The organism is Vibrio sp. MarTm2 (genome assembly GCF_027587055.1).
In the GTDB taxonomy this organism is placed as follows: Bacteria; Pseudomonadota; Gammaproteobacteria; order Enterobacterales; family Vibrionaceae; genus Vibrio; species Vibrio sinaloensis_D.
In genome coordinates this window covers 285,932-401,274 of record NZ_JAPPTK010000001.1, presented here as the reverse complement: position 1 = coordinate 401,274, position 115,343 = coordinate 285,932, and the positions used below count along the sequence as shown (strand labels likewise).

Below are 115,343 nucleotides of genomic sequence, written 5' to 3'. Positions count from 1 at the left end.
GCAGGTAGGCTCTCCACTCGATGTTAGAAATACTCTTCTTGTTGTTACCTATCGCCGCTGCATACGGCTGGTATATGGGTAATCGCAGTGCCCAACAAGACAAGCAGAAACACTCTAATCAAATATCCCGTCAATACGTGACGGGTCTTAACCTTCTTCTTTCTGACCAATCAGACAAAGCAGTAGACCACTTTATAGAACTTCTTCAAGTTGATAACGAAACAATCGATACACACTTAGCGTTGGGTAACTTGTTTCGATCACGAGGAGAAGTTGATCGTGCCATCCGCATACACCAGAATTTAATCTCACGCTCAGGTCTCACTATCGACCAAAAAAATATCGCCCTTCAACAATTAGCCAAAGATTACATGGTTTCTGGCTTTCTCGATCGAGCGGAAAAAATCTTTGAACAGCTAGTCGAAGAGCCAGATCATCGTGAGGCAGCCTTACAGCAACTGGTTTCTATCTACCAGCAAACTAGGGAGTGGTCTAAAGCCATCCACTACGCGACGCTTCTGGTTAAGCTGGGGCGTAAGCGGATGCGCAACAGCATTGCACACTTTTGGTGTGAACTGGCGATGCAAGAAAAGGCGGATGGGAATCAAGCGAAAGCTTTACAGCACTTTAGAAAAGCGCTCAGCGAGGACCCTAAATGTGTCAGGGCCAGTATAGCGCTAGGCAAAACCTACTTAGAAAATGAAGACTATAGAAGTGCTATCAAGCATTTTGAAATGGTACTAGAACAAGATAGCGACTTCGTCAGTGAAGTACTACCGATTCTTGCCGATTGCTATCATCATTTAGGCTCAGAAGATGAGCTACTCGAGTTCCTTCGTCAATGTATTGTTAATAAAGCAGGCGCTTCTGCTGAATTAATGCTGGCTCAATTGGTAGCAAAACATGAAGGTTCAGGATCTGCACAGGAATTGTTGACCCGTCAATTAGTGAAAAACCCGACGATGAAAGGGTTTTATCGCTTGATTGACTATCACTTGGCTGAAGCAGAAGAAGGCCGAGCGAAAGCGAGCTTGGCTACGTTGCAAAAGCTCGTTGGAGAACAAATGAAGGTAAAGCCTCATTATCGATGTCGTAAATGTGGCTTTTCGACTCACTCTATGTACTGGCATTGCCCATCGTGTAAAGGGTGGGGAACCATCAAGCCTATTAGAGGTTTAGATGGAGAATAATGAATTTGATTGGGCTTCCAATCGTAATGAGCAGCGGTGATCCCGCTGCTTTTTTTAGGCATGTTAATACTAGTTAGGAGATGAAATGATTGACCAAAAAGTTATTGTTGCGCTGGATTATGACAACCAAGCTGACGCACTTGCTTTTGTAGATCGAATCGACCCAAGCTCTTGTCGACTAAAAGTCGGTAAAGAAATGTTTACCTTGTTTGGTCCTGATTTCGTTAAAGAGCTTCACAAACGTGGCTTCTCCGTATTTCTTGATTTGAAATTCCACGACATCCCAAATACATGTTCTAAAGCCGTCCGCGCGGCTGCAGAGTTGGGGGTCTGGATGGTGAATGTTCATGCGAGTGGTGGGGAACGAATGATGACAGCATCACGCGAAATTCTTGAATCCTACGGAAAGGAACGACCACTGCTTATTGGGGTAACAGTACTAACCAGTATGGAACAGGGTGATTTGGCTGGCGTAGGGTTAAACGTTGAACCACGAGACCATGTTATTCGACTGGCGACGTTGACGAAGAACTCAGGTCTTGATGGTGTTGTTTGCTCAGCTCAGGAAGCATCTATGCTAAAACAGGCGATCGGCCAAGAATTTAAACTCGTTACACCAGGCATTCGACCTACGGGTGCTGCTGTTGGTGACCAGAAACGTATCATGACACCAGTGGATGCGGTTCAGTCAGGTTCGGACTACTTGGTGATTGGTCGACCTATTACTCAAGCAGAAAACCCTGAAAAGGTATTAACTAGTATTAACAACGAATTGTTACAACTAAAATAACAAATAAAAACTCCAAATATCATGGCCTAAACGACTCAAATGAATGAAGCAATCGTTTAGGCTTTTTTTGCTTAGCATAAAGTTCTACAAATTCTCGCTTTATAACCTTACCCGATAACTTATCTTGTCACTAATTACTCGTTTATCCTTAAAAATCCAGTATTCTGAGGCACAACGCAAAGTCGATGTTACCTTTACGTCAAAACTTTGTAGAAAGTATGACGTAAGTCGATAAAAATCGACAAAATTGATAAATTCGTTTTATAGATTTGAAAACATCGATTATCGTCAACAGATTAATGTCAAAGATACTGGTTATACCAGTTGCGTATTCTAATAAGTCACAGGATGTGATGACACTTTAATTAGTAATTGGTACGGAGTATTTCCAATTGTTAGCATATATTTTACGACGCCTATTATTAGTCGTACCTACCTTTTTAGGTATCACAATCTTAATATTCGCAATTACACGTTTTGTTCCAGGTGGACCTGTAGAGCGAATGTTGGCGAGTATGCATTCAGGATCCGATAGTGCATCGGTCAGTGTTGCTGGTAATAGTTCTGCATTATCAGAAGACCAGATTGCGGACCTAAATGCTTTTTATGGATTGGATAAACCTGTAATTGAAGCCTACTTAGATTGGTTGTCTAAAATTATTGTCTTGGATTTTGGCGAGTCAACTCGTTATTACGAACCCGTCGGCGATATGATCGCTGAGCGCCTACCTGTCTCTTTATTTTATGGCGGAATGACATTCTTTATAAGCTATTTTATCTCAATCCCGCTTGGCTATTACAAGGCAATTAAGCACGGTTCAGTGTTTGATTCCACTTCATCCGTATTAATATTTGTTGGTTACGCATTGCCCGGTTATGTTGTCGGTGTCTTCTTAATAACTGTTTTTGCATACAACTTAGATTGGTTTCCAATGGGGGGCTTTGTCGGTGACGATTTTGATGACTATGAAACCTTCTTCGAACAGTTTAAAGATATTATGTGGCACGCGGTATTGCCCCTAATCTGTTATTTGATAGGTGACTTCGCGACATTAACAATGACAATGAAAAATAATCTAATGGAGAACATTTCCGCTGATTATATTCGAACGGCAATTGCGAAAGGTTTACCATTTAAAAAGGCGGTCAAAAAACACGCACTTCAAAATAGTTTAATTCCAATTGCGAGCCACTTTGGTAACTCATTGTTGTTCTTTATGACGGGTTCATTCCTTATCGAAGTTATTTTCAATATCGATGGTATTGGCCTGTTGGGTTATGAGTCCATTGTCGAACGCGATTACCCAGTCGTGATGGGCATCGTGGCTATTAACGCTGTGATGTTAATGGTTGGCAATATTCTTTCAGATTTATGTGTAGCCATCGCAGACCCACGAGTGAGGTTCGGATCATGATCAAATTAACGCCTCTTACTCAAAAGAAAATCAAGCACTTTAAAGAGATAAAACGCGGCTACTGGTCGCTTGTTATTCTAAGTACTTTTTTACTGCTCTCACTATTTGCTGAAGTATTAGTGAACAGTAAAGCATTGGTCGTTAAGTACAATGACGAGTGGTCATTCCCGGTCTTTAGTGATGTAAAGCCCGGTACGGAGTTTGGCTTGGATTATTCAAGTGAAACCGATTACCGACAGTTAAAAGCATTATTTGATAGCGAAGACAGCGGCAATTTTGTTGTTATGCCAATCGTGCCGTGGAACCCGTACGAGCAAGACTTTAGTGGGGATTTCCCTCCTCTTGCTCCGAGTTTCGAAACTCAGCACTACTTAGGTACCGATGTGATAGGTCGTGACATCCTCGCGCGTCTTGTCTACGGTTTCCGCATTGCGATGGGTTTTGCACTAATGACCATGGCGGTTTCTTATGCGATTGGAACCATCGTTGGCTGTTCTATGGGTTTTTTTGGCGGAAAGTTTGATTTATTCGTACAGCGACTCATCGAAGTCTGGTCAATGGTTCCTTTTCTATATGTGATCATGATTTTAGTGTCGATCACCCAACCAACCTTTGCGCTCTTTGTCGCGATAAACGTTTTGTTTGGCTGGATGGGCATTACGTGGTACATGCGAACCATGACTTATAAAGAGTCAGCCCGAGAGTACGTGATGGCGGCGCGAGCTTTGGGCGCATCGACTAGCCGTATTCTGCTTCATCATATCTTACCCAACACAATGGTGATGATTGTAACGTTGGCGCCATTTACTATCGCTGCAAATATCACAGCGCTTACCGCACTTGACTATTTAGGTCTTGGGCTGATGCCGCCGACCCCGAGTTGGGGGGAGCTTCTCCAACAAGGTAAGTCCAACCTCGACGCTCCATGGATTGTTGTATCGGTTGTGACTTCAATTGTCGCTGTTTTAGTGATGGTGACCTTCATAGGCGAAGCTATTCGAAGCGCATTCGACCCTAAAAAATTTACTCGCTATGAATAGCCGCAGATTTACAAGGAAGTAATAATAATGAAAAATTTCGCTAAATTGACCGCGATTGCGGCACTAGTTGGAGTCGCTTTTTCGTCTCAAGCGCAATCTTTACCTGCTGATTTAAATTGGATTTCTAATGATTCAGAGCCGTTATTCGCTTCTTCTGAGGCTCAACGCGGAGGGACGTTACGCACCTTTATGATTAGTTTCCCACAGACGTTGCGAAGCGTGGGACCAGATGCAAACTCAGGTCTTCGTCACTACTTTATGGACGGATCTCCAAAGCTTGCGCAGCGCCACCCTAATACCGGTAAATGGATTCCGCAACTCGCCAAGTCTTGGGCATTTTCGGACGACAACAAAACGGTTTACTTCCAGCTAGACGAAAACGCGAAATGGTCAGATGGTGAAAAGATAACCGCAGATGACTATGTGTTCATGCTCCAGTACTACCGTTCCAAAGACATTGTCGACCCTTGGTACAACGACTTCTTCAGCAATTCAATCACCAATGTGACTAAGATTAACGATTACACCATCGCGGTTGAAACAGACGTAGAGCAGAGCCAAGACGCGTTGATGGTGTTAATCAATATGCCAAGTAATGGTTTTCAGCCTCGCCCTGAACATTTCTTCAAAGGAGGCAAAGATGAAAATGGCGATGGTATGGTCGATAACTTCGTTCGTAAGTACAACTTTAAGAGCGAGCCAACAGCAGGGCCTTACTACCTAGACAAGGTCAAAAAAGGCAAAAGTGTCACGTTTAAACACGTTGGTGACGACTGGTGGGGCTATTCAAACCGCTATTACCAAAACCGTTATAACGTCGACAAAATTAGAATCAGTGTGATTCGAGATTTCGACATCGCTTTAAAGCACTTCGAAAAAGGCAAGCTTGATTATTTTGACATGATTTTGCCAGAGTATTGGCACGGCAAGTCTGATTCGCAAGCCTCTAAAGATGGCTACATCCAGAAATTTTGGGGATTCAACCAAATGCCCCAAGGCGCAGGTGGTTTGTGGATGAACACCGCTAAGCCTTTATTGGATGACATCAATCTTCGCAAAGGGATTATGTTCGCCACTGACTACGATGGCATGATCGCCAATATCATGAGAGGCGATTACTCACGTAAGCCACACGGTCTTGGTTTCGGTCATGGTGAGTACGACAAAGCTGACAATAAAGCGCCTGAGTTCAGCCCAAGTAAAGCTGCCGAGTTTTTTGCGCAAGCTGGCTTTAACAAAATCGGCCCAGATGGCATTCGCGTAAATGACAAAGGTGAGCGTCTATCGTTTGCGATTACCTATGGCTACAACACTTGGACACCACGTATTGCGTACCTAAAAGAACAAGCTAAGTTAGCGGGTCTAGAGTTTACTTTGAACCTAGTCGATGGTTCTTCAGCGTTCAAATACATCCTAGAGAAAAAACATGAGCTGGCTTTCCTTAACATGGGATCGGGTGAAATTCCGGCTTACTGGGAGTATTTGCACTCTGACAATGCTAACAAGCCACAGACCAATGCGCACACCAACTACAGTAGTCCAGAGCTCGATGAACTTATCGAAGCGTATGACGCTGAGTTTGACCAGCAAAAACGTTACGCCCTGTCGCATCAAATCCAAGACTACGTTACGGAAGCGAACATTATCGTCCCTGGTTACATGGTGCCTTACTCTCGCGCAATACACTGGCGCTGGATCAAGTATCCAGAAAGCCCAATGAGCAAGAAAACAGAAAGCATTTTCCACCCAATGGACATCGCAAACTTCTGGATCGACAAGAGCGCGAAAAAAGAAACAGAACAAGCAATGAAAAAGGGGACCACTTTCCCTGCTGTCAGCGTTGTTGACGACAAGTTTAAGCTGTAGGTAAGGGTAGTAAATGAATCGCGAAACGGTGTTAACAGTAGAAGACTTAGAAGTTGAATTCCAGACCGATGACGGGAAGGTAAAAGTTCTGCACGGTGTTAGTTTCGATGTTCAGAAAGGTCGTACGCTGGGGCTAGTGGGAGAGTCTGGTTGTGGGAAAAGTGTGACTTCTATGTCGATCATGGGGTTGTTGCCAAAACCTTATGGTCAAGTAGTTGGTGGACGAATTCTCTATAAAGGCACAGACCTTTTACAGCTTCCAACAAAACGTATGTACGAAATGCGTGGTGACGCCATTTCCATCATATTTCAAGATCCAATGACGGCATTGAATCCTGTGCACACCATAGGCAAACAGATCATGGAAGTCTTGGAACTGCATAGACCGGAACTGGAAAAAACACAGCGCTATGCTTATGCGATTGAAATGTTGGAGAAAGTTAAAATCCCAATGCCCGAAAAGCGGGTCGATGAGTATCCACATAACCTGTCTGGCGGTATGCGTCAGCGCGTTATGATTGCAATGGCACTTGCGTGTAAACCTGATGTTCTGATTTGTGATGAGCCGACAACAGCGCTCGACGTGACAGTTCAGGCATCGATTCTAGAGTTGATGCAAGAACTTCAGCAAGAAACGGGCATGGCGATGGTATTTATCACCCATGACTTAGGGGTTGTTGCAGAGATTTGTGACGATGTGGCCGTGATGTATGGTGGCCGCATTGTCGAAAAAGCGGATGTGTTTGACCTTTTTGATAGGCCGCAACATCCATATACCAAAAGATTGTTGGGGTTGATGCCGAGTTTAGATCATCAACCAAAACAAATGATCGATATACAGCCAATTGATCCAAGTATTTTCCAGAGTAACTAGGGGGAGTGATGCAAGAAGTATTAAGAATCGAGAACTTAAAGCAGCACTTTATCTCAGGAAAGCGACTTTTTTCAAAGGGGTATACGATCAAGGCCGTCGATGGTGTTTCTTTCTCAATTGACCGAGGAAAAACACTGGGGTTGGTTGGTGAGTCAGGCTGCGGAAAAAGTACCTTAGGGCGCACCATTTTAAAGCTGTTTGAGCCAACCGAGGGAAAAATTTATTTCGAAGGGAGGGACATTACGCGTTTATCTGCAAAAGATATGCGCCCACTACGTAAAGAAATGCAAATCGTCTTTCAAGACCCAATGGAGTCTCTTAACCAGAGGCATACGATTGGCATGATTTTGGAAGAGCCGTACGTTATCCACAATATGGGTACGGCGGTAGAAAGAAAACAATGGGTATTGGAACTATTGGATAAAGTGGGGCTACCGAGAGAAGCCGTAAATCGTTACCCTCACGAGTTTTCTGGTGGACAAAGGCAACGTATTGGTATCGCAAGAGCGATAGCACTCAAGCCTAAATTATTGATCTGTGATGAGTCTGTATCTGCACTTGATGTGTCGGTTCAGGCGCAAATAATCAATTTATTATTGTCTCTTCAAAAAGAAATGAACCTAGCGATGATCTTTATTTCTCATGACCTTTCGGTTGTTAGGCAAGTTTCAGATGAAGTCGCTGTTATGTATTTTGGTAAAGTCGTTGAATATGGCCGTGCACAAGAAATATATAACTCACCAGAAAATGATTATACCAAGACATTATTGTCAGCGATTCCAATTACGCACCCAAGCCAACGTAAGCGTGGCTAATATAATAATATAACGTTTAATATTTTTGCTTTAATAAATGTCAGAGCTAAAAAGAGCTCTGATGGATTCCTGCAATCAAAATAAAATGATGTATTTTGAGCGTCGGATTTTTAATGAGAGTTAATATTCATGGAAGTTAACATATGCAGAACACAATCAAGTGTCGGCAAAGGACAATAGCTCTCGCTGTCTCAGTATTATTATCATCAGCTTGTTTTGCTGAAGAAAGTAGTGAACAGCAAGAGGAGAAATCTGTTTGGTCAGGTTTCGGAGGAAGTTTGTCCCTTTCTTATGACACAAATATATATCATCCAGATGATTACCGCTCTGTGAGAAGTCTTTCTTGGAGCGGAAGTTTAAATTATACATTCTCAGATAACATTAGCGCTTTTATGTCCTCTGGTGGATATCGAGCATACGAAAATGAAACTGGAGATTTTGCGACAGATTCAGTTATCGGTGCAAGTTATTCGAGTTTATATGAATTTGGAGAGACAGGAAAAATAGGAGCGAATGGGCAATTTACTATCCCTACCTCTGAAGCTTCGCGTAAAGACGAATTGCAAACTGCTTTCCGTCTCGCAATACCTGTTTCTATGAAACCTTGGGGAGTAAACATCTCTATTTCTCCAAGGCTTAGAAAAAACTTTCACAAATATAAAACGGCAGGCGGTCGCTCATTAACCGAGTGGACTTACTCTGTTTCATCGAGTGTAAGTAAATCTTGGGAATCATTGACGCTCGGTATTTCAGCCCTAGGTGGAAATACCATCAGCTATCAAGGAACAAGGAGAACGAGTTGGACCTATGGCGGATCATTATTTGGAAGTTACCGCTTTACAGATAATTGGTCAGCTTCTTTATCGGCATCGACATCGGGTGTTTACCAAGATGCGGAAAGAGGCACATTAGGCAACATCGATTTATTCGATCAAGACAACGCGTCTTATCGAGCAACTGTTACTTTCTCCTTCTAGAAATAAAAAATAAGGACATATTATGGCATTAAAAAGATTAGCACTGGCGTCTGCCGTAACCGCAATATTAGCGGGCTGTGGCGCGGACGATCAGTCGTACGATTACGTTGAACGTGACTCTAAAGAAATTCAGGTTAAAGACCTTAAAGATGGGCGTTGGTTCTATGTACCAACTACTGGTGCTGCACCGCGATTTGCACTCAACCAGTTTCCGTTCTTACAAGGTATGGGACGCTATGTGGAGCTATGTTTCACTGAAACAGGTTTGGAAGTACGCGCGTTCGACAAGAATTACCCTGGCTCTTCATTACCCAAAGATGAAAATAATTACTGTGTTGAACAAGATAATCTAGTTGGTAGTGATGACTTAGTTAACTTTGCTCAAGTACTTGAGATTCCGGGTGATTTCGCTGCATATCGTTGTAGTGAAGACGCTTACGATGACTGTACAAACAAAGAAGAAATCAACAACGATGCTAGCCTAGATTTTCGTAAGAAGACCCATTTTACTCCTACTCCTGAAGATCTCATCGTATCTGAGTTCAACTACGAAGACCTCTTTGGGCTGACGGATGGAATTACCGAGCAAGGTACACCAACGCTTGTCTCTTGGGAGTTTGATCCAAAAAATGGTGTACTTAACTTTGAATTGGAACGCACTTTCCGAGTTGATCTAGATAACATTTCTGACTACATCAATTTCGCGACTAAAGCTGGATTGGAAGAAGCACTGGTTGATGGTGCATTTAAGTCGCGCTTCTACTACTCACTTGTTCATGAGAGTGTTGTCGCGTCGGAAGACTACCAACCGGTGATGTATCCAGTAGGTGATGAAAACGATATTGGCTTCTTCACAACATCAACAAAGAAATTAAATCCGATCACGAACAAATATGATCGTGATGTAGTGTATTTAAACCGTTTCAATCCGAACGAAAGCATAAAGTACTATCTAACAGATAATTTCTTTGAACCAAAGAACAAAATTTTCTTAGACGCGACTATTGAGACCGTGAATAAGATGAATCAAGCGTTACAATTGTTTGGTAATGATTCTGGTAAGCCACCTATTGAGATTGTCAATAAATCTGAAGGGGCGGGAGTTCACCCGGGTGACTTGCGTTACAACATAATCAATCTAGTTGACGAGCCTTTGGCAAATGGACTACTTGGTTACGGCCCTTCTGTGGGTAACCCAATGACGGGCGAAATCATCAAAGCTCATGTAAACCAATACGCAGGCGTAGCGCGTACAGGTGTTCCGTACTACTGGGACAATCTCGCTCGTTTTTACAACCGTAACCAGCTTGATTTGGATGGATTAGATCCACTATCGACAAAACCCTCCGGTACTAAGTCTGAAGTGTCTACACGTGTAGAACAGTTATCGACGATGGCGGCAGTTTCTAAGTTAGAATCAATTAATAGCTCGTCGTTTGCTCCTAATCTAACTAAGCAAGATGTTCTGGGTGACAAAGCGCCAATCCAAGCGCCTACAATCCTGACTACTAACTTCAGTGATGACATGGACTTTGAAGATGTTGTAAAAGCTGAGGAAAACCGCCTATCTTTTTGGGCTGAAAACAATGCTTATCCGATTGAAGCGTCATGGGTCTCTTCAACAAACAAGGCAATGCTTGACAACCTTGAACTTGATGATGACCGTTATTTCAAGATTAACAAAGACGAAGACGGTGTAGAAGTTTCACGCGAGCTTAAGCGTTGGAAGTACCTACCTAAGGATCTGCAACAAATAGCGGCAGACGCTATCACAGTTGCAACTTACAGCAATACCCTTGTCCATGAAATTGGTCATAACGTTGGTCTTCGCCACAACTTCAAAGGCTCAAATGACAAAGCAAACTACTACACGCTAGAGCAAGCACATGCTCTGGGTTTGAAAAATATTCCGGCGTACAGTTCTACGATGGATTACGCGCCGAGTATGCTGGATGAGACACCAACTTGGGGTCTGTACGATATTGCAGCGTTCAAGTTTGGCTACGGCCGTAAAGTTGAGACCATTCAAGATTCGCCAACATCCGCACCAGCAGTGGTAGCTGACCCTGGAGAAGATGCTCCTGCGGATGAAGTAGCAGCGTATGAGCAGTACCTAGCAGATCTACAAGTCTATGAAAATAGCTTTTCTCAACGATTTGGCAATAACAGTACAAACGATTCACTTATGGTTTGTTCTGAAGTTGTTGCTCTTGACGGTGATCAAGCTGGCAAGTCACTATATAACTGTGATTTCAGTCGTTTTGATACAGCTGCACTTAGTGATGACGTGGAGGATTATGCTAAGACTCGATACGGAGTTCTATACTACCTAGACAATGTTCATGATATTGAGCGTAAGTCCTACGGCTTCTGTACGGATGGTAATGTCTCATTAAATAGTGACTGTAACCGTTTCGATGAGGGTACAACCTTAGATGAAATTGTATCTTACGAATGGCAGAACTATCTCGATAGCTATGATCGCAGAAACTTAGCGGAATACAGTACGAATGGTTTGTTCGCTTCGGATTACCCTAGCTACATTGTCCGTCGATTCCGCGAGATGACATCTATCCGCGATAAGATGGAAGATCTAGAACGTATTGATAGCATCTACACCAATTTAGGTTTAACAAGTTCTACCGACAAGCCTGGAGACTTCCTGCTAAGTCTTGCGGCGAATGATCAATATTGTAAAACACCAGGTGATGAAACTAACCGTTGGTTCTGTGATTACGCTTTTGGCGCACAAAAAGCAGCGGCATACTTCCTAGATGTGCTTGCAACTCCGGAACACCAATGTGTTATTCAAAATAGTAGCGGTGATCAGAAAGTAATTTCGTTTGGTCAACTATTAAACAATAGTTCGTTCAACATTCCTGCAAGCTACGATTTAATTGATGCGAACTGTTTTGACTCTGTTGCTGCAGAGTTTATTGAGGATGCAGAAAGTGGCTATGTTGCGGTAGCTGAAACTAAGAATGGTCGATTCCTAAACTCTATCGGCAGCTTCGATCCTGACTACCCTTGGTCAAATGCTGTGTCTGTCTTAGGTAGCTGGCCTGATAAAGCCCTTGCAAGTTACTTCCTTTCAAGACGCTTCTCAACCCGCTATACAGATGAAGTAAGCTTTGCCTCACTAATGGATATTCCAGGAGTTCAGGCCGAGTATGAAAACATCATGGCGAATATCATTGCGAAGACAGGTTTGAATAACCCAGTTAAGCTAATTGATAAAGAGGGGAATGCTTACTCAAACCTAAATGGTGTTCAAGTGAATCTACACATTACTGAACAGATGGAGTCTCTTTCTCCAATGCCAAGAGGTATTGAGCGTTTCTTAGATATCTCGAATCGTAGCCGTCAGCGTATTGGTGATCTAATCCTAAATATGGGTGTGCGCCAAATGCAGTCAGACGACTACACCGTGAAGTCGCGTGGTAAAGCACAATTTGACACATTTACGAAACAACAGGACCGTTATGGCATTATTGCGGGTGACAAAGTTGAGTTTGCGATTGATGGCAAAACGTTTGTAGCGACTAAATCGAACAAGTTGGCTTACGCTTATGCGAATCAACTTGTGACATCCGACGGTTATGATCTGAAAGTGTTCCTAGATAGCTATGATTCAGCGGATCTAACTGCAGTTGCAAATAGTATTGATACCGCATGGGGTGGCTTTAGAACTAGTATTGTTAAAGCTTACCACGATGCAGTTTTACTCTTTGACGCGCCGATGGTAAACGCGATGAAAGCGACTATTGATGCAGACATTGCTGCTGGTACGTTGAACTTCTCGCAATCATTTAACAACTTTGTTAACGCAAATATAGCGTCTGGAGACCTCATCTATGATTCAAACGCTGGCACAATTGCATTTGCTGGTGGTAAGGCTCATGATGTTAACGTCGCTTACTCGGGCTACACCGATGCAATGGAGTTAATCTACTTCGGCTATACTGATGCAATGATGTTTGCAGTTGATAACGTATACGCAGGATATGATGCAGCATCCACACAAGATAAGGAGCTTTGGACAACAGATCTGAATCTAATCCAAGCATACTTAGCTGGTGATATTGGTGCGGTAGCTGGCGAATACTATGAACTACTAGATAGACTACCAAGTGCTGAAGATTTCGAGTAATTTCGAGTTTTAGATTTGCAGTTACGAGTAAAAGGCTCACCTAGTTAGGTGAGCCTTTTTATATTTTAGAGTTGTGATAAGTGCTAAAGCTAGAAAGGCACACCACTATGAAATTTAAAGTCGGTGTCAGGGGAGGAGATTAAATTAGCTTCTAGCTTGCCAAAAAATTGGACGCGCTCTGAGATATCTTTTCCTGCTATTTCTTCCGCGAGCGTTAAATAATCTTGGTAGTGGCGGGCTTCTGAGCGAAGTAGAGATACATAAAACTTCGCAATATCTTCATCCATATGTGGTGCAAGCTTGGCAAATCGTTCGCACGAGCGCGCTTCGATATAGGCGCCGATAATCAGCTTATCAATCAGGGTTTGAGGCTCGTGCGTCGCCATTTCCGCCAGCAGCCCTTTTGCATATCGACTTGCCTGAACGGGTTCGTAAGCGATACCTCTTGCATCCATAATTTCCAGCACTTGATAAAAGTGGTGTAACTCCTCTTTTATCAGTAACACCATCTTATCGATTAAGTCCTGACTGTATGGGGAGTGAGACTTGGCCATGATCGACTTAGAGATATTGCTCTTACCTTTTAATGACGCCAGATTACCTGTTTTACGATACGCAAAGTCTTCGTATGGTTTAAACCAGTCCAACAAATTGTGGGCACTGTCTTTGTCTACTGCGTATTTACGAATTAAATACATAGCGGACTGACCTGCTTTCAGCTCACATAAAAGGTGATCAATAAGGATGGTTTTTAGGTGCTCTGGTTTCTTGGCTTCATTGACCCACTCATCGGGGGTTGGGCATTGAAGAAAAGCATTGATGGGGTCGAGCAGGGAATCGTAGTTTGTCAGATCAATCATTACACACTTTACAAATAGAAAAGGCCGCATTAGCGACCTTTAGAAACGGAATCACGGTGATTATATTACCATTTTTTCTTTTCACCAAAGAGTGCGTCCATATCATCTTTGCGCTCTTTTTCTTCCATTTGGTGTAACTCTTCCGCATTGCGGGTTTGTCTACTTTGCTCTAAGTCATCGTACATGGCTTGAAGCTTTTCTCTGGCTTGATTGGAGTAGTTATCGTTTTTAGTGCTCAGCGCATCAATCCCTTTACGCAGTAGCTGAACGGCCGTGCCTGGTTGTCCGCGTACAATCGAGTCATTGGCGCGTTTGATGACGTTTTCGATGTTGATGCGGATTTGAATCGTTTCTAAGCGAGCGTTTTCCTCGACGTAAGCCTGAGTTTCAAATCGACCTTTGTTGTGCTCACTTCGAATAGTGTCACGCAGACGTTTGACTAACTTCAACATCATGATTGCTTGTTTGTCATTGCTAGGCACTTTGAACGCAGTGCTCTCGTTGCCATTGTGGTTTTCTTCAAGCTGGGTTATTTGGCTTTTTACGTTTTCTACACGTTGGGCTAGCTGTTTATTTTTCGGATCGAGGTCGTACATGTTTTGTAGAGCATCAAGAATACGATTGTTCAGACATACAAGTAGCTCTTTACTGTAGGGGAGGTGGTGAGCGTGTCCAATAAGCTCTTCTGTCGCGTCGATGATTTGCAGGTAGCGAGAGCTCTCTTGCTTCTTTGCAGTTTCCGCTTTGACCTTATACTGCAACATAATGTTATAGCCAACAACCAAGACTAGTAAGATGGCAACTAAAGCTATGATTAAACCAATATTCATAAATTCCGTATCTTATGTTTTCTGATGGCTAGCAGATAAGGATACACGATCCCGCTAACTCTCTGCACTCATTTTTCTATTATTACTCAATGCTTAGTGTTTCGTTAATCAAAAACGCTTTTTCGTCCCTGATAATGAGTAATTGGTTGCAAAACGACCGAACAAGTTTACTTCGCTCTAAGTTTAGGCAACGCAACGGCTCGTAGGGCTATCAATTTCACTTAAGAGACGTTATAACTAAATATTATAAACTATGATTGTATGTTCATGGTGTGCGTCGATAAGGGAGTACGGTTCAGGAATGAAATTACAACAATTGAAGTACATTGTTGAGGTTGTAAACCACAATTTAAATGTGTCCGCAACGGCTGAGAGTCTTTACACTTCACAGCCAGGTATCAGCAAGCAGGTTCGTTTACTTGAGGATGAACTTGGTATTCAGATTTTTGAACGCAGTGGTAAGCACCTAACCCAAGTGACGAGCGCCGGCGAAGACATTATTCGTATTTCACAAGAGATTTTAGCGCGTGTTGAGAGCATTAAAGCGGTAGCAGGCGAGCATACTCACCCTGAAATGGGCACATTGAATATCTCCACGACCCACACGCAAGCGCGCTATGCTCTACCTGATGTGATTAAAGGGTTCACCGCTCGTTACCCGAAAGTATCCCTGCACATGCACCAAGGCACGCCAAGCCAAATGTCAGAAGCCATTGCCAAAGGAACGGCAAACTTTGCGATTGCGACCGAAGCGCTCCACCTTTATCAAGATGCCATCATGCTACCTTGCTATCACTGGAACCGCTCAATAGTTGTCCCTAAGTCTCACCCATTGGCGCAAAAAGACCGAGTGACGATTCAAGACTTGGCTTCTTATTCGCTAGTCACTTATGTGTTTGGCTTCACTGGTCGCTCTGAACTGGATGCCGCATTTAATAAACATGGCTTAACCCCAAGAGTGGTCTTTACAGCGACGGATGCCGACGTCATTAAAACCTACGTTCGTATGGGGATTGGCGTTGGGGTGATCGCAAGTATGGCGATTGACAAAGAGCAAGATACCGATCTTGTCGCGATCGATGCCAGTCATATCTTCGGTGCGAGTACCACCAGCATCGGTTTCCGCCGTGGTACCTTCTTACGTTCTTACATGTATGACTTTATGGAGCGATTTGCTCCTCATCTTACTCGCCCCGTTGTTGAACAGGCGTTATCACTCAAATCTAACGCAGACATCGAAGCGATGTTTAAAGATATCGAACTTCCTGTTCGTTAACTTCTATTCAAATGATTCGCTTCCCTCTAAACTACGCACTCACTAGGGGGAAGCATGTACCAGCAATTTCAAACACTCAATTCTTTGCTACTCGCTCATCAAAATTTTTGGCGTATCGAGCCATTTTTACACAGTGAGCAAACCGACTTTCCTTGGCAGAAAAGCCATCCGGAGTTATGTCTGTGGCTAAGTTCACTCTCGACGCAACAGATTGAGCACTATAAAGATCATCCTGAGCAACTCAGCGACATTGTCGGTCAATACTTACCTGACGTTTTGACGCTCGCGCAGCTCTGTTTTCTTGAACGCAGTCCTCTTACGGGGCTTGAGTTAGAGAGGGGAGTCGACAGTGGCGTGCCTGGGCGAAAACTTGAGCAAATATTAGCGATGGGTGAAATTGCCCTGCAAAAGCATGAAGGAACCGAGTGGCTGGAGTGGTGCTCGGGAAAAGGTTTCTTAGGTCGTATTTTAGCCAGTCAGAGCAAGCAAAACGTTACGAGCTTTGAGTTCCAACAAGCGTTATGTGAGACAGGTCAGCAGGAAGCAGACAAACATCAGCTGCCGATGAGATTTGTTCAAGGTGATGCACTGGCGGACTCTTCAATCAAGGCATTGAATTCTGCACAACATGCGGTTGCGCTCCATGCTTGCGGAGATCTCCACGTCTCACTGATGAAAAAAGGGGCGGCTTGCCGTTTGCCTGCCATGACTATCGCTCCTTGTTGCTACCATCTAGTTCAAAGTGACGCCTATCAACCTCTTTCTCAGGCGGGTAAAGCGTCACATTTGCACTTGTCTAAATCTGAATTGCGTATTCCCCTTCAAGAGACGGTTACTGGTGGGCAACGAGTTAAGCGTCACCGATTTGAAGAGATGAGCTTTCGCTTAGGCTTTGATTTGTTACTTAAAGGCGAATGTGGCGTGGATGATTACATTCCGGTCCCAAGTATTAAAAAGTCTCAGCTCTCGTCAGGTTTCAGCGCGTTTTGTTTGTGGGCGGCAGAGCACAAACAGATCGATTTACCGACGATTGATTTTGATGACTATCTGCAGCGAGGGATAGAACGTTACTGGCAGATGGAGCGTTTGAGCTTGGTGCAGCAAGTCTTTCGTCGCGGATTGGAGTTGTGGCTTGTTTTAGACAAAGCGCTCTATTTGAGTGAGCAAGGCTACGACGTTTCACTTGGTGAATTTTGTTCTAGGGGCGTCACCCCGAGAAATATCTTAATCCATGCCTCTATGCGGAAAGCTACTTAGTTCTTGTTTTGTTGATAACTTGTTAAATCTCGCTTCACATTCGAACAACTTATTGGTAATAATGATTGAGTTGCACAGAAAATGTGCAACTTAGAGAAAAATCATAACGAAAAAGTACACAACATCACATCATTATTGCTGAATTCAAGGAGCTAAGATGAAAGCAGGAAACATTATGGCAGTCGCCATGCTAGCAGGAGCAGCACTTCTTTCTTCTACCAGTATCATGGCTAAAACGGCCAAGGTTGCGGTATCACAAATTGTCGAACATCCAGCGCTCGATGCAACACGTCAGGGATTGATTGATGGCCTTAAAGCAAAAGGCTATCAGCAAGGCGAAAACCTCGAATTTGATTACAAAACCGCGCAGGGAAATCCTGCGATTGCCGTGCAAATTGCTCGTCAATTTGTGGGTGAAAAACCTGATGTTCTTGTTGGCATTGCAACGCCAACGGCACAGGCTTTGGTGTCGGCGACGCGTTCCATTCCGGTTGTTTTTACTGCGGTCACCGACCCTGTAGGGGCTAAACTCGTTAGCCAAATGGAGCAGCCTGGCAAAAACGTCACAGGTCTGTCTGATCTTTCTCCTGTCGCCCAACATGTGGAGCTGATTAAAGAGTTGCTCCCTGACGTTAAATCCATTGGGGTTGTCTTTAACCCTGGTGAGGCAAATGCGGTGACATTAGTGAAGCTTCTTAAAGAGAGCGCAAAAGCTCATGGTTTGGAAGTTGTCGAAGCGACGGCGCTAAAAAGTGCTGATGTACAGTCAGCCACTCAAGCGATTGCCGAAAAATCGGATGTTATTTATGCGCCGACTGATAACACAGTGGCCAGTGCAATTGAAGGTATGATCGTTGCGGCTAACCAAGCGAAAACGCCGGTATTTGGCGGAGCGACATCGTATGTTGAAAAAGGGGCGATTGCGGGTCTAGGCTTCGATTATTACCAAGTTGGTGTTCAAACGGCAGATTATGTTGCCGCTATTTTGGAAGGCTCTGAGCCCGGTAAACTCGATGTCAAAGTGGCCAAAGGCTCTGATCTTGTTGTCAATCAAGGTGTCGCCAAACAACTTGGCTTAACCGTACCTGCCTCGGTATTAGATCGCGCGACAAGCGTTAAGTAACCCTCCAAAGTGAAGAGAGCGTTTGCGCGCTCTCTTGTTATTGAGCAGAAAAGGGAGTTGTTATGTCTGCTTTTGCGTTTTTTGGGGCGTTAGAAATAGGGCTGCTCTACGGATTGGTGGCTCTTGGTGTTTATCTAACTTTCCGAGTTCTTGATTTTCCTGACTTGAGTGTTGATGGCAGTTTCCCGATGGGGGCCGCAGTTGCCGCTACGGCGATTGTCTCAGGCATTAACCCTTGGGTTGCAACGGGCATGGCAATACTGGCTGGTGCTGCAACCGGTTGGGTTACCGCATTTCTCGCCGTCCGGTGTGGAATCCTTCATCTTCTTGCCTCTATTTTGACCATGATTGCGGCGTTTTCAATCAACATCCGCATTATGGGTCGACCAAACATCGCTCTTCTAGGAGAAGAGACCATTTTGACGCCATTTGAAACATTAGGGGATTCAATGTTGATTCGGCCTTTAGTGGTTGGCGTGTTGGTGTTGATATCGGCGTGGTTTGTGGTGCGGTTGCTCAACAGTGATTTTGGTTTGGGGTTAAGAGCGACCGGAGTTAACGCGCGTATGGTTTCCGCACAAGGAGCCAGCACCGCTTTCTATACTTATTTTTGTCTAGCCTTGTCTAATGGTTTCGTCGGCTTCGCTGGCGCTCTTTTTGCTCAAACCAACAGCTTTGCTGATGTGACTTCTGGAGTCGGCACGATTGTGGTCGGCTTAGCAGCAGTCATACTCGGTCAAACGCTGATTCCTGGTAAGAAGATTTGGGTTGCCGTGGTGGCGGTTATTGTGGGGTCGGTTCTTTACAGACTGGCCGTTGCATTTGCATTGAGCTCGGGAATGTTTGGTCTCCAAGCATCGGATTTGAACTTAGTGACCGCACTGCTGGTGGCGATTGCTCTGATTGCGCCGAAGTTAAAAGGAAATCTAAAAGCAAAAAAGGCTAATTCGCCTGCGACGAAAACGCAGGCGGTAAAGCGCAGCGATAATTCAGGAGGCGTGGCATGATTCAGTTGGAAGATATTCAAGTCACCTTTAATCCCGGGACGATTCTGGAAAATAAAGCGCTTCGAGGTGTTTCACTCGAAGTGCCTGAGCATCAATTCCTTACGGTGATCGGCTCGAATGGGGCGGGAAAATCGACCTTGTTGGGGGCGGTAACTGGCGAAACGCCGATGATTGGTGGCCGAGTGATCATCGATGGACTTGATGTGACAAAGCAAAGTGTGGATCGGCGAGCCGAGCAGTGTGCGCGTGTTTTCCAAGATCCTTTGGCAGGCACCTGTGGTGACCTCACCATTGAAGAGAACATGGCGCTGGCTTACATGCGCGGTAAAAAACGCGGTTGGAACTTGTCACTGTCAGCCAAACGAAGAGCGCTATTTCAGGAACGCATTAGCATCCTTGGATTAGGCTTGGAGGACAGACTTGGAGATAGCATAGGACTGCTTTCTGGCGGGCAACGTCAAGCGGTGAGTCTGGTAATGGCGACGCTGTCTGACAGTAAGTTGCTGCTATTAGACGAACATACCGCTGCGCTCGATCCTAGAATGGCGGCTTTCATCATCGACTTAACCAAGAAAATCGTCAGTGAGTTTAACCTGACCGTGATGATGGTGACGCACTCTATGAAGGATGCGCTTGCCTGTGGAGATCGGACTGTGATGCTGCATCAAGGAGAAATCGTCCTTGATGTGGCAGGTGAGCAGAGGCAAAACATGCAAGTGCCCGATTTGCTTGAGATGTTCTCTAAAGTTCGCGGAGAAGAGCTCGCAGATGATAGTTTGTTGCTAAATTAGGATTAAATTGACAATCAATTAGCAAGTTACGATAAAAATCTGTGACACAATCCACGCTAAAACATCAGCTAAGCCTATCTACCGTATTAGAGTATTGATAGGCTTTTTCATTTCTATTTATCAGAGGCGGTTAATGCAGTTGAAGCGGCATTTTAGTTTGAAGTTTGTTTTTCTCATGCCCTTGGTTCTGTCTGCTCTCGTACTGGCATTAACCATCAAAAACTACGTCGATCTGGTAAACCGAGAAATCAGTGATGAGTACGGTCGTATTCAAAATGATTTGTCTCGCGCCGCTAAGCTTGTTACGGCTATCGATTACAGTTTTACCAACTACTCCAAATCGCAATATATCTTTTTGCTAGAACACAACCGGCAGATAAAAAACAGTGTGTGCCAGATGTGGCCTATTGATGCCTTGCTGCTTACCGACGGTCGCAACCACGATATGCCCGCAGTAGATATTAACTATATGCTGGTGGGCACAATCGAACTGTGTGATTCAGACAGTGACGTCTATCAGCGCGTTGCAAATCAGGTCTCGTTGGCCCCTGTGCTGTCCTTCATGCACGATATTGATGACACGATCCTTGGCGTTCAATACATTGACCGTGAGGGCTACCTGATGTCCTCTCCGGACACTTACGCAAAACAGGCAACAGTCGAACTGCTGGATACGATCAAAGCGCGACCTTTTTGGCAATCGACGGCGCAAAACCCAGACGTTATTTCAATTTCAGGGCCAGCGCCGATCGCCGCAACCAGCGACTTAGTCATGAGTTTAACCATGCCCGTTTACTCTTTAGGTGAGCATCAAGGCATGCTGTCATTGGACATTGCTTATGATGAACTGATGGACACGAGAGGCAAGTTGTCGGGAAAACTGGAAATTATAAATGCAACCACGACTTCCTTTCCCGACAATGCAACTCGTGTTGAGATGTTCAATCTTGAGGGCGTCCGTGGTGACCATCATCTAATTTATCGCCTGGATCCCATCAAAGAGATTGGCTATTTTGTCTCTTCTCATCGATACAGTTTGCTCGTGATAGGCTTTATCTACGTGTTCTCAGTTATCGTGTTGTTTTTGATTAATACTCGAGTTGAGCACGGATACTTGAAAGATCTTGCTGCCAAAGATGCGATGACAGGACTGCTGAACCGAAGAGGGCTACAAGATTTCTTGGTTAATGTGCAGCATGGGGAGTATGTTGCCATCGCGGTTTTCGATATTGATAATTTCAAATCGATCAACGACACCTATGGTCATGATGTTGGAGACAACGTTATTTGCTACATGGCAGACCAGATCAGCTACAGTATTCGCGCGAGTGATGCGGTGGCACGATTTGGGGGTGAAGAATTTGTGGTTTACATGAGTGGTAGCAACCGAGATGCGCTGAAGAAGTCATTACTGCGAGTCCAACAATCGATCCGTTCTCGATCTCAAGACGTTGTTGCGCCTGGCTTTACGGTTTCAGGTGGTGTTGAAATTGTCGATGAAGCGCAAGCCAGCAACTTTGAGGCGTTGTTCAAAGCTGCTGACGAAAAGCTATACCAAGCCAAAACGTCGGGTAAGGATAAACTTGTGTTCTAAGCTGCGTCGAGTGCGTCTCGGTAACGAGTGATATGCTCAACGATTGGCGCCGCTTTGTTAAAGGTACGAATTTCTCTAAATAACTCTGCCGCTTGAGGGTATTGTTGGCGCAAGTAAGAGAACCACTGCTTAACTCTGTTCGGGTAGTAAAGGCCTTTGTCGCCTTTCATTTCGTACTGAGAATAGACAAGCAGTAACTCGACCACCTCTGACCAAGGCATTACAGCGTGGTTGTGTTTTACAACATTACCAAGGTTTGGAACATTGAACGCGCCGCGGCATACCATCAGCGAATCCACACCCGTTGTTTCGATACAGGCTTGACCATCTTCGTAATTCCAAATTTCACCATTGGCGATCAGTGGAATCGTAAAACGCTCACGAAGTTGGCCGATGTACTCCCACTTAATCTCGCTTGCTTTGTAGCCGCCTGCTTTGGTGCGTGCATGAACGGTCAACTCATTAGCGCCTGCTTTTTCTATTGCGTCTACTATCTCGAAGCAGTCTTCTGGATTCTCCCAACCTAGGCGTATTTTCGCCGTCACTGGGATATCGCTCGGCACCGCTTCACGGCAGGCTTTGACGACCTGGTGGATAAGCTCTGGGTGTTGAAGAAGCGCGGCGCCACCTTTGCTTTTGTTCACAAGCTTGGCTGGGCAGCCAAAGTTAAGATCGACGCCTCTTGCGCCCAATTCGGCTGCTTTTATGGCATTTTCTGCCATCCAAACCGGATCTTGGCCAAGCAGTTGAACATGAACAGGCACCCCCGATTTGGTTTGAGACCCTTGCAGTAGCTCTGGACATAGACGATGGAAGACATGATCGGGCAGCAGCTGATCGACGACTCGAACAAACTCAGTTACGCACAAATCATAATCATTGATGTCGGTTAAGATCTCGCGCATCAAATGATCTAACACGCCCTCCATTGGGCCAAGAACTAATCGCATAAAAAACGCCTCTATTTATGGAGGCGTGATTTTAGTGGCAAGTGATGCAAAAGTCACTGCTTTGATAAGATTGCAGGGCTTGGAAAAGAGAAGGCTAGTTATTAAATCCTTATAACTAGCCGAGACTACATGTGTCTAATCATCACAAGAAGCAGGTGCTCGAGCCAGGGAGGAAGTCTCGAAGTGACCTAAAGCCTTGCATAGGGTTATAATGCGTGCCTTATCAGTTAAACACTAGAAGTGAATCATGAAGTATCAATTACTGACACTGCCAGACTCATTAACTAACGAATCTCCCTATTTCGTCGAGGGTTTAACCCTTGCTGCCAACTTGGCAACCAAACCTCTTGCCCCTGAAGTTTGGTTAGAGAGCGTATTTTCTGAAAGCGCAAGTCAAGTGAAAGCGCCGATTGAAGCTCATATTACCCAGCAGTACACGTATTTAAAGGCGAATGAGTACTCCTTGCTCGGGTTGCTTGATGAGGTCGCCAAGCAGGATCAGCTAGCCGACATCGCTGAAGGCTTTATGACGCTTTGGCCGACGGTAGAAGAGCAGTGGCAAGAAGTACACGTTGGCGATGGCACACTTCGCATGTTGCAAGCTCTATTGACGTCATTCATGCTGGCGATTGATGAAGCACAAACTCAAGCTCAAATGCGAGAAGCGGGCATTGAAACACCGCCGTCATTGGCCGATTTTATCGACCAACTCGACCTGATGATCATCGAAGTTGCTCACGCCGCCGATGAGGCGATGGTTGGCGCTAAGTCGCAAAGCGTTAATCCGTACAAACAAGTAGGGCGTAACGATCCATGCTTGTGCGGTAGCGGTAAAAAGTTCAAGCAGTGTTGTGGAAAATAGAACAAAGTTAACTTTTTTCGGTCAAACCAAGTTCGAAACACGATTATAAAGAGAGTCATGGCGACTCAATAGGAACAAGATTAATGAAAAAACTGGCCGCATTACTGTTTATGAGCTTCTCTGTGTTGGCAGCGCCAAAAGACGAGCTTAATCAGCGTTTACAGCAAACGGAAGGTTTTAGTGCTGACTTTACTCAGCAGGTGACAAGTCCTGATGGTGATTTGGTGATGGAAGGTGAGGGATCGGTAGAAATTTCTCGTCCAAGTCTTTTCCGCTGGACAACCACAATGCCAGATGAAAACGTGTTGGTCTCAGATGGCAAAAGTCTTTGGTATTACAGCCCATTCATCGAACAAGTGAGTATCTACTGGCAAGAGCAAGCGACAGAGCAAACCCCGTTTGTATTGTTGACTCGCAACCGCCAAAGTGACTGGGAAAACTACAATGTTTCTCAACAGGGCGATGTGTTCACACTTGTCCCAACTGCTGTGGATTCAAACCAAGGTCAATTTAAATTAGAGATCGATGCCAAAGGCGCGGTGAAAGGATTTAGTGTGATTGAACAAGACGGTCAGCAGAGTGCGTTCAAGTTCGCTAACATTGATTTAACTAAACCTAAAGCTGAGCGCTTCACCTTTGCCATTCCACAAGGTGTCGAGGTTGATGACCAAAGGAATTAAAAGTGAGTAATTTCTCATTTGATTTTTCAGGGGACGAAGATTTTCGTCCCCTCGCTGCTAGAATGCGCCCAGAAACGCTTGACCAGTATATTGGTCAACAACATATTCTCGGCGCAGGTAAACCGTTGCGACGAGCGTTGGAAGCGGGTCACATCCACTCCATGATTTTGTGGGGGCCTCCAGGCACAGGGAAAACAACGCTCGCTGAAGTGGCGGCAAACTACGCCAACGCAGAAGTTGAGCGAGTCTCTGCCGTGACCTCCGGTGTGAAAGAAATCCGCGCAGCAATTGAAAGAGCGCGCGAAAATAAGTTGGCTGGCAGACGCACGATCTTGTTTGTTGACGAGGTTCACCGCTTCAATAAATCGCAGCAAGATGCCTTTCTTCCACATATCGAAGATGGCACGGTGACCTTCATTGGCGCCACCACGGAAAACCCGTCTTTTGAGCTGAACAACGCATTGCTGTCGCGTGCCCGAGTCTACAAGTTAACCTCTCTTTCTCAGCAAGATATTGGTTTGGCATTGCAGCAAGCAATCAACGATGAGCAACGTGGCTTAGGTAAGGTTGAAGCGGCTTTTGATGAAGGGGTCCTAGATAGACTTTCTGAGCTGGTAAATGGTGACGCGCGGATGTCGCTTAACTATCTTGAGCTTCTCTACGATATGGCAGAAGAAGACGCCCAAGGTGTTAAGGTGATTACCTTACCATTACTGGCCGAGGTCGCCGGTGAAAAAGTTTCGCGCTTTGATAACAAAGGCGATATTTGGTACGACTTAATCTCTGCGGTTCATAAGTCGATTCGTGGTTCTAATCCTGATGCTGCGCTGTATTGGTCGGCGCGAATGATTGCGGCAGGCTGTGATCCGCTGTATATCGCAAGACGCCTACTCGCGATTGCCTCTGAAGATGTCGGCAACGCGGACCCGCGCGCCATGCAAGTAGCCTTGTCCGCATGGGATTGCTTTACCCGAGTTGGACCTGCAGAGGGCGAAAGAGCCATAGCTCAAGCCATCGTTTACCTCGCTTGTGCGCCAAAGAGCAACGCTGTTTATACCGCTTGGAAGCAAGCTTTGCGTGATGCTCATAACCTACCAGAGTATGAAGTGCCGCCCCATTTGCGCAATGCACCTACCTCGTTGATGAAAGATCTCGGCTATGGCGCTGAGTATCGCTATGCACACGATGAGCCTGGCGCATACGCTGCTGGTGAAAGATATCTTCCTCCAGAAATGGCAGAGACTCGCTACTACCAACCGACCAACCGAGGGTTAGAAACTAAAATTGGCGAAAAGTTAGATTACTTGGCTAGTTTAGACGCAAAAAGCCCACAAAAGCGCTATGAATAAGCGCCCATTTTAGATACATTTATTCGGTTAATATTTTTAGCGCTTGAGCACGATGCTTAAGCGCCATTTCACAACTAAAAAAGCATAGGATTAACAATGCTGGATTCTAAATTACTTCGTACAGAGCTGGATGAAACAGCTGCAAAACTAGCGCGTCGTGGCTTTAAGCTAGACGTAGAAACAATCCGTACACTTGAAGAACAACGCAAGTCGATTCAAGTTGAAGTTGAAAATTTACAATCCACGCGTAACTCCATCTCTAAGCAGATCGGCCAAAAAATGGCGGCTGGCGATAAAGAAGGTGCTGAAGAGATCAAGAAACAAATCGGTACGCTAGGTAGCGATCTTGATGCTAAAAAAGTTGAACTTGATGCAGTAATGGCGCAACTTGAAGAGATCACGCTGTCTGTGCCAAACCTGCCAGCTGACGATGTGCCAGATGGTAAAGACGAAGATGACAACGTCGAGATTTCTCGTTGGGGTGAGCCAAAAACTTACGACTTCGAACTAAAAGATCACGTTGATCTCGGTGAAATGGGGGGCGGTCTTGATTTCGCGAGCGCGACTAAAATCACTGGTGCACGTTTCATCGTGATGAAAGGTCAATTTGCTCGCCTACACCGTGCAATTGCCCAGTTTATGCTTGATCTACACACTGAAGAGCACGGTTACTCTGAAATGTACGTACCGTATCTAGTGAACTCTGACAGCCTATTTGGTACCGGTCAGCTACCAAAATTTGGTAAAGACCTGTTCCACACTGAGCCACTAGAAGAGAAAGTAAACGACGAAGAGCCGCGTAAACTGTCTCTGATCCCAACGGCAGAAGTACCAGTAACGAACCTTGTTCGCGATACGATTTCTGACGAAGCGGATCTACCGCTTAAGATGACAGCTCACACGCCATGTTTCCGTTCTGAAGCGGGCTCTTACGGTCGTGATACTCGTGGTTTGATTCGTATGCACCAGTTCGACAAAGTTGAGCTAGTACAAATCACTCGTCCAGAAGATTCAATGGACGCACTAGAAGAGCTAACTGGCCACGCTGAGAAAGTTCTACAACTTCTAGAACTGCCTTACCGTAAAGTGGTTCTATGTACTGGTGACATGGGCTTCGGTGCACGTAAAACTTACGACCTAGAAGTTTGGGTTCCAGCGCAAGAGACTTACCGTGAGATCTCATCTTGTTCAAACATGTGGGATTTCCAAGCTCGTCGTATGCAAGCGCGTTTCCGTCGTAAAGGCGAGAAGAAACCTGAGCTTGTACACACGCTAAACGGTTCTGGTCTAGCAGTTGGTCGTACAATGGTCGCTATTCTAGAGAACAACCAAGAAGCAGATGGCCGCATCGCAATCCCTGCAGTACTTCAGAAGTACATGGGCGGCGCAACGCACATCGGTTAATCTCGACCGAATACGAAAAGATGAAAGGCGACTCAATGAGTCGCCTTTTTATTAAATGCCTGAAATAAAAAAGCCAGCTATTTAGCTGGCTTTGTTGTTTCATAATGAGATTAAATACTCATCTCACCGCGTAAGACTTGCTGCATTTTCACTTTCACTTGCTCGTATGAGAGGTCTTGGCTAAGTAGATAGTGAAGCTTGGCAAGAGCAGCTTCTGGGGTCATATCGTAGCCGCTGATCACGCCCGCTTCGGCAAGGGCACATCCAGTCGCGTAGCCACCCATATTTACTTTGCCTGCCAAACATTGCGTGAGGTTAACGACGATCACGCCGCGTTCAGAGGCGTCTTTTAAGTGACTAAGAAGCTCAGGGTTTTGCGGCGCATTACCAACGCCAAAAGTCAGCAAGATCATCGCATTGACCGGTTGCAGCAATGTATTGCGAATGACCTCGTGAGAGATGCCAGGGTACATGGTGATGACACCAATTGGCTGCGGCGTAATGTCGTGTACTTTAAATTCGCCCTCTGGAACATGCCCAACCTTAATGTCATTGCTGATCTGGATATTAATCCCTGCTTCGAGCAAAGGTGGCAAGTTTGGAGAAGTAAAGGCATTAAAACCATCAGCGTGAGATTTGGTACTGCGATTGCCACGCATTAGCTTGTTGTTGAAGAACAACGTCACTTCATTGATCGGATAATTTGCTGCGATATGGAGTGCATTCAACAAGTTCGCTTGGCCGTCAGAGCGCAGCTCCGCCAGCGGGATTTGCGAACCAGTCACAATGACCGGCTTACCAAGGTTCTCTAGCATAAAAGAGAGAGCTGAAGCGGTATAGGCCATGGTGTCAGTGCCGTGCAGAATAACGAAACCGTCATACTTGTCGTAGTTGGCACGAATGTCATCAGCGATTTGCTGCCAATCTTTTGGAGTCATATCCGAGGAATCGATCAGTGGATCGTATTCATGGATGGTGAACTCTGGCATTTCTGGGCGGTGGAATTCTGGCATGCTCGCCAGTTGTTTTTCCATAAAGCCAGCGACAGGAACGTAACCGTGATCATGCGACTTCTGCATACCAATGGTGCCGCCCGTATAAGCGATATAGATGTGTTTTCTTGCCATTGCTTAGAAACCAGTATTGTAGGGGGAACAGAGCGTGGGATTATATAGGAATCGGGGCCAATAAAAAGGGGCATTCCGCACAGGAACACCCCAAAAGTCGCGTGCTATACGCGGATGCACTGCCCAGGATTAAACGGGCAGTATCTGATTTGTTGCTTTATTGCACCATACAGTTCAAACAGAAGGCGTAATGGCCTTTCGGGTCGTTAAAGCTCTGCAGTAAATCTGAGTCTGCCCTGACTTGTTTGATCACAGGTTGCAGTGCTGGTGGCAGATAACTGTTAATATCAATCCCGACAGAGACTTTCACTTGATTCATCAGATCTTGAATGAACTGTTGTGCAGGGCTTAATGGTTCTTCCACCCAGTAAATGTCGTAGTTTTCGACTTCTGCAAGTTCGGCAGCGAGGCTAACGGCATCATCAAAGTCGCCAATGCTATCCACCAAGCCAAACTTCATCGCATCTTGGCCAGTCCAAACTCGTCCTTGGGCAATGTTATCAAGCTGGGTAAGAGAGATATTACGATTTTCACTGACCAACTGAGTGAAGCGTTTGTAGCCGTGCTCAATACCAAGTTGGAACGCTTCTGCTGCCCCCTCCGATAAACCTGTCGTCACACCGACATCTGAGAATGGCGATGTGCCAACGCCATCGGTGTAGACGCCGAGCTCATTCAATCCTTTCTCAAAGGTGGTGATGACACTGAAGATACCAATAGAGCCCGTCAAGGTTGTTGGCTGCGCGACAATGCGGTCAGCACTCATTGAAATCCAGTAGCCTCCCGATGCCGCTAAGCTCGACATTGACGCGACAACAGGTTTTCCTGCTTCTTTTAGGGCTTCAATTTCATTGCGAATCACCTCAGAGGCAAAGGCACTACCGCCCGGGCTGTCCACGCGTAGGACAACCGCTTTGACTTTATCATCATTGCGCGCTTGACGAAGCAGGGCTGCGACCGTATCGCCTCCGACCGTTCCGCGTGGCTGGCTACCGTCCATAATGGCACCACTTGCGACCACAACAGCGATGTCATTTGCACTGGTGCTAAATGATGGCGTCATGGTGGGTTGGTAGTCGTAGTAACTAATGTGGTTGTAGCTGTCTTCGCCATTGCTACCAAACACATCAATTAGTTCGGCGCGTACTTGCTGGCGGGTCGCCAGTTGATCAACCAAACCAATGTTCAGCGACAGCGCAGCAAGATCGCCATCGTTTTTCTTTAGTAGCGTTAGGAATTCATCCATGCTCAGGTGTAGCGACTCAGGCTTAATTTGTCGATTCGCGGCGATATCATCAACAAACGCTCCCCAAAGTTGACTTAACCAACGAGAAGCCGACTCTTTTGCTTCTTCTGACATATCATCACGAACAAAAGGCTCTATGGCAGATTTGTAAGTCCCCACTCGGAAGACATGCGTGTTGACGTTGAGCTTCTCGAGTAGCGTTTTGTAATAGAGTGAGTATGAGCTGTAACCCTTTAGCAGAACTGCGCCATCAGGGGCGAGGTATACTTTGTCTGCGTAACTGGCTAAGTAATATTGGCTCTGATTGTAGAATCCGCCAGCGGCATAAATCGGTTTGCCTGACGCTTTAAACTCGTTCAACGCTTTTGCAATGTAGCGAAGTTTAGTTAAGTTGGTTTCAGGTAAATCGCCAAGAGCAAGTACTAAGCCACTAATTTTAGGGTCATCTTTTGCGTAGCGGAGTGTCTCAACGATATCAAACAAGATATTTTCTTTGGGTAAGTCTTGACCGATCAAGGAGCCAGTAAACGAATCCATTGGATTGACGTAGTTCGGCTGTTCAACGATAGGGCCAGACAGGTTGAGAATAAGAGCTGACTCAGTGGGAACGGTTGGCGCTTCGCTTTGTGCGTGAAAATAGACAAAATAGATGATCGCTATTGAGGCTAAGAAAAACAGGTTGGTAAGCGCTAGACGCACAAAGGTAATGAGTTTCCAAATCCCTCTGAAGAATAGACCGATAAACTTAAATAGTTTTTTCATTTAATCTCCGCTGCATAGACGCAGGTAAAGGCTTATAAGACCTTATAATTCCAGATAAGTTACATCCTACTGAAACTAGTATACCCAAACAACTGTAAGATTGATCGGTGTTACAAAAATGTAAACGCTTGTTTGATTTATATTACGATGATGTTTATTCTGGTCAGACCAGAATAATTAAACGAAAGTGATGTCTGCCATGTACCCAAATCTATTACAGCCGTTAGATCTAGGATTTACTCAAATCAGAAACCGAGTCTTAATGGGCTCTATGCATACTGGACTTGAAGAACACAAAGAAGGTCTAGGAAAACTCGCGGCTTTTTACGCTGAACGTGCAAAAGGCGGGGTAGGTTTAATCGTAACCGGTGGTTTTTCTCCAAACTTACGTGGACGCTTACATCCATTTAGCGCAGAGTTTAGCAAACCCAAGCACGCAAAGGCGCATCAGGTTGTTACTGAGGCTGTGCATGAACATGGCGGCAAGATTGCGTTACAACTGCTTCATGCAGGTCGATACGCCATGCATCCTTTCTCCCAAAGTGCTTCATCGATTAAGGCGCCAATCGCGAAGTTCGCGCCGAGTGAAATGAGCACGCGCCAAATTAAGAAAACCATCGATGCGTTCGCAAACAGTGCCTCGCTCGCTCAACTAGCGGGGTATGACGGTGTTGAAGTCATGGGCTCGGAAGGCTATCTCATCAACCAGTTTATCTGTAAGCGAACCAACATGCGCTACGATGAGTGGGGCGGCAGTTATGAGAATCGCATGCGCTTTCCTCTTGAGATCGTTAAGTCGATTCGCAAAGCTGTAGGCGAGAAATTTATCATTATCTTCCGCTTATCCATGCTTGATCTGGTTGAAGAGGGCAGTACGTTTGATGAAGTCGTGATGCTGGCTAAAGAGCTAGAAAAAGCAGGCGTGACGATCATCAACACAGGGATTGGTTGGCATGAGGCTCGCATTCCAACTATTGCAACTCAAGTACCTCGCGGCGCGTTTACTTGGGTTACGGAAAAAGTACGCCCGCACGTGAATGTACCTATCGTAACGTGTAACCGAATCAACACTCCGGAAGAGGCGGAAAGAATCTTGTCCAGCGGGCATGCTGACATGGTTTCTATGGCGCGTCCTTTCTTGGCAGACCCCCATTTCGTTATCAAAGCTGAGAACAATCAATCGCAACTTATCAACACCTGCATTGGGTGTAACCAAGCATGTTTGGATAATGTGTTTAAGGGCAAGCGTGCGAGCTGTTTAGTCAATCCACTGGCCTGCCGTGAAGATGAGTTGGTGGTCACGCCAACAGACAAACCGAAGAATATTGCGGTGGTGGGCGCGGGGCCTGCGGGCTTATCATGTGCGACGACCCTTGCCAAACGTGGCCATCAAGTGGATCTGTTTGAGCGCAACGATCGCATTGGTGGCCAGTTCCGCCTTGCTATGCAGATCCCAGGCAAAGAAGAGTTTCGTGAGACCATTCGCTACTTTGCCAATCTAATTGACGAAACTGGCGTCAAACTGCACTTAGAAACGGAAGCCAACTTCGATCTGCTCAACGAGTACGATGAAGTGATTATGGCGTCAGGCGTGGAGCCGAGAAAAGTGAAGATTGATGGCATCGACAATCTTGAAAAAGTGGTCGATTACCAGACGCTTATTCGTGACAAAACTTTTGTCGGGAACAAAGTGGCGATCGTCGGCGCTGGTGGGATTGGTGTCGATGTCGCGACGATGTTAACCGAACCAGCAGGCCATAACCTTGACGACTGGTTGCATGAATGGGGTATCGATAAGGAAATCGCCCATCCTGGTGGTTTGTATCCATACCCAGATTCATTGAGTGATAAAGAGGTCTGGGTCTTGCAGCGTCGTAAAGGCAGAGTGGGTAAAGGTCCGGGCAAGACAACGGGGTGGATTCATAAACGCACCTTAGAAAAGCGGGGAGTCAATTTATTAGGTGGCGTGAGCTACGAGAAGATTGATGAACAAGGCCTCCATATTACCGCTGAAGGCGAATCCAAGTTGCTTGAAGCTGATAAGGTGATCATTTGTGCGGGCCAAGAGTCAGTAAGACCGTTTGAAGATAAATGGCATTTACTCGGCGATAAACTGCATATCATTGGTGGCGCAGATTATGCGGGCGAGTTGGATGCCGTCCGTGCGATTCGCCAAGGTGTCGAACTGGCCGTTAAGCTATAACGTCGCTTTACCGCGCAAGTACGAAAAAAGAAGACCTCCGCATGGAGGTCTTCTTTGTTCTGCGAGTTTTACAAAATGACGGTTTTGTTGCCGTAGACAAACACATGGTCATTGAGCACCTTGTTAAGCGCTTTGCTGAGCACGTTTTTCTCGACGTCTCGGCCTGCTTGCGCCATGTCTTGGGCGCTGAAGTTGTGATCCACAGGAATGACGTCCTGCTTGATGATCGGCCCTTCATCAAGGTCATTGGTTACGAAGTGGGCAGTGGCACCAATGATTTTCACACCACGCTCATACGCCTGTTGGTAAGGTTTAGCACCAATAAACGCAGGTAGGAAACTGTGGTGAATATTGATGATTTTGTGATGATATTTTTCAACGAATGAAGGCGTTAACACACGCATGTACTTAGCTAGCACTAAGTAGTCCGCTTGGTATTGGTCGATCACTTCCAGCATTTTTTGCTCGTGCTCTTCGCGATTCAAACCTTCATGAGACACATGGTGGTAAGGAATATCAAACTTTTCCGTTAGGCTTTGTAGCGTGTCGTAGTTACCGACAACCGCAGCGATGTCCACATCCAAACTGCCATCGTAATTTTTCATCAAGATATCGCCGATGCAGTGAGCTTCTTTCGTAACCAGAATCACAATGCGTTTGCGGTTCGAGCCAATTAACTTGCGCTTTGCACCTTGGGGCAGTGCCTGATCAAGGTCAGCAAGGAAAGTTTCATCATTGAAGTAACCCTCAAGCTCGGTACGCATGAAGAAGTGGCCGCTAGTATTATCAACAAACTCATTATTATGAATGATATTCAGTTGATGCTTGTAACAGATGTTAGTGATCTTGGAGATCAGTCCAGGCGCATCTGTGCAGTGTGTCAGTAGTGTTTTCTTTTCCATTTAGTTGGTACTTCCGTGAATTATTTTTTTTTATTTCTGAAATTTATACAGGGCTCCGAACGGTGAAGTAACCCGCATTATAAAAGCTACAATTAAACTAATATCAAGATGGTTTCAACAAATAATCTGACTAAATCGTTTGGCTAACCAGCCATGAGAGTTTTTCAAGAGGAGTTCGTGCCTGTATTGGTTCAAAAGTTAAGGTTTGTGTTGAATGGCTATCCCTCTATTGAGTGTCTTAAGGTGGTATTTATGGATAAAGAACTTCTAGCCCGTAAGCTGTATTCTGAGAGAGTGAGTTCGCTCATTGGTGATAAAGATTTAGATGAAGCTCTGCTAGATCAAATGTGGGAAAACAAAGCATCGCCTGCGGAAGCGGCAAAAGCGATGACAGAAGAGCATAACGAGTTTAATGGCCCTGCATGGTTATCGCGTTACCTTAACCGTCGTTAATCGATCTCAATCCTAATTCTATGCGCGCGAATCCAATCGGATTCGCGCGTTGCTTTGAAAACTGCCATAATCCTTCTCCCGACGATTTGCTCCTACAGATAATTGATGATCGCAAAAACCTTTTCTTCAGACGGTGCGCTTGGCAAAGCCATACCTGGTTTTCAACCTCGCCAGGCTCAGCTTGATATGGCAGAAGCTGTACAGAATGCCATTAAAACCGACGGCCAGTTGGTGGTTGAGGCGGGCACAGGAACGGGAAAAACGTTCGCCTACCTTGTTCCGGCACTAATGAGCGGTAAAAAAGTCATCATCAGTACTGGTTCAAAAAACCTTCAAGAGCAGCTTTATCATCGCGATCTACCCTTGATGGTCAGTGCGCTCGGCTTTTACGGTCAAGTGGCTTTGCTGAAAGGGCGATCAAACTACCTCTGCTTGGATCGCCTCAGTCGGCAAATGGTGGAAAGCCACAGCAACACCGCCGATCCAACCTTGCTTAGTCAGCTTGTTAAAGTCCGCTCTTGGGTGAGTGAAACCAAGACAGGCGATCTCGGTGACTGTGATGCCATTGCGGAAGATAGCCCGATAATCCCTTCGATAACATCGACCAATGACAACTGTTTGGGTAAAGAGTGCCCTAGCTACCAAGACTGCTTTGTTCTTAAAGCGCGTAAAAAGGCAATGGATGCAGACGTGGTGGTGGTTAATCACCATTTGTTCCTTGCTGATTTAGCGATAAAAGAGACAGGCTTTGGCGAGCTAATTCCCGAAGCTGATGTGTTTGTGTTTGACGAAGCGCATCAATTGCCTGATATCGCCAGCCAATATTTTGGTCAGTCGTTATCCAGTCGCCAAATTCAAGAGTTGTGTAAAGATATTGAAATTGGCTATCGGACCGAAGCAAAAGATATGCGCCAGTTGCAAAAAGCGGGCGAAAAGCTTCTGCAAACGGCGATGGATCTGCGGATTATTCTCGGTGAACCTGGTTTTCGTGGTAACTGGCGAGAGGCGATTCAATCACCAAATATTGCCAGAGAAATGGAGCGCCTGCGTGAAGCGCTAGACTTTGTGTTAGAGGTGCTAAAACTTGCCTTGGGGCGAAGCCAATTGCTTGATAGTGCATTTGAACGAGCCAATACCTTACAAGCTCGTCTGACACGTGTGTGTGAAGTCTCCATTACGGGTTACTCTTACTGGTTTGATACCACGCCTAGGCATTTTAGTTTGCATATCACGCCACTGTCGGTCGCGGATAAATTTCATGAGCAGATTGAACTTAAGCAAGGGGCGTGGATATTTACCTCCGCGACTCTGGCCGTTAATGATGATTTCGGTCATTTCACCTCACGTTTGGGGCTCAAACCGGAAAAGCAGTTCTCTTTGCCGAGTCCCTTCGACTATCAAAGCCAAGCAAAACTCTGTGTACCGCGTTATTTGCCTGAACCCAATAGCCCCGGTCTTGCGGACAAATTAGTGCGCATGCTTAGTCCTGTGATAGAAAAAAACCAAGGACGATGTTTCTTCTTGTGTACCTCTCACAGCATGATGAGAGAGCTGGGTGAACGCTTTAGAGAGCAGCTTAGCGTGCCTGTCTTGATGCAAGGGGAAACCAGCAAACAGAAAACACTGGCAGAGTTTATGGAGTTAGGTAACGCCTTGCTCGTTGCAACCGGCGCTTTTTGGGAAGGAATTGATGTTAGAGGCGACAAGCTCAGCTGTGTTATTATCGACAAATTACCATTTACAGCGCCCGATGACCCATTGCTCAAAGCGCGTATTGAAGATTGCCAACTGAAAGGGGGCGATCCTTTTGCTCAGGTACAAATACCTGATGCGGTTATTACGTTGAAGCAGGGTGTCGGGCGACTAATACGAGACAAGAAAGACAAAGGAGCGCTGATCATTTGTGACAACCGTTTGGTCACAAGAGACTATGGTAGCGTGTTCTTATCGAGCTTACCGCCTATCCCAAGAACTCGGGATTTATCATTGGTCGAGCACTTTCTTGAACAGATTTCAGAAACAACCAACGAATAGTTAGAGATTTCAATGAGCGCAAAAATTCTTGCCCTAGATACGGCTACAGAGAACTGCTCTGTAGCGCTTTTAGTTGATGACAAGGTGTATGTTAGAAGCGAAGTTGCACCACGAGACCACACTAAAAAAATTCTACCCATGGTGGATGAAGTCTTGAAAGAAGCGGGTGTGGCGTTGGCCGAACTTGATGCTCTGGCGTATGGTCGTGGGCCAGGTAGCTTTACAGGTGTTCGCATTGGCATCGGTATTGCACAAGGTTTAGCGTTTGGTGCGGATTTACCGATGATTGGTGTATCGACACTGGAAGCTATGGCTCAAGGCAGCTACCGTAAACATGGTGTAGAGCACGTCGCGTGCGCCATAGATGCACGTATGAGCGAAGTGTACTGGGGACGATTTGCCCGTCAAGAAGATGGCACTTGGTCGTCAGTTGATGCCGAATGCGTCGTTCCACCGAGCATGCTAGCCGAGAATAGTACAGCCGATGAGCAGCTTTGGCGCACGGCAGGTACGGGCTGGGCGGCTTATCAAAATGAGCTAGAAGGGCTCCAGTTTAAAACTGAGGAAGGGGATGTGTTATTCCCAGACGCTGAAGATATCGTCTATCTTGCTCAGTTTGAGTTAGCGAAAGGCAACACGGTTGAAGCGGAAGCGGCAAGTCCAACGTACTTGCGTGACACGGTAGCATGGAAGAAGTTGCCAGGGCGTGAATAACCGCGGGTAAACGGCGATAGGCGGATAGTATGGTATCAATAAATGGTTTACCTCCTTCATTGCCAGGTCCTAATAAGGCCAACAAGGCAAACAAGAAGAACGAGGTAAAAAAAGCGCAGCAAAAAGAGCCTGTAGGCCAACCATCTAAGGTGGCGAATGCTGTTGCTCAAACTATCCGTCATGTCTCCGAGTCTGAAGTACACAAAGCGCAAATCCAATATGATCTTCCCGAAGGACGAAGTCGTAAGGCAATGGAAGAGTATATGAATGTCATGCACCAAGCTAAACGCGATGAACTATCACAAATGCTTGGTGTCGATATTTACATCTAGCTTCAAAGGTCCACAACGTATGACAATTTTTTCCCGCAGCCTTTTTGTCACGATCTCTCTATTACTGCTAAGTGCGTGCAGTACCTTGCCTGAAAACTTGAAATCTGAAGACCCTCAACTTGTTAGTGATTATACAGTTTGGCAATCCAAGCCCATTGCGAGCGGAGATGTCCGTTTAGGCGGCGTTATCGCTAAAGTGACCAATCTACAAAGCAAAACACGTGTCGAAGTGGTTAACTTGCCGATAAGTTCAAACGGAAAGCCAGATATCAGCCAAGAGCCGCAAGGACGTTTTGTTGGTTATATTGACGGCTACGCCGAGCCAGCGTCTCTTGCACAGGGGCGTTTGATCACTCTATTAGGTCAAAGCATTGGGACCGAACAAGGCGCAGTGGGTGACTATGAGTACACTTTTCCTGTGATGCAAGTGCAGGGTTTTCATTTATGGCGAATCGAAGAGCGGGTTAGGATTCAGGAAGTAGACAGTTATCTTTACCCATGTCGTGGTCTTTATTGTCGAGAGATGCGTCATAGCAGCCGACAAGGAACGGTGATTCAGGAAGTGAAATGACACCAATAGAACAAAGGTACGCCATTCAAGATATCGACATTGCGACCCTTGAGTATGGTAATAGCAAAACGGCCGACATATCGGTCGTTTTTTTACATGGGTGGCTGGATAATGCCGCCAGTTTTTCCACGGTTATGGCAGAGCTTCATCACCTTGAACCGCAACTGCATCTTTGCGCAATCGATTTACCTGGTCACGGTCTTTCTGGGCATAAGAAAGGGGCGAACTTCTACCCATTTCACGACTATTTAGACGATATTTACCAATTTTTGGTTAACTTGTCGCCAAACAGAGTGGTGTTGGTAGGGCATTCTCTTGGTGCTTTGATTGCAAGTTGTTATAGTGCCGCCTTCCCAGAGCAGGTTAGTGGTTTAGTTCAAATAGAAGGGTATGGTCCCTTGGCAGAAACCGAAGAGAATACGCTTAGCAGGATCAAAGAGGGTATTGCAAGTCGCCAACGGATCAGAAAAAAGCCGGTAAGAGCGATGGCGTCGCTGCAAAACGCGATAGAAAGACGCGCGAAAGTGAATGACATTGAGGCAAGCCTGATCGCGCCTGTCGTAAAGCGAGGCATTGAGCAGCAAGGCGAGCATTGGATTTGGCGCCACGATGTTAAGTTGCAAAGTCAGTCGCTCTATCGAATGTCACTTGAGCATGCGAAGTTCATTCGCCAAAACATCTCTTGTCCGCAGCTTGTTGTTTTGGGCAATCGAGGCTTTTCACATTTGCCTATTTTTCAGCAAGAGGCCTCTGATATGACTCAGTTTGAGGTCATTGAGGGCGGTCATCATTGCCACTTAGAACAACCTTTTAGAGTATCTAACCTAATTTTTGGCTTAGTTAACAAAATTTAAACAAGTGTTTGAGTGTTTCGTGCTCACACGCTTCGCCTGTGCTGTAATAGCGGGTGATAAAAACAAGACAATTTCATCGGCTTCAGCCAGCTTATTTCGAGGAGTATTACCGTGGATAAACCTTGGCTATCACGTTATCCAAGCGATGTGCCAGAGCACATTAACCCAGACCAATATCCATCTCTGGTTGAGATGTTTGAGCAGTCAGTACAGAAGTACGCTGACCAACCAGCATTTACAAATATGGGTTCGGTAATGACCTTCCGTAAACTGGAAGAACGCAGCCGCGCCTTTGCCGCATATCTGCAAAACGATTTGAAATTGCAAAAAGGCGACCGAGTTGCCCTCATGATGCCAAATTTACTGCAATACCCGGTAGCGTTATTTGGTGTTTTACGCGCAGGTTTGATAGCCGTTAACGTCAACCCGCTGTATACCCCTCGAGAGCTAGAGCATCAACTGAACGACTCAGGTGCAACGGCGATTGTTATTGTGTCCAACTTCGCCAATACGCTGGAGCAAATCGTTGATAACACGCAGGTAAAACACGTGGTACTCACGAGTTTGGGTCAGATGTTACCGCGAGCGAAAGGAACCATCGTTGACTTCGTGGTGAAATACGTCAAAGGCATGGTGCCAAAATACGATCTGCCGGGTGCTATCTCGATGCGTAAAGCACTGCATAAAGGGCGCCGTCTTCAGTACGTAAAACCCTTTATGTCGGGTGATGACATTGCCTTTCTCCAATACACAGGTGGAACAACCGGCGTAGCGAAGGGCGCAATTTTGACCCATCGCAATATGATTGCCAACGTCATGCAAGCGAAAGGCGCCTATGGCCCTGTATTGTCTGAAGGGCGCGAGCTGGTGGTCACCGCTTTGCCGCTGTATCACGTCTTTGCTTTGACGGTAAACTGTTTGCTGTTTATTGAAATGGGTGGGCAAAACCTACTCATCACTAACCCACGTGACATTCCAGGTTTTGTCAAAGAACTCCAGAAATACCCATTTACTGCGGTTACGGGAGTTAATACCTTGTTCAACGCCTTAGTCAATAACGAAGACTTCCATGAGCTTAACTTTAGCAACTTAAAGCTGGCTGTTGGTGGTGGCATGGCCGTTCAGCGTGCCGTCGCCGACCAGTGGAAGAAGACCACAGGTGTGCACCTGCTTGAAGGTTACGGATTAACAGAGTGTTCGCCTCTGGTCACGGGCAACCCATACGACTTGACTGACTACACGGGTGCGATTGGTTTGCCTGTCCCATCCACTGAAGTACGAATTGTCGATGATGAAGGTAACCCACTGCCAAATACAGAAGTGGGCGAGCTTCAAGTACGTGGTCCTCAGGTTATGCAAGGTTACTGGCAACGTCCTGAAGCAACCAAAGAAGTCATTAATGCAGAAGGTTGGTTATCAACAGGCGATATCGTCAAGTTTGATGAAGAAGGCTTGATCCACATTGTTGACCGTAAGAAAGACATGATTTTGGTATCGGGCTTCAATGTGTATCCAAATGAGATTGAAGATGTGGTAGCGCTTCATGGCAAAGTGCTTGAAGTTGCCGCGATTGGTCAACCTCATGAAGTGTCTGGTGAGATTGTTAAGATCTACGTTGTTAAGCGCGATCCTAGCCTTACTAAAGATGAAGTGATTGCTCACTGTCGTCAACATTTGACAGGCTACAAAGTACCTAAGTTAGTGGAGTTCAAAGAAGATCTACCAAAAACCAATGTGGGTAAGATTTTGCGCCGTGTTTTACGTGAAGAAAACGATGCCAACTTAGCCAAAGCTGAACAAAGCTGAACAAAGCTAATCAAGCAGAGCTATGTGATTGATGATAGAATGCCGACATTACCCTGTCGGCATTTTTTATGCATTTTAATACCAATCTAAATAAGCACTTTCCAAGCGATAAACGATAAGGTGGATGCTTATCTAGATTGGTATCAACCCCAAAGTGAGAGATTAGTGAATTACCAAATTGTTACCGATAACGCTCTGCTAGAACAAGTTTGTCAAAAAGCGCGAGAAGTGGATGTGGTTATGCTAGACACTGAGTTTGTCCGTACGCGAACCTTCTATCCACAGTTAGGATTGATTCAGTTGTTTGACGGCGAGCAGCTATCCCTCATTGATCCAACTGAACTAGATGAAATGACGCCATTTGTTGAACTGCTGCAAGATACTTCTGTACTGAAAGTGCTTCATGCCTGTGGTGAGGATCTCGAAGTTTTTCAAAACAGTTTCGGCTGCTTGCCATATCCTATGGTTGACACACAACTCATGGCTGCATTTTTGGGGCACGGTCTGTCGACAGGTTTTGCTTCGTTAGTTGAACACTATTTGCAGGTTGAACTGGATAAAAGTGAGTCGCGAACAGATTGGTTAGCTCGCCCGTTAACCGACAAGCAGCTAGATTATGCCGCAGCAGATGTGTTCTATCTGTTGCCACTGTATGAAAAGTTATTGAATGCAGTAACAGAAGCTGGCTGGTGGGAAGCCGCTCAACAAGAGAGCGACCTTTTGGCCGCTAAGCGCATTAAAAATACCGATCCTGAGATGGCTTATCTCGATGTTAAGGGGGCTTGGCAGCTAAAGCCACGTGAGTTAGCAATACTGAAACCACTGGCGACATGGCGTTATAAAGAAGCCGTCCGTCGTGACTTAGCATTGAATTTTATCTTCAAAGAGAATGACTTGCTGAACGTAGCGAGATTGGGCTTACAAAACCGCCAGCAAATGGAACAAGAGGGGATGGACTCACGTTCAGTCCAGCGCCATGCTACGCGCATCATCTCTATTGTAAAATCGGCTCGCGGCATCTCTCCGGAAGAGTACCCAGAGAAAATCGAGCGTCTTATGGATATGCCAGGCTACAAGCAGAAATTCAAAGTTCTGAAAGATGAAGTGAAGCATGCCTCTCAGGCTTCTGGCTTAGCGACCGAATTTATTGCATCAAAGAAGCAGCTCAATCAAGTCATTAGTTGGGTGTGGAAGAAGGACAGAGATCCCGCAAAACTTCCCGATGTGATGCAGGGATGGCGTTTGCAGTTAGTTGGGGAAAAACTCAACAAGCTGCTGTAGCTTCCGTTAGTTAATGCAGAAATAAAAAGGGCTTCCAAATGGAAGCCCTTTTTACAACTGTTCGAATTAGCCTGCAAGTACGTCGGTTGCGACTTTATAGCTAGGGTCTTCTTTGACATTGATTTCCACTAGGCTACCTGCTTTGTCGAGTAGTTTACGGCAATCTGGGCTCAAGTGGCGAAGATGTAAAGTTTTGCCCTGTGCAGCGTAACGTTCGGCTAGGGTTTCAATCGCTTCGATCGCTGAGTGGTCGGTGACACGCGAGTCGGCAAAGTCAACAATAACGTCTACAGGGTCTTTGTGAGCATCAAAGATCTCAAGGAAGTTTGCAACAGAACCAAAGAACACAGGACCGTGAATCTTGTACTCTTTTGAACCCTCTTCGTTGATACATGTGTCAGCGTAGATGTGTTTTGCATGTTGCCAAGCAAACATCAGTGCAGATGCGATAACACCAACGAAAACAGCGACGGCCAAATCAGTCAGAACGGTTACAACCGTCACCAGGACGATAACAAAGAAGTCTTGTTTTGGCACTCGGCGAGCAAGTTTGAAGGTTGCCCATTCAAATGTACCGATAACCACCATGAACATCACGCCCACTAGTGCAGCCAGAGGAATCATTTCAATGAGAGATGAAGCAAACAAAATGAACATCAACAGAGCAACGGCAGCAATAATACCTGAAAGTCGACCACGACCACCTGAGTTTACGTTGATCATTGACTGACCAATCATCGCACAACCACCCATAGCACCAAAGACTGAACAGGTCATGTTAGCCATACCTTGACCGATACACTCACGGTTAGATTGACCACGCGTGTTTGTCATTTCGTCGAGAACAGTAAGCGTCAGTAGAGATTCAATCAAGCCAATCGCGGCCAAGATAATGGCGTACGGAAGGATGATTTGCAGCGTTTCAAATGTGAATGGAACAGCTGGAATTGAGAAAGTCGGTAGCGAGCCCGCAAGTGTCGCGGCTTCATCACCTGACATCGTGCGTAGGAAATCGACAACGGTGCGTGTTTCAAGATCTAAACCAACAACCAATGCCGTGACGGTGACAATTGCCACAAGTGACGAAGGAACGGCAGTAGTAAACTTAGGTAAGAAATGAATAATCGCCATGGTGAGAGCAACCAGACCTAGCATCAGCATCATTTGGTCAGACGGTAGCCATGTCAACGCACCCGTTAGATCCGGCGCTTTAAATTGGCCAAGCTGCGCAAGGAAGATAACAATAGCTAAACCGTTCACGAAACCAATCATTACAGGGTGCGGAACAATACGGATGAACTTACCAAGCTTAAATAGACCAGCAGTAACTTGGAGGATACCTGCGAGTAAGATAGCGGCAAACAAGTACTGAACACCGTGAGTTGCAACCAATGAAACCATAACAACGGCCATTGCACCTGTTGCACCAGAGATCATACCTGGGCGACCACCAAAGATTGAGGTGATTAAACCAACGATGAAGGCAGCGTATAAGCCGACCATAGGGTCAACGCCTGCGACGAATGCAAATGCAACCGCTTCAGGAACCAGTGCTAACGCAACCGTTAGACCAGAGAGCACATCGTTTTTGACGGAGTGCTTAGAAAATTGTGGAAATTCAAACATGCTTACTCAGTTTTGCTAAGTGTGTAGAAGGAGTCTGAATTAAGCTTTAGTGAGCACCAAGTAAAATGCAATGTAAAAGAGCAGAGTGTTTAAAGCTATTGCTCAGCGTAAACGCCGCTAGTTTGATATAGCGATATGAGCAGAATTCAGTTCGAGTCGGCGAATGCTACCGAAAAGTGTGATTAAGTTCAAGAATGAACCCTATATTGACTAATATTTGTGATTAATAACAGATACGTAGTCGTGATGATTTTTACACATAAAAAAACAGCTCCTAGATAGGAGCTGTTTCATTTGAGTACTTGTTCGAGTACTTAACTAGTAGCTTTGCGGCTTAGCCATCGCTGCACCCGCTTGGTTGCGGGCAACTTGGCTTCCCGCACCTTTCGACTGGTAACGTTCAGTGCGTAGAGGCGCTGCGTTAACAGTGATCTCTTTTAGCTCTGATGTTCCTGGTGCTTTGGCCATTGGCGCAGAAGCGTGTCCTTTGAATGCTGGAACGACGATTTCAGTCTCTTCCTTGGCAGCCTGATGCTCTTCAACCTCTGCTTCTTGCTCTTTAACTGGAGCTTCAGCTTGTTCAGAGTTCACAGTTGCCACTGCTTCAGCAATCACTTCGACGGTTTCTTCAACCTGTTCTGGAGCAATATTCACCGCTTGGTTCTCAACAGGCGTTTCAACGACAGGTACTTCAACGGCTGGCGCCTCAACTCTTGGTTGTTCTACGATTGGCGCAACTTCTACTTCAACTACAGGTTGTTCACGACGCAGAATCACTTTACCCATCGCCATTTCAGGGCAAGCAAAACCGCCAAGTGCTACTTGAGTGTCTGCCGTAGCGTGCTGTTTCTTCGGTTTGCGTGTCGGCTTAGTGATGCCATAGCTTGGCATTACTTTACCCATTGCCATTTCTGGAGACGCAACCCCACCTTTACGTAGACGGAATGGGTTAGGGCGACGATCGCGACCGCGACGACGACGTTGACCGCTTGCACGTAGGTGACGCGGAGAACGACGGTTGCGACGTTGTTTCGGCTGTTGCTCTTCTTCTGTAGCAACTGCTTCTACCGCTTGCTCGACAGTTTCGGCCACTGATTCCGCCTGCGCCTGTTTCACGTCTTCGACCGCTTCGGCTTGCGCTTTTTGCTGGTCTTTAACGCGAACTTGCTTATTCAGCTTACGACGTTGACGACGCTCTTTAACTTTAGCCGTTTTTTCTTCTGCACGGTTTGGCTTTTCAGCTTGCTGTGCTTCAGATGCGAGTTTTAGACCTTCTTCAGCAACTTTGGTGTTTGTCTTCACTTCGTCACGCTTGTTACGGCGATCCTGCTTAGGCTTACGGTTCTGCTGCTTGCGGTCGTTAGTCTGTTTGTTATCGCTTGTCGCTTCATCACGTGATTGAGGCTTACGCTTGTTATCACGTTTATCTTCGCGATTATCTTTACGGTTTTCGTTACGGTTGTCGCGAGAATTACGGCGACGGTTATCGTTACGATTTCGACGGTTGCGATTGTTGCGTTGGCCGTCCTTCTTATCCGATTTCGCCTGCTTTTCTTCAACCTTTTCCTCTACAGCACCCGAGCCAAATAGGAAACTACCTAGAGCTTTAAAGAAACGGCTGACTAGACCAGGTTTCGATTCTTCAGCAACAGCAGGTTTGCTTTCTTTTGCTTTAGGCGTTGGTTTAGGCGGTGTTGGCGCAGACTGAGCCGGAGATGCGAAGCCTTTAAGAACCGGTTCTTCCAGTTTCTTTGGTTTCGCGTCTACTTCTGACACTTCACGACCTTCCGCTTCTTTCATTGCTTCCAGTTTCTTAGGAAGTAGGTAAGACAGCAGATCGAACTCTTCACCTTCACGAACACGGATTACGTCGAAGTGAGGCGTTTCCATCTCTGAGTTTGGAACAACCGTGATCTTAACTTCTTGTGTACGTTCGATGTGGTTCACTGAACGACGCTTTTCATTGAGAAGGTAAGAAGCGATTGGAACAGGCACTACAGCCAAAACTTGCGCAGTATTGTCTTTCAATGCCTCTTCTTCGATTAAACGAAGAACAGAAAGCGCTAATGATTCGTTATCACGAACCACACCAGTACCTGTACAGCGAGGACAGATATGGTGGCTTGCTTCCGCAAGAGAAGGGCTTAGGCGTTGGCGCGACATTTCAAGCAAGCCAAAGCGAGAAATACGGCCAATTTGTACGCGTGCACGATCCATACGAACAGCGTCACGCAGACGGTTCTCAACTTCACGTTGGTGGCGAACTGGCGTCATATCGATAAAGTCGATAACAACTAGACCACCTAAGTCACGAAGACGTAGCTGACGAGCAATTTCATCGGCTGCTTCAAGGTTTGTGTTTAAAGCCGTTTCTTCGATATCACCACCTTTCGTCGCGCGAGCGGAGTTGATATCAATAGAAGTCAGCGCTTCTGTTGGGTCGATAACGATTGAACCACCAGAAGGCAGGCGAACCTCGCGCTGGAACGCTGATTCTATTTGGCTTTCAATCTGATAGTGGCTAAACAGCGGCACTTCACCGTCGTATTTCTTCACGCGGTTGACGAAATCAGGACGAACTAGGCGAATATGATCTAATGCGCGTTCGTAAATTGTGTTGCTGTCGATAAGGATCTCGCCGATATCACGACGTAGGTAGTCTCGAATAGCACGAACAATGACGTTACTTTCTTGGTGAATCAAGAAAGGCGCCGCGTTTGAATCAGAGGCTTGCTTGATGGCACCCCAATGGTTAAGGAGTACATTCAAATCCCACTCTAGCTCTTCCGCGCTCTTGCCTACGCCCGCAGTACGTACGATTAGACCCATGCCTTGAGGCAGTTCTAGAGTACTTAATGCAGCTTTCAGCTGTGTGCGCTCATCACCTTCGATACGACGAGAAATACCGCCAGCTCGAGGGTTGTTAGGCATAAGAACAAGGTAGCTACCCGCAAGAGAGATAAACGTTGTAAGCGCAGCGCCTTTGCTGCCACGTTCTTCTTTTTCGACTTGTACGATCACTTCTTGGCCTTCGGTTAGCACTTCTTTAATGCTAGGACGGCCTTGATATGTGTATCCTTCAGGGAAGTATTCGCGGGCAATTTCTTTAAGAGGGAGGAAACCGTGTCTTTCTGCACCGTAGTCAACGAAGGCAGCTTCTAGACTTGGTTCGATGCGGGTGATACGTCCTTTGTAGATATTCGCTTTTTTTGATTCATGACCTGGACTTTCGATATCTAGATCGAAAAGTCGCTGGCCATCAACCAAAGCGACACGCAACTCTTCTTTTTGAGTTGCGTTGATTAACATTCTTTTCATTGATAAATCTCGTTGTCATTTTTTTGTTTTTCTTGTTGCCTTTTTTCTCTTTCACGGTGCCTGATCCCATGGCTTATTACGTTGCAGCCTCCCGGCTGGAGGGATGCTCTGGGGCACTTCAGCCTCACAAGCTATTTGATCGCTTGTGAGCCGCATAGTTGGCGGTAAATACTCAACGTGAATGAGTTATGAGTAGGGCAACAAGATTTGCTAGTTTCGAAAATGTCTTACGCCGTGTGCGGCATTTTGGTAAATTAGCGAGCTACTCATTTAACTTGCTTTAAAATGATTGGGTTTGATTAAAATGCAACCGAATCCTTTATTGCAGGTGTGAACTATAGCAGTACCCAATAAACTCAGCAATCTGCTTTATAATAAAACGCTAAAAAAGCTGTTTTTATTTTTCATAAGTATCTGTTTTGGAAGCGCTAACAGCCAGTTTTTTGAAAATTGCAATTAAATTGGTGGAATTTTATCCGGAGTAGAATTTGAACCCATTCTTATCGAGTGAAATTCCAGTTTGTTGCGAAGAAAATGTGAAATCACGCAACTTTGAGTGATAGAATAACCGCATGAGCGAAATAAGAACAAAAGTCCAGTTTGTCGATATTGACGACGACATGGCAGGTCAGCGTATTGATAATTTCTTACGCAACCAATTGAAAAGTATCCCTAAAAGCATGGTTTATCGAATCTTGCGTAAGGGAGAAGTGCGTGTAAACAAAAAACGCGTCAAAGCAGAATATAAGCTTCAAGCTGGGGATTTAGTCCGCATTCCACCAGTAACGATGGAAGAAAAAACCGACGAAATTGCCCCGAGTACTAAGCTAAACAAGGTTGCAGAACTGGAGCATATGATTATTTATGAAGACGATCATATGCTCATATTGAATAAACCATCGGGAACAGCGGTACATGGCGGCAGCGGGCTTAAGTTTGGTGCCATTGAAGCTCTGCGCGCGTTGCGCCCTCAAGCGCGTTTTCTTGAATTAGTGCATCGTATTGACCGTGATACTTCAGGTATTTTGTTGGTGGCTAAAAAGCGTTCTGCTCTGCGCCATTTGCAAGCGCAGTTCAGAGAGAAAACTGTGAAGAAGTTTTACTTTGCTTTGGTCATGGGGCAATGGAAGAGCAGCTGTAAGGTTGTTAACGCGCCTCTGTTAAAAAATGAAGTAAACAGCATTGTCCGCGTTAACCCAAATGGCAAAGCGTCGGAAACTCGATTTAAAATCATCGAGAAGTTTGCAGACGCAACGCTTGTTCAAGCGAGTCCAATTACGGGCCGCACACACCAAATCCGAGTGCATACTCAATACACGGGTCATCCGATTGCTTGGGATGATCGCTATGGTGACAGACGTTTCGATGCCTACACGGGTAAGGTGGGGTTGGATCGTTTGTTCCTACACGCGGCCAATATCAAGTTCCAACATCCGTCCAACGATGAATGGATGGAAATCAACGCACCTATGGAAACAAAGCTTGAACGAGTGTTGGCAGGACTGCGAAAACTTTAGATAAAGTAATTAGCTCGATTCATCAAGGGCTGACGCAAGGCGTCAGCCCTTTTCTTTCCCCTAGAGTATGCTTATCCCTTGCTTCTCTAGCATATCGATCAGGTCTATTAGAGGCAAACCGACTAAGGTGTTGGGATCTTTGCCCTCAAGTCTTTCAAAAAGCGCAATACCCAAGCCCTCACTTTTAAAGCTGCCAGCGCAGTTAAAAGGTTCTTCTTTATCAACATAGCTTTCTATTTGGTGTTGAGAGAGGGAACGAAAATGGACGGTAAACGTATCGACCAGAGCCTGCGTTTCACCCGAAACACTGTTATAAACGGCAAGCCCAGTAAAAAACTGTATAGACTTCCCGCTTTGTTGAGTTAATTGCTCGATAGCCTTTTCACGAGTATGAGGCTTACCGATAATTTTTCCATCGATAACGCAGACTTGATCGCTGCCAATAACCAAGCTTGCTTGTGGTGTTTGACAGGAGTTCGCTTTGCCGATGGCTAAGCGTTTGACGAGCTCAAAAGGTGTTTCGTTATCTAACGGCGTTTCATCGAAATCAGGGCTAGCTGTAACAAATGGAACTGCAAGTTTATTGAGCAGTTGGGCGCGATACGGCGAGGTAGAGGCTAAAACTAGTTGGTAATTTGGCATTTTAATTTACAATCTAACAGCGGGTTAGTGTGAGCTTAATCGATATTATGGTTGTGATACTAGCTCTCTCGCTGGAAAGGAAAAAAAGTCCACTTTTTTGCCCTTTTTCTTTGACTATAAACGATTTGGAAGATAGAATTCGCGCCCTATGCAAAAGGTAAAAATACCGCGTACGATTGATCCAATGCGCGCTGCCCAGAAGCGACTAGATGTTGAAGGTATTATTCAAATTAGTCTCTTTAAGCGCTTAGTGGAGTCGGTCGAAGGCGTTAAACGCGACGCCGAAGTGTCACTGTCATTTGACTTAGATGAGCAGCGACTCGTTGTTATCTCTGGTAAAGCTAACATCGTAGTCGACTTAGAGTGTCAGCGCTGTAATGAGGTTTTCGCACATGAGTGCGATGTCCAATTCACCTATACACCGTATCGCGGTGAAAGGACTGAAGAGGAAGCACCGGAAGAGTACGATTTGGTAGATCTGAACGAGTACGGTGAATTAGACCTAATACAGTTAGTTGAAGACGAGTTCATTCTAAACTTGCCTCAAATTGCAATGCACGACGAAGCGGACTGTAGCGTTGATTCAGATAATATGGTGTTTGGCGAAATTCCAGAAGAAATTGTGGAAGAGAAAAAACCGAATCCATTTGACGTTTTAAAAAGCTTAAAGAAGTAATTCTTTAATACTTACATAGGAGTAGGGTCAATGGCCGTACAAAAGAGCAAGAAATCACGTTCAATGCGTGGTATGCGTCGTTCACACGATGCCCTAACTACAGCTGCACTTTCTGTAGACGCAACTTCAGGTGAAACTCACCTACGCCACAACGTAACTGCTGAAGGTTACTACCGTGGTAAAAAGGTTATCAACAAGTAAGGTTGAACCTTTGCCTAATATAACCGTTGCACTTGATGCAATGGGCGGGGATTTCGGTCCTCGCGTTACAGTGCCTGCCGCCGTGCAGGCACTGTCGCATTTCCCAGAGCTAAAAGTGATCCTACTAGGTGATCAAACTTCGATCACAACTCAATTATCTTCTCTTGGTTATCAGCCAGACTCTCGCTTGAGCATTCAACACTGTGACCGAGTGATCTCCAACTCAGAAAAACCGTCTCTCGCGCTAAGAAATAGCAACGGCACTTCCATGGGCATGGCAATTGATGCGGTCGCTCAAGGCGATGCGGATGCCTGTGTTAGCGGAGGAAACACTGGTGCTTTGATGGCGTTATCACGCTTTCGCTTAAAGCTATTGCCTGGAATCGAGCGACCAGCCTTGATTTCGGCTTTGCCAACCGCTTCTGGTAGCAAAACCTGGATGTTAGATCTAGGGGCAAACGTTTCTAGTGATGCCGATTCGCTCTTCCAATTTGCGGTAATGGGTAGTGCGTTGGCGGAACAATACCTACAACGACCACCCCGTGTAGCGATCCTTAACATTGGTGCTGAAGAAATAAAAGGCAACGATCTTGTCAAGCGCTGTGCTGAGATGCTCTCTGCTACGCAGTCGGTCAATTTTGTAGGCTACATTGAAGGTAATCAATTGTTGCATGACGCCGCAGATGTCGTTGTGTGTGACGGCTTTGTGGGGAATGTATGTTTAAAAGCTTGCGAAGGTACAGCCCAGCTTTTTATAGATAAGTTGAAATCGAGCATGATGTCCTCATCTATAAAGGGTTGGATTGCAAGAAAATTATTTTCCAGCTTATTTAATGAGCTAAAAACACTGAACCCCGACCAGTATAACGGTGCAAGTTTGCTAGGATTGCGCGGCATTGTCATAAAAAGCCATGGAAGCGCTGACGTTAACGCCGTCATCAATGCAATTGGTGAGGCGTTGCACGAGGTCAAACGACAAGTACCCAGCCGTATTAGCGATCGTTTGGAAGCGGTTTTACTCGAGAGGCATTATTAGGTCTTCATGTATAGCAAAATTTTAGGTACTGGCAGCTACCTGCCATCTCAGGTGCGTTCAAACGCAGACTTAGAGAAAATGGTAGATACCACTGATGAGTGGATTGTCACTCGCACAGGTATTAGCGAACGTCGTATCGCGGCAGAAAACGAAACTGTTGCAGACATGGGTTACCAAGCGGCGAAGAATGCTATCGAGATGGCAGGTATCGACAAAGACGACATCGATATGATTCTTGTAGCAACCACAAGTGGTTCACATGCTTTTCCATCAGCAGCATGTCAGGTACAAGCGCTGCTTGGTATTAAGCATTGTCCCGCCTTTGATATGGCTGCGGCATGTTCTGGATTTATCTACGCGCTTTCTGTTGCTGACCAATACATCAAAACCGGTCATTGTAAAAACATCTTGGTAATTGGTGCTGACGCATTATCTAAGACATGTGATCCTAACGACCGCTCTACGATCATCCTTTTTGGTGATGCTGCCGGTGCGGTAGTGGTGGGCGCAAGTGAAGAGCCGGGTATTCTGTCTACGACGATCAACGCTGATGGCCGTTTCGGTGAACTACTTAGCCTTAAGTTTGCAGACCGTCATGAGAAAGTGCCTAGCGAATCAGAACACAGCGAAGACATTAACAGCTGGCTGCATATGGCTGGTAACGAAGTATTCAAAGTGGCTGTGACTCAGCTTTCGCGTTTGGTAAAAGAAACGCTAAAAGAAAATGGCATGGATAAATCTGAACTAGATTGGTTAGTGCCTCATCAAGCCAACCTACGTATTATTTCAGCGACAGCCAAGAAACTTGCGATGTCAATGGATCAAGTCGTTGTGACATTAGACCGTCACGGCAACACATCAGCGGCTACCGTTCCTACTGCGCTCGATGAAGCGGTGCGCGATGGTCGTATCCAGCGCGGTCAAACTCTACTGCTAGAAGCATTTGGCGGTGGTTTTACTTGGGGCTCGGCGCTCGTTAAGTTCTAATTAGAATTCAAAATTAAGATGCCTTTGAGGGCATCTTTTCTTTCTTCTTTGATTTAAAGAATCCAGTTTAAGGAAAATAAAATGAGTAAGTTTGCTATCGTTTTTCCAGGTCAAGGTTCACAAACTGTGGGTATGCTTGCTGAACTTGGTGAACAACATGACGTGGTAAAACAGACTTTTGCTGAAGCGTCAGAAGCACTGGGCTACGATCTATGGGCTCTTGTTCAAAATGGCCCTGCAGAAGATTTAAATCAAACTCACCGCACTCAGCCTGCTTTGCTCGCGTCTTCTGTTGCGATTTGGCGCGTATGGCAAGAGCAAGGTCTTGAGCAACCAGCAAACCTTGCAGGCCACAGCCTTGGTGAATACTCAGCATTGGTATGTGCTGGTGTTATCGACTTTAAAGAAGCGATCAAATTGGTTCAGCTTCGTGGTCAGTTGATGCAAGAAGCGGTACCTGCGGGTACTGGCGCGATGTATGCAATTATCGGCCTTGATGACGAATCAATCGCTAAAGCGTGTGAAGAAGCGGCGCAAGGTGAGGTTGTTTCTCCAGTAAACTTCAACTCTCCAGGTCAGGTTGTTATCGCTGGTAGCAAAGATGCAGTAGAGCGCGCTGGTGCGTTGTGTAAAGAAGCGGGCGCTAAGCGTGCACTTCCTCTTCCTGTATCTGTGCCTTCTCACTGTGCGCTAATGAAGCCAGCAGCTGACAAACTAGCGGTAGCACTAGAAGAGCTAGAATTTAGTGCTCCTCAGCTTCCCGTCATCAACAATGTCGACGTTGCTGCTGAAACAGATCCTGCAAAAATTAAAGATGCGCTTGTACGTCAGCTATACAGCCCAGTTCGTTGGACTGAGAGCGTACAGCTAATGAGCGAGCAAGGCGTAGAGAAACTACTGGAGCTTGGCCCTGGTAAAGTTCTAACTGGCCTAACAAAACGAATTGTTAAGACACTAAGTGGCGCTGCAGTTAACGATGCTGCATCTCTAGACGCTGCTAAGTAATTTAAGCACAAAGGAATAACGAACATGATGAACCTAGAAGGCAAAGTTGCTCTAGTTACTGGTGCAAGCCGTGGTATTGGTCGTGCAATCGCTGAACTGCTTGTTGAGCGTGGTGCAACAGTAATTGGCACAGCAACGTCTGAAGGCGGCGCGGCGGCAATCAGCGAGTACCTAGGCGAGAACGGCAAAGGCCTGGCGCTTAACGTAACTAACGTAGAGTCTATCGAAGCAACACTTAAGACGATCAACGATGAGTTTGGTGCCATTGACATCCTAGTCAACAACGCAGGTATCACCCGTGACAACCTACTTATGCGTATGAAAGACTCTGAGTGGGATGACATCATCGATACTAACCTGACGCCAATCTTCCGTATGTCTAAAGCGGTTCTGCGTGGCATGATGAAGAAGCGTGCTGGCCGTATCATCAACGTAGGTTCTGTTGTTGGTACTATGGGTAACGCAGGCCAGGCTAACTATGCAGCTGCGAAAGCGGGTGTTATTGGTTTCACTAAATCTATGGCACGTGAAGTGGCTTCTCGCGGCGTGACTGTGAACACGGTTGCTCCAGGTTTTATCGAAACAGATATGACCAAAGCGCTGAATGACGATCAACGTGCGGCGACATTATCTGCTGTACCGGCAGGTCGTTTAGGTGACCCGCGTGAAATTGCGTCTGCGGTTGTATTCTTGGCTTCACCAGAAGCAGCTTACATCACGGGCGAAACTTTGCATGTAAATGGCGGCATGTACATGGTTTAATTGATACATTACGCAGAGAAAGTGAACTTTTTAGCGAAAGAGTACTCAAAATTCTGCATAATTTGTCAATTAACCTAAAATGTCATCATTCAAGTTAGGGAATGTCACTAAAATAGCCTATATTTGGTGACAACTGGCATGAACATGCGCAACATTTGTGCATGATTTAAGTCAAAAATGTATTGAATTTCGGTTAAATTCGCTAAAATTGTGGTTTGACCAGCAAGGTCCCCCTTGCAACTTTCAGTAGTTCGAATAAACTACGGAATCATCGCATTGAGCGAAATCTGTAAAGGAAAAGAAAAAATGAGCAACATCGAAGAACGCGTAAAGAAAATCATTGTTGAACAGCTAGGTGTAGACGAAGCTGAAGTTAAAAACGAAGCTTCATTCGTTGACGACCTAGGTGCTGATTCTCTAGACACTGTTGAACTAGTAATGGCTCTAGAAGAAGAATTCGATACTGAGATTCCAGACGAAGAAGCTGAGAAAATCACTACTGTTCAAGCTGCAATCGACTACGTAAACAGCGCTCAGTAATATCTCCCCCAGGCGGCCTTCTGGCCGCCTGTGTTCTTTTTAACCCTTCTATCCTTCCATAGAATCATTTCATTTCCGGAGAATAATATCGTGTCCAAGCGTCGTGTTGTTGTCACTGGCATGGGTATGTTGTCACCGGTAGGCAACACCGTAGAATCATCTTGGAAAGCCCTGCTTGCTGGTCAAAGTGGTATCGTAAATATCGAGCATTTTGACGCCGAAAACTTCTCTACTCGTTTTGCGGGTCTGGTAAAAGACTTTGACTGTACCGAGTACATGTCTAAGAAAGATGCACGTAAAATGGATTTATTTATCCAATACGGTATCGCAGCGGGTATTCAAGCTCTAGATGACTCTGGTTTACAAATTAACGAAGAAAATGCACCTCGCGTAGGTGTCGCTATCGGCTCTGGCATTGGTGGTCTTGACTTGATTGAAACTGGTCACACAGCACTAGTTGAAAAAGGCCCACGTAAAGTTAGCCCATTCTTCGTTCCATCAACCATCGTTAACATGGTTGCAGGTAACTTATCTATTATGCGTGGTCTTCGCGGTCCTAATATCGCGATCTCGACGGCGTGTACTACGGGTCTTCACAACATCGGTCATGCAGCGCGTATGATTGCCTACGGCGACGCTGATGCAATGGTTGCAGGCGGTGCTGAGAAAGCATCGACTCCGCTTGGTATGGCAGGTTTTGGCGCAGCTAAAGCGTTGTCGACTCGTAACGATGAGCCACAAAAAGCGTCTCGTCCTTGGGATAAAGACCGTGACGGTTTTGTTCTAGGTGACGGTGCGGGCATGATGGTTCTAGAAGAGTACGAACATGCGAAAGCACGTGGCGCGAAAATCTACGCTGAGCTGGTTGGCTTCGGTATGTCGGGCGATGCTTACCACATGACTTCTCCATCTGAAGATGGTTCAGGTGGCGCTCTAGCGATGGAAGCAGCAATGCGTGACGCGGGTATCGTGGGCACTCAGGTTGGCTATGTAAACGCACATGGCACGTCTACACCAGCTGGGGATGTTGCAGAAATCAAAGGTGTGAAGCGTGCTCTGGGTGAAGAAGGTGCTAAACAAGTTAAGGTTTCTTCGACTAAGTCTATGACGGGTCACCTACTTGGTGCGGCGGGTTCAGTAGAAGCTATCATTACGGTGATGTCTCTTGTTGACCAAATTGTCCCTCCGACGATCAACCTTGATAATCCAGAAGAAGGTCTTGATATCGACCTTGTACCACACACGGCAAAAGAAGTATCAATGGATTACGCAATCTGTAACTCATTTGGTTTCGGTGGTACTAACGGTTCTCTAGTATTCAAAAAAATCTAAAGAACGGTTTCAACTCTGTTAAATAAAACGGCTTAGTGCTTTGGCATTAAGCCGTTTTGTTATTTAATAATCGTTTAAATTTTCACAGACGTAGGAATGACATGTATTTGCTCAATGGAGAGTTGCAGGATTGTGTCGCGCTGACAGATCGCTCGTTTCAATATGGTGACGGTTGTTTTACCACCATGCTGACCCGACATGGACAGGTACAGCATTGGCATAGGCATATTGCGAGAATGGATGCGTGTTTGAGGCTACTTGGCATCGAATCTCCTGATTGGAGGCAGATCGAATGTTGGCTCAAGCAAATGGCAAATACCGAAGAGAAAGCCGGTCTCAAACTGCATATCAGCCGAGGAGAAGGAGGGCGTGGATATAGCCCTACTCAAGTGACCTCATCAAATGTTACCATTAGCGCCTTTCCATTTCCGTCTCACTATGAACAATGGTGTCAAGATGGCGTTGTGTTAGGTATCTGCCGCAAGCGATTAGGGATTAACCCAATGTTGGCAGGGCACAAACATAACAACCGTCTTGAACAAATATTATTGAAAGCGGATGTAGAGCAACAAGGCTACGTCGATGGTATTGCGTTGGATTGCAATGACAAGGTTGTTGAAACCACTATGGCTAACTTGTTTTGGTTGAAGGGTGAGGTGTTATATACGCCTAGCCTTTCGAATGCGGGTGTCGATGGTGTTATGCGTCGCGTGGTGTTGGACGTAGTGTCTAAGCTCGGAGTCTCTGTTAAGGAGGCGGACTACATGATGGAAGATCTGTTGGCGGCTGATGAGGTTTTTGTCACTAACTCCATTTTGGGTGTGGCGCCTGTCTCTGCAATCGAAAAGCAGACGTTTTTAATTGGAAAACTTACAAGAACTATTCAGGAGAAGGCCCTGTCGTGATTAAAAAAATCACTATTTTTTTACTGTTGATCGCGCTTGCTGCGGCGGCAGGTTATGGCTATGTCACTAAACAAGTTGAGCAGTATATCGCTCAGCCTCTCAATATCGAACAAGAGCAAATATTTACTCTAAAGTCAGGAACCGGTTTCAACCGTGTGCTATCCCAGTTAACCGAAAAGGGAATCATAGCAAGGAATGATTTCTCCAAACTTGTTCGCCGTTTCCACCCTGAGCTGACTCAGTTAAAAGCGGGAACCTATTTACTTGAACCCAATACTACCTTAGCTCAGGCTCTTGAATTACTTAAGTCTGGCAAAGAACACCAATTTGCAATTACTTTTGTCGAAGGTTCAACGTTTAAGGAGTGGCGTCAAGCACTCGAAACAGCTGAGTATTTAGAGCATGAAATGTCGGGCTTAAGTGAAGCAGAGATCGCTCAAAAACTTGGCCTTGAACATGATAAGTTAGAAGGATTAATGCTTGCAGAAACGTATCACTATACGTTTGGCACCTCAGATCTCGATATCTTGAAGCGTGCTTCTTCTAAACTGCAGGCTATTCTTGATGAACAATGGCAACAAAGACAAGAAGACTTACCGTTGAAGACGCCTTATGAAGCGTTAATTCTAGCGTCTATCATTGAAAAAGAGACCGCAGTAGAAGAAGAGCGAGAGCGTGTCGCTTCAGTCTTTGTTAACCGTCTCAATAAGCGCATGCGTTTGCAGACTGATCCTACCGTTATTTACGGGATGGGAGATAAGTATGACGGCAATATTCGCAAAAAAGATCTTCGCACACCGACACCATACAATACGTACACTATTTTTGGCTTACCACCGACACCAATAGCGATGCCGGGAGAAGCCTCTATTGCAGCGGCACTCAATCCAGAGGCGAGCAACTATCTCTATTTTGTTGCCAGTGGTAAAGGTGGCCACGTGTTCTCGAAATCATTGGCAGAACACAACCGTGCTGTACGAGCCTATTTAAAACAATTAAGAAGTAACCAATGAGCCAAGCTAAATTTATCGTTATCGAAGGCCTAGAAGGCGCGGGTAAAAGCACTGCCATTAATGCAGTGATGGAGACTCTAAAGCAAGCGGGCGTTGAACGTATCAAGAACACTCGCGAACCTGGTGGAACCGTGTTAGCTGAGAAGTTGCGCACTCTCGTCAAGCAAGAGCACGACGGTGAGGTATTGCAAGATATGACTGAGCTGCTGCTTATGTATGCCGCTCGCGTTCAATTGGTCGAGAATGTTATCAAGCCTGCATTAGAGTCGGGTACTTGGGTTGTGGGCGACCGTCACGATATGTCCTCTCAGGCGTATCAAGGAGGAGGACGTCAGATTGCCAAAGAGACAATGGCGTCTTTAAAGCAGACGACGCTTGGTGGCTTTAAACCTGATTTGACCATTTATCTCGATCTTGACCCACGAGTTGGGCTTGAACGAGCGCGAGGACGTGGAGAACTGGATCGTATCGAGAAAATGGACATGAGTTTCTTTGATCGAACACGCGAACGATACCTTGAAATGGCAAATGCAGACGAGAGTGTCATGGTGGTCAATGCTGAGCAAACCATCGATCAGGTGGCAGCAGATATAAAAATGGCATTACGTTCTTGGATGGATACGCTGTAATGACGACGCTTTACCCTTGGCTATCTGAGCTTTGGCAAGAGTGGCAGGTGAGTTTGCAAAATGGTCGCTTTTCCAACGCAGCGATGTTGACCGCAAAACCAGGCTTGGGTGCTGAGCAGATTGTTGAACACTTTAGCCGTGCTGTGATGTGCAGCAATTATGACCATGAGGCATGCGGTTTTTGTCATAGCTGTCAGCTTATGCAGTCTGGTAGTCATCCTGACTATCACATTGTCCAACCTGAAAAAGAAGGCAAAGCCATTTCAGTCGATCAAATTCGCCAGTGTAATAGACAAGCACAAGAATCGTCTCAATTAGGCGGTCTTCGCTTATTTGTGATTGAGCCAGCAGATTCGATGAATGAATCTGCTGCTAATGCGTTGTTGAAAACTCTTGAAGAACCTTCCGGAAGCTGTATGTTCCTGCTGGTTACCCACCGTACTAATGGCTTGTTGCCCACTATCACGAGTCGCTGTCAGCAATGGCAAGTCACGCCTCCTAACTCTGAGATGGTGACTCAGTGGATCTCAGAGCAGACCAGCCGCTCTGCACCTGAGTACGCGGCGCACTTAAATAGCAATGCGCCACTAAACACACTACAGTTTGTAGAGCAGGATAAAGAGCAAGAGTACCTCAAAGTCGAGCAGAGCTTCATTCAGGTTGTTGAACTGTCGGGTGACAGCTTATCTTTGGCGAAAGCGTTGGCAAACAACCCTCATGAGACCTTGCTTTGGTTATGGTATTTACTCACTGATGCTCAAAAAGTCCATTTTTCTGTCAACATGCCGTTTTTTGTCCCTGGGGCAAAACGGCTGTCTGAGCTAGTTAGCTACGATGTTCTTTATCAGCAGACAAAGGCATTAAGTGCTCTCATCGACCAGTTGCGTCAGCATTCAGGGCTCAACAGTGAGTTGCTCATTTTGGATTGGTTATTTAGATTTAACGGGGAAACATGTTTGTAGACTCACACTGCCATTTAGATAAGCTTGATTATCAAGATCTCCATACCGGCATTGCTGATGTGGTCGCTAAAGCGAAAGCGGCAAACGTTACAGAGCTTCTTTCAGTAGGGGTAACGTTAGACTCTTTTCCAAAGATGTTGGAAATGATAGAACCTTTTGACAACGTTTATGCTTCTTGTGGTGTTCACCCACTCGACGTAGAAAGCGATTTTGCGTTGGACCGATTACATGACTATGCTGCTCACTCTCGTGTCGTTGCCATTGGCGAAACAGGTTTGGATTACCACTATCAGCCAGAAACGGCAGATTTACAAAAACTGCGATTTGAGCAGCAGGTTGAACTTGGGGTAAAACTGAACAAACCACTCATCATTCACACGCGCAACGCTAGGCAAGATACGCTCGATATATTGCGTAATGGTGGTGCCGAGAAGTGTGGTGGGGTCATTCACTGCTTCACTGAGGATCTTGCGTTCGCTGAAGCGGCAATGGACCTAGGTTTTCACATATCGATCTCTGGTATCGTCACCTTTCGACAGGCTACAGAGCTGAAAGAGGTCGTCAAGGCGCTGCCTTTAGAGCGACTTCTTATCGAAACCGATTCTCCGTACCTGGCTCCTGTCCCGCATCGAGGAAAACAGAACCAACCGGCGTATGTCGTTGAGGTCGCTTCCTACATTGCGCAGCTGAAAGGCGTTTCTCTTGGCGAAGTTGGAGAAAAAACCAGCGAAAACTTTAGAAATCTTTTTTTGAGATAGAAAATGAAAATTGATTAAAAAAGGAGCGAAAGCTCCTTTTTTTTGTAGGCTAGATCACGCGCAAGCGTTTGGCTGGCTTTGTTTACTAATTTTGTTGAACTTGAGAGCTTAAAATATCACTTTGTAAATTTGTTACATAAAATAACAATGCTGTCTATTTTATTTACTCGGTGAAATTAATCGTATTTACAAATTAGTTATTTAAAAACAGTCGCTTATCTTGGTTGTAAAGCATTTCAGTATGCGGTTTTTATTGTGATCTATCTATTAGTTTGAAACTTAATTTCGTAACCCGCTAGTAAGACTGTTAACCCTCAATATATATTTAGAGGCAGAAAATATAGTGACATATGTGGTTACATTTTTTCTGGGTGCTAACATTTAAGGCTACGGGGGTGTGCCGTTAGAGCCCAATAAATCTTATAAACTTTTCAGGAGCATAAACATGTTTAAGAACCTTTTTGCTAACCTGCAAAAAGTTGGTAAAGCTCTGATGCTACCAGTGTCAGTTTTACCAGTTGCAGGTATTTTACTAGGTGTAGGTGCTGCCGACCTAAGCTTCATTCCAGATATCGTTTCTAACCTAATGGAACAAGCGGGTGGCTCAGTATTCGGCCAAATGGCACTTTTATTTGCTGTTGGTGTAGCACTTGGCTTCACTAACAACGACGGTGTAGCAGGCCTTGCTGCAATCGTTGGCTACGGCATTATGACGGCAACACTAGGCGTTATGGCTGGTGTTATGGGTGTTGAAAAAATCGATACAGGTGTACTAGGTGGTATCCTTGTCGGTGGTGTGGCTGCTTGGGCATTCAACCGTTTCTTCAAAATTCAACTTCCAGAGTACCTAGGCTTCTTCGCTGGTAAGCGTGCTGTGCCAATCATCACTGGTTTCACAGCGATCGGTCTAGGTATTGTTCTATCTATCGTATGGCCTCCAATCGGTGGTGCTATTGCATCATTCTCTGACTGGGCTGCTCACCAAAACCCACAAGTTGCGTTTGGTATCTACGGTATCGTTGAGCGTTCACTAATCCCATTCGGTCTACACCACGTATGGAACGTACCATTTTTCTTCGAAGCAGGTACTTGTGTTAACGCTGCAGGCGAAACTCAAAACGGCGTACTAACTTGTTACCTAGTTGCTGATGAAGCATCTCGTGCTGCGGGCAACGGCTTCGGTCAGCTAGCAGGTGGTTACATGTTCAAGATGTTCGGTCTACCAGCTGCTGCTATTGCTATCGCTCACTCTGCTAAGCCAGAAAACCGTGCGAAAGTAATGGGTATCATGGCGTCTGCTGCACTGACTTCATTCCTAACTGGTATCACTGAGCCAATCGAATTCTCATTCCTATTCGTAGCTCCTGTACTATACGGTATCCACGCTCTACTAGCAGGCTCTGCATACGTAGTGGCTAACACTCTAGGTTTTGTACACGGTACTTCATTCTCACACGGTCTAATCGACTTCCTAGTTCTTTCTGGTAACGCACAGAAGATGGGTCTGATGATTGCTGTAGGTGTTGTATACGCTGCAATCTACTACGTAGTGTTCCGTGCTGTAATCAAAGCGATGGACCTTAAAACTCCAGGTCGTGAAGACGAATCTGAAGAAGCATCTGTTGCGACAGGTTCTGACTTAGCAGGTGAGTTGGTTGCTGCATTTGGCGGTAAAGCAAACATCACTGGTCTAGACGCATGTATCACTCGTCTACGTGTTGCAGTAGCTGACACAGCTGCAGTTGACCAAGACAAGCTAAAACAACTAGGCGCTGCGGGTGTTGTTGTTGTAGCGGGTGGTGTTCAGGCTATCTTCGGTACTAAGTCTGACAACCTGAAAACTGAAATGGATGAGTGGATCCGTAACCACGGTTAATTCCCACCTACTCATCTAAATTGCGAAAAGGAGGCTTAGGCCTCCTTTTTTTCGTTTGTACTAAAGTCAGAGACTCCGCGACGTATGTTTTGGTTTGTTACAAATCGCTGCTCTTGTAGGCGGCATCTTTGCGGCACATTAACTTTTGTCTGACACTAAGGAGGCCTGAGACAGGATAATTGTACGCTGTTTTATATTATCTAAGATATGGGGGTTGTATGAACAAAGCGCTCTTTTCAGGTGCACTAGGGACACTACTTTTCGCTGTTTCTTTTTCTTCTAGTGCTGATGAACCACAAAAAACCGACTTGTCAGTAGGGATGGCATTGGATCAAGACCTGAGTGTTGTGGTTGAAATCGATAGTCAGTATCGTTTTACCATTGGTAACGATGGCGGTGCTTTTGATTACATCTTATCGCGTGGAGAGTTTGATCAAAGTATGCCCGTATCATGGTACGTTGGCGTAGGTGGCTGGAGTGAGTGGGAAGGTAAGGAGTTTGGCGCTCGATTACCACTTGGCTTAAAGTGGGACATCAGTAAAGGTTGGAACATGTATGGCCAAATCCATCCAGAGCTGGACTTGTATTCAGGGGCGAAGCTACAAGTAGGTGGTGCACTGGGCATTAAGTACTCGTTTTAAGTTAGCCGCAATAGGGGGGAGCTCCCCCCAAAAGCTCGATTAAAAACGCCAAGTTAAGCCGACGTTGGTAGAGAACTGGTTCATCCAAGATGTTTTAAATTGAATCACACAAGAATCTGAGCCAGTTGTCGGGAGGTTACATACTCCTTTAGTGTCATTGTCAACGACGGTACCTAACCATCGGGCTTGAACATTGGCCGCAAGATAGTTGGTAATTTGGTATTCGAATCCGCCAAAAATTGATGCTGAAAAGCCAAGTTTGTCGTCTACCCACTCTGCATCTACGTAAGAACCTCCCAACCCAAGCCCTAGATAAGAAGAAAAATCCTGACTCAGTTCATATTGGATGCTGCTTTGAAAATGCAAATAGTGCATATCAGAATCCAAGTTGACCTGTTCTACTTTGGTGGTTTGTCGAGTATAGAACAAGCCTATTCGTCCGTTGTCTAGATCGGTTTCGACACTCAATCCCAAGTTGGCAGACGCTTCAAGATCAAAGTCATCGCCATCTTGGTTTTCAACACTGCCACCTAGGGTATATCCCATCCATGGCGTGACATACAGTTCGGCTGCATAGCCGTGAGTTGCTCCGAGTAAACATAAGAAAACTCCCGTGCGGATAACAAAGTTCATACTGGCTCCAAAGATTGAATACACCTACTAATTGTGATGCTAACGCCATAATTAAGCACAAAAAAAACGCAATTATTGAAGATGATTCACAGTGATGTTATTACTTTGTTAAACAAGAAGGAGGTGTCTATGGAACACGATCTCAAATATGCCCTAATCATCACGGCTGTCGTCTTTTCCGTTTTAATTGGATTTGGCGTTGTCGCGATATCGACAATGTAGAGAGTTTTGAATGCGAAATAGCGGTGTGGTGACAAACGCTGCGGTACAACTCGATCTTCAGAACTTCAAAAAGTACACCGGCGGTAAAAATGCGTTGGTTGCTCAAGGTGGCGGCCAAAGGGGTATTTTTACCTCTGGTGTATTAGATGCCTTTCTCTTATCAAACTTCGATCCTTTTCATTCTTTCTACGGCACGTCCGCCGGTGCGCTGAATTTATGTGCGTTTCTTTGTCGTCAGCGTGGTATTGGTAAATCCTTTATTCTCGATTTGACCACAGACCCTCAGTTTTTCCATCTGTTTAGCTATATTCGCCGTCGCCAATTTTTGGGTTTAGATTGGGCGCTCGATCGCGTATCTGACTACCCGTATCGTCTTGATATTGATATGGGACGACAGGTGCTCGCTGGGCGAGAAGCGTTTGCAGCGGTGACCGATACTCATAAGTTGATGGATCACTATTTGCCAATGCTCAGTGAGGATTGGAAAAAAGTCCTAATTGCGACCTGTGCGATTCCACGGTTGTACAACCAACCGGTCGAATTTGAACATGGTATATACGTGGACGGTGGTGTGTCTGCATCAATACCTGTACAGGAGGCGTGGCGCCGAGAGGCGCGGTGTATCGTAGTGATTCGAACCGAAGGCGACGATTTGGTGACGGGCACGAAGGAAGTGGTAGAAAGCGAGCCCGTAGAATGGTTTCGCGATTCGTTTAACTCGATACAAGGCCATTGGCAGAGTAAATTGATGCAATGGAAATCTGACTGGAACATGTTTTTGAGTGAGCAAGTCTCTAGAGCACATCGGCATAAGGGCATAGTAAATCACTTTGAGGCATTGAATGGAGGGCGTTGGCTATTTGGAGCCGATGATATCTACAGGCTTAGCCACCTTCTTGGAGATAAATTTGATTCTGGGTTGGCGGATATGTTGATGGTTCATTATCAGACCTATTCGTTAACCCAAGATTTTCTCCAAGCACCGCCAGATGATTGTTTTATTGTCCAGATAAAACCCGAAGAGCCGCTGCGCTCAAGCTCATTGCTGAGTGAAAAGGAGAGCTTGTTGCATGACTATCAGTTGGGATTCGACGCCGGCTTTCGTTTCGTTGAAACCTATAGTCAGCTTATTCCACAAAAAATGAAATAGGGAGCGTCGCTCCCTATTATGGTTTTAGCGATCTGGTCAGGCAGACAGAATGCGCATACAGTTGGTCGAACCAACCACATCCATTACATCGCCCTGAGTAATGATCACAAGGTCACCGTCGTCTAACAGCCCTCGTTGTTTCAGGGCCTCGACCGCCGCTTGCGCCGTGACTAACCCCGTATCTCCTTTAGAATCAAAATAAACCGGAAATACCCCGCGATATAACGCTGAGAGATTCAGCGTCGCTTCGTTGCGCGATAAAGCGAAAATAGGTAAACCAGAGCTCAGCCTAGATGTCATCAATGCGGTACGACCAGATTCGGTTAACGTGATGATGCCTTTTATGCCGCGCATATGGTTGGCGGCGAACATGGTGGACATCGAGATTGTCTCTTCGCTGCTTTCAAAAACCTCTTCCATTCGATAGCTCGAACGGTTGATGTCGGCCATCTTCTCGGCCCCTAAACAGACCTCTGCCATGGATCGTACGGTTTCTAATGGGTATTTACCTGCGGCAGTCTCGCCAGATAGCATCACGGCATCGGTGCCATCGAGCACGGCATTGGCGACATCCATCACTTCGGCTCGCGTAGGCATCGGGTTTTCCATCATCGACTCCATCATCTGTGTCGCAGTAATGACGGTTCTATTTAACGCTCTAGCACGTCGTATAAGCTGTTTTTGCACGCCAATTAGCTCAGGGTCACCTATTTCCACACCAAGGTCGCCACGCGCCACCATGACGGCGTCTGAAGCTTTAATGATGTCATCGATATTCTCTTTGGTCGCAACAGTTTCTGCTCGTTCTACTTTGGCAACCAGCCTTGCGTGAAGCCCTGCATCGCGAGCTAAGCGCCTTGCGTATTTCATGTCTTCGCCATTACGCGGGAAAGAAACCGCAAGGTAATCGACTTTGAGTTCGGCCGCGAGCTTAATATCATTCTTGTCTTTTTCAGTCAGGGCATCGGCGGAGAGGCCACCGCCTTTCTTGTTGATGCCTTTGTTATTGGATAGCGCACCGCCAATGGTCACTTTGGTACGAACCTCTGTGTCAGTGACGCCAATGACTTTCAATTGGACTCGTCCGTCATCGAGCAGAAGAACATCACCCGCAGACACATCTTGAGGCAGCGCTTTGTAATCCAAACCTACGGCATCCTGATTGCCTTGACCCGCAGGAAGCGCACTGTCGAGCGTAAAATTGTCACCGACATTGAGGTGGATTTTTCCTTCTGCAAACGTCGAAACACGGATCTTCGGCCCTTGTAGATCGCCAAGAATCGCAATGTGTGTACCCAGTTTAGCGGCGATGTTGCGTACACGAGTCACACGTTGGCGATGGTCGTCGGCGGTACCATGCGAGAAATTCATGCGAACGACATTCACGCCCGCTTCGAGTATTGCTTCTAATATTCCAGGCTTATCTGTTGAAGGTCCGAGTGTTGAGACGATTTTTGTTCTTCTTTGTGGTGAGGTCATTATGATCTCCTTGATCTGACTCTGCGTGATAATTAGTAATTTTAGACGGGTAGGAAAAATACATAATTATTTATGCAAAAAAATAGAGCATGAAATGTGATAAAGCCTTCGCTATTTGACTGGGTACACAAAGAAACATGTTTATACGTGACACTTGTCACGGCGATCTATCAAAGCTCTTCACAATTACTTCGCAAAGTAAAAAAATTACCTAGTTGTTGATATTCGGAGCACTCTATGTACATGGCTCAACCTGGCCATATTGATCATATCAAGCAGGTCAATGCTGGACGGGTCTATAAACTCATTGATCAAAAAGGGCCAATTTCTCGCATCGATTTATCGAAGGAGAGTGAACTGGCACCCGCTAGTATCACTAAGATTACTCGTGAATTGATCGAAGCCCACCTCATTCATGAAACAACCGTGCAAGAGGCCACCAGTCGGGGGCGACCTGCGGTTGGTTTGCAAGTGAACAATGAGGGTTGGCAATTTTTGTCGATGCGTCTTGGCCGAGGCTACTTGACCATTGCTCTGCATGAATTGGGCGGTGATGTATTGATTGATACAAAAATCGACATTCATGAAATCGATCAAGAGGATGTGCTTGCTCGTCTGCTGCATGAAATTGACGAGTTTTTCCAGACCTATTCTGACCAACTTGACCGTGTGACGAGTATCGCTATCACTCTTCCTGGCTTAGTGAATTCCGAGCAGGGCATTGTGTTACAGATGCCACACTACAACGTCGAGAATTTGGCTCTTGGCCCAGAAATCTATAAGGCGACAGGGCTCCCCGTTTTCATTGCCAACGATACGCGTGCATGGGCGTTGGCGGAGAAGCTCTTTGGTCACTCCCAAGAAAACGATAACTCGGTGTTAATCTCCATCCACCATGGTTTGGGCGCAGGCATCATACTCGATGGCCGAGTGTTACAAGGTCGTCATGGCAATATTGGCGAGCTCGGGCATATTCAGATCGACCCAAATGGTAAACAATGTCACTGTGGAAATCGCGGTTGTCTAGAGACCGTGGCGAGTTCGCAAGCTATCCGTAGTGAAGTGGCAGAGCGTATCGCGAACGGTGAAACATCAATATTGTCAGAAATAGAAGAAATTTCTGTTGAAGACATCTGTGAAGCCGCAGAAAAAGGTGATGCGCTAGCGGTTGATGTTGTAGAGAAGCTGGGGCGTTATCTAGGATCGGCCATTTCGATTGTGATCAACCTTTTCAACCCTGAGAAGATATTGATTGGTGGCGCGATTAACCAAGCTAAAGAAGTGCTTTATCCTGCGATTCAAACATGCATCGAAGAGCAAAGCCTTCCTGTTTACCATCAAGATCTTGAGCTGGTGGAGTCTCGATTCTACAAACAGGCAACCATGCCGGGCGCAGCACTGATCAAGCAAGCGCTCTATGACGGCCTATTATTGATGAAAGTGATCGAGGGCTAATGCCTTCGGTTACTCACTTACTATCTATCTTTTCACTAAACCCCTATAATCTTTCTGTTATTAGCAGACTATACTTTTGCTAGTAGAGGGTTTGAGGCGCTGAGTCTTCATCACTGGTGCCATTGACCTCGGTCTCTGTTTCCATATCTACACTTTGTTAAAATACAAATTAGTGGTCTTGGTATTAGTTTTTACCTTAGTCTTTCTTTAGACTATTTTGTTTATATAACCTTTTGGTAGAGAAGTGGTATGTCTGGAGTTTTAAATACGGTTGATCAGCGTACGAACCTAGTTGGTGAAAACCGTTTAGAGTTGTTGTTATTTAGTCTAAACAGTAGACAGATCTTTGCCATTAATGTGTTTAAGGTTCGCGAAGTCATTAAAGTGCCACAGTTGACGAAAATGCCGGGGTCTCATCACAACATTACTGGCGTTGCTTCGTTGCGTGGTGTGTCTGTTCCTGTCATTGACCTTCGCAGTGCGATTGGTTTTCCTCCTTCTCGCCAAGAAACACAAGAACAGAACTTAATCATTACCGAGTATAATCGTACCGTACAAGGCTTTTTGGTCGGTCAAGTCCGTAATATCGTCAATACCGCATGGACGGAAATTCAGCCGCCACCAAAAACGGCAGGGCGCTCAAATTACCTTACCGCGATTACGCGAATTAAAGATGGCGAGAACCAAGAAATCGTCGAGATTATCGATGTAGAAAAAGTGCTCGCTGAAATCATCGATTACGATGTGTCGATTTCGGAAGGTGTTCTGGATGAGCAGTTGGCCGCTGAAATGGTCGGCCGTAACGTACTGATCGTTGATGATTCCTCGACAGCTCGTGCGCAGGTCAAAGGAACCTTATCTCAACTCGGCTTGAATATCATTGAGTGCCGAGACGGCCTTGAAGCTCTGGCGCTGCTAAAATCGTGGGCGGATGAAGGTAAGAATGTCGTCGAAGAACTGTTACTCATGATCACTGATGCTGAAATGCCAGAAATGGATGGCTACAAGCTGACTCATGAAGTACGTAGCGATCCAAGAATGAAAGATCTTTACGTGACTCTAAACACATCACTTAGCGGCAGTTTCAATGAGGCGATGGTAAAGAAAGTAGGCTGTGATCGATTTATTTCTAAGTTCCAACCCGACCTATTGGTTGAGGTTGCTCAAGATAGGTTGAGGGATATACTCACCAACTAAGAAGTATTGCTTTAAAAACGAAAAGGGTCTTAGGGACCCTTTTTTTGTCTTTTAATGAAAATCCCGTGACCGACTTTGTAGCCCTTCGAGCTTATCAGTCATATCAGTGAGTCGCCCTGCGATTACATGGGTCACTTCCCCTTCTCGTTCTAAAATCCCTTTCACCATGAGTATTTTGGCGGTGAGATAGGCTTGCTTTTGCGCTCTTGCGGTGGCTTGCCAGACCACCACATTGATGTTGCCCGTATCATCTTCAAGAGTAAAAAACGTAACACCTGCCGCCGTTCCAGGGGCTTGTTTTCCTGTGACCACACCAACAACGGTTACTAACGATTGGTGTGGACGCGTCATGAGTTCACTCATACGGGTAAATCGTCCCAACATTCCCGCCTTGTCGAGTAAACGAATAGGGTGCTGCTGGAGAGAAAGTCCCGTTGCGGCATAGTCTTCGATCAGGGTCTGCACCTCAGAGGGAGCCGAGACTGGCATTGAATCTGTCTCTTGAATGTCTTTAAACAGTGGCAAATCAGAGAGTGAATCCATCATGGACCAACGGGTCTGGTAGCGATTATTGGCGATGGATTGCATTGCGTTGGCTGACGCGAGCAACTCGATATCACGTCGATTTAAACCAATATGTTTGAGTTGATTCGGGTGGTTGAATCCTTGTTTCCCGCGAGCCTTGATCAACTGGTGGCTACTCTCAATGCTGAATCCTTTGATTTGTCGTAAGCCCAGTCGAATCGCAAATTTATCACCACATTTTACGACTTGATGGTCGTACAGCGATTGGTTAACGCAGACTGGTAATATCATGACATTATGACGTTTTGCATCTTGAACAAGCTGTGAAGCACTGTAAAACCCCATAGGTAAGCTATTGAGTATGGAGGTGTAAAATGCTTCAGGATAGTAGTGTTTTAACCAAGCCGAGCAATAGGCAAGCACCGCAAAAGAGGCGGAGTGGCTTTCAGGAAAACCGTATTCACCGAAGCCTAAAATTTGGTCAAAAATACGTTCGGCAAACTCCAGCTCATAGCCGCGACTGAGCATGCCTTCAATCAGTTTGGTTTTGAATTTGATTAAGTCCCCATTTTTCTTCCAAGCGGCCATCGCGCGGCGTAAGGAGTCGGCTTCACCGCCACTGAATCCGGCGGCCACCATGGCTAGCTTGATCACTTGCTCTTGGAAAATGGGGACTCCCATCGTACGTGACAGCACTTCTTCCACCTCTTTGGAGGGGTAGGTTATCGGTTCGACCCCATCACGGCGCTTGAGAAATGGGTGGACCATATCGCCTTGTATTGGGCCAGGGCGAACGATAGCGATTTGAATGACCAAATCGTAGTAGCAGGCGGGTTTAAGGCGCGGCAACATGCTCATTTGAGCACGCGATTCAATTTGAAAGACACCTACGGTATCCGCTTTCTGGATCATTCGGTAGACGTTGGTGTCGTCTTGTCTTCGCGTGATCTCTGCGATGCTGAGCTCTTGGTTGTGCAGCTTTTTGACCCAATCAAAGCACTTGCGGATGGCACTGAGCATTCCGAGCGATAGGACATCGACTTTGAGCAGTTTTAAGCTCTCGAGGTCATCCTTGTCCCATTGAATGACGGTTCTATCTGGCATAGAAGCATTCTCGACAGGCACCAATTGATGAAGAGGCCCTGCCGCAATCACAAAGCCGCCAACGTGCTGAGAGAGATGCCGAGGAAACCCCATGATTTCATTAACCAAGGCGATAAACTGCTCACCCTTAAGTGAGCTTGGTTGCAATCCTAGCTCAACAATCTGTGCTTGCCAGCCTAGAGAGCGATCACGACGATTGACGTTTTTATTGAAGTAGTCGAGTTGGCTCTCTTCAATGCCTAGTGCCTTCCCCACATCACGCACCGCACTTTTAAAGCGATAGGTAATGACGGTAGCGGCGAGTGCAGCGCGCTCACGGCCATACTTTTGGTAGATGTATTGAATCACTTCTTCGCGACGTTCGTGCTCAAAGTCGACATCAATGTCGGGGGGCTCATTGCGCTCTTTACTAATGAAGCGCTCAAACAGGACCGAGATTTGGCGCGGGTCGACAGAGGTGATTTCCAAACAGTAACAGACCACCGAGTTTGCTGCTGAACCTCGCCCTTGGTAGAGAATGCGGTTACGTTTGGCAAACATGACGATGTCATGAATGGTTAAAAAATAAAATGGGTAGTTGAGCTCTTCAATCAGATCGAGCTCTTTGTCTATTGTCTCTTCGACATGCGCAGGTACGCCTTCAGGAAAGCGTAATTTTTTGCCATGCTCCACGAGTTTACGTAAGTAGGTGTTGGGAGATTCGCCGTTAGGGACCAGTTCACTTGGGTACTGATATTGGAGCTCGCCCATCGAAAATTTACATCGTTTGGCAATATGAACACTCTCTTCAAGCCACTCCGGTTTGAACAGTTTGCTGAGTTTTTCTTTGCTGCGTAGAGTGCGCTCCGTATTGGTCAGTAAGTGGCTGCCAATATTATCGACACTTTTTCCTAACTGAATTGCCGTGAGAACGTGTTGCAGCGGCAAGCGTGTCGCAGTGTGCATTAAGACGCCACCGCAGGCAGTAATCGGCAAAGCCAATTCTTGGGCGAGTCGCTCACAGTGCTGTAAGTATTGCTTCTCGTCCGAGCTTAAATGGCGTTGTATGCCTATCCATAATCGATGTTGGTGATGCTGTGTTAGCCATTGCCCCCATTTGAAATCCATGTCTTGATGTGAGGGTAACCAAATGACTAAACAGTGTTTCACTGTCATCAAGTCCCACTCTGAAAGTTGATACTGGCCTTTTTCAGAGCGCCTTCTAGCATTGGTAATGATGCGACACAGCTCTGCGTAGGCATCATGGGTTGGACAAAGGAGCACCACTTGGCACTCTTGATTGAGCCAAAACATGCTGCCAATAATGAGCCGAGTGTTAAGCTGGTGTGTTTTTATCGCTTTGTATGCTCGCACAACACCGGCTACCGAGCACTCATCGGTGATCGCCAATGAGTGATAGCGTAAAAAATCGGCTTGTAAAATCAGCTCTTCAGCGTGGGATGCGCCAGTCAGAAAAGAAAAATTAGTCTGGCAGAACAGTTCTGCGTACTTCATGGCCACCTCTAACTAAATACACCGTGCAGAAACCATTGCATCTGTTGGTTACGAAATACCCACAGCCAACGTCCTGCATCACTGCGTGCGATAAAGTAATCTCGTGTCATTTCATCGCCGTCCCACCAGCCTGTCACAAAGCGTTCAGGGCCATGAATTATGCTGACTTTTTCAGCTAAAGGCTCAGGCTCTGGCATCATCAAAGAAGGGCGAAGACGTTGGATGTTGGGCTTTAGCGGAATGGGGAGTTCCGGTGAGCAGAGCAGGGTGGCTTTTTCTGGCCTTGGGTCATCACTCATCGCGACTTTACGAACCCGCTCATGACCGAGTTTTGCTTGCAACAAGCCAATCAGCTCAAGTTCGCTTTGCTGCCCTTGGCGACCGGCGAAAATGTCTTTACTGCTCGACTCGAGCTCCCCCCCGCGAATCAGGCTGAGAGTGAGCCCTTGCACCGGCGCCTCTAGCTTGATGGACTCAAGAGTGAGTTGGCATAGCGTCATCCAACGATGAGCCAAGTAGTCACCAGAGGCGGATGTAAAGGTCACCGAGCTGTCTTGATGATCGCGCTGGTGGAGAGTTAATGCGAGTTCATAGCCAACTTGATTACGTAGAGTAAGAAAGATCTCTAGTTTGTTGAGTAGCTTGCCGAGTGGTTTTTCCAGCCATTGAATGTGCTCAATATCAAACAGAAGTTCGAGATAACTTTGGAACTGCTCTGGTGGATGGTAGAAATCCATCGGGTGTTTGAATTGCCCCATCAATCGCCCTACGTAGTTCACCAAATCAATATCGAATCGACGAGCGATGTCTTGCATGGGGAGTTCAAGTAATTGATGCAAATGAGTGACACCGACGCGGGACAAGGTCTCCACTTGTTTTGGGTCGAGCTCAGTGGCAATCAGAGGGTAGCGTTGGAGGCGCTTAACGATCTCATCCTTATCATGGCAGATGAATTGGCCTCCTGATTTAGCCAATAACATCGCTGAGAAAGGCGAAAATCCAGTTGCGAAATGAAATGTCAGTTTAAGCGTACTAAGGTGACGAAAAACGTGTTGCCAATAAGCCGTAAGCCCGCCATAAAGAGAAAGCATGTCGGTGGCCTTGAGCAAAATGCCTTGAGGCGGGAAAAGAGCAATATCTGAGGTGACCATATAAAGCCACTGGGCAATATCGAGCAATGTCTTATGCTCAACACTTTCATCATAAGGATGTACTTGCAGTTGTTGGCATAATGCACTGGCGCTGCCAAGCCCCATGCCAAGATTAATACCTTGCTCTCTAGCCAGCGCATTACGTTGTACAACTTGAAAACGTTTACCTTCGACGATGATCAAAGGCTGTTCCGATTGCTCGGCGTAAAGTGCGTCAAGCTGCAAGGTAGGAAAATGAAGATAGATCCAAAGCTGCATCGTTACCCCTGCCTGCGTAATGGAAAGGGTAAGATAACCGGCTTGTTGGGCTGCACTGTCAAAGATGGCCAGTAATGGCGCATATCCAGTACAAAGCTGCCGTGTGGCCACCCTCCTTTACGTTTGGTTATCGCCACTTCAAGACCAAGGGCATGGGGCTGTAATGCCATACTTAAGCTAACAGGGAGCGAGAAGCGATTTTTTTGCGCCGACTTAAAGAGAAAAGAGAGGCTGTTGCCCGTTTCGCTCGCGACTTGCAACCGCCGAGCTTGGTGAACTTCGATTTCTGTCGCCCAGAGCAAAACATTACTGCATGCACCGCTTCTTAAGCATTGCTCTGCGGCCCACAACGCTTCTTTTTGGCTTTTGGGATAAATAAGCAGGGCTTTATTACAATCGATGCCTTGTGAAGCAAGGTGCTGCGCGCATAGGTAACCCGGCGGTTGAATGAATACCGCTAAGCGCTCTTGGCTAGTCTGTTGTAGGTGTGGAATCAGCAAACGTAGTTCACCAATTCCCTGCGGCGATTGCAATTCAATAACGCCATGTTTAGGGAATCCACCTTCTAGCTTTTGGTCGAGTAACGAGTACCCCGTTGCGTAATAGTCTTGAGACTCGGGAGTCTGGTTACCCTGCCAAAGCCACTGTTTCTGCTTGAGATGTTCGATCAGTTCATACATAACAAAATACCTGTATATATATACAGTATAATTGTTTGTGAACTATCGGCAATAGCGAGACGAGTCGAGCGGATAAAAAAACGCCTTGTGTTTCCTAGTTGAGAACACAAGGCGTTGATTATTATTTGGAAAATAAATCAGCCGTTCGAGTTATTTTTTTGGTTGTGCGTCGATACACTGACCATTCACGTCTTTACTTTCAGGGCTCATCAAGTAGAGGTAAAGCGGCATAATATCCAGTGGTGTTTTGAGCAAATCAGTATCTTCTGCTGGATAAGCTTTGGCGCGCATTGCGGTGCGAGTGGCACCAGGGTTAATTGCATTCACGCGAATGTGTGTATCACTTAACTCATCAGCCAATACCTGCATCATGCCTTCAGTAGCAAACTTAGACATCGCGTATGTGCCCCAAAAAGCTCGACCGCTGTGACCTACCGTTGAAGAGGTGAACACAATACGCGCGTCGTCTGATTTGTGCAGTAGCGGCAAAATCGCTTGAGTCATCAAGAATTGTGCTTTCACATTGACCTGCATAATATCGTCGTAAGTATCTTCACCGATTTGATCAAATGGGCTGATGACTCCCAATAGGCTGGCATTGTGTAAAACGCCATCTAAGCGACCAAATTGACCTTCAATGGTATCCGCCATATCAAGATAGTTTTGCTTTGTCGCACCTTTCATATCCAGTGGAATAATGGCTGGCTGAGGGTAACCTGCCGCTTCAATTTCGTCGTAGGTCTGCTCCAGCTTTTTCACTGTACGACCAAGCAAGATCACCGTAGCACCACGCTCTGCATAAGAGAGTGCCGCTTGCTTACCGATACCCGCGCCCGCGCCAGTAACCAAGATGACTTTGCCTTTCAGGGCATCTGAAGAAACAGCATAATCCACGATCTGTATCCTTATTGTAATGATTTACTTTATGATTCCGTAAGATGGTGGTTACAATACACTAATTCGCACTATTAGAGGATAATCGCATTGGAATTTTTATTGGACTATGGCCTGTTTTTGGCCAAGATTGTGACTGTTGTGGTCGCGATTGTAGCGATTTTAGTTTTTGCCAAAGCGGTAGGTGGTAAAAGCGGCGGCGCGAAGGGTGAACTGGAAATTACCAACCTCACTGAGCAGCATAAAAACACGGTTGAGCAGTTAGAGCATCATCTGCACGATGCCGCTTTCATTAAAGCGCGTGACAAATCAGAGAAGAAGCAAGAAAAAGAGAAAAACAAATCGCGAGAGAAAGAGATCAAGAAAGCCTCGAAAGAGGGCGATCTGGACAGCAAACGTGAGCCTCACTTATTTGTTTTGGATTTCAAAGGCAGCATTGATGCCAAAGAAGTCGCTTCTCTACGTGAAGAGGTGACTGCGATTTTAGCGGTGGCACGTGAAGGCGATGAGGTACTACTGAGACTAGAATCTGGTGGTGGTATGGTTCACGGCTATGGGCTGGCGTCATCACAGCTCGATCGAATTAAAGCCGCGAATTTGCCGCTCACAATTGCCGTGGATAAAGTCGCGGCCAGTGGCGGTTATATGATGGCGTGTATCGCCGATAAAATTGTCTCTGCACCGTTTGCAATTGTGGGTTCAATTGGTGTGATTGCCCAATTGCCAAATTTCAATAAAGTGCTGAAAAAATACGACATTGAGTATGAGCAGCTAACAGCAGGCGAATACAAACGTACTTTGACTATGTTTGGCGAAAACACCGATAAAGCGCGTGAGAAATTCAAGCAAGAGTTAGAAGAGACCCACGGCCTGTTCAAAGACTTTATTCGTGAACGTCGCCCTGAACTCGAGTTAGACAAAGTTGCGACAGGGGAACATTGGTTCGGTACTCAAGCCCACGAGCTTGGTTTAGTTGATGAGATTAAGACCTCTGATGACCTTGTTGTGGAAGCATGCAAAGATAAAACCGTACTGGCGATTCACTACGTTGAGAAGAAGAAGCTAACGTCTAAACTTGCTGGCATGGCAGGTGAGGCTGCAGACAGCGTACTGATGAAGTTGATTGACCGTGGCCAGCGCCCAATCGTCTAAATAAAGTCACACTTGTAGAATCAAAGCGCCTATCGAATGATGGCGCTTTTTTGTATCAGGGGATAACGTGTAGTCAATGTTGGCCACTAGATTCCCGCGAATAGGTGAAATAGAAACTCCCACAAGCCGTAGGGTAACCATTTATAATATGGTACGCAGGGTATATACTTACTTTATGTCGGATTTTTACAGAAGTCCTAGGTACACTGGATGTTAATTAAAAAACAAGAAGCGCCACACGATATGCAAATAGGCGCTCGATTTGAAACAAAAAAACATGGCTATGTTACGGTAATTGAATACTACAATACGCATACCGTTATTGTGGCGTTTGAAAATACCGGAAATATTCGTTCTATTACTGCTGCAAAACTGCGCAGTGGACAAGTTTCTGATCGCTCTGTTCCACCTCAGTCGTCGATGGTCGGTGAAAGAGTCGAGTCAGTTAAGCACGGCATTTTAACTATTATTCAAGTTGAGTCTGAGAACATTGTTGTTCTTGAAAATGAATATGGCGAAGAAATTCGTATGTTACTTCCTGCCGTGCAAAAATTACGAGATAGAGTAGAGGAAGACACGGAATGCTCCAAGCCTGAAATGCCAACTTCTTTAAGTGCTCTAACGAAAAGAAATAAAAAGACCAAAGATGTTAATAGTCTTTTGAAGAAAATGCTTACCGATTACGGAAAATAATCATAGCTATTATTTAACACCGTTCATAACGCCAGATCACACTTTAGTTTTCTCTCGATATCTTTTATTTCAAACATGCTTTTTGTTTACAGCTCCTTTCGCGGTGTTAGTGACAAATTGTGTGTTTGAAACTTCATTTTGCGTGATCTTGGTCACGGGGGCATTTTGGTTTTGTGATGGTGATCTATTCTGTTTTAGGGCAATTTGGATATTATTCATCTCAACAAATAAACGAAAGCACACAGCTTTCTGATTAAAACCCTACGAGAAGAATATTATGAAAAAGATTATGGTTGTATGCGGTAATGGCCTTGGTACTTCATTGATGATGGAGATGGCCGTTAAAGAAGTTGCTGGAAAAATTGGTTTAGATGCAGAGGTTGATCATGAAGATCTCTCTTCAGCAGCATCAAGTAGTGCTGATATTTGGGTTGCTGCAACTGATGTCGCAAACCAATTAGCTGAAGCGGGTAAAACAAATATTGTTAGCCTAGCAAATATTTTTGATAAAGCGTCTATTGAAGAACAATTAAAAACTTTCATGTAAGGAAGTAAACTATGGCTAATTTCTTTGAATTCATGCTGGGCTTATTAAAAGAGCCAGCAATCATGGTTGGTTTAATTGCTTTTGTTGGATTGATTGCACAGAAGTCAGATATATCAACTGTTTTAAAAGGCACTATTAAAACCGTAATGGGTTTCCTAATTTTAGGTTTTGGTGCGGGTGCACTTGTTGGTGCGCTAAATCATTTTTCAACGGTATTTACCGAAGCATTTGGTGTAAGTGGTGTTATTCCAAATAACGAAGCAATCGTAGCATTAGCTCAAGAAGCATTTGGCTACGAAATGGCATTAATTATGTTCTTTGCTTTCGTAGTAAATATTCTATTGGCTCGTTTTACTCCGTTAAAATATATTTTCTTAACGGGCCACCACACTATGTTCATGTCTATGCTTGTTGCTGTAATCCTATCTACAGCGGGTATTAAAGGCACTGTATTAGTTGCTATGGGCTCTGTGATTGTTGGTTCGCTGATGGTGATCATGCCAGCACTTGCTCAGAAATACACTGAGAAAGTCATGGGCACTGACCAGCTTGCGATGGGTCACTTCTCTACGTTTTCTTACCTGGTATCTGGTTACATTGGTAGCAAGTTTGGTGATACGTCGAAAACAACGGAAGACATTAATGTACCTAAGAGCTTAATGTTCCTACGTGATACACCAGTAGCGGTCGCGACAACCATGGCAATCTTCTTCATGTTTGCTTCTATCATCGCTGGTGGTGAGTTTGTTGAAACCGTATCCGGTGGCCAAAACTGGGTAGTGTTCACCTTTATGCAATCTTTAACATTCGCAGGTGGTGTCTACATCGTACTGCAAGGTGTGAAGATGCTAATTGCAGAAATTGTTCCAGCGTTTAAAGGCATCTCTGACAAGCTCGTACCAGGTGCAAAACCAGCACTAGACTGTCCAATGGTATTCCCAGTTGCACCCAATGCGGTACTTATTGGTTTCCTATCATCGTTTGCCGCGGGTCTAGTAGCGATGGGTATCCAAGGCATGTTTGACTGGACGATTATCGTTGCGGGTGTTGTGCCTCACTTCTTCGTGGGCGGCGCGGCAGGTGTTTACGGTAACGCAACCGGCGGTCTACGTGGTGCAATTCTAGGTTCGTTCACACAAGGTCTGTGTATCTCGTTCCTACCAATGCTTCTTCTTCCGGTTCTTGGTGGCCTAGGTCTTGAAGCAACAACATTCGCTGACTTTGACTTCGGTGTGGTTGGTCTGATTCTAGGGTGGTTAGTATCATGAGCATTATGAATCTGATTGGCGATAACATTGTTATCTCAAACGAGCAAAACTTAACGGTAGACAACGCACTTGATATCACTTGTTCTAAGTTGCTTGAGCAGGACAAGGTAGATGCTACTTACTTAGAGGCGATTAAACAGAAACACAAAGAAATCGGTGCATACTATGTACTGGCGCCGAAAATCGCAATGCCTCATGCTCGCCCAGAAGATGGTGTCAATGAAGCCGCTCTGCAAATCACAGTGTTTAAGAATGGTGTGGATTTAGGGTCAGAAGATAACGGTGATGTGTTTTTCTCCGTCACTTTGGCAGCGCTAGATTCAGACAGTCATATTCAAACGATTGTTGCATTGTCTGAGCTGTTTCAAAACGATGATGACATTGACGCGATCATTAGTGCAGAAAACGAATCGGCTATTGCTGAGATTCTAAATAAGTACTAACGAAATAGTTCCCCCTTACTGAAAAGTATCAAGCCCTCGCTAGTCACGAGGGCTTTTTCATTATGAGACGAATAAAAAACGCGCCTGAGTTAGGAGCGTTTTGATTTAAATCTTATTGAGCTTTCGCTTGGCCGTTTGGTTTACGGCGTTGCTGACCGTTTCCGCTATTGCCAGCGTTGTTGCTCTTTGGCTTGGTGTTTGATGGTTTACGTTTTGATTGACCACTGTTACCACGGCTTTCTCCGTTTGGCTTGTTGTGACCAAAGTGACGCTTGTTTTTGCTTGCTGGTTTATTACCACGAGCATTGTCACCTGAGCGTTGACCGTCCTGATGATCAACTTTTGGCTTTTTCGGTTTTTTAGGCTTCTTCGCTTTAATTGGTCGCGTATCCAATTTTGATTCAGGCAGTTCGTTTGTCGGTTTGAAGCCCTCTAACTCAAGGCGAGGAAGAACTTGCTGAATTAAACGCTCGATGCCAAACAGCTCGCTGGCTTCTGCGGCTTCTACTAAGGAGTACGCTTTACCCACTTCGCCCGCTCGACCAGTACGACCGATGCGGTGCACGTAGTCTTCCGATACGTTTGGCAGCTCAAAGTTAACTACTTGCGGCAGCTGAGGGATGTCGATACCACGTGCGGCAATATCTGTTGCAACCAGAACTTTAACTTCACCCGATTTAAAATCTGCTAGAGCGCGAGTACGAGCGCCTTGGCTCTTGTTACCGTGAATTGGCGCCGCGGTAATGCCTTCTTTGTTGAGGAAAAAGGCTAAGCGGTTAGCGCCATGCTTGGTTCGGCAGAACACTAGGGTTTGCTTCCAATCACCGTCTTTGATCATCTTCACCAACATTGGCGCTTTTTTGCGTTTGTCTGCTGGGTAGATGCTTTGTTCAATGGTAACCGCAGTGGAGTTCTCTTTGCTTACTGAAACTTCGATTGGGTCATTAACCAAGCCTTTGGCGAGCTCGCGAATCTCCGCAGAGAAGGTTGCCGAAAAAAGCAGGTTTTGACGCTTAGCAGGCAGCAAAGCCAGAATCTTACGAATGTCACGAATGAAACCCATGTCTAGCATGCGATCGGCTTCATCAAGCACAAGCACTTCGAGTTGATCAAACTTAATCGCTTTTTGTTGGTAAAGGTCGAGTAGGCGACCTGGCGTTGCAACCAGCACATCCGTACCTTTGCGAAGTTTCATCATCTGCGGGTTGATCTTCACACCGCCAAAAACCACGTTAGAGGTCAAGCGCTGGTAGCGGCTGTACTTAAATACGTTTTCTTGTACTTGCGCGGCCAGTTCACGTGTAGGTGTTAGGATTAGAGCACGAACGTGGTTGCCCTTGACGCGAGTGCCATTGTCTAGACGCTCTAAGATTGGCAGAGTGAAGCCAGCAGTTTTACCTGTACCTGTCTGCGCTGCCGCCATTACGTCTTTGCCTTGTAATACGGCAGGAATGGCTTGCTCTTGAATTGGGGAAGGTTTGTCGTATCCCTGATCTTCAATGGCTTTAAGGATTGGGGCAGAAAGGCCTAAAGAGGTAAAACCCATATATTGTTCTCTGTATGAAGTGACTCGCGGCTCGAATTAGCGGGCGAGAAAAAGGGCGCCATTCTGAGCCCTTTAGGTAATAACATCAACACAAATTATCGTTCATTGTTTGATAAGTGGCCAAGCAAAGGCGGTTTGGTTGCGAAAAAGCCGAGTATCAATCCACTAAGTGCACCATACATATGGGCTTCCACGGCGACGCGTGCTTGAATCAGTTCAGACGTGGACTGGGACGCGCCCATCGTCATCTCCCACGTCACCTTGGCAAGAACACCGATTACCATTAGCCAACTGCTTTTTCGACCATTGAGTGCTTCTTGCAAAGCAAAATAGGCGAATAAACCGTGCAGCACGCCTGAGAGGCCGACATAGCTGGTCATATCGCTAAATAAATTGAGCAAACCAACTGCTAGGCTTATGAAGAATAGAGCAAAAATAAAGCTGCGGTGCTCAGGCTTAAAAATAAAGTGGATGACCCAAAGGCCTGCTAAATTCATGACTAGGTGTGCAAAGTTGGTATGGGTGAAGTTTCCTGATAGGATTCGCCACCATTGACCCTCAGAAATCCATTGGCGATGCCACTCAGTGAGTGAAGAAAGAGGTTCAAACTGCAGCCCTAAACAAACTAAACTGACAGCCATTAACGGAAAATAAAAACGCACTCTATGTCTCGATACTGTTCTCAATGTGGAAAATCACTCAAAGCGTGTATTTGCGAGTGGATACAAAGCCTACCCTCGAAGGTAGAGTTGGTCATTCTACAGCATCCAAGTGAAACGAACAGGCCTATGGGTACCGCGCGGATATTAAGTTTGTCTCTTGCCAATAGCTATTGCTTCGTTGATGAAAACTTTTCCGAGCACTCGGAGCTCAATCAATTACTTGCAGAAGAAGGGGTACACCATTTTGTCCTCTATCCCGGTGAAGGGGCGCACAGTCATCAGCAAGTGGCAAGCAAAGTGGCGCAAGAGCAAAAAGTGCGCATTATATTACTCGATGGGACATGGAAAAAAGCCTATAAGATGTGGCAGTTATCGAGCAACTTACAGACACTTCCTCTAATTCGGCTACCCGAGAATTTGCAAGGCAACTACCGAATCCGTAAAGCGCCGAGCGATAATAGCCTATCAACGGTTGAAGCGGGCTATCATATTCTGCAATTACTTGAGCCGGAGGCAGACTTCTCGCCACTGATTAGCGCTTTTAATCAAATGATAGAGTTTCAGATCAAGCAGATGCCTCCCGGCGTGTTTGAAAAAAACTACCTCTCTTAGCCTTCATTTATTTGATGGCACCACTGGCTTGAAATACATATTCTTATCTAGGAGAGAGTGGCTAACTTGTTGATGTGGTACTAATTGACTAGCATAGAGTGTACGTAACTCATCAAAATGGGCGAAAGAATAATTGCCCTGCTCATCAAGGAAGCTGAATGCAGACTCACCTCAACCAAATGATCCCGTTGTCTGAGTTAATGCTCTCGTTGACCACAGCGCTTGACATGACGGAAGGACAACCGCCGGAGCACTGTATTCGCTGTTGCTGGATTGGAATGCATATTGGTGAACGAATGCAGCTTACCGACCAGCAAATGTATGATTTGTTCTTTACGCTGTTACTCAAAGATGCAGGTTGTAGTAGCAATGCCGCGCGAATTTGTGAGCTCTACATGACCGACGACCGCGCTTTCAAACGCAACTACAAAACGGTCGGGACCAGTTTATCCAGTGCGATTAATTTTGTGGTGAAAAACACAGGTATTGGGCAAAGTTGGGTAACTCGTATTTCAACCACCATCGATATCCTGAAAAATGGCGCCGATTACGCTCAAGAGTTGATTGAAACGCGCTGTACCAGAGGGGCAGAAGTCGCTCGTGAACTCAGGTTTCGTGACGCGGTTGCTGATGGTGTACATAGCTTGGATGAGCACTGGGATGGGACAGGCAGGCCAGAACAACTCAAACACCAAGAGATACCGCTATTTTCTCGCATTGCTTTATTGGCACAAGTGGTGGATGTCTTCCAGTTTGAACATGACCTCATGACGGCTATTGCGGAAGTAAAAGCGCGAAGTGGCAGCTGGTTTGATCCTGCATTGGTCGACATCTTTTGTACAATCGCCCAACAGACTGAATTTATTGAAGGACTCAATGCCTTTGATGTGTCCGAACGTGTGATGACGCTAGCTCCTGCCAAAGCTCAAGTTATGGTCGATGAAGAGTACTTAAACTGCATCGTGAGTGCATTTGGCAAAATTGTCGATTCAAAGAGTCCCTATACGTCAGGGCATAGTGAACGCGTTGCCGTGTATACCGAGCTTATCGCTGAGGAGCTTGGCATCGAGAGCGACGAAAGACAATGGTTAAAGCGCGCTGCGCTACTCCATGACTTAGGTAAACTAGGGGTCAGTAACACCATTTTAGACAAGCCAGGTAAGTTGGATGATGATGAATGGGAAGCGGTGAAGTCTCATGCTGCTTTAACCGAGTCGATTCTTAGTCATTTAAAACCGTTCAAAGAGATGGCTTGGATAGCCGGCGCCCACCATGAAAAACTTGATGGTACAGGGTATCCGAAGCAGTTAACCGCTGACGAGATCCCTCTAGCAACTCGAATTATTACTACAGCAGATATTTTCGATGCTATTACCGCGGAAAGACCTTATCGTGGTGCTATTCCAGTGCCTAAAACACTCGAGATAATGGAAGAAAACTTACATACGGCGATTGATGAGCGTTGTTTTAATGCGCTCAAAAAGGCGATTAAAAAGCTGCCCAGTCACTACTTTGCTGAGCAGCCGTAACGTTAGTGAGAAGAAAAGAGCTGCTGATGTAAACGCTGAGCGTGTCCGTCTGTCATCGAAGAGATGTAATCCGCGATGACGCGGTAGCCTTCGGTTTCGGTCGACTTTTGCGCCCATTGATGACGAACTTGAGTAGGTAGCAGGCGCTCAGGATCGGCGCTGAGCGCTTCAAAGATATCCATGATGATCTGCTGCCCCTTGTATTCGACAACTTGAACGTGTGGAACCTGAATCACGTAGTCGCTGACAAAGTGCTTTAAAATGTCGAGCGCCGTTGCCATGGTCGGTTCAAGAAAGGCGTTGAATGACAGTAATTCACACTCAAACGGCGCATCCACTGGCTTGACCGATATGCTGGTTAGTAAAGCGTTCACCATTCCGCCTATCGCGTCTTTACGCTGAAAGTGAGTACCTGCAAACAGCATATCTGTGATGGACATGATGTGCTTTTCAAACCAAGGATCACCACAGTCTGCCAATTGACTGGCTGCTCCTTCAATCCATTGATGGCGATTGACCATGCCCAATACGATTGCGTCTTCGAGATCGTGAACGCCGTAAGCAATATCATCGGACAATTCCATAATGGAACAATCGATCGATTTATAGCGCGTTTTTTTGTGCTGCGTTTCTGTTAATGTTTCGTCGCGCATGGCACTGAACAGCGCTTTATCCTTGCCACTCAACGGGGAGAGAAGCCAATCGAAGAGATCTTGATCACAGTCGTATAAGCCTTTTGCTGGTGTCCAGTCTCTGGCTCTTAATTGACGTTGATGAGAAACACTCTGCGGCAGAATCGCGGCTCGGGTTTGACTGATCATGGCAGGGTATTTAATCAATCCAAGTAAGGTTCGGCGAGAGAGGTTCATCCCGAAATGTTCGGTGTAGGGTTCGAGCTTGGTGACAATGCGAAATGTTTGCGCATTGCCTTCGAAGCCGCCGTGATCACGCATCATATAATTGAGTGCAACTTCTCCGCCATGACCATAAGGCGGGTGGCCGATATCGTGTGCGAGGCAAAGCGAATCAATCAAGCTATCACTGGGCAGTAAATCACGAAACTCAGGTTGTTTCTTTTTCAGTTGCGCGACAATGCCAGTGCCGAGTTGAGCGGCCTCAAGCGAGTGAGTTAAGCGCGTGCGATGGAAGTCATCAAAGCTATTACCGTGGACTTGCGTTTTTGCCTGCAAGCGACGAAATGCTGCCGAGTGCAAGATGCGGGCACGATCTCGTTGGAATGGGCTACGGTGATCATCACGACGAATTTTGTGCTCGTCGTCATGACGTTCATGCCATAAATCGCTGATTTTAAACGTCATAGGCAGTCTCCCTGAGTTTTTTCTTACCGTACACGCTTAAGTTTGTGACTTCAAGCGGCCTGAAACAGAAGGTTTGCCTGCTAAGCGGTCAAATACGTTCGATCAGCTAATTTCGTCGAGTGACAGTTCAAAACTGGGCGCAAACGTATTGAGGAAATAATCCATTTCGGGGGTATGGCGCTCTTTAAGCGTAATATCCAAGCGTTTTTTCGCTAACGCGTATTCATGGTTGCCAGCGCTTAACTCCTCTAAACATTTGAGGTAGGCGCAAATGGTATCAGCCTGCTTAACAATGGCAGCATCTTCAGGGTGTGCTTGCTGAGAGACAAGATAAGGCGCAAAGTCCTCTTGGAACTCCTCCGGCAACATGGATAGAAGCTTCTTCTCTGCTGCGGCCTCGATTTTTTTGTACTCTTTGGCAATGTCAGGGTTGTAGTACTTCACCGGTGTGGGTAAATCCCCCGTCAACACTTCACTGGTGTCGTGATACATACCGAGAATGGCGATGCGTTCAGGGTTAAGACTTCCGCCAAATTTTTTGTTTTTGATGAGCGCTAAAGCGTGAGCGACAAACGCGACTTGCAGGCTGTGCTCCGAGATGTTTTCTGTTGAGACAGAGCGCATCAGTGGCCAACGTTGAATGAGTTTCATGCGGGCAAGGTGGGCGAAAAAGTGGCTTTCCTTTGGGTTGGTATTGGGCATGTAAAGACTCCTTGGCGCAAAAACAAAAGGGTACTCATTGAGTACCCTTTAAGCATATGAAAAATAATACCTGATTACTACTGACTGTAGGTCGACAAGAAGCGCTCGAATCTGCCAATAGCCATTTCTAAGTCTTCTACGTGCGGTAAGGTGACGATGCGGAAGTGGTCAGGTTTAGGCCAGTTGAAGCCAGTACCTTGAACCAAGAGCACTTTCTCTTGAACCAGGAAGTCGAGCACCATTTTTTGGTCGTCTTTGATGTTGTACATCTTAGTGTCGATTTTCGGGAATAGGTACATCGCGCCTTTGGGTTTAACACAAGAGACCCCCGGAATTTGATTGACCAACTCCCACGCTTTGTCACGTTGCTCGAGCAATCGGCCGCCAGGTAGGATCAATTCATTGATGCTTTGATAACCACCCAACGCGGTTTGGATTGCGTGCTGCATAGGGACGTTGGCACACAAGCGCATAGAAGAGAGCATATCCAAACCATTAATATAGCCTTGTGCTTGATGCTTTGGTCCAGTCAAGAACATCCAACCGCCACGGAAACCACAAACGCGGTACGCCTTCGAAAGGCCATTAAAGGTGACGACAAGGACATCTTCCGTCAATGTCGCTACCGAGGTGTGTGTTGCGCCATCGTATAGAACTTTATCGTAAATCTCGTCAGCGAAAATGATCAGTTTGTGCTGGCGTGCAATTTCGATCACTTCTAGCAAGAAATCTCGGCTATAAACCGCGCCCGTTGGGTTGTTTGGGTTGATAAGCACGATACCGCGCGTCTTTGGCGTTATCTTGCTTTTGATATCGTCAAGGTCTGGGTACCAGTCTGCTTCTTCGTCACACATGTAGTGAACTGCTTTACCGCCCGACAGTGCCACAGAAGCCGTCCAAAGAGGGTAGTCTGGCGCAGGGACGAGCATTTCGTCGCCGTTATTGAGCAGAGCTTGCATGGCCATCACGATAAGCTCTGATACACCGTTACCCACATAAACATCTTCAACATCAAGAGAGCGGATGCCTTTGCGTTGATAATGTTGCACCACGGCTTTTCGCGCTGAGTAGATGCCTTTCGAATCACAATAACCTTGAGACGTCGGCAGGTTACGAATCACATCAACCAGGATTTCGTCAGGGGCGTCAAAGCCAAATGGGGCGGGGTTGCCAATGTTTAGCTTCAGTATTTTATGCCCCTCTTCCTCCATGCGCTTAGCATGTTTTAGTACAGGACCCCTAATGTCATAGCAGACATTGTCGAGTTTTGACGACATCCCGATATTTTGCATTGATTAAAACCTAAAAATAATTGAATTTCTTTATTAAACTACATCAAAAACATTTTTTTTAGAATAAAAATCTGGCTAAGTGCCTAGATTTCACCCCTTGTAGCACGTCCGTTATCACAGGATTTTGCAAAACATTAGTTGCAACCTTGATTTGAGTAGGGTCTATAAATACAGTAATCACCTAAAATAAATATTATTCCCCATGCATACGAGGCTGATTTGTCCTATTTTCATCAAGCCGTCACTGAACTGATTGAACGCGTAAAGGATGCAAAGGACGGTGTTACCCGTCTGGTTCAAGTTCTTGAGGAAAAACCTGACTTTGCATTTATTGATTGGCTAGAAGCGCAACCGCTTTTTCCCAAGTTTTACTGGCAATCTCGTGATACTCGCGAAGAAGTGGTCGCATTAGGGCAACTGCATACGTTTGTGGAGCCGGCACCTGCTTACGCGATTTTGGCTGATGATCAGCGCATATGGGGAGGGCGATCGTTCGATGGCCAGACGGACAAAAACCGTCGCTGCATGTCTTCTTTTTTCTTCTTACCGCAAATTGAGTTAATTCGCTTTGACGAAACTTGGTCTTTGGCGGCCAATTTGAGTGCGGATAAGCATCGCACTTTGGCGAGTTTGTATAAGTTGCAGCATGAAGTAACACCGCTGCTTCCAGTCTCTGCTCATATTGAGCATATCCAGCATACGCCAGAGAAAGCAGAGTGGTCTCAGTTGGTCGAAAAAGTGCTGACTGGTATAGAAAATAACGATTTCAAAAAAGTGGTATTGGCGCGAAAAACCGCCGTTACATTAAGTGCACCGCTGTGCGCCTCGCAATTTCTAAAATCAAGCTACTTGCACAATCATCACAGCTTCCACTTCATGCTCTCTTTAGACCGAAAGCACTCCTTTATTGGCTCAACACCTGAGCGTCTTTATTTGCGCCAAGGGCAAGAGCTTTACACCGAAGCACTCGCTGGCACGATAGGACGTGGCCTCAATGCCAGTCAGGATATGGAGCTCGCAAACTGGTTGGCTAATGACAGCAAAAACCTCAATGAGAACCAGTATGTGGTGGATGACATCATCGAGCGTCTGTCGCCTCATTCAGAACGCGTTGAAGTTGAACAAGAGGCTCGTTTGGTGCGTCTGCGTAAAGTGCAGCATTTAAAGCGCAGTATTCATGCTCACCTCCACAAAGGGGTCAATGGGGTTCAATTGCTCAGTGCGTTGCAACCGACTGCTGCCGTGGCGGGGTTACCAAGAAAAGAGTCGATGGCGTTTATTCGTGAGAACGAGCCGTTCGCGCGAGGCTGGTACGCCGGATCTATGGGATTTATTAGCCACCAACGCGCCGAGTTTTGCGTTGCAATCCGCAGCGCTTTAGTCCTCAATGATCAAGTTCAGTTATTTGCTGGCGCAGGGATTGTTCCGGGCTCAGTTGCTGAGTATGAATGGCAAGAGCTCGATAAGAAGATGTCGACGTTACTCTCACTCATATCAGATAACCCACCATTGGGAGTCGCGTCTTAAATGAGTCATGCACTACCTTGTGGTAATCAAGCTGTGGTCAATCGAATTTGGTGTAGAACCTTGCTTGAAGAGTTAACCCGCTTTGGCGTTAGCGATATTTGTATCGCGCCTGGTTCTCGTTCAACACCACTGACGCTTGAAGCGGATCAACACTCGCAATTATTCCTCCATACGCATTTTGACGAGCGGGGATTGGGTTTTTTAGCTTTAGGTCTCGCCAAAGCAAGCCAAAAGCCGGTCGCGATTGTGGTGACGTCGGGTACAGCAGTGGCGAATTTACTCCCCGCCATTGCGGAAGCAAAATTAACGGGAGAGAAACTCGTTGTACTCACTGCCGATAGACCCATCGAGTTGGTTTCTTGCGGTGCAAACCAGGCGATTCAGCAATCGGGCATTTTTTCAAACCATGTGTCGGCATCGCTTGAGCTGCCAAGCCCTTCGCTGCAAGTGCCGCTAAAATGGCTGTTGACGAGCGTAGATCAAGTGATGGCAGAGCAGGCTAACCAAGGCAGCGCCATTCACATCAACTGCCCATTTCCAGAGCCACTTTACAGCGATGAGTCCGTGACGCTCTATCAAGACTACATGGATCAGCTTGGAGACTGGTGGCAAAGTGGCCGTGTGTTCAGTGCCAAGCATCTTACCTCACCAAAGCCCCATATCGATGTCGGTCATTTCATTGGGAAAAAAGGCGTCGTTGTTCTTGGCAGTGTGACTTTGCAAGAAGCGCAAAAAGTCGCTCAGCTCGCGGACAAGCTTGGCTGGCCACTTTTGTGCGATCCTCAATCGGGTGTGGGGTCAGACTGGTCTCACTATGACTTGTGGCTGCAAAACCGTTCTGCCTCGCACGCACTCAATGAATGTGGGTTGGTGTTGCAGTTCGGCTCTCGTATCATTTCAAAGCGACTCAATCATTGGTTGACTCAACAGGTGGAAAGTCGTGGAGCGGATTACCATTTCGTATCTCCTAGGCTTGATCGAAATAATCAAACCCATTTGATGCAGCAGCATCATGTATGCGAAGTGGAAGAGTGGCTAGAGTCTTTCGATGAAAGGTTATTGCCTACTGCGTCGACCAAACAAGGGTGGGCGCATGGTGCTAAAAGTTATGCCCAACAAATCTCATCGTTAGCGGGTGTGCATTTAAGTACCGATATGTCGCTGTCTGAAATCGGCTTGGCACTGACGTTAAATCAATTACCTAAGCAGTCGCAGTTGTTTGTGGGCAACAGCCTTTTTGTCCGTCTGGTAGATATGTTCAGTCGCTTAGATGCGCGTGAAGTGTATACCAATCGTGGCGCTTCGGGCATTGATGGTTTAATTGCAACGGCCAGTGGTGTAATTCGTGCCACAGGCAAGCCAACCGTAGTGTTTATCGGTGATACATCGCTGCTTTACGATGTGAATTCGCTGGCGCTGCTTACCCATAGTGCGACACCTGTCGTTGTGGTCGTGACCAATAATGACGGTGGGGCGATTTTTGATTTATTACCGGTGCCAGAGCAGCAAAAACAGGCGCTCTATCAAATGCCGCATGGCTATAATTTTGAGTATGCCGCTAAGCAGTTCCAGTTAGAGTATGTCAAACCAGAAACCTTGCCAGACTATCTGCAGGTAGTAGGTACACACTTAGAACAAGGTCAAGGCGCCTTAGTGGTGGAAGTGCAAACGCCGCCGGAACAGGCCTCTTCTCAACTTAAGGAATTTATCCAGCAAGTCCATGCTTTATAGTCACGCAAATCCTTCATTTACCGAGAAACACCAACAGGCAGTGTTGGTGTTTCTGCATGGTTTACTCGGTTCGGGTGAAGATTGGCAGCAGACTCTCGCTCATTTGATGGACTATCCGGCACTCTCGATTGATCTTCCCAGTCATGGATTAAGCGCATTTTCAACTTGTCACGATTTCAAAGAGTGCTGTGATCAAATATCTGACACGCTGCTCACTCAAATTGCGCCACATCGCCCTATAGTACTGATTGGATATTCCCTTGGTGCCCGTATTGTGATGAATGGGGTGGTCCATAATCACTTCGCGAACCTGAATATTCAGCAGCTTATCGTTGAAGGGGGCAATTTCGGTTTGCAGCATGAGGCAGACAAGTTTGCTCGCTTTAACCATGATTCGCGCTGGGCAAAGCGGTTCGAATCAGAGCCTATTGAGCAGGTGTTAAGCGATTGGTATCAGCAGCCCGTGTTTAGTTCACTAAATCATGAGCAAAGACAAAAACTGATTGCTAAACGCAGTGCCAACCTAGGCCCGCAAGTGGCGCACATGTTGATGGCGACGTCATTAGCTAAACAAGATTATTTGCTCGACGCGCTAAAGTCGTCGAGTACAACAACACACTATATTTGTGGCGAGAAAGACAAGAAGTTTAGTCAGTTGGCCGAACAAAGCGGTCTGTCTTTCAGCCAAGTTGTTGATGCTGGGCACAATGTTCATGTTGAACAGCCTCAAGCATTTGCAGCAATTGTGAAAACTCAAATCGATGTGTACGAAAATTCGTCGCATTGAGTCATTTAGAGAAGAAACAGGAATCACCATGGCAAAAACAGTCGGTATCTCAGAAGAAGAACTATACGCACCAGTAAACTGGAATGACTGCACCGGTGAATATGAAGATATTCAGTACCACAAGTCGGAAGATGGCATCGCGAAGATCACCATCGCTCGCCCACAAGTTCGTAATGCTTTCCGCCCTCAAACCGTCAAAGAGATGATCAATGCGTTGGCAGATGCTCGCTATGATGAAGGGGTAGGCGTCATTATTCTTACCGGTCTTGGCGAAAAAGCGTTTTGTTCAGGCGGCGATCAGAAGATCCGTGGCGATTACGGCGGCTACCAAGATGATTCGGGTACTCACCACTTAAATGTTCTTGATTTTCAACGTCAAATCCGTACTTGTCCAAAACCTGTGATCGCGTCAGTTGCTGGCTGGGCGGTCGGTGGTGGCCATGTGCTGCATATGATGTGTGACCTAACAATCGCAGCAGAGAATGCTCAATTTGGTCAAACAGGACCGAAAGTGGGTTCGTTTGATGGCGGTTGGGGTGCATCTTACATGGCGCGTATTGTTGGCCAAAAGAAAGCGCGTGAGATCTGGTTCCTATGCCGATTCTATGATGCTCAAGAAGCCTTAGATATGGGGCTTGTGAACACTGTTGTTCCACTGGAAGATCTAGAGAAAGAGACCGTGCGCTGGTGTCGTGAAACACTACAACATAGCCCTATGGCTCTTCGTTGCCTGAAAGCGGCTCTGAACGCTGACTGTGACGGTCAAGCGGGGCTTCAGGAGCTAGCTGGTAACGCGACAATGATGTTCTACATGACAGAAGAAGGTCAGGAAGGTCGTAACGCGTTCAACGAGAAGCGTCGTCCGGACTTTAATAAGTTCCCACGCAACCCTTAATTTGTTGTCGATATCGTCGCTTTAGCCTCAATAACTGTGTCGAGGATGCTCATATAGGCTTCTATATTTCGCGTCCTCTCCTTCTTCTTGAGGTTACAGCTTAGATATCAAAGTACAAATGGGTGAAATATCCAATACAAGCTACATTTATATCAACAAAGAAAGGGATATTGCTATGAGATCAGCCAAACTGTATCGCTACGAATTGCCGATGGACAGTGGGGTGATACTGCGTGAGGAACGGTTGAAACAACGCGAAGGTTTTGTGGTTGAGCTAGAGCTTGATGGTGAAATAGGTCGCGGTGAGATTGCTCCACTACCTGGTTTTAGTCTCGAATCAATGGATGATGCTTACTCGCAATTGGTTGAGCAATTGGCGTTATGGCGAGAAGCTCGCACCTTTGAACTTGATGAGCTCTATCCGTCGGTCGCCTTTGGGTTATCAATGGCTCAACTGGAGCTTGAAAATCAACTACCACAGTCGGGGTGCTATCAAGCTGCGCCACTCTGTTCAGGCGACCCCGATGAACTGTTACCTAAACTGAATGCGATGACTGGCGATAAAGTCGCTAAGATCAAAGTGGGTCTGTATGAGCCCATTCGTGATGGCATGCTTGTCAGCTTATTCTTGGAGTCGATTCCAGACCTAACGTTACGTTTGGATGCAAACCGAGCTTGGACGGCGGAAAAAGCACAGCAATTTGCAAAAAAAGTTGCCCCTTCACTTCGTGGTCGTATCGCATTTATTGAGGAGCCGTGTCAGGCGCCTGGTGACAGCTTTTCATTTGCCATCAATACTGGCATTGCCATTGCCTGGGATGAAACCTTGCAGCATGCAATTCGAAAAGATGACTTTAAGCTGGAAGACTTCAATGGTGCGAAGGCAATCATCATCAAGCCAACTCTCATTGGAACCGTACAGCGTTGTATCGAGCTGATTGAGCGTGCAAAAGCGCTCGGCATTAAAGCGGTGATCAGCTCAAGCATTGAATCTAGCTTAGGTTTGACTCAATTAGCGCGTTTGGCTCAGTGGCAACTGCCAGATGAAGTTCCAGGATTGGATACGGTCGGTTTGTTTGCTCAGCAGCTTGAAGTTGCTTGGCCTGGTTGTGATTTGCCACTGGTTCGCCTAGCGGACCAAAGTTTGATTTGGCAATCTTGATGCAACCAGTCCCTTCTCCACTCAATCAATGGGCTCAATCGAGCCCATCTTTGTTGGCGCTAGACACGCCGAAGAAACGCTACACTTGGGCAGAGTTAGAGCGCGAAGCCCTGATGGTGGCAGCCAGTCTTAGCCAGCAAGGCGTTCAATCGGGGGACGTGGTGACCTGCGTTGGGAAAAATAGCCCTGAGTCGGTCATTTTACTTCTCGCGGTCTTAGAAATCGGGGCGGTATGCGCATTCACTATGCCCCAGACAGAGAGTGAACTCGAAACCAAGCTTAGTACGCTTTACGCATCACACCAGCATCGCTGGATTTGGAGTCCGGAAGAGAGTGCAGAGCGAACGCTAGAGTACGCCTCTTCGTCTGCGGAGCAAACAAGTCGCGCCTACCGTTCAGACGCTATCGCAACTATCGTGTTTACATCAGGAACCACAGGCATTCCAAAAGCTGTGGCTCATACTTCGCGTCAACATCTCGCTTCCGCACAAGGGCTGCTAGCGCGTTTTCGTTTTCAGCAAGGTGACACATGGCTGCTTAGTTTGCCGCTTTATCATGTTTCGGGCTTGGCGATTATCTATCGCTGGCTGCAAAGCGGGGCGACTTTAAAGGTGGGCAGTGGAGATTTGCACTCCGACATTTTAACTGTCACTCATGCTTCTTTGGTCGCTACTCAGTTAAAGCGCTTGCTCGAAGCCAACGTTGAGCTCGCGTTAACCCATGTTTTACTCGGTGGTAGTCATGTCCCCCTCGCGTTGAGTTTACAAGCGGCTAAACGCGGTATCGATACTTGGCTCGGATACGGGATGACAGAGGCGGCCTCGACGGTGACCGCGAAGCAAATAGACGAGCATTACAGCGCCGGCTCTGTATTGCCAAACCGCAAGGTTAAGTTAGAAGATGGTCGGATATACGTTGGTGGTGACACTCTCGCCTTGGGGTATTATCGCCAAGGAGCAGTGACACCCATTGCTGAGCATGGCTGGTTTGACACGAAAGACCTTGGTGCTTGGATCAGCGATGAACTAAAGATCATTGGTCGAGCGGACAACCTATTTATATCTGGAGGAGAGAACATTCACTGTGAGGAAATTGAAGCGGTACTGAATGAGTTCGCAGGCGTTAAGCAAGCCATCGTTATCCCAGTCACTGATGAAGAATTCGGTTTCAGACCTGTCGCGATTTTGGATGCCAAGAAACTGCCTGACTTGAATCAGATTGAAACTTACCTTAAACCGAGGCTAACCAAGTTTAAATGGCCAATTGCCTACCACCTTCTGCCAGAGTCACTCTTAGGTAATGGGATAAAGTTATCTCGAAAAGCCGTCAAAGAATGGTTTAAAGAGTACCAAGCGCTCATTAAATAAAGCGATAGGTTGCATAATCAATATGTTGTTTGTTTTACTATGTAAATAGACAGTTAACGCTGCCACCATTGAAAAGGATAGTTACTGATACTATGGATAGTACTTCTCTTGCGTTCCACACCCTCCCGCAGTTAGAGCAAAAATTAGAAAGCATCCCCTCCGTTTACCAACGCCCTTTGATTCAACTTTTTTCCGCTCAGCCCAAAGAAGAGGTGTTGACTTTCTATACTGCAATTAAGCAGCGTTGGCCAAATGCAACTGTGATAGGCAGCAGCGCCTTGTCGACGATAGAGCAAGGGAATATCAATAAAGGCGATTCATTGCTTGTGCTCACTCAGTTTGAACAAGCAACCTATACGACCGCGAGCGCAAGCTTTGTGGCCAGCAGTCGCCAAGCGTCTGAAAAACTGTACGAAGGGCTCTCTATCGGCTTGGACACCAAAATGATCATTTGTTTTGGTGACAGGATGTCATCAAGCGACAAGGCTCTGTTTAGTGCCTTTTCCCATGATACCGTCCCTGTTGTTGGCGGCGCGACCGTTATAACAACCAATGGCCGTTGGGCGTTTTTAGATGGGGAATTTCACGAGTCTAGTCTCGTTGCGGTTGCTATTAACGCGCCTCAGTTACAGGTTTGGCAAAAATCGTACAATGAGTGGAATCCAGTCGGTCAAACATTTATCGTCACCCAAGCGCAGGGAGCCCGAGTCCTGACCTTAAATGATGAGCCGATTGGGCAAATCTATCGCCGTTATCTTGCTGATGGTAATGGCTTTTCCCCAGAGATGTTGCATGGCTTTCCGATGATGAAAGGGGAGCAAAAAGCACAAGATATTTATACGCCGGTGTCACTTGCAGAAGACCTTAGCATTGAATTTGATAAACCACTCAACATCGGTGATAAAGTCCGCTTTTGTTATGACCATCCGGAGCTCACTATCCAGCAGGTACAGCAGGGCGCGTATCACTTAGTTAACTTTCAGCCAGACAATATTTTTATTTACAACTGCACATCGCGTTTGGACTTTATTGAGGGAAATTCTGAGCTGCTTCCACTTCAGTCCGTTGCCGACAGCTTTGGTTTCTATTGCATGGGGGAGCTGTTTAAAGAAGAGTGTACTCAATCAATTCTTCATCACAGCATGACATTGGTTGCAATGAGGGAAGGAGATGCGACCTCGGCTGCCGCGCAACCTGAGTTTCAACTGACTTCACCGGTTTCTCCACTGTTTTCCATGATACGTAACTCGTTTATCGATTTGGAAATTGATAACCAATTGATGCAGAAAAAGGTCGACAGTCAAGCCCGCGCACTCATGACCAGTTATCGTACTGACCGTCGTACAGGCTTGCCAAACCGAGCGGTGTTACTGGAAGACATTGCGGGCATGGAGCTAGATGATTGCCTCTTTAATATCAAAATTAACAACTTAACCGACATCAATGAGAAGTATGGCTATTCGGTGGGGGACAATGTTTTAGTATTGCTGACCTCATTTTTGAAAAGCCAAATGGCAGAGTTCTTACCCAAAGAGACCAAACTCTACGCGATTGGTGTTGGTGAGTGGGCGACGATTTTTTCCAAGACGTTAGCCGCGAGAGACATTCGCGAAGAGTTCGAAGCGTTTATTGAGAAAATCGAGTCGTTCGATTTCAACGACCTGTCGTTTCTTGATAGCACCCACCTTGTTATTTCAGTGACAGCGGGGATCGCTGAAAAGAAAGAGTTTTTAACCTGCTCAGCCGATTCATTGTTATTCAAAACGATTGAAGCTCGGCGATGGGCAACGAAAAACAACCGTTACCTTTGTGATGCTCGTGATCTCGTTCAGCAAGAACATAAACGAAAAGAATCACTGGAGCGATTGTCGGTCGCCAATCACGCCATTATTCATCAAAATGTAGTCCCCTACGGGCAGCCGATCTATGACGCAAAAACGCGGGACATCGTGAGTTATGAGTGTCTCGCGAGGCTGACCCACGGCGATGAAGTGTTGCCGCCAGGGTATTTTCTGCCCTTGGTGCAAGGTACACGCTTGTACACCAAATTTAGCCAGCAAATGATAGCAAACAGCTTTGCAGCAATGTCATCTCGCCACGATCATTTTACCTTGAACCTATCGCCTCAAGATATGTTAGACGACAATACGTTAGCGCTTTTAGAACAGCATATTCTCGCGTTGAAGCAACCAAGTCGCGTGGGCATTGAAATCGTAGAGTCAGAGCAGATCAGCGATTTCTCGCAGATGATTGATGTGTGTAACCACTTTCGAAAACTAGGCGTCAAAATCATAGTGGATGACTTTGGCTCAGGATACTCCAACTTGGATGAAATCGTTCAACTGCAACCCGACATTATCAAGCTCGATGGCAGCTTAATTCGCCAAATTGACCATGATAAAAAACAACGCAAAATAACGTCTCAGTTGATTCGACTGTGTCAGGTTTTTGAAGCAAAAACGGTGGCGGAGTTTATCCACAATCAAGCAGTGTGTGAAATCGCGACAGAGATGGGGGTTGATTACTTGCAAGGGTTTTATCTCGGAGAGCCGCGTCAATTGTAACGCCCCGCGATCCCAGACGGTACAACTTAGTTAATTTAGCAATTTCATAGTCCAAATGTGCATTTAGCAAACATATAGCGTTAATTCATAATAAACAGCGTTAAGTGAGATTATGGATATAAAGGATTATGAAAACGTTATTGGTCATTGCAGTGTTGCTGCAGATTGTGGTGGCGATACAGAGCGAAGGCTTGATACGCGCGTTAGCTGAGCTGAGCGCGTTTCTGTTAGTGGCTGCGATTGTTCTGAGCCATCGGCAGCAAAAACACACGAAATTCCGTCTAGGGGTCGATTGAGTTTAGAACAAGGTCAACCACGCGAGTGATGTCGTGGAAATAATTACCCAAAGGGACACACCAAACACTAACGGTTTTGGACCTGCAGCTTTCAATTTTTCCACTGAAATACCACACCCAATCAGGAACAAACACACCACTAAGGCGCGTTTTGAAACGTCAAAGATGCCTTGAAACAGCCAGTCAAAGCTTGGAATCAAATCGCTGACGGCGATGGCAACGCAATAGAAAAAGATGAAGTATGGAACGGTAACCTTCTTTGAATCGCTGCGAAACAAAAACGCACTGAACAAGGCGACGGGAATGATCCACAGGGCACGAGCTAGTTTAAGCGTTGTTGCTGTGGTTAGAGCCTCTTCACCGTAGGCAGATGCTGCACCGACAACCGACGAAGTATCATGAATGGCAATCGCTGCCCATGTGCCAAATGTATGTTGATCTAAGTTGAGCGCATGACCAATTACGGGAAAGACAAATAAGGCAACGGAGTTTAGGACAAACACAGTTGCAAGCGCTAAGCCGATTTGTTCGTCATCAGCCTTGATGGCGGCGGAGACCGCTGCAATGGCACTTCCTCCACATATTGCCGTTCCTGCAGAAATTAAATAGCCCGTTTTTCTGTCCAGACCAATCCATTTGGTGACTGCCCAGCCTAAGGCTAGCGTGCCGACAATGGTTGCGATGATTAGCCCGATCCCATCCGATGTCACTGCCAACGCTTGATCAAAGTTGATACCAAAGCCCAAGCCGACGATTGAATAAGCGAGGAGCTTCTTAGTGACTTTAGCCAGATTGAACTGAACTGGAACAAGACCAAGAGAAGCAAGTAAAAAACCAATCACCAATGCGGTAGGCGAAGTGATGAAGGGGGTTAAGCAAATTGCCAGAGAAAGCCAAAAAACAGACTGCTTAGTTACGTTATTCATGGTAGGGACAGGGACAAAACTCAGACGGCAAGTGTATCAACTTGTTTTTGGTAAGTAGAGTTGAATGTTTTGAACAAGCGTTCAGTCAAACTGAACGCTTGTCTGTTATTGCCAATCACCGCGAAGTTTAGCGACACGATCGTGCATGACGGAAGTTGTTGCATCTGACGGTTGTACAGGCGTACCAGCTTCGATTTCAATTCGAGACCAGAAACGGGTAGGGAGCCCTTTGAATGCTCTTCCCTTGGAGCGGCTAAAGTAACTTCCCCACAGCCCTTTTAACGCCATAGGAATGACGGGAACAGGGCTGCGTCTTAGTATCAAATCCATTCCACGCATAAACTCATTCATCTCGCCGTCTGACGTCAATCGCCCTTCTGGGAAAATACAAACAATGTGACCTTCAGAGAGCGCCTGCTCTACCTCATTAAAAGCGCGACGAATAGACGTACGATTTGTAGCAGAGATAGGAATCACGCCTGCTCGTTTTAAGAAGCGCCTTAAAGGAGGAAGGCTTGCATACTCTTCTTCCATCACGAAGCGAATTAAACGAGGGCAAACCGCACTGAGCAGAAGGGCATCCATGTAACTGACGTGGTTACATACAATCAGTGCGCCGCCCTTCTCTGGCAAATGGTGAAGGTTTTTGTGATTCACTCTATACATCGAGTGCGTCAGGATCCACACTAAGAAACGCACAACAAATATAGGGACCTGCATGAACAGGTAGACTGCAACCAGTAGGTTCATCACCGCGAGCAGCGTAAACAGCTGAGGAATCGTCATGTCCAATACCGTCAGACAGACAATACCAAGCACGGCACTACCTACCATGAACAACGAGTTATAGATGTTCAGCGCCGCGATGACTTGAGCTCGCTGATTCACTTTTGCCCGTTGTTGCATTAGTGCGTAAAGAGGAACGATAAACACGCCACCAGAAGCGCCGAGCAACAGCAAGTAAGCAAACAGCGGCCACAACTCTTGATAGCTAACAAATTGGGAAAACGAGTCGAATTCAGGGAGGTCGCTAGGGATGGACGTCGCCATCAATGCACCAAAGATTGTAATACCCAGACTTCCGATAGGTACGATGCCAACTTCAATACGGTGATTGGAAAGTTTGTCGCATGCTAATGAACCGACCGCAATACCAACAGAAAAGAGTGCAAGTAAAAATGAAACGGCGCTCTCGTTTCCATTTAGGTAAATTTTGGTGAAGTTAGGAAACTGTGTCAGGTAAGCCGCGCCAAGGAACCAAAACCAGCTGATTGCCATTAAAGCAAGAAAAATGGTTTTGTCTGCTTTGGCAATCGCGATGGTTTGTTTCGTCTGTTTGATGGGTTGCCACTTGAACGACAAATCAGGCGCACTTGCGGGGGCTTCTGGAATGGAACGACTGGCAATATAACCAAACACGGCGAATAGCACCACGGCGCCAGCGGCGATGTACTTAGCGTTTTCAGCAGAAGCAATCACACCAGCCCCCAATGTTCCAAGTAGGATCGCTAAGAATGTACCTGTTTCAACAAGCGCATTACCCGGAACCAGTTCATTGGCTTTTAATTGCTGAGGAAGTAGTGCGTATTTGACTGGACCAAAGAAGGCGGACTGAGTCCCCATCAAAAACAGTAGTATCAAAAGAATGGCGTAACTTTCGGTGATAAAACCAATCGCTCCAAGGCACATGATGCCGATTTCAGCGAGTTTTACTTTACGAATAAACCAAGACTTTTCATATTTGTCCGCAAGGACGCCCGCAGAGGCAGAAAAGAGAAAAAACGGCAGGATGAAGAGACCAGCTGCGAGGTTGATGAAGAGGTTACTTGAAATTGGCAGCGCACCTGCCCCAGCAAAAGCAACAAACAGCAACAACACATTTTTAAAAATGTTGTCATTAAATGCGCCAAAAAACTGGGTAATGAAATAGGGCAGAAAACGTTTCTGCCCTAACAAAGAGGTTTGGTTGTTCGACATGTGAGCCTGATTCCTTTATGGCTTAATCACCAATTAGCAAGGTAATTGGTCAGTAGATTGTCGATAAGTTCTTTACCATCGATGGGGTCTGCGGCGAAAAACTTGTCATCAACGCTTAAGAGCGTGATGCCATGTACACCAGACCATAATACGCGACTTGCTTTGAGTACTTCATCTTCACTGCGCTCTGGCGCCAGCACTCTAAGCAAGTGTTCAAGCATCCCTGTCATGCTATCGATACGTTGAGATTGCCATTCGGGCAACGCCTCACCATTCATATTGTGCTCGAATATTAGCTGCCATCGATGAGGGTGCTTTTGCGCAAAATCGTGATAACAATACGCTAATTGGTAGAGTGCTGTTTTGTGGTCGACACTGCCGCCGACGACATTTTTTGCCTCTTCCGACAGCTCGTCTAGCGTTTGAGCGACAACGTGAAGCAACAACAAATTATAGTTACCAAAAACGTTGACTAGCGTGCTCGGTACATAGCCGATCATGTTTGCTATTTTACGCAGACTTAGCTCGTGGTAGGAGTTTTGTTCTAAAAAGTCCTTCACAGTATCGAGAGTGAGTGCGATAAGTTGTTCGCGAGTATGATCGTTGCGTCGTGCCATGGTAATTACAGTAAAATGAACAATGTTCGATATTCTAATGAGCCATACCCGGTAGCGTCAACTAACAGAAGGCAAATTTGCAATATTCTGATACATGTGTGACGGAGTATTTAGTTTGCTTCTTTCTAACCAACCCTTATTATAACAAGATAACTACAAACTCTTATCTTGAAAGAACCCGAAAGGATAATTATGAAACGTTTGTTTTCTCTTGTTGCTCTACTGATGGTTTCTGTGGCAATTACGCCAATCGCAGAAGCTAAAAAGTTTGGTGGCGGTAAGTCTTTTGGCAAAAGCTATAAAACTGCTCCTGCGCCTAAACAGCAGCAACAAAACACCAACACTGTTGGTAAAGACCAAACCACTAAAACTCAAAGCTCAAGCAAAAAAGGTCTAATGGGCGGCTTGCTGGGTGGTTTATTAGCGGGTGGTCTACTCGCCGCTTTCTTTGGCGGTGCGTTTGAAGGTATCCAGTTTATGGATATTCTCATTATCGGTCTGATCGCCTTTGTCATCTTTAAGTTGATGCGCGGCATGCTTGGAGCTAAACAAGGCAGCATGAACCAGCAGCGTCAACAGCCAGCATTCGGCGGTTCTGCGCCGAAATTCGAGCAACCTAATGTACACAACTTCGAGCAACCTCAACAAACGGGTTCTCAAGGTGGTTTTGGCTTTGGTTCGCAAACCGATGTGCCGCACAACTACCCACCGGGTTTTGACCATGCAGCGTTTATCAATGGCTCTCGTGAGCACTACCGTATCTTGCAAGGCGCTTGGAACCACAATCAGTTGGAAACAATCGAAGAGTACGTTTCTCCAAGTTTGTTCGCTGATCTAAAATCAGAACGAGCGAAACTTGAGGGCGAGCAGCATACTGATGTTATGTATGTTGATGCTGAAATTGTTCGTGCTGATTATGATGCTTCGAAAGCACAACTCAGCCTTCAATTTAGTGGTCGTTACCGTGATGCCGTGGAAGGCATTGAAGAAGATATCGCTGATATCTGGCACTTGGAGCATGATCTTACCACTCCGAATGCGCCATGGTTGATCGTTGGTATCCAAGGCTAACATTGATTGATAACGACAACGCCTGAGCTTTTCGCTTGGGCGTTTTTGTTTGTAGCCTAAGCTGAACGATTTTAGGCATGGGTAATTTAGATTGTTCAGTGGAGCGATTACTTGGTAGTATTTTTACACACCAACAATCATAACAAGGGTAGTAAAGTGGCTGAATTTAAATACAAAAACCTGTCTCAAGAAGAGCAAGATAAGCTAGACGCCGCGACATTTCGTCGCTTGTTGGCACACCTTGATGACAATAAAGATGTGCAAAATATCGACCTGATGATTCTTGCGGGTTTCTGCCGTAATTGTTTTAGCAAATGGTACAAAGCAGAAGCGGATAATCAAGGTTTAGATTTGGATATTGATGACGCGCGTGAACGTGTTTACGGCATGACTTACAATGAGTGGAAACAAAATCATCAACCGAAAGCAACGCCAGAGCAGCTTGCAGCCTTCGAAGCTCGTCAGAAGAAGTAACATTTCTTAGAGTACAGATAATAAAAAACAGCCCGCGAACTGAGTGGGCTGTTTCTGTATTTAAAGTCTGATTTTATTCAGTGATTGGACCGCAGCATGCAGCTTCAACGCAGCCTTTCGACTGAATAATTTCAAGTTGTGCTAGGTAAGGCTGAATGTCGCCAATGTTCTCTTTTATCCATTCTGCATTGTAGTAAGTGTCGAGGTAGCGTTCACCAGAATCACACAACAGTGTCACGATTGATCCTGTTTCACCTCGTTGCTTCATTTCACATGCAAGCTGGAGAACCCCGTATAGGTTAGTACCTGTTGATGCACCCACTTTACGGCCAATCAAACCAGACAACCAATGGGCGGTTGCAACGCTCGCAGCATCGTGGATTTTGCGCATTTCATCGACCACACCGGCAATAAAACTAGGCTCGACACGAGGACGACCGATCCCCTCAATTTTGCTGCCGTTTTCGCCTTTAAGCTCTGCGTTTCCAGAATTGAAATAATCAAAGAAAACGGAGTTTTCTGGGTCAACGACACATAGTTTTGTATCGTACTTTTGATAGCGAATAAAGCGGCCAATGGTAGCAGAGGTTCCCCCTGTGCCAGGGCTCATGACAACCCAACTTGGGATTGGGTGATCTTCGAGCTTCATTTGGCTAAAGATGGAATTGGCAATATTGTTGTTCCCACGCCAGTCTGTTGCGCGCTCGGCGTAGGTGAATTGATCCATATAGTGACCATTTAACTCTTTCGCTAGGCGACGAGATTCATCATATATTTGGTCTGAACGGTCAACCAGGTGCGCCTTACCACCGTAAAATTCAATCTGTTCTATTTTCTTGCGAGCAGTACATTTGGGCATTACAGCAACAAAAGGCAAACCAAGTAATCGTGCAAAGTAAGCTTCAGACACTGCAGTGCTGCCTGAAGATGCTTCAATGACCGTGGTTTCAGGACCAACCCATCCGTTACAAATCGCATAAAGAAACAGCGAACGAGCCAATCGGTGTTTGAGCGATCCTGTCGGGTGGGTACTTTCATCTTTGAGGTAGATATCGATGCCTTCAAGAGACGGCAGATCGAGCTTGAAAAGGTGAGTGTCTGCTGAACGTTGAAAATCAGCTTCGATTTTTCGTACTGCGTTATTAATCCAGTTGTGGTCTGTACACATAACTTGATTCCTCGAAAATCGTAGGGTAGTTGTTTTTATCTATGGCAATAATTTACCTCTAAGAAGAGAGAAAAACTTTGCTATTATTGTTTTTAAAATGTCTTATTGGAGAATAATTTTCTCCTAATCTGGTGCTTTGTGAAATGAACTTAGACAAGATAGATACGCAGATCCTTTCGTTGCTTCAATCCGACGGCACGCTCTCTCTCAATGAGTTAGCAGAGCACGTCAATCTAACGACAACTCCGTGTTGGAAACGGTTGAAAAAACTAGAAGATGAGGGCTACATAGAGAAGCGAGTCGCATTGCTGAATGCCGAAAAGCTCGACTTATCATTTATTGCCTTCGTACAACTGAAGACGAGTGACCATTCACACGAGTGGTACCACAATTTTGTTACCACCGTCAGCGAATTTCCTGAAGTGATGGAGTTCTATCGTATGGCTGGTGAGTACGATTACATGATGAAAGTCTTGGTGAAAGATATGAAGTGCTTTGATGAGTTTTATAAGCGAATGGTCAATAGCGTAAAAGGACTATCGAACGTAACTTCAACATTTGCTATGGAGCCAATCAAGTACACTACAGCGTTACCCATTAATGAAGGGTGAGTACTCGTATGCCTTATGTCGTTTGAACAGTTTACTAAACGGATGTAATCGTAGCTAATGATGAAAGCATTCAGTGTACGTTTAACGTCACTTTCTTGACGGTAACGTTTGCTTTTTCGTTCTTTCGGTAAAATGGGCAAACTTGGTGTGAATGTCATTTATTTTACTTATAAATCGTAGGAAATTTATTTGACTGGAATGTCAATAATTAGGCTGGTATCGAATAAAACATTGTATTATTATCGCCGTCATCGATGAATGTAAGAAAATGTTACAGAAAATGACAAGATATTATTCTCTCTTGCTGCTTGTGGCAGTGATCGCGGGATGTGGAGGCGGTGGAGGCGGCTCTTCATCATCCATTGTGAGTACACCGACTCAATCGACTCAACAGAGTCGAGCTCAACTCGAAGTTGAAGATACGTTGGTTGAATTCAGCCACGTGGGCGCGATTGTTCATGCGAAAATGAGCAATGTCTTCGGTACTATTGAATACCAAATTGTGGCAGCAGAGCCTGAAAATATGGTGCAAGTTAGTCAGTCTGGCCAACTTCAGATTTTGAAGCCGGGTATTGCTACCATTAAAGCGATTGATTCACCTTCTGGCTTCGCTGTTTCTGAAGCCGAGTTCACCGTGATGGTGAAAAAAGGCAACAACCCAGATTTAGTTGTTAATGAGCTCAATCTTAACGCGTTAAACGAAGATGGTGAGCGTTTAGTTGTACGTGGACAGCGGGGGCAATTGAGCTTTGAAGTCGTTGATGGTGGTGAGCATTTGGTTCGTGTGGATCAAAGCGGTCGCGTTTATGCGATTGGCGCCCAAGGTCAAGCGCAGATTCGGATCCATGATAACGGTGATGAGTACTACCGAGCACGTGATGTTTATGCCAACGTCAGTGTTTATCAGGTTGGTGCCGAACAATTACAGTTTGCGTCGCTAAGCCCTATTTATCGTGAAGGCTTAACGCTAGAACCTGTTCGACTGGATGATGTTGAGGTCGAGAGTCTGACTTTCAAGCTTGCAGACAGTAATGCCCAAAACGATGTTATAGAAATCCTTGATGAGAGCACAGGGTTATTGTTGGTTCACAATGCCGGGCAAGCTGAAATTGAGGTAACAGCAACCTACAGCCAAGGTTTTGTTCATCAACAACAAACAGCCAGCTTTGTAGTGAATGTTGCCAAGGGACAGCGCCAACCGCTCCATTCGGTTAACATCTCTGCAAACTATAGTGTTAACCAATCGCTTTATCCACGGGTTAGTAATGCGAAAGGAGATTACTATTTTAATGTGGCCGAAGGGCAAGATGTTATTAGAGTATCTGAGAGTGGCAATGCTCTAATCATCCAAGGCGTGGGGCAAGCGAAGATAGACATAATTGAACGTGAGATGCGCAATTTTCCTGCGACTCAAACTCAAATTACCGTTGATATTGACGCCGCGCCGCACCCACTCATAAAAAATGTCGATATTGCGCTTACTTACCAAAACTCACTAACTGTTCCACTGCAATTTTCCGGTCAGAAAGGCAAGCTCACTATAGTCGGTTCAGTTCCTGATGGGCTGCAAATTGGGGCGGATAAAATCTACGTAAACCGAGCAGGTAACTACTCGTTGCGTTTTGAAGACGATGGTGGCGAGTACTACCGACCAACGCAGTTTGATGTAGACATTGATATCGCTAAGGCCAAAGGTTCTGCGATGCCAGTAAAAGACTATGAGGTGGTGTACAGCGTAAATCATCAATTCCACTTATTGCCTGACTTTGATTTACTCGCTTCCGGTGATGTGATCGAAGTACTTCATAACAGTCAACCAAGTGTAGCTGACGCTATCGCTAATGGTGTCGTTCACGTGTACAAAGCGGGTGAGACGACCTTAACGCTGCGCCGCAAAGAAAGTCAGAACTATACTGCGGGGCCAGAGCAAGCAGTCACTTTCACTATATTGAGTGCGCCAAGTCGAATTAAGGTTAGCTCTGATGTTGAAGATAATTGGAACCCGCTAAAGCCATTGATAACCAAACCAACGATTACTGGGATAGTTGGTCAGGTTAGTTATGCCTTCGCGCAAGGAGCTTCAACCGATGTCGTTTCTTTAGACGCCGATTCTGGTGAAATGCACATTCTCAATGCGGGCAGTACAAGAATCGTTGTCTCTGATTCGGGAAATGAGCAGTATTCCGCTGGGCATGCAAGTTTTACCGTTACGGTTAAGCCGATTGAGAGTCGTGCAACCATTACCTATCCAGAAGCGATCTTTGGTTCTGATCTCAACCTGCATCCAGTTTTGAATGGTCAAGGTGTTGATGCAGTCTATCGGTTGATTAATCAGGCTTCACCATCAGTAGAAATGGTTTCAAAGAGCGGTGATCTAAAGGTACTCCATGCGGGGAACTACACCGTTGAGGCGACTTTAACAGGACGTAACTACCAGCCTAAAAAAGTGATCTATCAGGGCACGATTAAAAAGGCGGAACATCCTGGTCTGCCTGCAACTCGCCAAGAAGTAGAATTTGAACCATTCAAATCGGTGACGCTAGATTTTGGGGAAGCAAAAGGTAAGCGTGTTTTTGAACTTGCTAATACAAGTAGTGAACGTATGGCGACGCTTGATCAAGCGCGTGGTGTTATTACATTAAAAGGCTATGACTCTGGTCGTCCTATACAGATTCGAATTTCAGAAGAAGAGACTCGTGACTATCATGCGATGCCCGAAACCTTAGTGACAGTAGTTCTCAACCTTGCCGATTCAGGAGTGGCGGATAAGTACACTCATTTAACCAGTCAACAAACCATTGTGATCAGTGAATTAAATGCGCAACGTTTTGCAAATTTAGAAGAGAGTGAGTTCGGGATTATGGGAGCGCGCTTGCTGCGTGAACCTACCGATGCCGAGCTAGTTGAGCATGGAGAAGGTAAAGTTGCTTGGTTATTGATGAAACCGAAAGGCAGTGACGACTTAGCGGAAGCTCGCCCGGTATGGCTGCATATTGGTCGCTTCGATGGATGCAGCTCAGTGCTTGATCCTGATGATCCTAGACCATTACTAGCAATTGATTATTCCGCGGAAGGTTATTGCAAAACCGGTGCGACCATCCGTATGACTCGTTATTTGGTTATCGAAGACAGTAAGCTCGAAAAGGGAACCGAATATGAATTGGTTAGCCCGTTGATTCAGTACCGACGCGGATATCGTGAGTTTGCAGCCAGTAAGTTAGGCGGGCAGTATGCAGAGCCAGGAGTGATATATGGTGAAGGTGAGTACGGCTTTCCAGATAGCATGTATGAGTGGTCTGTAGTCACCTTTGATTATCAGACAAACTAGTTAAAGGGAGTGCTCAGCACTCCTTTAACTATCGAGCCGCTGTCTATTGAGTAAAGCGCATTACGCCTTCTTGTACAGCAGTGGCAACAAGGTGACCCTCTCGATTGTAGATTTCACCGCGCACCAAACCTCGAGTGTTGCTTGCCGTTGGGCTTTCGATGACGTAAAGCAGCCACTCATCCATTTTGAACGGTCGGTGGAACCAGATAGAGTGGTCAATGGTTGCAACCTGAAAGTTCGGTGTCATCAAAGAAACACCATGCGGGTGCAGTGCAGTAACCAAGAATCCCCAATCAGACGCATAACCAAGCAAGTATTGATGAATCAACTGATTATCAGGCATCTCACCATTTGCCCGAATCCACAAGTACTGTTTTGGTTCCACTTTTTTAGGGTTGAGTGGGTTAACGACTGTGACAGGCCGCATTTCAATAGGTTTTTCACCACAGAAGGCTTTCTTGATTTTTTCTGGCAAGTACTCTTCGATTCTTGCCGCTAACTCGGATTCCGACGCGAAATTCTCCGGCCCTGGAATCTCAGGCATACTGTTTTGGTGCTCGAAGCCCGGTGCTTCACCGTGATAGGAGGCGGTAAGATAAAAAATAGGGCGCCCGTTTTGGATTGCTTTTACACGTCGCGTGCTGAAGCTTTTACCATCACGAAGGTTTTCCACATCATAGATAATTGGCTTTTCAGGATCTCCTGGATAGAGAAAATAGCTGTGGAACGAGTGTACGGTGCGCTCTGGCTCGACCGTGTAGCGAGCGGCTGATAACGCTTGGCCGATCACTTGCCCCCCATATACCTGAGGCAGTCCTAAGTTTTCACTTTGGCCACGAAAAAGACCTTCTTCTAGTTTTTCTAACTGCAACAAATTGAGCAGTTCGTTCAACGGTTTACTCATACGTTGGCCCTTATTGTTCATGATACCTAACATTTTATGCAATAAGTGATTGTAGAAACAACTGTTTGAGTTAATTGTCAGCAAGAACCAAGTTGCGTAAAGAATCTGTCAACTGACGAGCGATAGTAATGACAGTTAGATAAACCCTACCTATAATCTGCGTGAATTTACCTTCAGGAGAGGCTTTAATGAAAAAAGCACTATTTGCAATAATGTCAGTGGTTCTAGGCGCGGTTTTGGTTGGGTGTCAGTCACCGAATGAAGAGGTAGAGCAAGCGCAGATTCAATCGATCACAGGTACAGTCGCTTACAGAGAGCGAATTGCTTTGCCGGACGATGCATTGGTAACGGTGACACTTCAAGATATCTCTCTTGCGGATGCACCCGCGAAAGTAATCGCTAAACACCGTTTTGAAACAAATGGCGCGCAAGTTCCATTTGCATTTGATTTGGCGTATGACAGCGCAAAGATTGACCCAAAACATAGATACAGCGTAAGCGCTCGTATTGAAGTGAATGGTCAACTTCGTTTTATCACGGATACCTCTTACCCAGTGATCACAGTTGAAGCTAACAGCGACAACGTTGCGTTGATGCTCATCGGAGTCAACTAATCCGAATTTATTGATGGCAGCGTTATGGCTGCCATCGATAGATCTTCAAGCGCACCTTCCCATCATTCGTTACGTCGACTCCTTCCTCTATCAGGGCATTGCGTTGACGAACCAAATCTTCTCCTTTTAATGAGATTTTTCCTTGGCTGTTAATTACTCGATGCCATGGGAGTTTGCTGCCAGTTGGGAGTTTATTTAGGGCTTTGCCAACATGGCGTGCATAGCCAGGATAACCTGCCAATTTTGCGACCTCACCGTAAGTTGTTACTTTCCCACATGGAATTTGGTGAATTACAGCAAAGATTTGCATCAGAAATTGGTCCATAATCTTTAAGTCCTAGTTCAGTTTTCCAAGGAATGGAGTAAGGAGAGGGCATGGTATTTTCTACATTTCAGTTCTTAATAACAACTTTGTTAGCGATTGTCTGTGCACGTGCGATCAGTTTAAGTGAAGGTGATATTCCTGTTTTAGCTTTACTCATTCCCGCGCTATGGATTTTACCTCAAGGTGGTGTCTCCGGTTTAGTATTAATGGCCGCGATGACCACTTATGGGCTAACACTTCCTCATCAACCTATCGCCCTGTCTGTTAGCGTTTGGGTGCTGTTCCCCTTACTTATGGTTGTGTTCTCAAAGCGAAGCAGCATTGGTGTTGTGTTGACCGCTGCTCTAATCGTTCTGACGCTTCAAGTCGGCATTATGGTTACACAAGCATCGGGTAAACTGGCTGGCGAGGCCATCGTGACTGTTGTTCAAACACTGTCGGTGATTGCAACATGGTGGGCTGCTGCACATTGGAGTCGCTCGACAACCCATCGCTGGTGGGCGCTTTTCCTCGTCTTCCCAATGTGGATTGCTGGGCTCCCCTATGCGGCGCTGTTAGCGCTTTGTGTCACTGGCATCATGGCATCAATGGAGAGCCTCTCGCGTCTTAAGTCCTTCAAGTGGACCAAACTATTATGCTGGACGTTACCAACGGTTGGTTTCGCCGCCTTAGTAGTTTCTCCCAACATCGATGTTCCTAACCCTGTTTTTGTTGTCTGGCTTTGCTTATTGGGCACCGCATGGATGACAGATTATATTTTACGCAGTGCGGAAGAAGAGTCAGGCATATAAATAGTCAATTATAGTTCTCACTATATGCAGTTGGCATATGCACTTATGTGTGTCAGAATTGCGCATTATTTGCTCGTCTTAACAAGTGGTGTAAAAATTTAACATTTCAAGTGGTTCATTGTTCACTAATTTCCAACGGAAGGAACAAGAGTGTTTGAACGTTCGTTATTTTTTAAATCATATAGGCAGAGTCGTGTAGAAATCATAATTATTCAGGTAGGATTCGGCTAGGATGGCTTACTTTTGGCGCCTGTGGTGCATATGTTGTTTTGTGATGTATGCGCACTCGGCGGTAGCGAGTACGAAATATAAAGTGGCGATGGAAGCGGACGATGTTGTGACTCGTATTCTATTTGATGCCATTTCAGATAAATTTGGACTTAACGTCGAATACGTCTATTACCCAAGTTTTAGCGCGATACTCAACGCAGTAAAGACGTCGGATGCTGACTTTGCTGCAAATGTGACCTTCACTGACGAAAGAGCACGCGATTTTGAATTTACTAGCCCAACCAACATAGAGTACACGTATCTCTACAGCCTCATTAATGCTGATCTAGAGCAGGTCAGTATAGTAGGCGTACCCGCTGGAACGATATACAAACAGCTGATAGCGGCCAACTATCCATCCATTGAACTCATCGAATACAGCGGCCATGAACATGCGAAGTCTTTAATTGAGTCACACCAAGTTGATGGTGTGGTTGATGCGATTAATCAACTCAAACCAATGCTGCTCGCTGGATTCGATGCTCAACTTCTAAATCATCAGTTGATGATCAAACCTGTCTCAATTATCTCGCCGAAAAACACGCACATGCCTCTGCTGACGAAAATTGAAGATTATGTACATAGCGCCGAGGTACAAAAACAACTAAGAGAAGCGGTAAAACAGTACCAATTTGATCTCCGAAAGCAGGCACTCCGTCAATCCGTCATCGACAGCAATATTAACTACCAGAAGCCCCTTAGAGTCAAAATAGAGGATATTGGTCAGTTTGCGAGTTATCGCCCTGATGGAGTTATATCAGGAATCACTGCAGATGTTGTGCAGCAAGCCTGCGCGATATTAATGTTGTCGTGCGATATTGTGAGTACAAAGGATGAGTCTTGGGAAAGCATGTACCACGATTTAATTGACCGGAAAATTGATTTGTTGTCTCCGATGGCGATATCGGAGAGTCGCAAAAACATTGCCTACTTCTCTGCTCCCTATTATTTCCCAAAAGCGATCCTAGTGAAAAGGGAAGGGTATAAAGAGGACGTTTACAGTAATGTGTCTGAACTCATCGCGGAACGAATCGGTGTGGTTAGAGACGACTTCTATCAAGAACTACTTTCACAGCGATTACCGAACAAAACACTGCATGCATTTTCGAGCGATGATGAGCTGTTTGATGCACTAATTAATGAGGAAATCGATTATTTGGCGGTGAGTCGCGCGAACTTCAACAAACGATTGCGAGACTCGGACTATGTCCTGCCTTTAGTGGAAGAGTCTTTGATCGGCAGCTATTACGAGTCACCGATAGCAATTGGGTTTGCGAAGAATGAGCTCGGTGCTTCTTTAGCCCCTTTGTTTACTCGAGCTCTTAAGATGATAGATGTCGAGAGAATTGTGTCTCAATACGACTATCAACCTAATTGGAAAGCGACACTTCAGGCTGAACAAGCCTTTTCTCGTAAAAGCCAAATTCTATTTATGTTAGTGCTTGGCTTTTTAGTGGTGGTGGCGATGTACTTGCACAGTCAATCAAACACTGACAACTTGACCCGTCTTAAGAATCGTCGAGCGCTGAAGCAAAAATACCGCAGTGGTGTAAACGGTGATGAAACTCTGATTTATCTCGATGTGAATAAGTTCAAGCAAATCAATGATACCTACGGGCATGAAGTGGGTGACCAAGTACTGCGCTGTGTGAGTGATCATATTGAGCGCTGTTGGCATGGTAGTAGCTACCGTATTGGTGGGGATGAATTCGTTCTGGTTGGAAAAATAGATTCGCCTCGTCTTGTTCAATTAAAACAGAGGTTGAGCACGATTCCATTTGTGTCGCACGACCGAAGTCTTTCGTTTAACGTGTCTTTGGCTTTCGGTGCTTCTGAAGCAGGGCGATCGTTTATGAGTTTACAAGAAGTCATGCACCAAGCCGATCTAGCAATGTATAAGCATAAACATACGCGCAGTGAATACGTTAAAACGAAAGAGGCGCGCTCAAAAGTTGTTTGTTTGAACTAATAGTGGTTACACACTAAGCAGTTGAATCAAAAACACCATTTTTTCGGTGATTCCGCTTGAAATAACGTAGGGGATGGCAGATAATCCTCGCACTCCTTAGCACAGCTAAGGAAACAAAATCTATGGAGGCCCTGGTCCTCCCGCAACAATAGCTCGTGAACTCGGTCAGGTCCGGAAGGAAGCAGCCGCAGCGAGTGACTTGTGTGCCGGGATGTGGCTGGGGTCTCCGCCCATTAAAAAGCCCGCACTTACATCGTAAGTGCGGGCTTTTTGCTTGTCTGCACTAAAAGTTTACTGCTTAGTCAAAGTAAGCGCGGCATTCGCTCTTGATGACATTGTTAAAAAAGTGCCAATTAACTGAGTTCGTATTGAGTCACTTAAGGCACTTTCTTAATAGTTAAGCCAGGCTAAAGTGATGTTGAAAGTCTGAAATAGTCACCAGGGTTGTCATGTAATACGGCTTTGTTGCGTAATTCGGACAGGAAACCAAACCGCCTGAATTGAGTAATTCCTATACAACATACTGAGTTTCAGGCATACCAAGCCCTGTAAGCTTGTTCAACGCTTTGATCATAGCGTAAGTCTCACCAACCTGAGCGTTGTAATTCCTTAGGCTTAGTTTCCCACCTAACAACTGTTTTACCCGATACATTGCTGTCTCTGAGAGCGAGCGCTTATGATAGCCATACCGCTTTTTCCACTTCTTGTTAGAGCCGTAGAGCTTCTGGCAACCTACTGCTAAGTTGCGAGGATGTCCTCGTTCCCAGAAGGCTGCCCCTTCTCGTGGCGGAATGAGCGGAACAGCTCGCTTGATCCGTATGGCATCATGGCAATTCCTTGTGTCATAAGCACCATCGCCTGATATCTCAATGATTTTACGACGTGTCTGCTTAAGCAAGTTAGGAAATACTTCCGCGTCGGTTACGTTAGATAAGCTCAGCTCTGCTGCGACTATTTCGTGTGTGCTAGTATCTACTGCGATATGCAGCTTACGCCAAAGCCTACGCTTGCCGTCAGTACCATGCTTCTTGACCTTCCATTCTCCTTCGCCATAAACCTTGAGGCCAGTGGCATCAATGGCTAGGTGTTGTATCGCACCTCTGGTTTTAGTTTTAAATGAAACCTCAACTTCCTTAGCTCGACGGCTTATACAGGTGTAGTGGGGACAAACTAGCGGGATGTTAGCCAGCTTAAATACCGAGTCTAGAAATCCTTGCAGTGCTCTCAACGGCATAGAGAATATGCGTTTCACCATCAGTGCAGTAGTAATGGCTAAGTCGCTGAATTGGCGAGGTCTGCCGCGCTTGCCTTGTTTTTTTTGCTTCCACTCGGCTATCGCTTCCTCATCAATCCAAAAGGTCAGAGAACCACGGTTTATTAGGCTTTGTTGTACTGCGTCCAGTTAGTAGTTTTGTAACGAGGTTTAGGCATGAGGCTAGGACAATTAATGGGTGTAGCCGATCAGATCGTAGCTTCTTGATTTAGTTCCATCGATTTAAGCAACAAAGCCGCTGTTATGCGAAGATATGAATGGACTGAGATAGTCGATACACTTCGAAATGAAACTTTGTCGGGAAGTGTATCTGATGTATATCCGACTAATGACTACGATTTTGTTAGGACTGGTCATAAGAGTACAACTGTTATTGATTTAAGAGGGTGTGCAGTGACTTGTGATTCCCCTTTGTTCAAGAGAGGTATAATGGGTGAAGAAAAATAGTATTTTACTTATAGTCATGTTTCTGTTTCTTGTTCTATATCCAGATTTCAAGCAGAAAGCCTTTATAGATAACAAAGCTCAAAATGAATACATAGAGTATTATGATAAGATGATGTTGGAGGGCTCTTTCAGTGAGGAGCAATTCCAAGAGTTTAAAATGAGGTCGGATGAATATGAGGAGCATGAAAACTCATATTTGAGTAAAGGGGTAGTGTTTGCGACGTTACTTTCTTTTCTATATTACACCGTGTTTTTGAGCCTCGCCTTTTTCTTTTTTAAAGCAAGGGATTATGTATCGTTTGCTTTGGCTGTCATTATGACATTTTCGCTGATGCTCTTGTAGCTAACCATTTTTTGCTTTATGAGCGATTTTTAGACTAGTAAAGCTTAGGTCTTAGCTTTACTTATTAATCCGATTCTAAAATGACAAGACCGAAGGTTATATGGTTTATTTATTGTACTTCTTACAGATTATTATCTTTGTACTATTTTCAGTTGTAGCTAAAGAAACATTTACACTATGGAAAAGCATGCATATAAGTACCGGAGGCAGGACGCCAGTATTTAGAATCTTTCTATGTGGTTTATTGATTCTTACTTCAATCAATGCCATTTCTTACTTGATTGATGAAGCATGTGCTACCGGTCGATATGATCTACCAGTAAAATGTAGCTCATCACCAAATCAATAAAACTTTTGTAATGCCCACAATATGTGGGCTTTATTCAGTCCTGAGCCGCGTGTATTCCAGATTCCAAACCTCTCGACTGATAAGCGCTTCACACTTTCCGAGTAACTAGCTTTCAGGTATTTGACTGATAGATTCTGGCTTTAGGGTTAAATTTTACTTCCTCAAACTGCATGAAGTCGTGCTGACATGCGGTGCATTTTCTTTCGTTTTATCGCTTCGAGTGTAGGAGCTAACTTACTTAACACCACACTTATAGGCCAGTTGCGTTACGGATTTCCCCATCTCATCCGGTATGTTTAGTAAAGGCGAACGTGGCCAAGGCATTGCCAGCACGTCTCCATACATTGAGTACTGAGTAACTCGGTACTTGTTACTTTACTGAGCAAGAGTCTGATGAAAAGGATTTTGTTAATAAGCCTAGGCTGGTTGGCGGTCATCTTGGGTTTCTTTGGTATCTTCTTACCTTTATTACCGACGGTTCCCTTTATTTTGTTGGCGATGTACTGCTTTGGTGCGTCGTCGTCACGCTTTTACCGTTGGCTGGAAACCAATAAATTGTTTGGTCCAGTCGTCGCCAGAATTCGGCGTGGGTTCGGCCTGACCTTGCGAGAGAAGGTGCGTATTATACTTTTCACTTGGACATCAATAGGGCTGACAGTCTGTTTTGTGACAGACAACGTGCACTTACGAATAATGTTGGTGGGAATCCTACTCATTCAGACGTGGTATATATCACGTGCTAAGACGTTTACCGAGCAAGAAGCAACGATGTGATTGAAAATTGCTAAAGGTACTGATGGTTTGGTGTTACACAGGTTATAAGGTGTACACACATTCTAGCTTGCCTAGGCGCTCTATGTTCCTGTCATTTTGGATTGTTGAGTGAAGAGAGTGGGCGATAGTGAATAATGCTACGTTTGACCTTAGTCTTTGGCAAAATGCATTAAACGTTGGGTGGTTTGAGGTTTAGCGTGTGGTTGAGCTTGAACCGATTGGATTGGCGCTATCTCACCCATAAGTGCTGTAAGCAAATCGTCATTAAGCCTCACCGCGTTCTACGCAGTTAGAAATCATAGCGGCCATTGTTTCTCTATAAATGTAAATTCTTCTCTGCCGTCTACTTTTTCTTGTTGTATTAGCGCTGGCTCTCTCGGTTTAGAAAGGGGAGAGATCGTGCGAGCGGTTTCCAACCATAAAGATTGTCTATTATTTCATCTTCTCTTTATTGGTGTTGAAAAAGTCAACGAACCACTAGAGTGATTCTCCTCACATTTCGTCTGATCAGACGAGAGGAATGTAGTTAATTGTTATCTGCTTTACATACTTAATGTTAATTTTTCCGCACAATATCTAGCACAAGATGCTACGAGCTAGTGTCTTTATAGATAAATTGGCACGTCAATCTGGGTCTCAGAAATATCTCAATCAAATATTCTGATTTTATTTATTTTGATGGTGTTTTTTGCCGAATTGTTGAAGTAATCGGAGAATTATACGATTTTTTGCTACATTTTTATGGCAAATTACTTCAATGATTGATAATGTGTGCCGCAATCTTTGTGAGGTTTTAGGTTTTTGTGCTTATTTTTTGCGCTAAATAAATCTAAATCACTGTCCGTTCTAGTGAACTTGCAAAGAAGTCATGGATGCAAATGAAAAACTTGGAGTTTTAAGCATGTATAAGAACAAAATCACTCAAGCCCTTCTTTTAGGTGCTGGTCTAGCAGTGGCAGCAACCT

99 protein-coding genes, 1 other RNA gene and 1 pseudogene (1 of these 101 cut by a window edge) are annotated in these 115,343 nt (G+C 45.8%); 74 read left to right on the top strand and 27 right to left on the bottom strand.

The window, feature by feature from the left end; translation table 11 throughout:
- Window positions 1-20 precede the first annotated feature (20 nt).
- The 9 genes from lapB (at window position 21) to OH458_RS01810 (ending at window position 13,117) form a co-directional block, all read left to right on the top strand.
- The gene (lapB, locus tag OH458_RS01850; protein WP_038133998.1) at window positions 21-1,190 is read left to right on the top strand and encodes a lipopolysaccharide assembly protein LapB; all 1,170 of its coding nucleotides are present in this window, start codon (window positions 21-23) and stop codon (window positions 1,188-1,190) included.
- Window positions 1,191-1,275: 85 nt separating this feature from the next.
- Window positions 1,276-1,980, top strand: coding sequence for an orotidine-5'-phosphate decarboxylase (gene pyrF, locus OH458_RS01845; protein ID WP_269977092.1), 705 nt, complete (start codon window positions 1,276-1,278; stop codon window positions 1,978-1,980).
- Window positions 1,981-2,372: 392 nt separating this feature from the next.
- Window positions 2,373-3,395 carry an ABC transporter permease subunit gene (locus OH458_RS01840; protein WP_269977091.1) on the top strand — a complete coding sequence of 341 codons (1,023 nt, stop codon included), beginning with the start codon at window positions 2,373-2,375 and terminating at the stop codon, window positions 3,393-3,395.
- On the top strand, window positions 3,392-4,435 hold the full coding sequence (locus OH458_RS01835) for an ABC transporter permease (protein WP_269977090.1): 1,044 nt from the start codon (window positions 3,392-3,394) through the stop codon (window positions 4,433-4,435). The genes OH458_RS01840 and OH458_RS01835 overlap by 4 nt, the downstream gene beginning before the upstream one ends.
- A 27-nt stretch (window positions 4,436-4,462) precedes the next feature.
- Window positions 4,463-6,301: an extracellular solute-binding protein gene (locus OH458_RS01830; RefSeq protein ID WP_269977089.1), complete on the top strand. Its 1,839-nt coding sequence runs from the start codon at window positions 4,463-4,465 to the stop codon at window positions 6,299-6,301.
- 13 nt (window positions 6,302-6,314) lie between these two features.
- Complete coding sequence (locus tag OH458_RS01825) at window positions 6,315-7,175, top strand: ABC transporter ATP-binding protein (RefSeq protein WP_081981356.1); 861 nt, start codon at window positions 6,315-6,317, stop codon at window positions 7,173-7,175.
- 8 nt (window positions 7,176-7,183) lie between these two features.
- Window positions 7,184-7,990: an ABC transporter ATP-binding protein gene (locus OH458_RS01820; protein ID WP_081981358.1), complete on the top strand. Its 807-nt coding sequence runs from the start codon at window positions 7,184-7,186 to the stop codon at window positions 7,988-7,990.
- A gap of 143 nt (window positions 7,991-8,133) precedes the next feature.
- On the top strand, window positions 8,134-8,967 hold the full coding sequence (locus OH458_RS01815; protein ID WP_269977088.1) for a hypothetical protein: 834 nt from the start codon (window positions 8,134-8,136) through the stop codon (window positions 8,965-8,967).
- A 22-nt stretch (window positions 8,968-8,989) separates the two neighbouring features.
- A complete protein-coding gene (locus OH458_RS01810) occupies window positions 8,990-13,117 on the top strand; it encodes a zinc-dependent metalloprotease (protein WP_269977087.1) in 4,128 nt (1,375 codons plus the stop codon).
- 89 nt (window positions 13,118-13,206) lie between these two features.
- Here the strand turns inward: OH458_RS01810 and miaE are convergent, their stop codons facing one another.
- The gene (miaE, locus tag OH458_RS01805; protein WP_269977086.1) at window positions 13,207-13,977 is read right to left on the bottom strand and encodes a tRNA isopentenyl-2-thiomethyl-A-37 hydroxylase MiaE; all 771 of its coding nucleotides are present in this window, start codon (window positions 13,975-13,977) and stop codon (window positions 13,207-13,209) included.
- Between the two features lie 65 nt (window positions 13,978-14,042).
- Complete coding sequence (locus OH458_RS01800) at window positions 14,043-14,807, bottom strand: DNA repair protein (RefSeq protein WP_269977085.1); 765 nt, start codon at window positions 14,805-14,807, stop codon at window positions 14,043-14,045.
- Between the two features lie 301 nt (window positions 14,808-15,108).
- On the opposite strand from OH458_RS01800, the gene cysB reads away from it, so the two are divergent.
- From cysB to OH458_RS01770, 6 genes are all read left to right on the top strand, one after another.
- Window positions 15,109-16,083, top strand: coding sequence for an HTH-type transcriptional regulator CysB (gene cysB, locus OH458_RS01795; RefSeq protein WP_269977084.1), 975 nt, complete (start codon window positions 15,109-15,111; stop codon window positions 16,081-16,083).
- Window positions 16,084-16,137: 54 nt separating this feature from the next.
- The gene (locus tag OH458_RS01790) at window positions 16,138-17,340 is read left to right on the top strand and encodes a methyltransferase (RefSeq protein ID WP_269977083.1); all 1,203 of its coding nucleotides are present in this window, start codon (window positions 16,138-16,140) and stop codon (window positions 17,338-17,340) included.
- A gap of 157 nt (window positions 17,341-17,497) precedes the next feature.
- Window positions 17,498-18,463: an ABC transporter substrate-binding protein gene (locus tag OH458_RS01785; RefSeq protein ID WP_038134018.1), complete on the top strand. Its 966-nt coding sequence runs from the start codon at window positions 17,498-17,500 to the stop codon at window positions 18,461-18,463.
- Window positions 18,464-18,525: 62 nt separating this feature from the next.
- Window positions 18,526-19,470, top strand: a complete 945-nt coding sequence (locus OH458_RS01780) for an ABC transporter permease (RefSeq protein WP_269977082.1) — start codon at window positions 18,526-18,528, stop codon at window positions 19,468-19,470.
- A complete protein-coding gene (locus OH458_RS01775) occupies window positions 19,467-20,261 on the top strand; it encodes an ABC transporter ATP-binding protein (protein WP_269977081.1) in 795 nt (264 codons plus the stop codon). The genes OH458_RS01780 and OH458_RS01775 overlap by 4 nt, the downstream gene beginning before the upstream one ends.
- A 133-nt stretch (window positions 20,262-20,394) precedes the next feature.
- Window positions 20,395-21,855: a sensor domain-containing diguanylate cyclase gene (locus OH458_RS01770; protein WP_269977080.1), complete on the top strand. Its 1,461-nt coding sequence runs from the start codon at window positions 20,395-20,397 to the stop codon at window positions 21,853-21,855.
- Here the strand turns inward: OH458_RS01770 and dusC are convergent.
- A complete protein-coding gene (gene dusC, locus OH458_RS01765; protein ID WP_269977079.1) occupies window positions 21,852-22,805 on the bottom strand; it encodes a tRNA dihydrouridine(16) synthase DusC in 954 nt (317 codons plus the stop codon). The two genes, OH458_RS01770 and dusC, sit on opposite strands and share 4 nt — an antisense overlap.
- A gap of 247 nt (window positions 22,806-23,052) precedes the next feature.
- Here dusC and OH458_RS01760 point away from each other — a divergent pair, with 247 nt between their 5' ends.
- The 4 genes from OH458_RS01760 to serS all read left to right on the top strand — a co-directional run bounded on the left by OH458_RS01760 (window position 23,053) and on the right by serS (window position 27,100).
- Complete coding sequence (locus tag OH458_RS01760) at window positions 23,053-23,667, top strand: YecA family protein (protein ID WP_269977078.1); 615 nt, start codon at window positions 23,053-23,055, stop codon at window positions 23,665-23,667.
- An 83-nt stretch (window positions 23,668-23,750) separates the two neighbouring features.
- Complete coding sequence (gene lolA / locus OH458_RS01755; protein WP_038134033.1) at window positions 23,751-24,347, top strand: outer membrane lipoprotein chaperone LolA; 597 nt, start codon at window positions 23,751-23,753, stop codon at window positions 24,345-24,347.
- A 2-nt stretch (window positions 24,348-24,349) separates the two neighbouring features.
- Window positions 24,350-25,696, top strand: coding sequence for a replication-associated recombination protein A (locus tag OH458_RS01750; RefSeq protein WP_038191513.1), 1,347 nt, complete (start codon window positions 24,350-24,352; stop codon window positions 25,694-25,696).
- Between the two features lie 96 nt (window positions 25,697-25,792).
- On the top strand, window positions 25,793-27,100 hold the full coding sequence (gene serS / locus OH458_RS01745) for a serine--tRNA ligase (protein ID WP_039479843.1): 1,308 nt from the start codon (window positions 25,793-25,795) through the stop codon (window positions 27,098-27,100).
- A gap of 110 nt (window positions 27,101-27,210) precedes the next feature.
- Here serS and ansA read toward each other — a convergent pair whose 3' ends face one another.
- A complete protein-coding gene (gene ansA, locus OH458_RS01740) occupies window positions 27,211-28,227 on the bottom strand; it encodes an asparaginase (RefSeq protein WP_005474872.1) in 1,017 nt (338 codons plus the stop codon).
- Between the two features lie 157 nt (window positions 28,228-28,384).
- A complete protein-coding gene (gene sppA, locus OH458_RS01735) occupies window positions 28,385-30,235 on the bottom strand; it encodes a signal peptide peptidase SppA (RefSeq protein ID WP_269977077.1) in 1,851 nt (616 codons plus the stop codon).
- Between the two features lie 190 nt (window positions 30,236-30,425).
- On the opposite strand from sppA, the gene OH458_RS01730 reads away from it, so the two are divergent.
- Window positions 30,426-32,438, top strand: coding sequence for an FAD-dependent oxidoreductase (locus tag OH458_RS01730; RefSeq protein WP_443088488.1), 2,013 nt, complete (start codon window positions 30,426-30,428; stop codon window positions 32,436-32,438).
- Between the two features lie 68 nt (window positions 32,439-32,506).
- Here OH458_RS01730 and purU read toward each other — a convergent pair whose 3' ends face one another.
- Window positions 32,507-33,340: a formyltetrahydrofolate deformylase gene (gene purU / locus OH458_RS01725; RefSeq protein ID WP_005474869.1), complete on the bottom strand. Its 834-nt coding sequence runs from the start codon at window positions 33,338-33,340 to the stop codon at window positions 32,507-32,509.
- A gap of 252 nt (window positions 33,341-33,592) precedes the next feature.
- On the opposite strand from purU, the gene OH458_RS01720 reads away from it, so the two are divergent.
- The 8 genes from OH458_RS01720 to rnd all read left to right on the top strand — a co-directional run bounded on the left by OH458_RS01720 (window position 33,593) and on the right by rnd (window position 41,385).
- Entirely contained in the window at window positions 33,593-33,793 is a 201-nt protein-coding gene (locus OH458_RS01720; protein ID WP_005474901.1) for a hypothetical protein, read from the top strand.
- A 105-nt stretch (window positions 33,794-33,898) separates the two neighbouring features.
- A complete protein-coding gene (locus OH458_RS01715) occupies window positions 33,899-35,827 on the top strand; it encodes an ATP-dependent DNA helicase (RefSeq protein WP_269977076.1) in 1,929 nt (642 codons plus the stop codon).
- Between the two features lie 12 nt (window positions 35,828-35,839).
- Window positions 35,840-36,541, top strand: a complete 702-nt coding sequence (gene tsaB, locus OH458_RS01710) for a tRNA (adenosine(37)-N6)-threonylcarbamoyltransferase complex dimerization subunit type 1 TsaB (protein ID WP_269977075.1) — start codon at window positions 35,840-35,842, stop codon at window positions 36,539-36,541.
- Between the two features lie 29 nt (window positions 36,542-36,570).
- The gene (locus OH458_RS01705) at window positions 36,571-36,873 is read left to right on the top strand and encodes a hypothetical protein (protein ID WP_038134058.1); all 303 of its coding nucleotides are present in this window, start codon (window positions 36,571-36,573) and stop codon (window positions 36,871-36,873) included.
- A 19-nt stretch (window positions 36,874-36,892) separates the two neighbouring features.
- Window positions 36,893-37,444: a Slp family lipoprotein gene (locus tag OH458_RS01700; protein WP_269977074.1), complete on the top strand. Its 552-nt coding sequence runs from the start codon at window positions 36,893-36,895 to the stop codon at window positions 37,442-37,444.
- The gene (locus tag OH458_RS01695; RefSeq protein WP_269977073.1) at window positions 37,441-38,298 is read left to right on the top strand and encodes an alpha/beta fold hydrolase; all 858 of its coding nucleotides are present in this window, start codon (window positions 37,441-37,443) and stop codon (window positions 38,296-38,298) included. Before OH458_RS01700 ends, OH458_RS01695 begins: the two co-directional genes overlap by 4 nt.
- A gap of 111 nt (window positions 38,299-38,409) precedes the next feature.
- Window positions 38,410-40,104 (top strand): long-chain-fatty-acid--CoA ligase FadD, encoded by a 1,695-nt coding sequence (gene fadD / locus OH458_RS01690; protein ID WP_038134066.1) that lies wholly within the window; start codon window positions 38,410-38,412, stop codon window positions 40,102-40,104.
- A gap of 165 nt (window positions 40,105-40,269) precedes the next feature.
- Window positions 40,270-41,385: a ribonuclease D gene (rnd, locus tag OH458_RS01685; protein ID WP_269977072.1), complete on the top strand. Its 1,116-nt coding sequence runs from the start codon at window positions 40,270-40,272 to the stop codon at window positions 41,383-41,385.
- A gap of 66 nt (window positions 41,386-41,451) precedes the next feature.
- Here the strand turns inward: rnd and OH458_RS01680 are convergent, their stop codons facing one another.
- Window positions 41,452-43,011, bottom strand: coding sequence for a SulP family inorganic anion transporter (locus tag OH458_RS01680; protein ID WP_269977071.1), 1,560 nt, complete (start codon window positions 43,009-43,011; stop codon window positions 41,452-41,454).
- 318 nt (window positions 43,012-43,329) lie between these two features.
- On the bottom strand, window positions 43,330-46,329 hold the full coding sequence (gene rne / locus OH458_RS01675) for a ribonuclease E (RefSeq protein WP_269977070.1): 3,000 nt from the start codon (window positions 46,327-46,329) through the stop codon (window positions 43,330-43,332).
- 572 nt (window positions 46,330-46,901) lie between these two features.
- Here rne and rluC point away from each other — a divergent pair.
- The gene (rluC, locus tag OH458_RS01670) at window positions 46,902-47,846 is read left to right on the top strand and encodes a 23S rRNA pseudouridine(955/2504/2580) synthase RluC (RefSeq protein WP_038213606.1); all 945 of its coding nucleotides are present in this window, start codon (window positions 46,902-46,904) and stop codon (window positions 47,844-47,846) included.
- Window positions 47,847-47,906: 60 nt separating this feature from the next.
- Here rluC and OH458_RS01665 read toward each other — a convergent pair whose 3' ends face one another.
- Window positions 47,907-48,488 (bottom strand): Maf family protein, encoded by a 582-nt coding sequence (locus OH458_RS01665; protein WP_269977069.1) that lies wholly within the window; start codon window positions 48,486-48,488, stop codon window positions 47,907-47,909.
- 148 nt (window positions 48,489-48,636) lie between these two features.
- On the opposite strand from OH458_RS01665, the gene yceD reads away from it, so the two are divergent.
- The 15 genes from yceD (at window position 48,637) to OH458_RS01590 (ending at window position 61,811) form a co-directional block, all read left to right on the top strand.
- Window positions 48,637-49,164 carry a 23S rRNA accumulation protein YceD gene (gene yceD / locus OH458_RS01660; RefSeq protein ID WP_038134092.1) on the top strand — a complete coding sequence of 176 codons (528 nt, stop codon included), beginning with the start codon at window positions 48,637-48,639 and terminating at the stop codon, window positions 49,162-49,164.
- A 30-nt stretch (window positions 49,165-49,194) separates the two neighbouring features.
- Complete coding sequence (rpmF, locus tag OH458_RS01655; protein WP_004414666.1) at window positions 49,195-49,365, top strand: 50S ribosomal protein L32; 171 nt, start codon at window positions 49,195-49,197, stop codon at window positions 49,363-49,365.
- Window positions 49,366-49,375: 10 nt separating this feature from the next.
- Window positions 49,376-50,401 carry a phosphate acyltransferase PlsX gene (gene plsX / locus OH458_RS01650; protein ID WP_038191499.1) on the top strand — a complete coding sequence of 342 codons (1,026 nt, stop codon included), beginning with the start codon at window positions 49,376-49,378 and terminating at the stop codon, window positions 50,399-50,401.
- A gap of 6 nt (window positions 50,402-50,407) precedes the next feature.
- Window positions 50,408-51,388 carry a beta-ketoacyl-ACP synthase III gene (locus OH458_RS01645; RefSeq protein ID WP_038134099.1) on the top strand — a complete coding sequence of 327 codons (981 nt, stop codon included), beginning with the start codon at window positions 50,408-50,410 and terminating at the stop codon, window positions 51,386-51,388.
- Between the two features lie 81 nt (window positions 51,389-51,469).
- On the top strand, window positions 51,470-52,393 hold the full coding sequence (gene fabD / locus OH458_RS01640; RefSeq protein WP_269977068.1) for an ACP S-malonyltransferase: 924 nt from the start codon (window positions 51,470-51,472) through the stop codon (window positions 52,391-52,393).
- Between the two features lie 27 nt (window positions 52,394-52,420).
- A complete protein-coding gene (gene fabG, locus OH458_RS01635; RefSeq protein WP_038134689.1) occupies window positions 52,421-53,155 on the top strand; it encodes a 3-oxoacyl-ACP reductase FabG in 735 nt (244 codons plus the stop codon).
- Window positions 53,156-53,461: 306 nt separating this feature from the next.
- A complete protein-coding gene (gene acpP, locus OH458_RS01630) occupies window positions 53,462-53,695 on the top strand; it encodes an acyl carrier protein (protein ID WP_004406112.1) in 234 nt (77 codons plus the stop codon).
- A 90-nt stretch (window positions 53,696-53,785) separates the two neighbouring features.
- Window positions 53,786-55,027 carry a beta-ketoacyl-ACP synthase II gene (gene fabF, locus OH458_RS01625; RefSeq protein WP_038134104.1) on the top strand — a complete coding sequence of 414 codons (1,242 nt, stop codon included), beginning with the start codon at window positions 53,786-53,788 and terminating at the stop codon, window positions 55,025-55,027.
- A gap of 101 nt (window positions 55,028-55,128) precedes the next feature.
- Complete coding sequence (pabC, locus tag OH458_RS01620; protein ID WP_269977067.1) at window positions 55,129-55,932, top strand: aminodeoxychorismate lyase; 804 nt, start codon at window positions 55,129-55,131, stop codon at window positions 55,930-55,932.
- Window positions 55,929-56,945: an endolytic transglycosylase MltG gene (gene mltG, locus OH458_RS01615; RefSeq protein WP_269977066.1), complete on the top strand. Its 1,017-nt coding sequence runs from the start codon at window positions 55,929-55,931 to the stop codon at window positions 56,943-56,945. The genes pabC and mltG overlap by 4 nt, the downstream gene beginning before the upstream one ends.
- A complete protein-coding gene (gene tmk / locus OH458_RS01610) occupies window positions 56,942-57,574 on the top strand; it encodes a dTMP kinase (RefSeq protein WP_269977065.1) in 633 nt (210 codons plus the stop codon). The genes mltG and tmk overlap by 4 nt, the downstream gene beginning before the upstream one ends.
- On the top strand, window positions 57,574-58,536 hold the full coding sequence (holB, locus tag OH458_RS01605; RefSeq protein ID WP_269977064.1) for a DNA polymerase III subunit delta': 963 nt from the start codon (window positions 57,574-57,576) through the stop codon (window positions 58,534-58,536). Before tmk ends, holB begins: the two co-directional genes overlap by 1 nt.
- Window positions 58,527-59,294, top strand: a complete 768-nt coding sequence (locus tag OH458_RS01600; protein WP_269977063.1) for a TatD family hydrolase — start codon at window positions 58,527-58,529, stop codon at window positions 59,292-59,294. Before holB ends, OH458_RS01600 begins: the two co-directional genes overlap by 10 nt.
- A 445-nt stretch (window positions 59,295-59,739) precedes the next feature.
- Window positions 59,740-61,170, top strand: coding sequence for a PTS glucose transporter subunit IIBC (ptsG, locus tag OH458_RS01595; protein WP_269977062.1), 1,431 nt, complete (start codon window positions 59,740-59,742; stop codon window positions 61,168-61,170).
- 218 nt (window positions 61,171-61,388) lie between these two features.
- Entirely contained in the window at window positions 61,389-61,811 is a 423-nt protein-coding gene (locus OH458_RS01590; protein WP_269977061.1) for a hypothetical protein, read from the top strand.
- Between the two features lie 39 nt (window positions 61,812-61,850).
- On the opposite strand, the gene OH458_RS01585 is transcribed toward OH458_RS01590, so the two are convergent.
- Entirely contained in the window at window positions 61,851-62,444 is a 594-nt protein-coding gene (locus OH458_RS01585; RefSeq protein WP_269977060.1) for an outer membrane beta-barrel protein, read from the bottom strand.
- Window positions 62,445-62,573: 129 nt separating this feature from the next.
- On the opposite strand from OH458_RS01585, the gene cydH reads away from it, so the two are divergent.
- Together cydH and OH458_RS01575 are read left to right on the top strand one after the other, a co-directional pair.
- A complete protein-coding gene (gene cydH / locus OH458_RS01580; RefSeq protein ID WP_150114119.1) occupies window positions 62,574-62,666 on the top strand; it encodes a cytochrome bd-I oxidase subunit CydH in 93 nt (30 codons plus the stop codon).
- 10 nt (window positions 62,667-62,676) lie between these two features.
- The gene (locus OH458_RS01575) at window positions 62,677-63,816 is read left to right on the top strand and encodes a patatin-like phospholipase family protein (RefSeq protein WP_269977059.1); all 1,140 of its coding nucleotides are present in this window, start codon (window positions 62,677-62,679) and stop codon (window positions 63,814-63,816) included.
- Window positions 63,817-63,852: 36 nt separating this feature from the next.
- Here OH458_RS01575 and pyk read toward each other — a convergent pair whose 3' ends face one another.
- Window positions 63,853-65,295 (bottom strand): pyruvate kinase, encoded by a 1,443-nt coding sequence (gene pyk / locus OH458_RS01570; protein WP_269977058.1) that lies wholly within the window; start codon window positions 65,293-65,295, stop codon window positions 63,853-63,855.
- A 237-nt stretch (window positions 65,296-65,532) separates the two neighbouring features.
- On the opposite strand from pyk, the gene mlc reads away from it, so the two are divergent.
- A complete protein-coding gene (gene mlc, locus OH458_RS01565; RefSeq protein WP_039627713.1) occupies window positions 65,533-66,750 on the top strand; it encodes a sugar metabolism global transcriptional regulator Mlc in 1,218 nt (405 codons plus the stop codon).
- A gap of 249 nt (window positions 66,751-66,999) precedes the next feature.
- Window positions 67,000-67,947 (top strand): chemotaxis protein CheV, encoded by a 948-nt coding sequence (locus OH458_RS01560; protein ID WP_269977057.1) that lies wholly within the window; start codon window positions 67,000-67,002, stop codon window positions 67,945-67,947.
- Between the two features lie 51 nt (window positions 67,948-67,998).
- Here OH458_RS01560 and OH458_RS01555 read toward each other — a convergent pair whose 3' ends face one another.
- From OH458_RS01555 to OH458_RS01540, 4 genes are all read right to left on the bottom strand, one after another.
- On the bottom strand, window positions 67,999-71,070 hold the full coding sequence (locus OH458_RS01555; RefSeq protein ID WP_269977056.1) for an error-prone DNA polymerase: 3,072 nt from the start codon (window positions 71,068-71,070) through the stop codon (window positions 67,999-68,001).
- Between the two features lie 8 nt (window positions 71,071-71,078).
- The gene (locus OH458_RS01550; RefSeq protein ID WP_269977055.1) at window positions 71,079-72,479 is read right to left on the bottom strand and encodes a Y-family DNA polymerase; all 1,401 of its coding nucleotides are present in this window, start codon (window positions 72,477-72,479) and stop codon (window positions 71,079-71,081) included.
- A 2-nt stretch (window positions 72,480-72,481) separates the two neighbouring features.
- Window positions 72,482-73,159: a translesion DNA synthesis-associated protein ImuA gene (gene imuA / locus OH458_RS01545; RefSeq protein ID WP_269977054.1), complete on the bottom strand. Its 678-nt coding sequence runs from the start codon at window positions 73,157-73,159 to the stop codon at window positions 72,482-72,484.
- Between the two features lie 150 nt (window positions 73,160-73,309).
- Complete coding sequence (locus tag OH458_RS01540) at window positions 73,310-74,053, bottom strand: YciK family oxidoreductase (RefSeq protein ID WP_005473051.1); 744 nt, start codon at window positions 74,051-74,053, stop codon at window positions 73,310-73,312.
- A gap of 90 nt (window positions 74,054-74,143) precedes the next feature.
- On the opposite strand from OH458_RS01540, the gene sohB reads away from it, so the two are divergent.
- The 5 genes from sohB (at window position 74,144) to OH458_RS01515 (ending at window position 78,156) form a co-directional block, all read left to right on the top strand.
- Window positions 74,144-75,205, top strand: a complete 1,062-nt coding sequence (gene sohB, locus OH458_RS01535) for a protease SohB (RefSeq protein ID WP_269977053.1) — start codon at window positions 74,144-74,146, stop codon at window positions 75,203-75,205.
- 210 nt (window positions 75,206-75,415) lie between these two features.
- The gene (locus OH458_RS01530) at window positions 75,416-75,898 is read left to right on the top strand and encodes a hypothetical protein (RefSeq protein ID WP_269977052.1); all 483 of its coding nucleotides are present in this window, start codon (window positions 75,416-75,418) and stop codon (window positions 75,896-75,898) included.
- 277 nt (window positions 75,899-76,175) lie between these two features.
- On the top strand, window positions 76,176-76,445 hold the full coding sequence (locus OH458_RS01525) for a PTS sugar transporter subunit IIB (RefSeq protein ID WP_038134134.1): 270 nt from the start codon (window positions 76,176-76,178) through the stop codon (window positions 76,443-76,445).
- 11 nt (window positions 76,446-76,456) lie between these two features.
- A complete protein-coding gene (locus tag OH458_RS01520; protein ID WP_038134135.1) occupies window positions 76,457-77,713 on the top strand; it encodes a PTS ascorbate transporter subunit IIC in 1,257 nt (418 codons plus the stop codon).
- Window positions 77,710-78,156: a PTS sugar transporter subunit IIA gene (locus tag OH458_RS01515; protein WP_269977051.1), complete on the top strand. Its 447-nt coding sequence runs from the start codon at window positions 77,710-77,712 to the stop codon at window positions 78,154-78,156. The genes OH458_RS01520 and OH458_RS01515 overlap by 4 nt, the downstream gene beginning before the upstream one ends.
- A 112-nt stretch (window positions 78,157-78,268) precedes the next feature.
- Here the strand turns inward: OH458_RS01515 and OH458_RS01510 are convergent, their stop codons facing one another.
- Both OH458_RS01510 and rrtA read right to left on the bottom strand, forming a co-directional pair.
- Window positions 78,269-79,702, bottom strand: coding sequence for a DEAD/DEAH box helicase (locus OH458_RS01510; RefSeq protein ID WP_269977050.1), 1,434 nt, complete (start codon window positions 79,700-79,702; stop codon window positions 78,269-78,271).
- Between the two features lie 95 nt (window positions 79,703-79,797).
- On the bottom strand, window positions 79,798-80,364 hold the full coding sequence (gene rrtA / locus OH458_RS01505; RefSeq protein ID WP_333482535.1) for a rhombosortase: 567 nt from the start codon (window positions 80,362-80,364) through the stop codon (window positions 79,798-79,800).
- A 3-nt stretch (window positions 80,365-80,367) separates the two neighbouring features.
- Between rrtA and OH458_RS01500 the strand changes: the two genes are divergently transcribed.
- A complete protein-coding gene (locus OH458_RS01500) occupies window positions 80,368-80,976 on the top strand; it encodes a tRNA-uridine aminocarboxypropyltransferase (RefSeq protein WP_038192606.1) in 609 nt (202 codons plus the stop codon).
- A 158-nt stretch (window positions 80,977-81,134) separates the two neighbouring features.
- Window positions 81,135-82,505 (top strand): HD-GYP domain-containing protein, encoded by a 1,371-nt coding sequence (locus OH458_RS01495; protein ID WP_269977049.1) that lies wholly within the window; start codon window positions 81,135-81,137, stop codon window positions 82,503-82,505.
- Between the two features lie 2 nt (window positions 82,506-82,507).
- On the opposite strand, the gene OH458_RS01490 is transcribed toward OH458_RS01495, so the two are convergent.
- The 3 genes from OH458_RS01490 to OH458_RS01480 all read right to left on the bottom strand — a co-directional run bounded on the left by OH458_RS01490 (window position 82,508) and on the right by OH458_RS01480 (window position 85,818).
- Window positions 82,508-83,824: an anti-phage deoxyguanosine triphosphatase gene (locus tag OH458_RS01490; RefSeq protein WP_269977048.1), complete on the bottom strand. Its 1,317-nt coding sequence runs from the start codon at window positions 83,822-83,824 to the stop codon at window positions 82,508-82,510.
- Between the two features lie 102 nt (window positions 83,825-83,926).
- Window positions 83,927-84,526 carry a 5'-deoxynucleotidase gene (yfbR, locus tag OH458_RS01485; RefSeq protein WP_005472963.1) on the bottom strand — a complete coding sequence of 200 codons (600 nt, stop codon included), beginning with the start codon at window positions 84,524-84,526 and terminating at the stop codon, window positions 83,927-83,929.
- 77 nt (window positions 84,527-84,603) lie between these two features.
- The gene (locus OH458_RS01480) at window positions 84,604-85,818 is read right to left on the bottom strand and encodes a pyridoxal phosphate-dependent aminotransferase (protein WP_038192601.1); all 1,215 of its coding nucleotides are present in this window, start codon (window positions 85,816-85,818) and stop codon (window positions 84,604-84,606) included.
- A gap of 219 nt (window positions 85,819-86,037) precedes the next feature.
- On the opposite strand from OH458_RS01480, the gene OH458_RS01475 reads away from it, so the two are divergent.
- The 8 genes from OH458_RS01475 (at window position 86,038) to OH458_RS01440 (ending at window position 96,147) form a co-directional block, all read left to right on the top strand.
- Complete coding sequence (locus OH458_RS01475) at window positions 86,038-87,345, top strand: isochorismate synthase (protein ID WP_038134147.1); 1,308 nt, start codon at window positions 86,038-86,040, stop codon at window positions 87,343-87,345.
- Entirely contained in the window at window positions 87,346-89,076 is a 1,731-nt protein-coding gene (menD, locus tag OH458_RS01470) for a 2-succinyl-5-enolpyruvyl-6-hydroxy-3-cyclohexene-1-carboxylic-acid synthase (protein WP_269977047.1), read from the top strand.
- Window positions 89,066-89,863 carry a 2-succinyl-6-hydroxy-2,4-cyclohexadiene-1-carboxylate synthase gene (menH, locus tag OH458_RS01465; RefSeq protein WP_269977046.1) on the top strand — a complete coding sequence of 266 codons (798 nt, stop codon included), beginning with the start codon at window positions 89,066-89,068 and terminating at the stop codon, window positions 89,861-89,863. Before menD ends, menH begins: the two co-directional genes overlap by 11 nt.
- Window positions 89,864-89,891: 28 nt before the next feature.
- Window positions 89,892-90,758 (top strand): 1,4-dihydroxy-2-naphthoyl-CoA synthase, encoded by an 867-nt coding sequence (gene menB / locus OH458_RS01460; RefSeq protein ID WP_005472984.1) that lies wholly within the window; start codon window positions 89,892-89,894, stop codon window positions 90,756-90,758.
- Window positions 90,759-90,933: 175 nt separating this feature from the next.
- The gene (gene menC, locus OH458_RS01455) at window positions 90,934-91,920 is read left to right on the top strand and encodes an o-succinylbenzoate synthase (protein ID WP_269977045.1); all 987 of its coding nucleotides are present in this window, start codon (window positions 90,934-90,936) and stop codon (window positions 91,918-91,920) included.
- Window positions 91,920-93,287: an o-succinylbenzoate--CoA ligase gene (menE, locus tag OH458_RS01450; RefSeq protein ID WP_269977044.1), complete on the top strand. Its 1,368-nt coding sequence runs from the start codon at window positions 91,920-91,922 to the stop codon at window positions 93,285-93,287. The genes menC and menE overlap by 1 nt, the downstream gene beginning before the upstream one ends.
- A gap of 92 nt (window positions 93,288-93,379) precedes the next feature.
- Entirely contained in the window at window positions 93,380-95,851 is a 2,472-nt protein-coding gene (locus OH458_RS01445) for a bifunctional diguanylate cyclase/phosphodiesterase (RefSeq protein ID WP_269977043.1), read from the top strand.
- A 128-nt stretch (window positions 95,852-95,979) separates the two neighbouring features.
- Window positions 95,980-96,147 (top strand): hypothetical protein, encoded by a 168-nt coding sequence (locus OH458_RS01440; protein ID WP_269977042.1) that lies wholly within the window; start codon window positions 95,980-95,982, stop codon window positions 96,145-96,147.
- 2 nt (window positions 96,148-96,149) lie between these two features.
- Here OH458_RS01440 and OH458_RS01435 read toward each other — a convergent pair whose 3' ends face one another.
- From OH458_RS01435 to OH458_RS01425, 3 genes are all read right to left on the bottom strand, one after another.
- Window positions 96,150-97,073, bottom strand: a complete 924-nt coding sequence (locus OH458_RS01435; protein WP_269977041.1) for a YeiH family protein — start codon at window positions 97,071-97,073, stop codon at window positions 96,150-96,152.
- Window positions 97,074-97,178: 105 nt separating this feature from the next.
- A complete protein-coding gene (locus OH458_RS01430) occupies window positions 97,179-99,050 on the bottom strand; it encodes an MFS transporter (RefSeq protein ID WP_269977040.1) in 1,872 nt (623 codons plus the stop codon).
- Between the two features lie 26 nt (window positions 99,051-99,076).
- A complete protein-coding gene (locus tag OH458_RS01425) occupies window positions 99,077-99,667 on the bottom strand; it encodes a TetR/AcrR family transcriptional regulator (RefSeq protein WP_269977039.1) in 591 nt (196 codons plus the stop codon).
- 192 nt (window positions 99,668-99,859) lie between these two features.
- Between OH458_RS01425 and OH458_RS01420 the strand changes: the two genes are divergently transcribed.
- Window positions 99,860-100,738, top strand: coding sequence for a Tim44 domain-containing protein (locus OH458_RS01420; RefSeq protein ID WP_269977038.1), 879 nt, complete (start codon window positions 99,860-99,862; stop codon window positions 100,736-100,738).
- Window positions 100,739-100,894: 156 nt separating this feature from the next.
- The gene (locus OH458_RS01415) at window positions 100,895-101,212 is read left to right on the top strand and encodes a DUF1244 domain-containing protein (RefSeq protein ID WP_269977037.1); all 318 of its coding nucleotides are present in this window, start codon (window positions 100,895-100,897) and stop codon (window positions 101,210-101,212) included.
- A 73-nt stretch (window positions 101,213-101,285) separates the two neighbouring features.
- Here the strand turns inward: OH458_RS01415 and OH458_RS01410 are convergent, their stop codons facing one another.
- A complete protein-coding gene (locus OH458_RS01410; RefSeq protein WP_269977036.1) occupies window positions 101,286-102,380 on the bottom strand; it encodes a PLP-dependent cysteine synthase family protein in 1,095 nt (364 codons plus the stop codon).
- 143 nt (window positions 102,381-102,523) lie between these two features.
- On the opposite strand from OH458_RS01410, the gene OH458_RS01405 reads away from it, so the two are divergent.
- Both OH458_RS01405 and OH458_RS01400 read left to right on the top strand, forming a co-directional pair.
- Window positions 102,524-102,991 (top strand): Lrp/AsnC family transcriptional regulator, encoded by a 468-nt coding sequence (locus tag OH458_RS01405; RefSeq protein ID WP_269977035.1) that lies wholly within the window; start codon window positions 102,524-102,526, stop codon window positions 102,989-102,991.
- Window positions 102,992-103,271: 280 nt separating this feature from the next.
- Window positions 103,272-106,319: a cadherin repeat domain-containing protein gene (locus OH458_RS01400; RefSeq protein WP_269977034.1), complete on the top strand. Its 3,048-nt coding sequence runs from the start codon at window positions 103,272-103,274 to the stop codon at window positions 106,317-106,319.
- A 43-nt stretch (window positions 106,320-106,362) separates the two neighbouring features.
- On the opposite strand, the gene tesB is transcribed toward OH458_RS01400, so the two are convergent.
- Window positions 106,363-107,223: an acyl-CoA thioesterase II gene (gene tesB / locus OH458_RS01395; protein ID WP_043887087.1), complete on the bottom strand. Its 861-nt coding sequence runs from the start codon at window positions 107,221-107,223 to the stop codon at window positions 106,363-106,365.
- Window positions 107,224-107,411: 188 nt separating this feature from the next.
- On the opposite strand from tesB, the gene OH458_RS01390 reads away from it, so the two are divergent.
- A complete protein-coding gene (locus OH458_RS01390) occupies window positions 107,412-107,837 on the top strand; it encodes a YbaY family lipoprotein (RefSeq protein WP_269977033.1) in 426 nt (141 codons plus the stop codon).
- Window positions 107,838-107,859: 22 nt separating this feature from the next.
- Here the strand turns inward: OH458_RS01390 and OH458_RS01385 are convergent, their stop codons facing one another.
- A complete protein-coding gene (locus tag OH458_RS01385; RefSeq protein WP_269977032.1) occupies window positions 107,860-108,162 on the bottom strand; it encodes an MGMT family protein in 303 nt (100 codons plus the stop codon).
- Between the two features lie 50 nt (window positions 108,163-108,212).
- Here OH458_RS01385 and OH458_RS01380 point away from each other — a divergent pair, with 50 nt between their 5' ends.
- From OH458_RS01380 to ffs, 3 genes are all read left to right on the top strand, one after another.
- On the top strand, window positions 108,213-108,953 hold the full coding sequence (locus OH458_RS01380) for a hypothetical protein (RefSeq protein WP_038134170.1): 741 nt from the start codon (window positions 108,213-108,215) through the stop codon (window positions 108,951-108,953).
- A 274-nt stretch (window positions 108,954-109,227) separates the two neighbouring features.
- A complete protein-coding gene (locus tag OH458_RS01375; RefSeq protein WP_269977391.1) occupies window positions 109,228-111,192 on the top strand; it encodes a GGDEF domain-containing protein in 1,965 nt (654 codons plus the stop codon).
- Window positions 111,193-111,321: 129 nt separating this feature from the next.
- An RNA gene (gene ffs, locus OH458_RS01370) (signal recognition particle sRNA small type) lies at window positions 111,322-111,418 on the top strand.
- Between the two features lie 285 nt (window positions 111,419-111,703).
- On the opposite strand, the pseudogene OH458_RS01365 reads toward ffs, so the two are convergent.
- Window positions 111,704-112,623: pseudogene (locus tag OH458_RS01365) on the bottom strand (IS5 family transposase).
- A 275-nt stretch (window positions 112,624-112,898) separates the two neighbouring features.
- Here OH458_RS01365 and OH458_RS01360 point away from each other — a divergent pair.
- The 3 genes from OH458_RS01360 to OH458_RS01350 form a co-directional block, all read left to right on the top strand.
- Window positions 112,899-113,255 (top strand): hypothetical protein, encoded by a 357-nt coding sequence (locus OH458_RS01360; RefSeq protein WP_269977031.1) that lies wholly within the window; start codon window positions 112,899-112,901, stop codon window positions 113,253-113,255.
- A gap of 742 nt (window positions 113,256-113,997) precedes the next feature.
- Complete coding sequence (locus OH458_RS01355; protein ID WP_269977030.1) at window positions 113,998-114,378, top strand: YbaN family protein; 381 nt, start codon at window positions 113,998-114,000, stop codon at window positions 114,376-114,378.
- A 901-nt stretch (window positions 114,379-115,279) separates the two neighbouring features.
- Window positions 115,280-115,343: the 5' end (the start) of an ABC transporter substrate-binding protein gene (locus OH458_RS01350; protein WP_269977029.1), read on the top strand. The gene runs 1,568 nt beyond the window's last position; 64 of the gene's 1,632 nt are visible here — the first part of the coding sequence; it begins with the start codon at window positions 115,280-115,282; its stop codon lies beyond the right edge, outside the window.

Coding starts and splice junctions, on each gene's coding strand:
- lapB (WP_038133998.1), top strand. CDS start 21: ATGTTAGAAATACTCTTCTTGTTGTTACCTATCGCCGCTGCATACGGC.
- pyrF (WP_269977092.1), top strand. CDS start 1,276: ATGATTGACCAAAAAGTTATTGTTGCGCTGGATTATGACAACCAAGCT.
- OH458_RS01835 (WP_269977090.1), top strand. CDS start 3,392: ATGATCAAATTAACGCCTCTTACTCAAAAGAAAATCAAGCACTTTAAA.
- OH458_RS01830 (WP_269977089.1), top strand. CDS start 4,463: ATGAAAAATTTCGCTAAATTGACCGCGATTGCGGCACTAGTTGGAGTC.
- OH458_RS01825 (WP_081981356.1), top strand. CDS start 6,315: ATGAATCGCGAAACGGTGTTAACAGTAGAAGACTTAGAAGTTGAATTC.
- OH458_RS01820 (WP_081981358.1), top strand. CDS start 7,184: ATGCAAGAAGTATTAAGAATCGAGAACTTAAAGCAGCACTTTATCTCA.
- OH458_RS01815 (WP_269977088.1), top strand. CDS start 8,134: ATGCAGAACACAATCAAGTGTCGGCAAAGGACAATAGCTCTCGCTGTC.
- OH458_RS01810 (WP_269977087.1), top strand. CDS start 8,990: ATGGCATTAAAAAGATTAGCACTGGCGTCTGCCGTAACCGCAATATTA.
- miaE (WP_269977086.1), bottom strand. CDS start 13,977: ATGATTGATCTGACAAACTACGATTCCCTGCTCGACCCCATCAATGCT.
- OH458_RS01800 (WP_269977085.1), bottom strand. CDS start 14,807: ATGAATATTGGTTTAATCATAGCTTTAGTTGCCATCTTACTAGTCTTG.
- cysB (WP_269977084.1), top strand. CDS start 15,109: ATGAAATTACAACAATTGAAGTACATTGTTGAGGTTGTAAACCACAAT.
- OH458_RS01790 (WP_269977083.1), top strand. CDS start 16,138: ATGTACCAGCAATTTCAAACACTCAATTCTTTGCTACTCGCTCATCAA.
- OH458_RS01785 (WP_038134018.1), top strand. CDS start 17,498: ATGAAAGCAGGAAACATTATGGCAGTCGCCATGCTAGCAGGAGCAGCA.
- OH458_RS01780 (WP_269977082.1), top strand. CDS start 18,526: ATGTCTGCTTTTGCGTTTTTTGGGGCGTTAGAAATAGGGCTGCTCTAC.
- OH458_RS01775 (WP_269977081.1), top strand. CDS start 19,467: ATGATTCAGTTGGAAGATATTCAAGTCACCTTTAATCCCGGGACGATT.
- OH458_RS01770 (WP_269977080.1), top strand. CDS start 20,395: ATGCAGTTGAAGCGGCATTTTAGTTTGAAGTTTGTTTTTCTCATGCCC.
- dusC (WP_269977079.1), bottom strand. CDS start 22,805: ATGCGATTAGTTCTTGGCCCAATGGAGGGCGTGTTAGATCATTTGATG.
- OH458_RS01760 (WP_269977078.1), top strand. CDS start 23,053: ATGAAGTATCAATTACTGACACTGCCAGACTCATTAACTAACGAATCT.
- lolA (WP_038134033.1), top strand. CDS start 23,751: ATGAAAAAACTGGCCGCATTACTGTTTATGAGCTTCTCTGTGTTGGCA.
- serS (WP_039479843.1), top strand. CDS start 25,793: ATGCTGGATTCTAAATTACTTCGTACAGAGCTGGATGAAACAGCTGCA.
- ansA (WP_005474872.1), bottom strand. CDS start 28,227: ATGGCAAGAAAACACATCTATATCGCTTATACGGGCGGCACCATTGGT.
- sppA (WP_269977077.1), bottom strand. CDS start 30,235: ATGAAAAAACTATTTAAGTTTATCGGTCTATTCTTCAGAGGGATTTGG.
- OH458_RS01730 (WP_443088488.1), top strand. CDS start 30,426: ATGTCTGCCATGTACCCAAATCTATTACAGCCGTTAGATCTAGGATTT.
- purU (WP_005474869.1), bottom strand. CDS start 33,340: ATGGAAAAGAAAACACTACTGACACACTGCACAGATGCGCCTGGACTG.
- OH458_RS01720 (WP_005474901.1), top strand. CDS start 33,593: ATGGATAAAGAACTTCTAGCCCGTAAGCTGTATTCTGAGAGAGTGAGT.
- OH458_RS01715 (WP_269977076.1), top strand. CDS start 33,899: ATGATCGCAAAAACCTTTTCTTCAGACGGTGCGCTTGGCAAAGCCATA.
- tsaB (WP_269977075.1), top strand. CDS start 35,840: ATGAGCGCAAAAATTCTTGCCCTAGATACGGCTACAGAGAACTGCTCT.
- OH458_RS01705 (WP_038134058.1), top strand. CDS start 36,571: ATGGTATCAATAAATGGTTTACCTCCTTCATTGCCAGGTCCTAATAAG.
- OH458_RS01700 (WP_269977074.1), top strand. CDS start 36,893: ATGACAATTTTTTCCCGCAGCCTTTTTGTCACGATCTCTCTATTACTG.
- OH458_RS01695 (WP_269977073.1), top strand. CDS start 37,441: ATGACACCAATAGAACAAAGGTACGCCATTCAAGATATCGACATTGCG.
- OH458_RS01680 (WP_269977071.1), bottom strand. CDS start 43,011: ATGTTTGAATTTCCACAATTTTCTAAGCACTCCGTCAAAAACGATGTG.
- rne (WP_269977070.1), bottom strand. CDS start 46,329: ATGAAAAGAATGTTAATCAACGCAACTCAAAAAGAAGAGTTGCGTGTC.
- rluC (WP_038213606.1), top strand. CDS start 46,902: ATGAGCGAAATAAGAACAAAAGTCCAGTTTGTCGATATTGACGACGAC.
- OH458_RS01665 (WP_269977069.1), bottom strand. CDS start 48,488: ATGCCAAATTACCAACTAGTTTTAGCCTCTACCTCGCCGTATCGCGCC.
- yceD (WP_038134092.1), top strand. CDS start 48,637: ATGCAAAAGGTAAAAATACCGCGTACGATTGATCCAATGCGCGCTGCC.
- rpmF (WP_004414666.1), top strand. CDS start 49,195: ATGGCCGTACAAAAGAGCAAGAAATCACGTTCAATGCGTGGTATGCGT.
- OH458_RS01645 (WP_038134099.1), top strand. CDS start 50,408: ATGTATAGCAAAATTTTAGGTACTGGCAGCTACCTGCCATCTCAGGTG.
- fabD (WP_269977068.1), top strand. CDS start 51,470: ATGAGTAAGTTTGCTATCGTTTTTCCAGGTCAAGGTTCACAAACTGTG.
- fabG (WP_038134689.1), top strand. CDS start 52,421: ATGAACCTAGAAGGCAAAGTTGCTCTAGTTACTGGTGCAAGCCGTGGT.
- acpP (WP_004406112.1), top strand. CDS start 53,462: ATGAGCAACATCGAAGAACGCGTAAAGAAAATCATTGTTGAACAGCTA.
- pabC (WP_269977067.1), top strand. CDS start 55,129: ATGTATTTGCTCAATGGAGAGTTGCAGGATTGTGTCGCGCTGACAGAT.
- tmk (WP_269977065.1), top strand. CDS start 56,942: ATGAGCCAAGCTAAATTTATCGTTATCGAAGGCCTAGAAGGCGCGGGT.
- holB (WP_269977064.1), top strand. CDS start 57,574: ATGACGACGCTTTACCCTTGGCTATCTGAGCTTTGGCAAGAGTGGCAG.
- OH458_RS01600 (WP_269977063.1), top strand. CDS start 58,527: ATGTTTGTAGACTCACACTGCCATTTAGATAAGCTTGATTATCAAGAT.
- ptsG (WP_269977062.1), top strand. CDS start 59,740: ATGTTTAAGAACCTTTTTGCTAACCTGCAAAAAGTTGGTAAAGCTCTG.
- OH458_RS01590 (WP_269977061.1), top strand. CDS start 61,389: ATGAACAAAGCGCTCTTTTCAGGTGCACTAGGGACACTACTTTTCGCT.
- OH458_RS01585 (WP_269977060.1), bottom strand. CDS start 62,444: ATGAACTTTGTTATCCGCACGGGAGTTTTCTTATGTTTACTCGGAGCA.
- cydH (WP_150114119.1), top strand. CDS start 62,574: ATGGAACACGATCTCAAATATGCCCTAATCATCACGGCTGTCGTCTTT.
- OH458_RS01575 (WP_269977059.1), top strand. CDS start 62,677: ATGCGAAATAGCGGTGTGGTGACAAACGCTGCGGTACAACTCGATCTT.
- pyk (WP_269977058.1), bottom strand. CDS start 65,295: ATGACCTCACCACAAAGAAGAACAAAAATCGTCTCAACACTCGGACCT.
- mlc (WP_039627713.1), top strand. CDS start 65,533: ATGTACATGGCTCAACCTGGCCATATTGATCATATCAAGCAGGTCAAT.
- OH458_RS01560 (WP_269977057.1), top strand. CDS start 67,000: ATGTCTGGAGTTTTAAATACGGTTGATCAGCGTACGAACCTAGTTGGT.
- OH458_RS01555 (WP_269977056.1), bottom strand. CDS start 71,070: ATGAAGTACGCAGAACTGTTCTGCCAGACTAATTTTTCTTTTCTGACT.
- OH458_RS01550 (WP_269977055.1), bottom strand. CDS start 72,479: ATGCAGCTTTGGATCTATCTTCATTTTCCTACCTTGCAGCTTGACGCA.
- imuA (WP_269977054.1), bottom strand. CDS start 73,159: ATGTATGAACTGATCGAACATCTCAAGCAGAAACAGTGGCTTTGGCAG.
- OH458_RS01530 (WP_269977052.1), top strand. CDS start 75,416: ATGTTAATTAAAAAACAAGAAGCGCCACACGATATGCAAATAGGCGCT.
- OH458_RS01525 (WP_038134134.1), top strand. CDS start 76,176: ATGAAAAAGATTATGGTTGTATGCGGTAATGGCCTTGGTACTTCATTG.
- OH458_RS01520 (WP_038134135.1), top strand. CDS start 76,457: ATGGCTAATTTCTTTGAATTCATGCTGGGCTTATTAAAAGAGCCAGCA.
- OH458_RS01515 (WP_269977051.1), top strand. CDS start 77,710: ATGAGCATTATGAATCTGATTGGCGATAACATTGTTATCTCAAACGAG.
- OH458_RS01510 (WP_269977050.1), bottom strand. CDS start 79,702: ATGGGTTTTACCTCTTTAGGCCTTTCTGCCCCAATCCTTAAAGCCATT.
- OH458_RS01500 (WP_038192606.1), top strand. CDS start 80,368: ATGTCTCGATACTGTTCTCAATGTGGAAAATCACTCAAAGCGTGTATT.
- OH458_RS01495 (WP_269977049.1), top strand. CDS start 81,135: ATGCAGACTCACCTCAACCAAATGATCCCGTTGTCTGAGTTAATGCTC.
- OH458_RS01490 (WP_269977048.1), bottom strand. CDS start 83,824: ATGACGTTTAAAATCAGCGATTTATGGCATGAACGTCATGACGACGAG.
- yfbR (WP_005472963.1), bottom strand. CDS start 84,526: ATGCCCAATACCAACCCAAAGGAAAGCCACTTTTTCGCCCACCTTGCC.
- OH458_RS01480 (WP_038192601.1), bottom strand. CDS start 85,818: ATGCAAAATATCGGGATGTCGTCAAAACTCGACAATGTCTGCTATGAC.
- menD (WP_269977047.1), top strand. CDS start 87,346: ATGAGTCATGCACTACCTTGTGGTAATCAAGCTGTGGTCAATCGAATT.
- menH (WP_269977046.1), top strand. CDS start 89,066: ATGCTTTATAGTCACGCAAATCCTTCATTTACCGAGAAACACCAACAG.
- menB (WP_005472984.1), top strand. CDS start 89,892: ATGGCAAAAACAGTCGGTATCTCAGAAGAAGAACTATACGCACCAGTA.
- menC (WP_269977045.1), top strand. CDS start 90,934: ATGAGATCAGCCAAACTGTATCGCTACGAATTGCCGATGGACAGTGGG.
- menE (WP_269977044.1), top strand. CDS start 91,920: ATGCAACCAGTCCCTTCTCCACTCAATCAATGGGCTCAATCGAGCCCA.
- OH458_RS01445 (WP_269977043.1), top strand. CDS start 93,380: ATGGATAGTACTTCTCTTGCGTTCCACACCCTCCCGCAGTTAGAGCAA.
- OH458_RS01440 (WP_269977042.1), top strand. CDS start 95,980: ATGAAAACGTTATTGGTCATTGCAGTGTTGCTGCAGATTGTGGTGGCG.
- OH458_RS01435 (WP_269977041.1), bottom strand. CDS start 97,073: ATGAATAACGTAACTAAGCAGTCTGTTTTTTGGCTTTCTCTGGCAATT.
- OH458_RS01430 (WP_269977040.1), bottom strand. CDS start 99,050: ATGTCGAACAACCAAACCTCTTTGTTAGGGCAGAAACGTTTTCTGCCC.
- OH458_RS01425 (WP_269977039.1), bottom strand. CDS start 99,667: ATGGCACGACGCAACGATCATACTCGCGAACAACTTATCGCACTCACT.
- OH458_RS01420 (WP_269977038.1), top strand. CDS start 99,860: ATGAAACGTTTGTTTTCTCTTGTTGCTCTACTGATGGTTTCTGTGGCA.
- OH458_RS01410 (WP_269977036.1), bottom strand. CDS start 102,380: ATGTGTACAGACCACAACTGGATTAATAACGCAGTACGAAAAATCGAA.
- OH458_RS01405 (WP_269977035.1), top strand. CDS start 102,524: ATGAACTTAGACAAGATAGATACGCAGATCCTTTCGTTGCTTCAATCC.
- OH458_RS01400 (WP_269977034.1), top strand. CDS start 103,272: ATGACAAGATATTATTCTCTCTTGCTGCTTGTGGCAGTGATCGCGGGA.
- tesB (WP_043887087.1), bottom strand. CDS start 107,223: ATGAGTAAACCGTTGAACGAACTGCTCAATTTGTTGCAGTTAGAAAAA.
- OH458_RS01390 (WP_269977033.1), top strand. CDS start 107,412: ATGAAAAAAGCACTATTTGCAATAATGTCAGTGGTTCTAGGCGCGGTT.
- OH458_RS01385 (WP_269977032.1), bottom strand. CDS start 108,162: ATGGACCAATTTCTGATGCAAATCTTTGCTGTAATTCACCAAATTCCA.
- OH458_RS01380 (WP_038134170.1), top strand. CDS start 108,213: ATGGTATTTTCTACATTTCAGTTCTTAATAACAACTTTGTTAGCGATT.
- OH458_RS01375 (WP_269977391.1), top strand. CDS start 109,228: ATGTATGCGCACTCGGCGGTAGCGAGTACGAAATATAAAGTGGCGATG.
- OH458_RS01355 (WP_269977030.1), top strand. CDS start 113,998: ATGAAAAGGATTTTGTTAATAAGCCTAGGCTGGTTGGCGGTCATCTTG.